This window comes from Roseibium aggregatum IAM 12614 (genome assembly GCF_000168975.1).
In the GTDB taxonomy this organism is placed as follows: domain Bacteria; phylum Pseudomonadota; class Alphaproteobacteria; order Rhizobiales; family Stappiaceae; genus Roseibium; species Roseibium aggregatum.
In genome coordinates this window covers 1-113,265 of the sequence record NZ_AAUW01000011.1, presented here as the reverse complement: position 1 = coordinate 113,265, position 113,265 = coordinate 1, and the positions used below count along the sequence as shown (strand labels likewise).

The window sequence follows — 113,265 nt, the reverse complement described above, 5'->3', positions numbered from 1 at the left end:
AACGCCGGAACGACTGATGGAACGATATAAAACAGCAATTGAAGCCGCCCTAGATCTTCGTCCCGATCAACCCGTTTATTGTTTCCGCCCGGACGTGCTGAAGCATGACGCACAGCAATTTCAGTCACTCTTTCCCGGCAAGACTGCTTATGCTGTCAAGACGAACGGTGAACCATTTGTTCTTGAAGCACTCGCGAAGGCCGGAATCAGCTGTTTCGATGTGGCATCGCCGGCCGAATTTGCTTCAGTGAAGAAGGCGGCGCCAAAAGCCGAGATGCTTTACATGCATCCTATCAAAGCGCAGTCGGACATTCGATTGGCTCTTGAAACCTACGGTATTCGAACGCTTTCGCTCGACCATGAAGACGAGGTCGCGAAGATCCTGCGCATTGTTCGGGCTCTAGATATCGATCCTGGAACCATCACGCTTTTTGTTCGCATCGCGACCAAGGGACACGCTGCCTACGAACTGTCGAAAAAGTTTGGTGCAGCTCCCGGCCACGCGGTCGAGTTGCTTCAACGGATAAACCGCATAGGGTTCAAGTGTGGTTTGTGTTTTCATGTTGGTAGCCAGATTGAAGAGCCGGAAACTTACGAAAGGGCACTCGCTTCTGCCGATTGGATAAGATCACGTGCCGGAGTCCCTATTGTTGAACTGGATGTTGGAGGTGGATTTCCTGCCGTCTACGGTCACGATCCCCGCCGCAAGGTGCCGGAGATGCCCACACTTGAGGCGTTGATGGGGCAACTGAAGGCAGATATCGCCGATTGGCAGTTCGACGATCTTCCACTTGTCGCCGAGCCAGGTCGCGTGATCGTGGCGCGGTCTATCTCGCTTATTGTGCGTGTGCTGCTGAAAAAAGGCCGACGCCTTTACATCAACGATGGAATTTGGGCTTCTCTTTCGGACAGTTGGACTGGAAAGATCACTCTGCCGGCTCGTTTTATTCCTGACCCGGCACGCAAGACCCGCGCGGGACAGCCTGACAAGATTGTGCCGTTCAAGGTCTGCGGGGCCACTTGTGACAGTGTGGATATTCTTTCCAGACCCTTCTGGCTGCCGGAAACGGTCGATACAGGAGACTGGATCGAGATTGGCCACATTGGTGCCTACAGTTTGTCGCTGCGCACGCGGTTCAACGGATTTTATCCCGACAAGGTGATTGAGGTCGCTACCCCGTTTGACGCAGGTGAGGCACCGGAAGGCTTTGCTTCAATCGAAACCATGGCAGATTAAACGTGAAAACGGGCGCAGACACAACGACTTGGCTGAGGTTGGGATTGAATTGACTTCAACGCATCGATGGGTGCCGCTTCATCAGAAAACCGGCAACAAACGGGTGACCGGTACGGCCGATCTGTCGTTTGTTGCCCCAAGTTATTGTGCACCACCAAGGGGCGGCTTATTGGCAGAAGCGCTGTTCACCCTGGTAGGTGGTGTAGGTGCCGGTTGACGGGTTGAACGACCGGTATTTCGAAGAACAATATTGATACCAAGCGGGGCTCCAAGGCTGATAACCGATAGCCGTATGAACTTGGCCCGGATACGGCGCCGGGTAGGGAGCCGGAGGGTAGTGGTTCACTGGCGGCGGGCCTGCGTAGCTCGGCTGGCGGGTTGCGCCCAGTAAAATTGCACCTGCAGCCAGACCGATGACGCCAGCAGCGACAGCGGCGCCCAGATTGTCATTGTTTTTGTTCCGTTTATGATTTTGGTTATGGTGTCTGTAGCTTTGATGGTGGCCGCCACGTTGGTCACGCCAGCCGTGGCGCGACCCGGCTTCTGCGGACGCGAAGGTCGGCAAAAGAAGGGTGCCCGTCAGGGCGGCGGCAACGAGACGTTTGCTCATGGTCTTCATCGGTTTTCTCCAAAGGCAGGCGCTGTTTCCGATTGGCGCCGTATCTGATGGTGAGACATTCGCACAGGAGGGCTGAACCGGTTCTGAGATGTCTGTTCATCTGACGTTCAGGTTCCGTGGCAGGGAGAAACCATGGGATTGGTTGTTTATCTGGCCGAAAGGCTGCAAAATTTGGAGGGGCCGTGAGCCTGGAAAAAGAACCGAAATCAGTGATCCGTCCGACCGATGATCAAGCCAGGAGGTTGGCGAAGGAACTGATAAGAACGGCTAGATTTGGCGCGTTGGCGGTGCTCGAAGCCGGAACACGACACCCGCTGGCGAGCCGTGTGGCCGTTGCGACTGACCTGGACGGTACGCCTGTCATTCTGACAAGCTCGTTGTCCGGACACACCACGGCAATTATTGCGGATCCTTCTTGTTCTTTGTTGTTAGGTGAACCAGGAAAAGGTGATCCGCTTGCTCACCCGAGGGTTTCACTCTTTTGTACGGCAATGAAGATTTCAAGAGAAACCGCTGACCACGAGCGACTGCGAAATAGATACCTGTCTCGGCATCCGAAAGCGGAACTATACGTTGATTTCGGAGACTTTTCCTTTTTCAGACTGGAGCTTTCACGAGCAAGTCTGAACGGGGGATTCGGCAAGGCGTTCGAGCTGGAAAAACAGGATCTGCAAACGCCTCTGAGCACCCTTGACGACTGGGCGTCGATGGAGGCGGGGGCAGTTGCGCACATGAATTCGGATCATCGGGATGCCGTAAAACTTTACGCGCAAACCCTTCTGAAAGCCGGGGAGGCCAACTGGCGACTTGCCTGTCTGGATCCCGAAGGTCTCGATCTCGTTGCAGGAGACAAGGTTGAGCGGCTCTGGTTTGCGAATTCGTTGAAAGATCCTTCAGAACTTCGGCCTGCGTTAGTGGCTTTGGCTTTGCAAGCGCGCAACACCTGACAGCAATTCGACTCGCATACCTCAGAAGAGGCCAGGTTAGCGTTGCGTGTTGTTGCTGGCAGCGCTATCGAAAGTCGTCTTTTTCAATCTGGACGTTTGTTTTGCCAACACTCTGACCGGTCATCGATCCCGCCATGCATTCAGTTGAATGCGTCATGAACTTGTTCGTCCTGGCGGCGGATCGGGACCGGTGTGGCTTGGCCATGCGCATCTGATCCTGTTCAGGTTCATCGCACACATTTCCATTTTTCCAGCCAAACTGAGCGCCGTTAGCTGACGCTTTCGGCCGTCCCGACTGCCTGTGACGGACTTCCCGTGCGAGGAAGACCCGCGGAATGTCGTCTATATTGAACGTAGAATGGATTGTTTTCCGTTCTGAAACTCCAAACATTAATCGCCCATGCCAAAGATGCGGAGTTGTGAAGCCTTTTGGTTCGACCGGTAAATTTCGAGTGAATGCGAATGGTGGCCAACTTGATGCCTGGCTGATCTATCGCTGCGAAGATTGCAGCAGCAGATGGAACAGGACCATGTTTGAACGTCGACCTGTCGGAAGCCTGCAGCCAGGTCTGCTGGAGGCGTTGCAGCGGAACGATCAAGGGCTGGCAAATGCCTTTGCCTGCAAACTTGCCGGGGTTTCCGGAACTTGTCCCGATACGGGTTTCGGCCTGGAGCGCCGGCTGGTGTCCGGTGTGAGTTCGCATGCAGACAAAGCGGTGCTCACACTGCTCAATCCGAACCGCGTAGAGGCGCGAGTTGATAGGGTCCTTGCAATGGGGCTCGGTCTGTCGCGTAGCAGCCTTGTGAATATGGTGAAGCAAGGCGCTCTGAAGATGCCACCGATTACCGCAAAGGCTCTGAAGAGGCGTGTTCCCGACCAGTTTGTCGTTGAGTTCAACCGTCCTGCCGCACCGGACAAGACAGTCATGTTTGAACGGCTGTTCGACTTCAGCCTTCCATAAATGTGGAGCCGGTCACAGGCTGAGATTGAGGACGGATGGGAATGCATGCGGCGAGGGGGAAATTGCCCCGCATGGAAAGGCTTGGCTCTTTTGCCAGTCTTTACCCCATATTCGATTTTCTGGTTTCCGTGTCCGCGTTGCGGACACGGCGGTTCAACACGTGGTGATTCAAAGTCAAGAAAGGCAGAAAAGGAGCGTCGGCAATACTTAGGCTGCGCGTAGATGCCCCAGAAAATCGCTCAACCCGTCTCGTATTGTCGTGATCTGGGACGAAATGTTCTGGATGCTGCTGACAACCTCTTCCACCCGGTCACCTGAAATCTGGGCCGCTTGGTTCACCTGCGAAATGTTGGCTGTGATGTCAGCGCTGCCTTGCGCGACCTGATGGGCGTTTTGGGCTATTTCTGAAGTGACGGCGTTCTGTTCTTCGATCGCCGATGCAATTCCGGATATCTGTTCCCGAATTTCCATCATGGCCTTTACCACGGTGGTAATCGCATCGGAGCAGGTTGCGGCACCTGTCTGGACACCGCTTAGCTGAGAGCCGATCTGATCGGTGGCCTGGCCGGTTTGAGTCGCAAGGGCTTTCACTTCAGATGCGACAACTGCAAAGCCCTTGCCTGCTTCACCGGCTCTTGCCGCTTCAATTGTTGCGTTCAAGGCAAGCAAGTTCGTTTGGGCGGCAATGTCGCTGATCAGCTTGAGAACATCCGTGATCTCTTCAGCAGATGCTGACAGCTTGCCAACGGTCTCACCGGAGACTTCCGCCTGCTCGGATGTGCGAGATGTGGAGGAATTGGCAAGCGTAATCTGTCGGCTGATTTCGTGGATGGAACTTGCCAACTCCTCAGATGCGGACGCAACGGATTGAACCGAAGCTGTCGCCTGTTCAGCCGCGGCAGCAACAGTGTTGGATCTCTCAATGGTCTCATGACTGTTCCGGGCCAATTCATCGGCACCGGTTGCAAGTTCGCTCAAGGCGGAAACGGCCGTATCGCAGCTGGTCATCAGAAGTTTTTCAAGTTCATCGGCCAACCGTAGCCTGGTGTCCCGGCGGTCAGCTTCTGCCTGGATTTCCTCCTCGCGCGCCTGGTCCTGCAGGCGCTTCATTTCAATAGTATTTTCCCGAAACGTTTCGAATGCCCTTGCTACGCGGCCGATTTCGTCTCTTGTGTGAACGTTGACTTCCACATCCGTGTTGCCTCTCGAAAGCTCGAGAAGTCCTGTCGTGACCTGGTGCAACGGACGGGAAATCAGAAACTTCGCAAAAAGTACCGAACCGACAATGCAGAAGACCAAAGTCAAAGCCGCGGTAATCGCAATCTGCCGAAAAGCTTGTTTCTCGTGATTTTCTGCTGTGGTTGCGGCGACTTGTGTAAAGCGTTCTATCTCGGTCAGCAGCGAGACCAGTTCGTGGTCCAGACGGGTCTGTTCTTTTTCAAGTTCAACGAGCAACTCACTCGCGTCCGTCAGATTGTTCTGTTCGATCTTCTGCAAGATGGCTGCTATCTCAGCCGAGTAGGTTTGATATTCAATTTCTATGCGTTTCAATTGTTCAAGCGTTTTTGAAAACTCGTCTCGTTCAATTTCGCTGGATGATTTTTCGAGCGCCTGACTGGCGAGAGCTTCCGCTTTCAGGATTTCACCGGAAACCTGTTCATTCAAGGCTGCCAACGTTGATTTCAGGGCTTCGGTCGATGCAGCTTCGTCTTCAGATGTCAGGCCGGAGACGCGCATGATCCGTTCGATGACTGCTGCCTGTTGCAACTGATGGCTGGCAACCTGACTGATTGCATGGGTGAGCGGAATATCCTTCTCGGCGATATTCTGAAGTTCCTTGCCGATCATTCCCATCTGGACAATCGCAACGGCAGCCACGACAAGCAGGCCAAGACTGAGTAAGGCAACCAGCGCGAGAATTTTCGCCGCAACCGAGGTTGCAATGGGATTTGATGCCAACATTTCTCAAAAACCCGAATTCCTCGGCGCTGTGGGCAGCGCCTGAGTTGAAACTGGTTAAGTTTAGGCGGATTCAGGTTGAAAAAACGGTAAACGTTTTACCTGAGGGATAAGAATTTTCTCGCCTGGGTAGAAATGACGATGTTGTATTCCCGGGGGCAACTAGAGCGTTTCATGTTTTGACGGCAGCGTATCCAGCGTTTTCGAGATAGTTGGCGCATTCGTTGGGCTCGATAGAAGCGACAAGGGTGCCGATGTGGCGCCATGTTTCCTCGATGCTTCTCTTCTGAGCCTGTCGCATCCAGTGCTTGATCTTGGAGAAGGCCTGCTCGATCGGATTGAGGTCGGGCGAGTAGGGTGGCAGAAAGCGAAGCGTGGCACCGGCGGCCTTGATTGCGTCGCGCACCGCTGCGGACTTGTGGCTTCCGAGATTGTCCATGACGACGATGTCGCCGGCCTTGAGGGCTGGCACGAGCTGTTGCTCGACATAAGCGGCGAAGCATCGGCCGTTAATGGGCCCGTCGAAGACGCAAGGGGCGGTAAGGCGGTCGCAGCGCAAGGCACCGAGGAAAGTCAGCGTGCGCCAGTGGCCGTGCGGGGCGAAGCCTCTGAGCCGTTTGCCTTTCCGCCCCCAGCCGCGCAACGGCGCCATGTTGGTCTTGATCCAGGTCTCGTCGATGAAGACGAGGCGGGCAGGATCAAGGCGGGTTTGCCGGACCTTCCAGTGACGACGCCTGCGCGCGACGTCCGCGCGCGCCTGCTCAAGGGCGAACAGCGTTTTTTTGAAGCGCAGGCCCTCGCGGCGCAGGAACTCCCACACCGTATTGTGCGAGACCTTCACTCCGCGTACCGCCAGTTCGTCCTTCAACCGGTGCAAGGTGAGGTCTGGCGTCTGCTCGATCCGCTCCACGATGAAGGCGCGATGCGGCTCCAGAACGGGTTTGCGGTGGCCGCCGACCTTGCCCGGTGCGACCGAACCTGTCGCCCGATACCGCTGCGACCACTTCACGACGGAAGACACCGAAACACCGAAGCGGGCTGCCACAGAACGGCAGGTCTCACCGGCCGAAACCGCGGCAACCACACGCTCGCGAAGATCATTGGACAGAGGTCGGGTCATCAGATGCTGGCCTCCTCACCAGCCAGCATCTTGAATCACAATTCGCCGAAAAGAGGAATCCCCCGCGATTCAATCAAGAGAGGAAACGCTCTAAAAAAAACGGCCGCCTTGACAGGCGGCCGTGCTTACTCATCGGATCGTGCGATTTGGGCTCAGGCGTTGCCCCAGCCGCCGGCCGTCGGCGTGATTACAGTGACTGCTTCTCCTGCTTCAAGCACAGTCTGATCACATCCTTCGAGCTGTTGGACCGTGCCGTCCAGCCTTCGAACTTCTGTTCGGCCGAGCTCGCCGTCGCTGCCCCCGGCCAATCCTTTTGGGGGAACGGTGCGATGGGAGGCGAGGATTGCGCAGTCCATCTTTTCAAGAAAGCGCAGGGTCCGTTTGGTACCATCTCCTGCGGACCACTTGCCTTTGCCCCCGGTTCCCTTGCGGATGTGGAAGTCTTCCAGGAGAACCGGGAAACGGAACTCCAGAACTTCCGGGTCAGTGAGGCGCGAGTTGGTCATGTGGGTGTGGACACCGTCCGTACCATTGAAGCCAGGTCCTGCCGGCGAGCCGGAGCAGATGGTCTCATAGTACTGATACGTGTCGTTGCCGAATGTCAGGTTGTTCATCGTTCCCTGAGCATTGGCCATGGCACCAAGCGCTGCGAAGACGGCGTTGGTAACATGCTGTGATGTTTCCACGTTACCTGCCACGACCGCTGCCGGATAGGACGGCCGCAACATGCAGTCGTCGGGAATGATGATGTTGATCGGCTTCAGGCAACCGGCGTTCATTGGAATGTCGCCGTCCACCATGACCCGGAAGCAATACAGGATTGCGGCGCGGGTTACAGGTTCCGGTGCATTGAAGTTGTTCGGCTTCACACCGGAGGTGCCGGTAAAGTCGACCGTTGCCTCGCGTTTCGATTTGTCGACGGTGATCTTGACCTTGATCACGGAGCCCTGGTCTGTCGGATACTCGTATTCTGAGTCCTTCAGAGCCTCGATCACGCGGCGAACGCTCTCTTCCGCATTATCCTGAACGTGGCCCATGTAAGCCTGGACGACATCCAGTCCGAAATGGGCGACCATCTTCCGCAGTTCCTGGATGCCTTTTTCGTTCGCGGCGATCTGTGCAGACAAGTCGGCAACGTTCTGATGCGGATTGCGGGCGGGGTAAGGATGGTTGGTCAGGAGCTCAACCAGTTCCTGCTCGCGGAAGCGGCCTTCATCGACGATCTTGAAGTTGTCGAAGAGAACACCTTCTTCGTCCACGTTGGTTGCACGTGGGGTCATGGAGCCGGGGGCTGATCCACCGACGTCGGCATGGTGGCCACGGGACGCGGACCAGAAGAGGATCTCTTTGCCGTCGTCGTCAAAGACGGGCGAAACCACAGTGATGTCCGGCAGGTGAGTTCCACCGTTGTACGGGGCATTGAGCGCGAACACATCACCCGGCTTGATCCTGCCCTTGTTGAGCTTGATCACCGTTTCAACGGAGCGGTCCATGGAGCCCAGGTGTACCGGCATGTGCGGCGCATTGGCAACGAGCGCACCATCCGCATCGAAGACCGCGCAGGAGAAATCCAGCCGCTCCTTGATGTTGACCGAATAGGCCGTGTTCTGAAGCGTGACACCCATCTGTTCGGCGATCGACATGAACAGGTTGTTGAACACTTCAAGCATGACGGGGTCAGCATGCGTGCCGATGGCTTCGGCGCGTTTCAAAGGCACGATACGTTTCAGGATCACGTGGTCCTTTGAATTGACTTCTGCCTGCCAGCCATCTTCAACGGCGATTGTCGCATGCGGCTCGATGATCACTGCGGGACCGGTCACCTTCATGCCCGGTTTCAGAGTCTCGCGTTTGAAGATACCCGCCTTGTGCCAGCTCCCTTCGGAGTAAATGCTGGTGGATGTGTTCGGAGAGGGAGACTCGGAGGTCAATGTCAGGTCCGGCTCTGTGAGACCTGCGCCGCCACCGGCTGTCTCGACTTCGAGAGCTTCCACAACGACCGGCTTCTTTTCATAGGCAAAGCCGAACTGTTTCTTATGCGCATCCTCGAACGCCGCGCGCATTTCAAAGACGGAACTGAGCGGGACTGGCAGCGGAGTATCCGTGCCGTCGTAGCGCAGATGTGCGGTCGCGGTCGTGCGGCGTGCGTTGGCGGAGATCGACTGCCGGTCGAGTTCCGCTTCCGTCTGGCTGGCGAGCTGATCGCGTAGAGACTGAAGCTCAGGGATGAGCTCGTCTGTCAGCGTCTTGACGACGGCCTGTTGCCGGTCTGCCCGGATATCGGCCAATCCCATGCCGTATGCGGACAGGATGCCTGAGAACGGATGCAGGATGACGGTCTTCATGCCGAGACTGTCTGCAACGCGGCAGCCGGTCTGACCGCCGGCGCCACCAAAACACGTCAAAGCATATTCGGTTACGTCATATCCGCGCTGGACCGAGATCTTCTTGATGGCATTGGCCATGTTCTCGACTGCGATTTTCAAAAAGCCGTCGGCGACTTCTTCCGGCGATCGGCCATCGCCGATGCGCATGGCCAGATCTGTGAAGCGTTTGCGGACTACGTCGCCGTCGAGCGGCTGATCCTGATCCGGGCCGAAGATTTTCGGAAAGAACTCCGGTGCGAGTTTGCCGGTCATCAAGTTGGCGTCGGTGACGGTAAGAGGGCCACCGCGGCGATAACAGGCCGGCCCAGGATTGGCACCAGCGGAATCCGGGCCAACCTGAAAGCGGCCATCGGCATAATGAAGGATCGATCCGCCACCGGCAGCAACCGTGTGGATCATCATCATGGGCGCACGCATGCGCACACCGGCAACTTCCGTTTCAAATGCGCGTTCGTAGTCGCCGTCGTAGTGGCAGACGTCGGTTGATGTCCCGCCCATGTCGAAGCCGATGATCTTTTCGTAGCCTGCCATGCGGGAAGTTTCGACAGCGCCGACGACACCTCCAGCCGGACCGGAGAGGATCGCGTCCTTGCCCTGGAAGAGATCTGCTGCGGTGAGACCACCGGAAGACTGCATGAACATCAACCGTGGACCTTCGCCCAGTTCTTCTTGGACCTGGTTCACGTAGCGGCGCAAGATCGGGGACAAATAGGCATCTACCACGGTGGTGTCGCCCCGTCCCACCAGCTTCATCAGCGGTGACACTTCGTGAGAGACCGAAATCTGCGGGAAGCCGATATCTTCCGCGATCTTCTTCAGAAGCTGTTCGTGCGCGGGATAGGCATAGGCATGCATCAGCACAATTGCGATGGAGCGAATTCCGTCATCCCAAGCAGCCTGCATTTCATTGCGGGCCTGCCCTTCATCCAGCGCGAGTTCCAGTTCCCCGTCGGCGCGGACGCGCTCGACAATCTCGTGGACACTCTCATAGAGCAGCTCGGGCTTTATGATTTCCTTGGCAAAAATGTGCGGGCGAGCCTGATAGCCGATCTCCAGGGCGTCCCGAAAGCCCTTCGTGATGAACAGTGCCGTCCGCTCGCCCTTGCGCTCCAGAAGCGCATTGGTGGCGACGGTTGTGCCCATCTTGACGGTCGAGATCTTGTCCGAGGGGATGCCTGCACCCTTTTCCACACCAAGCAATTCCCGAATGCCCTGAATGGCGGCGTCGCGGTAAGCTTCCGGATTTTCGGAGAGCACCTTATGCGGATGCAACGTGCCGTCAGGCGACCGGCCAACAATGTCGGTAAACGTGCCGCCACGGTCGATCCAGAAATCCCACTTGGCTGTCATGATCTTCCCTCTGATGCTGCCGGCTTCGGGAACACGCGATTCCGTGCCGGTAATTAGCGTTTTGATAGCAGATGATATTATGCTGACATTTTATCGATAAAATGTCGATGAAAAAATCTGAATAGGTTTTTATTTGATCTTTTTATCGCTTCCATCTTTCCCATATGTCCCTGTGACACAAAGAAAAACCGAGAAAGCGCGGATGTCGGCTAACGAAAGATCAGGGGAACGGGACCCAATCTTGTTGCGTCTAGTGGATGCAGTCGATTTTACGATCAGCGTTCTGACTGCGGACATCTGGTTTGTTGCTGTCGGCCTGCTGGTTGCGTTGTTATTGGGCGCTTCCCTGTTGGGGCTGCTCTTGGAATTTGCAATTGGCGCACTCGTGCTTTGCGTCGTGGCGCTCTGCTTCTGGCTGTATTCGGAATGGGGTCCATTCGAGTGAGATTATTCAGCCTGTCCGCGTTCCAGAAGGGTGAGGCCACTGGCTCCCCATCCAAATCGTCTTGCTGCCGGAGAGTTTCCCCCCGGACCAAAGGCTTTTTCCGCTGCGCGCATTTCCTCGCTGCTTGTATGGACGATTAATAGCCATCGCGCATTCTCGGCGCGTTGTCCCAGTTCATCGACTGTCTCGACTGCCGTGAAGGCGTTCGGGTCGCGGAGGTAATAAGACACGGCAGGGGCGGCAAAGCCCTTGTACAGCAGCAGGTGATCTCCTTCGCCTTTCAGCGCGCGATAATCTTGCGCGATCTGGCGCCACTCCGGGCGAATTTTTTCCAGCAGCGTGAATTTAAGTTCGGGATAGCTCAGCCATATGGCTAAAGCGAGCAAAGCAGCCGGTGCGACACGTGGTGCCAGGCGCTGGGCAGTTGCTGACGCCAACAGGATAACCCCAGGCCAGGCGGCAATCAGATATCGGTCGAAGAGGATTGGCTGCACGAAGATGGAATAAAGATAGGCCAGAAGCGGCGGGCCAGCGGTATAGGCGAAGCAAACGAGGATTGCATCCGCGCTTTGTGGTTTGCCGAAGTACCTACCAGGCAGGTGTAAGATGGTCAGGAGACTGGCGACGGCCAGGCCTGCCAGCACCCAGAACACCGTCAGCGACCCGGCCATGTTGAAGGCGATGTTGATGAGAAACGCCGGATCAGGATAGGCAATCCAGAAGCCTTCTTCGGCCACCGACCTTGCTCGCAACGCCAGAATGATCAGCCACGGTAAAAAGGCGAGCGCGCTTGCTGCCATTGCGAGGCAGGTAAGACCTGCATTGGAGAGGCCGAGGCGTTCGGATTTCAAGATGCCGGTCAAAGCCAGGATGGCGCAGATTACGCCAACGGACGCAAAGCCAAGGAGGGCGTAGATGTGACTGTAAAGGAACAAGGCTCCGGCAATGGCAAGTCCAGTCAGCCGCCAGGTCGATGGCCTTTCAAGGTTCTTAAGTACCAGAAGCAGGAAGGCGAGACCGCAAGCTGCCAGCAAGGCGTACATGCGGGCTTCTGTCGAATACCAGATGTGGAACGGGGAAACGGTCAGGAGAGCGGCAGCAAGCAGGCCAGTGGTGTTTCCTGCCATGGATTTGCCAGTCAGATAGATCAGCCAGACCGCAAGAACACCCAGGAACACGGAGGGGAGCCGCAACGCCGTTTCACTGTCTCCTGCCACCGGCATTGTCAGCCATAGCAAAATATTGTGCAGGGGTGGGTAATTGTCAGCCGCAACGGCGGTCAACAATTCCGTAAATGTTCCCTTGGACTGGCTCCAGCTAACGGCTTCATCGTACCAAAGGCTCGTTCTGTCCAGGTTCTGAAAACGAAGCAAGGCTGCTACCGCCAGAATAAGTGCCAAAACCATTTGGCCAACTCTTTGTCCAGTCAGGAGGCGATTGTTGTGTGGCGGCGCCAATTCAGGTTTCCTCATTGTCTGGCCCGAACGCTAGCCAATCCTTTTGATGGAGGGAAGCTCGCTATGCATTTAGATAATGACAATCACAATTTATCGATAAATTGTTGATGTCGTCTCTTTTTCCGTCTAGTGTTCTGGCAGATGCGCTTTCCAAGGTGTTCAAAGAATGCACCCAGAGCAGCATCCCGACGGGCAATTCCCGCTTCCAAGAGGAGAAAATCATGCTGCAATCTCGTTTCCTGACCCGTGCCGGAGTCCATCTGGCAGCCGCCGCTGCATTTAGCCTGGCGGGTTTGACCGCTGTTTCCGCTGAAACAAAGTGGGACATGCCGACGCCTTATGGCGACAGCAACTTTCACACACAGAACATTGCCGCCTTCGCAGAAGAAGTGAAGGAAAAGACGGATGGCTCTCTCGTCATTCAGATCCATTCGGCCGGGTCGCTGTTCAAGCATCCCGAAATCAAGAATGCCGTCCGCAAGGGACTTGCTCCGATTGGCGAAGTTCTGGTCTCCCGCCTTTCCAACGAAGATGCTGTCTTCGGGGTGGATTCCGTACCGTTCCTCGCACCGTCCTATGATCAGGCCTGGAAGCTTTACCAGGCGTCGAAGCCTGCGCTTGAAGAAAAGCTCGGCGAACAGGGGCTGCAACTGCTTTATGCCGTGCCGTGGCCACCCCAGGGCATCTACGCCAAGAAGGAAATCACCAAGGGTGACGACCTCAAGGGCTTGAAGTTCCGTGCCTACAACACCGCAACCGAGCGTCTTGCCCAGTTGGCTGGCGCCGTGCCGACACAGGTTGAAGTTCCGGATATTCCGACAGCCTTCTCCACCGGCCGTGTCGAAGCCATGATCACGTCGCCGTCCACCGGTGCAAATTCCAAGGCGTGGGACTTCCTGAGCCACTATCATGACACCCAGGCCTGGTTGCCGAAGAACATGGTAATCGTCAACAAGGGCGCTTTCGATGCCCTGAGCGACGAAGAAAAGGCAGCCGTTCTGGAAGCAGCGGGCGTTGCTGAAAAACGCGGCTGGGAAGCCTCCAAGGTGGAGACCAAGACGCAGACCCAGGTTCTTGTCGACAACGGCATCACTGTTGTTCAGCCGAGCAGCCAGCTGATCCAGGATCTTGCTGCAATTGGCGAGACGATGGCCGCCGAATGGCAAGAGGAAGCCGGTGAAACCGGCCAAGCTGTTCTCGAAGCCTATAAAAACTAAACAGCTAGAGAAGCGCCGGACCCAAGAAGTCCGGCGTTTTTTTAATATCAGCTGCACATCCGGTAGGGGAAGCCGATGCGAAAGGCTTTGAATGCGCTTTATCAAGCGTCAACGGCCATGGCTGCGTGTTGTCTCGTTGTCATTGCCAGTCTCGTGGTTCTTCAGGTGTTCGGGCGTATATTCGACTGGGCCAGAACGGTCGTCGGTCTGGAGCCACTTGGACTGCAAGTTCCATCGCTTGCAGAAATTGCAGGTTTTCTGCTGGTAGGCGCATCTTTTCTGGCGCTATCCGGTACGCTGCGGAACGGTGATCACATCCGGGTGGCAATCCTGCTTCAGTCCGTGCCCAAGGTCGGAGCACGCATCCTGAATGTCTGGGCGGTCGCGGTCGCTCTTGCTCTGGCGGTGTTCTTTACCTGGAACGCCGGCCTGCTCGCTTTCGACAGCTACAAGTTCAACGAAACGTCCTACGGCGTTATTCCAATCCCGCTGGTCTTTCCGCAGTCGGTGATGACCTTCGGCCTGCTGATGTTCTCCATCGCTCTGCTGGACGATCTCATCATGGCGCTCACGGGCAAGGCGCCCAGTTTTGAATCGGTCGTAAAGGCCGATCCGATCGAGGGGAAAGAATAATGGATCTCTCCCTCATCGCCCTGCTACTCGGCCTTGGAATGCTGGCGGCGCTTGCGACCGGTATCTGGGTGGCCGTAGCTTTGTTTTCGGTCGCGCTGGCCGCAATGATGGCACTTGTCTCGGCGCCGGCCGGTCCTGTGCTGGCAACGACGGTCTGGGGCGCTTCGAATTCCTGGGACCTAACGGCGCTGCCCATGTTCATCTGGATGGGCGAGATCCTGTTCCGCTCGCGACTGTCGGAGGACATGTTCGCCGGTCTTTCTCCCTGGATGCGCAATCTGCCGGGTCGGCTGCTGCATGTGAACATTCTCGGATGCGGTATCTTTGCCGCCGTTTCGGGTTCTTCTGCTGCCACAACCGCCACGATCGGGCGCATGTCGTTGCCCGAATTGAAGCAGCGCGGCTATGACGAGCACATGGCCATCGGCACGCTGGCGGGTTCCGGCACACTGGGCCTGCTCATTCCGCCATCGATTATCCTGATCGTCTATGGCGCGGCGACCGAGCAGTCGATTGCCCGGCTGTTCATGGCCGGCGTTCTGCCGGGGGCAATGCTTTGCCTTCTTTTCATGGGCTATGTCGTGATCTGGGCACTGCTGAACCGGGACAAGATGCCTGCGAAAGAGGAGGTCATTCCTTTCATCGAGCGCCTTCTCGCAACGCGCAGGCTATTTCCGGTCATCGGTCTGATCGTCGGAGTGATCGGATCGATCTATGCGGGTCTTGCATCGCCGACAGAGGCAGCCGCCATCGGCGTGATGCTGGCCTTGCTTCTGTCCTGGGTAAGCGGAACCTTGAACCGCAAGAGCTTCGCGGAAGCCTTGATGGGGGCAACGCGGACATCTTGCATGATCGCGTTCATCCTGGCAGGTGCTGCGTTCCTGACCGTTGCCATGGGCTACACGGGCATCCCGCGCGAGCTGGCGGCCTGGATCGGCTCGCTGAACCTGTCTCCCTATGCACTCCTGATTGCCCTGACCCTGTTCTTCGTGGTGCTCGGCTGTTTTCTGGACGGCATTTCGGTGGTGGTTCTGACGACTTCCGTGATCCTGCCGATGGTGGAGCAGGCCGGTCTGGATCTCATCTGGTTCGGCATCTATCTGGTGCTGGTCGTCGAAATGAGCCAGATCACGCCACCTGTCGGGTTCAACCTGTTCGTGCTGCAAGGCATGACCGGGTACAACATCTTCAAGGTTGCCCGTATGGCCTTGCCGTTCTTCCTGTTGATGATCCTGGCAATCGTCTTGATTGTGGCTTTTCCGGGCTTGGCTCTTTGGTTGCCGCAGACGATGTTGAGCAACTAGTGCATTTCGCCGTCTCTATAAAAGCTGGCGGATGCACGCACACTTTTGAAACGATCAGCAATCGGGCTTCCGACCGGTTTCGGTTGGAGGCCCGCTGAAACACCAAACTGTGCCGGAGATCAGATGTGACGGATAATCCCGACTCCAGAAGCGATGCCCCTATCGGGCCTGTTGTCTCTGCTGCGCATCTTGCCTCCGGTGCGATGCCTGCCCTGTCGGAGATCGAATTCGCGGTGACCATGATGGTCAATGCCTATCACCGCTGGATGGTGCGCTGCATGGCGGCCAGCGGCTCACAAGGGCTTGGGCCTCTGGATGTGCTTGTGCTCCATTCGGTCAACCATCGTGGCCGAGCCAAGACACTCTCCGACATTTGCCTTGTGCTGAACATCGAGGATACGCACACCGTCACCTATGCGCTCAAGAAGCTTGAAAAGGCCGGTCTGATCGCGTCCGGACGCCGGGGCAAGGAAAAAACCGCCGAAATCACCAAGTCCGGCGAAACAGCCTGCCTTGAGTATCGGCGTCTGCGTGAAGCTCTGCTGGTCAAGCCCATGAAGGCGCTGGGCTTGGACGAAAACGAACTTTCCAAACTTGCTGCCACATTGCGTCTGGTTTCTGGCAATTACGATCAGGCCGCTCGCGCTGCCGCCGCCATGTGATGTTTCGTGAAAAAGGTGATGTGCGCGTTCATTTGTTGAATATTCCAAAATTTCTTGTAATATCGAATTATGGAAGATCAGGAAGCAGTCTCCGCGTTGGGCGCCTTGGCACAGGAAGACAGGCTGGCGGCGTTCCGGTTGCTGATGACGGTTGGGCCGGGTGGGTTGCCATCCGGCTTGGTTGCCGAGCGGCTGGACGTACAGCCGACCAGGATGTCGTTTCATCTGACGACGTTGGAACGGGCCGGGCTGCTGACGACGCGCCGGGAGGGCAGGCATATTCTTTATGCGGTTGATTACGACCGCATGCGGGACCTCCTGGGCTTCCTGATGGAAGACTGCTGCGGCAACGATCCAGCCGTCTGTTGTTTTCCGGCTGCCGATTTCAAAAAAACTACGGGACCTTGACAGGACGACACCTCACATGAGCATGACGATTTATCACAACCCGAACTGCGGCACGTCCCGCAATACCCTGGAAATGATCCGCAAATCCGGCGTCGAACCTCAGGTTATCGAATATCTGAAAACGCCGCCGAGCCGGGAAGAACTCGTTGACCTGATCGCGCGGACGGGTCTTCCGGTTCGCGACATTCTTCGCCAGAAGGGAACGCCGTACGATGAACTGGGCCTCGGCGAGGACAAGTGGACGGACGATCAACTGATCGATTTCATGATGGAGCATCCGATCCTCATCAACAGGCCCATCGTGGTGTCGGAAAAAGGTGTCCGCCTGTGCCGACCGTCCGAGAAGGTGTTGGACCTGTTGCCGCAGGACATCGGTTCCTTCACCAAGGAAGACGGCGAAGTGGTCTCCTCCGGAGCATCCGATGCCTGACGGAATGTCAGGTGGCGACCTGAAGAACGTGAGCGCGGCAGACTTCCGGCAAATCGACAGGAACCGGTTGCTGGAGCAGGACGGGCCGTCCCATCCGCCCCGGATATTGTTGCTCTACGGTTCACTTCGCGAGCGGTCCTATAGCCGCTTTCTCGTTCTTGAAGCGCAAAGGCTGCTGCAGGCCTACGGGGCCGAGACCCGGATCTTCGATCCATCGGGTCTGCCGCTGCCTGACGACAGCGGCGCCGATCATCCCAAGGTTGCCGAACTGAGAGAGCTTTGCGCCTGGTCCGAGGGACAGGTCTGGTGTTCGCCTGAGCGGCATGGGGCTATGACCGGTGTTCTCAAATCCCAGATAGACTGGATCCCGCTGAGTTTCGGGGCCATTCGGCCAACGCAGGGGAAGACACTGGCCCTTATGCAGGTGTCGGGCGGGTCTCAGTCTTTCAATGCGGTCAATCAGATGCGTGTTCTCGGCCGCTGGATGCGGATGGTCACCATTCCCAATCAGTCGTCTGTGCCCAAGGCTTACCAGGAATTTGACGATGACGGACGCATGAAGCCGTCTGCTCTTTACGACCGCGTGGTCGATGTCATGGAAGAGCTTGTCAAGTTCACGCTCCTCGTCAGGGGGCGGTCGGACTATCTTGTCGACCGCTATTCCGAACGCAAGGCGGACCGGGAAAAGCAGTCGGCTGCTCAGGAGGCGGCTGTCGGAGCGTTGGGTGGTGGTGCATAGGCCATCCGGGCTGAGCGGAAGTAAAGGAAAGGCATCTTCGCGCTTTGCGATAGAGGCCGGTAATGGACGTGACGACGGTGTTTCTTAAGGTACGTTCTTGTGGAACATCGACGAAGTTAGATCGGGGCTACGCGTTCATCGTTGCTGCGTGGCCTGTTCGGCCGACGTGCTTTTGGGGACAGAAGGCCGTTGATCTGGTCAAACCCCCCCTGTGCCGATAAGAGTCTGCAACGCATCGATTCATGCGGTTCGCGGCAAGCTGTTCTGCCTGCCTTTTCCCACCGGCCCAGCGGGAGCTGAAAAGTGAGTGTCTGGAGCAGCCTCGGAGCAATTGTAAATGCGATCGGAACGGGGGGCGCGCAGTTCGTCGACCGTCTGGTCCAGCTTGTGCTTGCGCGTCCGGAGGGCACCAGCAGCGTCGGCTTTACGGTCGCGATGATTGCTCTGTCAGCCAAGATGGCCAAGGCGGACGGGGTGGTAACCACTGATGAAATCCTGGCTTTCCGCGAGCTGTTCGATGTACCGCCCAACGAAGAGCGCAATGTTGCGCGCCTGTTCAATCTGGCGCAGGAAGATATCGCGGGCTTTGAGGTCTACGCCAAGAAGCTGGCCGATCTGTTCCCATACGACCGCAAGACGCTGCTCGATATTCTCGACGGGCTTTTTCACATTGCCAAGGCAGACGGCGTCGTCCACGAAAGCGAAATAGGGTACCTTTCCCGCGTCGCGGAGGTGTTCGGGTTCGATGATCGGGAATTTTCCAGGATACTTGCCAGGCACGTGCGCAGTGACGGTAACCCTTATGAGGTCCTCGGTTTGGGGCCGGAAGCAAGCGATGGCGAGCTCAAGGCACACTATCGCCGCGAGGTTCAGGAAACGCATCCGGACCGGCTGATCGCCAGGGGCGTTCCGGAGGAGTTCGTCAGGATCGCGAACGACCGTCTGGCCGCCCTGAACGAAGCCTGGGCGAAAATCTGTGCGGAAAGAGGTATATGAGCGTTGCGACTGATACCGGCGTGAAGGCCAGGGTCCATCCGTCTCCCAATCACGGGCAGAGGGCTGAAGGGACGGCGGTGGATATGGTCGTGCTTCATTATACCGGCATGCCGAGCGCCGAAGCGGCCTTGCAGCGCCTGTGCGATCCTCGATCGGAAGTTTCCGCCCACTATATCGTGAACGAAGACGGCAGCATCCTGCAATGCGTACCGGAAGCGCGCAGGGCCTGGCACGCAGGCAAAAGTTTCTGGAAGGGCGCGACCGACATCAACTCCCGCTCTATCGGCGTCGAGATCGTCAATCCCGGGCACGAACACGGCTATCAGTCGTTTCCCGAACCGCAGATCGAAGCCGTCATCGCACTCGTTGGCGATATCTGCGCCCGCCACGGTATCCAGCCCTGGATGGTGCTGGGGCATTCGGACATTGCCCCGGCGAGGAAGGAAGACCCTGGTGAGTTGTTTCCCTGGGACCGCCTCGCGGCAGCCGGGATCGGTCTTTACGTAACGCCGTTTCCTCTCCGTACGGGCCTCCTGATGCAGGAAGGAGACAGCGGCCAGCCGGTTGAAGCGCTGCAAACAATGCTCGCGCTCTATGGCTATGAACTGGACATCACCGGAACCTTCGATTTGAAGACACGTCAGGTGGTCGCTGCTTTTCAGCGTCATTTCCGCCCGGAGAAGGTTGATGGTGTCGCCGATCAGTCCACGATCGAAACGCTAAACGCCCTGCTGCGGAAGCTGCCTTCGTTGGCGAGCTGATTGGAGGGGGGGGGGGCGTGCCGCATCTTGAGTGATCGGTACGTCCAGCCAACCGACAAAACGCACAGTCGACAGATTTGGTTCCCGCTACGCTGCATTTCTGGGGCAGCCGAAACAAGAAGCGGTCACAGAATATCTTCTGATGGCCAAGCGATCGTCGAATTGCTTGCAAGTTTTTGCCATAAACTACACAAAACAACTAAAAATCGCACTAAATCGCAATCATATCCTGAAATAAATTGAAATAATTCGTGATCATTTGGCGCCCAATTTCGTCTCATAGCTCCGGCATTCCTCCGCCCTGATTTCAACGCAACGAAAACCAAAAGGGCTGGACTGAATGTTACGGTCATTCCAAAAACTCACTGGGGCGCTGTGCCTTTTCGCCTATGCAACCACTCTTGCAGCACCGGCTGCAATGGCAAGCAGTACGGGTTCCGGGTCGGAACCCATCCTTCACATCATCGATCCGAACAAGAAGAGCGAGGCTGCAGAATCCAGGCCGTCGGTTGGCTCAGGTTCCAAGCCGATCCTGCACATCATCGAAACGGTTGGTCAGGAAGCGCAGGAAAAACCTGCAAAGAAGACCCAAACTGCCAGCCTGACGCGCAACGTATCGCCGAAGCGGACAGCAACCGTCAGCAACGATAAATACGCAAAGCTTATCCGCAAGGCTGCCGCCAAACATGGCGTGCCGGTCCAGATCGCCAAGGCGGTGGTTCAGGTGGAAAGCAATTTCAATCCGCGTGCACGCGGCAGCGCTGGTGAAGTCGGGCTGATGCAAATCAAGCCGGCAACCGCGCGGGGTATCGGTTACCGCGGGTCGACCAAGGCACTCTATGACCCCGAAACCAATCTGGAATGGGGCATGAAATATCTTGCCGGCGCGCACAAGAAGGCTGGTGGCGACGTTTGCGGCACCATTCTGCGCTACAATGCCGGTCATTTCGCAAAGCGGATGAACCCGGTCAGCAAGCGCTACTGCTCCAAGGTCAAGCGGATCATGGCATCCAGCTAACCCTTGCGGGGCGGTCAGCCGTTGGCAAATCGAAAACCCCGTCGGGACATCCGGCGGGGTTTTCTTTTTTCTTTTGTCTTTCGGGCCTATTGGCTCATGCGAATTTCTTGCGGGCGGCGGGTACTGACGCCGGAACCGGTGTTTCGGCAGATACATCCGGTGCTGACAGGGGCTGACCAAGTGCGGTCACGACAGGCACCACACCTGCCCAGATATCCGTTCCAAGGTCTTCCTTGTCGTCCACCGGTCCGCCTGTGCGGACCTTTGTGCTTACGTGTTCGATTTCCAGGACGAGTACGCCTGTTGCCTTGTGCTCCTTCGACATCATTTCCCGGCATTCGTCCCACCGGCCCGGCAAAAGGTGGTCGGTGATGGCGGCCAGAGCGTCGATCTGTTCCTGTTCGCTTTCGACATGTTTCGCAGTGCCATGCACGATCGCGCAACGATAGTTCATCGAGTGATGGAAGGCGGAGCGCGCGACCACCAGGCCGTCCACCAGCGTGACCGTAAGGCTCATCGGTACACCTTCCGCGTTCGATTTGATGATACGGGTGGTGCTGGCTCCATGAATATAGATCCGGTCCCCAATACGGGCATAAGCCATGGGGATCACCATCGGCCGGTCTTCATGAATGAAGCCGCAATGGGCGACAAGACCTTTGTCCAGAATGTCGTAGGCAACGGTCTTGTCATAGCCGCCACGGTTCATCTGGCGGATCCTGGCATAACCGGGCAGGTCCTTGGCCTGGCGTTTTTCCAGAGTGGACATGGTCTCGTCTCCAATTGACTGTCTGTCTTGTAGTGTGCTGTTTCTCCGATAAATTGGCTCCAAAGAAGGTCCGGTTTTTGGAAAATGACAGAACCAGTTTTTCCTGAAGGCATCTTGTCTCTCAAGCGGTCGGGAGAGATCCCGCTGGCGGAGCAGATTTATCGCGGGTTTCGGGAGGCGGTGCGCACAGGCCTGCTGCAGTCCGGAACCAAGCTGCCGTCTACGCGGCGGCTGGCGGTGTTGCTCGACGTCGGGCGAAACACCGTCAACACGGCGTATGACCTGTTGCAAGCGGAAGGTGTGATCACCGTGCGCACCGGTGCCGCGCCCCGCGTTACCGAAGGGCTCTTGCCTGAGGGCATTAACGCACGGCCCATGGCTGATGCAGGCGGGCCTAGATTGTCCCGGCGCGGGCAGACGTTGAGTGCCAATCTGCGCGGTGAGGGGTGGGCTTATCGACAAGGCGGCTTGCAGCCTGGCGCGCCGGCGCTCGACCTCTTTCCATACGAAGAATGGGCCAGATGCTTGCGTAGGGCTGCGCGGCTCGAACGCAGTGCGGATCTCCACTATCAGAATTTCGCTGGCCTTCAGGCCCTCAAGCAGCAGATCGCCCGTCACCTTGCGGCAGAACGCGGGGTCCGGGCTGAACCGGAACGAATTCTCATCACCAGTTCGACGCAGGCCAGCCTGACGATGCTTACGCAGGTGCTCACCGATCCGGGGGATGAAGTCTGGCTTGAGGAGCCTGGGTATCTCGGAGCCCGCACTGCCTTTTCCGGTGCGGCGTTGACGATCCGGCCTCTGCCGACTGACGGCGACGGCGCGGATGCTTCGAAGATGGGTCGTCTCGACACTCCGCCGAAGCTGATCTACGTCACCCCCTCGCATCATTATCCGCTGGGCGCGCGCATGCCGTTGTCGCGGCGCCTTGCGCTTCTTGATGTGGCACGAACCTGCGGTGCGGTCATCCTGGAAGACGACTACGACAGTGAGTTCCTGTTCGAGGGACGGCCGGTCGCCGCATTGCATGGATTGGCGGACGAAGGACAGGTCGTCTATCTGGGCACCTTCGCCAAGAGCCTGCTGCCGGGGCTCCGGATTGCCTATTGTGTCGTGCCGGACATTCTTGTCGCTCCGCTCACCCAGACAATGCGCAACATCGGCTGCTCCGCCAACGTGCAGGCGCAGGCAGCACTCGCCCGTTTCATGGACAGCGGCGCCTATCAGAAACACCTGAAACAGATTCGCCCGGTCTATCTGGAACGAGGGACACTGCTTGCGGAAACGCTGAAGCACCGGCTGGGAAACCAGGTTGAAGTTGCGCCGCTTACCGGCAATGTGCAGTTGACCGTGATGTTCCGTGAACCGGTCAACGATATTGCCGTTGCACTGGCCATGCAGGACCGGGGTTTTGCTGTTTCACCTCTCAGCAACTGTTATCTGTCGGAGGCTGGCCGGCCGGGGTTGATTGTCGGTTTTGCAGGAGCGAACCCGCGGCAGATCGAGGAGGGTGTCGACGCTCTTGCCGGTCTGCTGGGTGCGGATGTGGCCTGCTGACCAGGCATGCTCAAAGCCGCATCGCGGGAACGTCGCCGTGCACGATCAGGGACGCTTCTGTTGCCGTCAGGATGTCGTCGACACTGACGCCGGGCCCGGTTTCTCGCAGCACCAGGCCGTCCTCCGTCGGTTCGATCACGGCCATTTCCGTCACGATCAGGCTGACCCGCCTGCGGGCCGTCAGGGGCAGCGTGCATTCCTTCAGGATTTTGGGGCGTCCCTTGGCCGTGTGGACCATGGCGACGATCACCTGCTTGGCGCCGGCCACGAGATCCATTGCACCGCCCATGCCTGGAACCATCTTGCCGGGGATCATCCAGTTGGCGAGGTACCCACGCTCGTCCACCTGCAGGCCACCCAGAACCGTCATATCCAGGTGTCCGCCACGGATCAGGCCAAAACTCATGGCGCTGTCGATGGATGCGGCTCCAGGAACGGCGGTGACGAAGGCTCCGCCAGCGTCGGTCAGGTCCGGGTCCTCCATGCCTTCCGGTGGGCGGGCGCCCAGGCCGATCACGCCGTTTTCGGCCTGAAAGAAGACGTGCACTTCCTTAGGAAGGTGGTTGGCAACCAGCGACGGCAGGCCGATGCCGAGGTTGACGAGCGTATCGGGTCTGATTTCCTGTGCCACGCGCCGGGCGATGATTTCCTTGTCGTCCATCAGGCTGCCCTTTCCAGAAGATGATCGACCAGTATGCCCGGGGTTTTCACACTATCAGGTGAAATCATGCCCACCGGCACGATGCTGTGAGGTTCAGCAATGACGGTTTTGCCCGCAAGCGCCATGATCGGATTGAAATTGTGAGCAGTGAGGGAATACTCCAGATTGCCGACATAATCCGCCCGGTAGGCAGCCAGCAGGGCGAAATCACCATGGATCGGCGTTTCAAGAAGGTATTCTTTTCCATCAACCGTGATCTTCTGCTTGCCGTCCTCGACAAGCGTGCCGATGCCCGTTGGTGTCAGGATACCGCCTAGCCCGACGCCGGCGGCCCGGATGCGTTCCACAAGGGTTCCCTGAGGTACCAGCTCGACGTCAATTTCGCCGGAAATCATTTTCTGCTGGGTTTCCGGGTTCAAGCCGATGTGCGAGGCGATGATCTTCGAAACGCATCCCGCGCTGACAAGCTTGCCGATGCCGCGGCCGGGCATCGCTGTGTCGTTGGCGACAATTGTCAGGTTTCTGGCGCCCTTGGCGACGATGGCGTCGATCAACCTGTGAGGTGAACCGACCCCCATGAAACCTCCCACCAGAAGGGTGGCGCCGTCCGGAATGAGATCCGCGGCGTCTTGAGTCTTGAGCGCGTGTTTCACGAAAAACGTCCCCCGGATTGAGATCCTGAGGGGACGTTAGCCGCTGGCGTTGCACAAGCAAAATGAAGTTTGTGCGATGCAGTGTTTTTACGGAGCCCGAGCCCTGTAGGAGCGTCGGCTCATGGCCTCTTATGCGGCGCGAACCTTGCCCAGGAAATCCTGCATGGCGTGGCGCAGAGTGTTGGACTGTTCGTGCAACTCTCCCACAGCCTCGTCCATGGCGGAACTCAGGTTTGCAGTTTCGCTGGCGGCGCTGCTGACTTCGGAAATGGATCTCGAAACACTCTCGGTGCCCTGGGCTGCCTCGGAAACGCTGCTGGCGATTTCGGTCGTCGCCAGGTTTTGCTCTTCCGCTGCACCCGACATGGCGTGTGTGTTTTCCGAAATCTTCTGAACGAGGCCGGCAACAGACTCCGTCGCTTCTGTCGAAGCATCCGCAGCCTGGCGCATTTCGGTGATCTGCCGGTCGATTTCCTCGGTTGCCTTTGAGGTCTGTTCGGCAAGCGCCTTGACCTCGGATGCAACCACGGCGAAACCCTTGCCGGCCTCACCGGCACGGGCTGCCTCGATGGTCGCATTGAGAGCGAGCAGGTTGGTCTGTTCGGCAATATCGGTGATCAGTTTCGTGACATCGCCGATGCGCGAAACCACCTGCTGCACCGTTTGCACGGCTTCGTTGGAGCGTCCGACTTCGCTTTCTGCTTCCTGAGCGATCTGCGAGGAAGAACGGACCTGATCCGTGATTGCGCGGATGGAGGCGGAGAGTTCCTCCGTGGCGCTGGCAACGGTGTTCACGTTGGTGGTTGCCTGCTCTGCGGCTGCCGAAACAGCCAAAGCCTGTTCGGTGGTGGTGTTGGCAATTGTCGACAGTGATCCGGCAGAACTGGTCAGGGCGTCGAGCCTTGTAATCATGCCGTCGCAGATGGCGAGAACCGTTGCTTCGAAGTCGCTGGCAACTTTCTCCATTTCCTCGCGCTTCATCTTCTCGGCATTGATTCGTTCCTCTTCGGCCTGTTCCTCCAGTTCCCGCGTGCGGATCAGGTTTTCCCGGAAGACGCCGAGGGCCCGGCCAAGCAGACCGATTTCGTCACGCCGGTCGCCGACGTCTGCCGTCAGCGAGGTGTCACCGGCCGACAGCTTGTCGGTGACGGCAGCGAGCCGCGAAAGCGGTGCGGAAATCGCGATGTGATTGAGGAAGCCAAGGATCATCGCAAGCACGGTCAGGACCAGGGTGCTGGCAATCGAGACGATCTGGACCATCTGCATAGCCTGGTTCTGTGCGACAACGGATTTCTCCCGTTCCAGCCCGACATCTTGAGCAAGCTGACGGCTTTGCTGTTGCACTGCCCGCAAGAGGTCTGAGCTTTCCGGTGTCAGGTCAATGGCGCGGGCCATGTCGACCGTTTCAGGCGTACGCATCAGTTCGATCTGGCGGGCGGCAATCTGGCTGTACCAGGTCTCCCAGCTCGCTTTCAGCTCGGCCAGGTGATCTTGAAATTCCGGCATCGTGGCGTCAACACGAGTGCCCACGTCGGAAAAAACGGTCTGAATTTCGGTATTCAGGTCCTGCGACCGGGTAAGGAGATCCCGGTTGCCGGTGAGCAGAAAGGATTTGACCGACAAAGCCTGGGCGGCAATTTTTTCGGTGAGTTCGGCCGTTTCCGCATTGAGATCCGAAAGATTGTTGGCCGTCTTGACTTCATTCAGTGCGGAATGGGTCTTGTAGGCACTTACGCCACCAGCCACCGCACCGATCAGTGCGAGCGTCAGGAAGCCTGCAGCGATCTTTTTGCTGACGGAGAGGTTTTTGAACATGGTTTTTCCCGCTTAAGATCCTGTGCCCTGACGGCGCATCAGTTCGGTCAGATTGAATTCCACCGTTGCTGCCCCGATGGCTTTTTTCGTTTCGGGGTCGGTGATCGTCACATTGAGCTGGGCGCGCCAGATCTTGCTGTCGTCGTCCCATTCCGCTGCGTCGATGAACACTGCCTCGGGGCCGTTCGGAAAGGTTTTCTGGAACTTGTCTTCGTCGCCTTGCCAGTAATCGCTCGTAATTCCGCTTTGGCCGACATTCAGACCGTTGGCATCCATGACGAAGATTTCAGGATAGAGGCCGAGCGATCCTGCCTGCACGCGCAGAAGATAGATCGACAAGGGGGCAGACAAGGTCGCTGAGATCAACGGTTTGTCCGCAGCCTCACGTTCCTGGCGCCACTGTGTGTCCAGCGCGTCAATTTCGGCCTGGGAAAGCGCACCGCGCAAATTGTTCTGCGCGTTGATGGATAGCGCAACGATCGGGTTCGAGAGCCATTCGGCAACGGTTTCCACCACCTCCGGCTGGATCAGCGCTTTTGCGTCCGGCGGTGTCTCGGCAGCATGAACTGAAGTTGCCAGCATAAGGGCTGGCAAGAAAGTGCACAGTCGACGCATCTTTGTCTCCTTGTTTATTCCCGTTACCCTCCGTCACGCCGGTTTCTTATTGCTTAATATTTGCGCAACGGCGGCGAAAAGTTTTTATTTTTCGCGGTTCATGCGAGATGTATGTAAAAAGTCACACTGTTAGATTTAGCAGTTGTATTGAATGTTCTTTCCCGTTTAACGAAACCTCCAACGAGATCGGCGAAATCTTCGTCGAGAAAACGGTCTCTTCGGTTTGCCTGCCGGTAGTTTTGCAGGACGCGACTTGCGCCAGGATTGCGTAGGGGTGGAGGCGAAGCGAGAGTAGTCTCACGAGGGCCTTAAGGGCCGGAAAAGGACAATCGTCTTGACCGCTTGCGACGGGGGCACTGGTCGGTAAAGCCCGTCGCTGGATGGTTTTCCGGTAATTCGCACGTCAGCGCATCGTCTGTCGCTTGACCTTATCCTCAAAGCCTCCTAAGTCCCATGCGTCAGTCGGCCGGACAGCCGCTGCCGCAAGTGCCGAAAGGCCGCGGGGGAGGAAAGTCCGGGCTCCATGGAAACACGGTGCCGGGTAACGCCCGGCGAGGGCGACCTTAGGGAAAGTGCCACAGAAAGCAAACCGCCCCGGCCAGATCGAGAGATTTTCCCGGGGTAAGGGTGAAAGGGTGGGGTAAGAGCCCACCGCGCAACTGGCAACAGCGGCGGCATGGTAAACCCCACCGGGAGCAAAACCGAATAGGGACAGCGCGGACCGGAGCAATCCGGTCCAGGCCGGTTTCCAGGCCAGTTGTCCGGGTTGGTTGCGATAGGCGTCTGGCAACAGGCGTCACAGATGAATGGCTGTCACGTCCGCGTCAGGTCTCGTATCTGGCCGGGCCATACAGAACCCGGCTTACAGGCCGGCTGGCTCTTATCTTTCCAGTTCAGCCCGCTGCATATTGCGGCGTGCTGCCGAGAAACGTCCCGTAAGCATCCGCGTTCGGATAGGAGAACTGCTCCGCCAGCGGGTTTGTACGTTTTCGCCTGGTCGCCCCCATATCCGCCAGCAACTCGTCGAAATGCCGGAAGTGGAAGGGGGCAGAACAAAGACCGCCATAGACCTGGGCTGCCGGGCGTTCCTTGCGCCGCCAATGAAGCATCTGGTCGATATTGGCGCGCATTTCTGCGTCGGTCGGTTGGTGTGCCAACTGGCCGTCGGCATAGCGTACCAGCCAGTTGGCGATCATTTCCGCCGACAGAACGGTACAGAAGCTGGAGTTGAAGCCGACAAAGCCCATGTCGGGCAAGTCCGGGTTCACAGATAGACGGTAGACCCGGTATTGCCCGTCCGGCTCTATCAGTCTGTCCCGGTATTCCTTCGCCAGATAGGGAATGCCGAGCTTCCAGCCAACGGCCAGCACAGCCAGATCGCAGGGGATCGCCTCACCGGTCGACAGAACGACTTTGCCTGTCTCATAGTGGTCGAAAGTTCCGCGGACCGGCCGAATGCTGCCCGCTTCAAATCCTTCAAACAGTCCGGGTGTCACGATCGGCAGCGAACAGGATGCATCCTTTTCGATCGGGATATCCGGCACCATGTCCCACTTCTTCAGTTTGAGCTGGAGCTTCAGAAGGGTTTCAAGGCCCCGGAAATTCGCCCAGATCAGTGGTTTGAAGGCGGCGGAAACCGCCTTTGCAACGCCGGATCTGCCCCAGCCGTTGAACTGCTGTTCCTGCGCGCGCATGTAGAGCAGTCGTTTGAAGTTGATGCCGCCCACAAAATAGGGCACGCGCCAGACCGGTTCGCGGTAAACCAGCGTGACCGATTTTGCGCCGTTCCTGGAGGCGTTGACGACAAGATCCGTGGCGGATTTCGAGCCGCCCAGGACGACCACATGCTTGCCCTGCGCAAGACTGCTGTCGGTATAGTCCGAACTGTGCAGCACCTGGCCGCCGGCGGCTTCAAAGGCTTCCTGTCCGGGATGGGAAATGATGTTCTTGTCGGAGAACTGGCCGGTGCAGACGGCGACAAAATCGAAGTCTTCGCTCCAGGTTCTGCCGGCGGCCTCAAGGGTCAATGTCCAGCCTGGCTTGTCGTCGGTGCGCCGGTCCATCGACAGGACATTGGTGTTCAGCCGGAACAGCCGGCCCAGCTTGTGCTTCCTGGCATAGGCATGAAGATAGGCGTGGACCTGCGGGCCTTTCGGCCATTCGGGATAGTCTTCAGGCATCGGCAGGTCGGTGAAGCGGTACAGATCCTTCGGCGACTGTGTCTGCACGTCCGGATAGGATCTGGACAGTTCCCAAACTCCGCCGAAATCGTGGCTTCGTTCGAAGCCCAGCACCCGATGCCCGCGCTCGTCGAAGGCTTTCGCGGCCGCAAGCCCGCTCACGCCGCCGCCGATAACGGCGACAGTCTTGCGTTTCGTCATTCTCGATGTCCTCTCGCATCAGGGGCGGCCAGCGCTCCCGCGAACGCTGGCAGACCACCTGGTCACTTCAATAGATGTGCTTGCCGTGTGCGTTCAGGCCTGATCGGGAGGTGGCAGGAAATCGACCTCGTGCAGGGCGGAAATCCGTACCAGTTCAGCCGGATCCTTGACGCCATCGAGCGCTCCGAACAGATCGAAGAGTTTGCGTGACGGGGCGACGCCGAAGACGCAGGTCGCCGTCTTTCCGGACCGGTTGAAGATGCCGTGGGCCTCTCCCATGGGCATGCGGACCGTGTCGCCAGCCTTGGCCTTGTGGGTCTGGCCTCCCATCTCGACTTCCAGTTCCCCGTCCAGCATGACAATCCATTCGTCCTGGGTCGGATGGATATGGGGCGGGACAAAGGTTTCCGCCGGAACGACGGCATGCCAGATAAAGGCGTTGCCGCTCAGGAGTTTCGGCGTGTAGGTCTGTCCGACCACGTTCCAGCTAAGATTGTCCAGTCCCGCATTGGCGGCGGTAATGCCTGCGCCATCTTTCATGATTGTTCCCCTCATCGCTCATTTGGTGCGCTTTGGTCTTTCGACGGGAAAAGGCTACGCCCGGCAGGGTGGATTTCTTTATCCAGAAAGCGAAATTACTTGGCTGGATGCAGTAAAATGACGCATTGCGCAGAAGCTGACACTTGAACGGGTTCGGCAGCGGGGGCATGCTGGCGGGATGTTGTCTCAGGCAGAAAGCAAAACACCGCTGGATCGCTTCAGATGCTTCGAAACCTCGGATGTTGACGAAGCTCGGGAGATCGTTGCCCGGCACTTCTGCAACCACCGTCTGGGTCGGTTTTCAGCCTCCGACCGGTTTGATGCCTGCCAGAACCGTGTCTGCGGACAGCACCTTTCCCTCAATTACTTACGCTACGGCGCCGACGTGGCGATCGAGCCCGGAGAACTTTCGGACTTCTACCTCATCCAGGTTCCGATCAGCGGGGCGGCGGAAGTGCGCAACGGCTGCCGGTCAATGCTCTCTACACCAGCGGCGGCTTCCATTCTCAATCCCGACCGGCATACGGCCATGCGCTGGCATGCGGGCTGCGAGCAGATCCTTCTTCAGATAGAGACGGGCTTTCTGCAGGAAGTCGCCACGAGAATGGCTGGCGTTACGGTCGGGCAGGTTCGCTTCGAGCCCGAGTTCAACCTTCTGTCGCGGGACGGGGCAGCGTGGGCGCGCCGCCTGCGCGGCGTTCTGGGGGCTGTGGAAGAGGGGCGTGTCTTTCACGGAACCGGTAGCCCGGAGCAACGCCACCTGGAAGAGGCGCTTGTCGGCACGCTTCTGGAGTTTCAGCCGAATACCGTCTCGCCGCTGCTTGAGCGGCAGGAGACGGGCAAGTCACCAGCAATCCTCAAACGGGCGGTCAAGCTGATCGGCGAGCGGTTTGCTGATGACATCAGTCTCCTGGATATCAGCACCCACGCACAAACCTCGCCCAGAAACCTTCAATTGCAGTTCCGGCAGGAATTCGGGTGCAGCCCGCTGCAATATCTCCAGAATGTGCGTTTGAGCTACGCACGGCACCTGTTGCTCTCGGAGGGGCGAAGCCTGCCTGTGGCGGAGGTCGCCTATCGCTCGGGCCACCGGCATCTGGGACGGTTCTCGGTCGCCTACCGGGAACGGTTCGGTGAAACGCCGGGTGCCACGGGACGCGCGCACAGGTTCGGTTGAGGCGCTCTGCGCGACAGCGTTTTCATTCTCCACAAGTCTTTCGTAATGGGCAGAAATTGCCGGGTTTCCGGGCTTTGCCGCGGAAAACCTCCGTATTCCTGCGAATCCGATTCTTCGATTGTGTCAAGGCTTCATTAAGCATGTTTGGCTTAAGGTCATTCGACGGGGTCGTGTGCGATCAAATCGAGCCGGAATCCATGAGATTCCATTGACCGCCCATCAAATCCCATGGTATCCCATAATAACCCAGAACGGGGAGCGCGGGCCCATGTCAGTAGGGTCCTGGACATCGCTTTAACGGCTCGGAAAGCGTCGTTTTGCAAATTGCATGTCCGGGCAGGTTGCCGGCCTTCCTCTTAATTCACGGGTGAATTCGGGATTTGAACGGGTGGGGACCCGTTTCGAGGGGATGAATGGCCGGCTTTGTTTCTCACTTTACCAACCGGCTGGATGCCAAGGGTCGCGTGTCGATCCCGGCGCCCTTCCGCTCGGTATTGGTGAGAGATGGTTTTGAAGGTCTTTATTGCATTGCTTCTCCACACTGCGCGGCTGTTGACGCTGGCGGAAACGATCTGCTCGCTGAAATCAACAAGCGCTCGGAAGCCTTTGCAAAGCTCTCCCCCGATCATGATGCGCTGGCTATTGCCCTGTTCGGCGCCAGTGAAAACCTGCGGATCGACGGGGATGGCCGTATGACCATTTCCGACACGATCCGCGACCACACCGGAATTACCGATCAGGTCACCTTTGTCGGCATGAACTACAAGTTCCAGATCTGGGAGCCTGAAAAGTTTCGCGAGTTCCGCGCAGAGGCCCAACGGCGTGCGCTCGCGATGCTGTCGGAGCAACGCTCCGCATCCTCTCAGGGAGAGCCGGTATGATGGCGCTTGGCGACAGAGACGTTGCTCCTGACGCTGGCGGACCCGAGCGCCATGTGCCGGTTCTCCTGAAAGAGGTTCTGGAGTGGCTTGCGCCGCAGCCCGGCGATGTGATTGTCGATGGCACCTTTGGTGCCGGCGGCTACTCGCGCGCCATTCTGGAGCTTGGTGCCCGTGTGGTCGGTATCGACCGGGATCCGGATGCGATTGCCGGCGGTCAGGAGCTTGTAAAGGCTTCCGAAGGCCGGCTGATGCTCGTGCCGGGTCAATTCGCCGACCTGGAAACGCATGCGCGCTCCTGCGGGTTCGAGGGGGTCGACGGTGTGGTTCTGGACCTCGGCGTCTCCTCCATGCAGCTCGACGAGGCCGAGCGCGGATTTTCCTTCCTGCGCGACGGGCCGTTGGACATGCGCATGGAGCAGGCCGGGCCGTCGGCGGCCGATGTTGTCAATGAGCTGCCGGTGAAGGATCTGATCCGCGTCATCGGCCTTCTGGGCGAGGAAAAGCGGGCGACGACTGTTGCCCATGCCATCGACAAGGCCCGCAAGGAGAAGCCTTTCACGCGGACACTGGAGCTGGCGAACCTGATCGAAAAGGTGCTCGGCCGGTCGCCCAAGAAAGCACAGATCCATCCGGCGACGCGGACCTTCCAGGCGCTGCGGATCTACGTGAACGGCGAGCTGCATCAGGCTGCCGAAGCGCTGGGGGCGGCTGAGCGGATCCTGAAGCCGGGCGGACGCCTGGTGCTGGTGAGTTTCCATTCTCTGGAAGACCGCATCGTCAAGCGGTTCTTTCAGGACCGGACCCGGACCCGTGGTGGCGGGTCACGGCATATGCCGGAAGAGGACGTCCCTCCGGCGACTTTCGAATTGTTGACGCGCAAGGCGGTGGAAGCTGCCAGCGCGGAAACGGACATCAATCCGCGGGCAAGGTCCGCGAAGCTTCGAGCCGGGCGGCGGACCGAAGCTGAGGCGCGAGAGCTGGACATCCATCAGGCGGGTGTTCCACGTCTTGCAGCCTTTCATGGTCTAGGGGGCTGAAAATGGTTCGAACGCTGAACATCGTGTTCATACTGGCGGTCGTGATCGGCGCGGCGACCGTGTACGACATGAAGCTCGCGGCAACGAAGTCTGCGGAGAAGGTTGCCGAACTCAAACGGCAGATCGACGAAGAGCGCGACTCCATTCGCCATCTGAAAGCGGAATGGAGCCTGCTGAACAAGCCGGATCGTCTGCAGTCCCTGGTCGAGCGCTACAACGACTATCTTCTTCTGGAACCGCTCGATGTGAAGCAGATCGTGACAACGGAAGATCTTCCGGCGCGTCCCGTCATGCTGGAGCCAATCGGTGGCAGTCAGATGGGCGGCTATGCCGGCTCTTCTGCTGTGATCCAGTGAGGGGGCGGTCATGACGATGGTTAGCGAACCGGCGAGCTTCCTTCAGGTGCGGCGGACCCATCCGCGGGCGGCGAGGGACTCTGTTTCCGCCAGCGCGGTCAAATCCCGTGTCTATGTGGCGATGCTTGCCTTTGCCTGCGTCTATGTTGCGATCGCGGGCCGGCTGGTGATGCTGGCGCAAATGGAAGAAGCGCCGTCTCATGCCTGGATTTCGGCGCAGGATTCCGTTGCAGCTTCCCGTCCGGATCTTGTCGACAGAAACGGCGAAATCCTGGCAACGGACATCAAGACCGCCTCGCTTTACGCCGAGCCGCGCCGCATCATGGATGTGGATGAAGCGGTTGAAGGGCTGATCCGTATCCTGCCCGATCTGAACGAAGGCCTCGTGCGCCGGCGTCTGGAAAGTGGTGCCGGCTTTGTGTGGCTGAAGCGGGAAATGACGCCGCAGCAGGCGGAAAGGGTGCATAATCTCGGCTTGCCGGGGATCGGCTTCCTGTCGGAGAACCAGCGGTTCTACCCGGGCGGGCCGACCGCAGGGCATATTGTCGGGTCCGTCAACGTCGACAATCAGGGCCTCGCCGGGATCGAAAAATACATCGACGACTCCTGGCTGCGGGACCTTCAGTCTCTGGGGTTCACGTCGGACCGTACGATGGAGCCGGTCAAACTGTCCGTCGACCTGCGTGTTCAGCACGTCGTGCGCGACGAACTCGTGAAGGCGATGGAGCGCTACAAGGCCATTGCCGCCGCCGGTATCGTGCTGGATGCAAAGACCGGCGAAGTGGTCGCCATGTCGTCCTTGCCCGACTATGACCCGAACGACCGTTCCCAGGCGCTGGAAAAAGATCGCCTCAACCGGGCGACCGGTGGTGTCTTCGAAATGGGGTCGGTGTTCAAGACCTTCACCACCGCAATGGCGCTGGATTCGGGCGCCGTGTCCATCAATGACAGCTTCGATGCAACCCGTCCGATCAGGGCCGGCGGCCGGACGATTTCGGATTTCCACGGGAAACACCGCATCCTGTCGGTGCCGGAAATCTTCATCTATTCGTCCAACATCGGCACTGCGAAAATGATGCTGGCAACCGGCATCGCCCGGCAGCAGGATTTCCTGAAGCGCCTGCATCTGACCGACCGTCTGCAGACGGAACTGCCGGAAAATGCTGCGCCTCTGCTGCCGCCGAAATGGAATGAGCTTGCGGCTATGACCATCTCGTTCGGTCACGGTATTTCGGTGACGCCGATGCAGACCGCCGTTGCCGCGGCTGCGCTGGTCAATGGCGGCACACTGTTGCCGCCAACCTTCCTGCCGCGCAGCCCGGAAGACGTGCAGAAGCTTGGAAAGCAAGTCGTTTCTCCGGAAACAAGCCGGATAATGCGGTATCTCTTCAGACTGAACGTGCTCTCCGGTTCCGGCCGCCGGGCCGATGTGCCGGGGTATACGGTCGGGGGCAAAACGGGCACCGCAGAGAAGATCGAGAACGGCCGCTATGTCAGCAATAAGCGCCGCAACTCGTTCCTGTCGGCCTTCCCGATGGACGACCCGCGCTATGTGGTTCTGGTCGTGATCGACGAACCGAAACCGGAACGCGAAGGCATCGGCGCCACCGCAGGTCTCAATGCTGCGCCGATGGTCGGGGCCATCGTTCGCCGTGCTGCTCCAATGCTTGGCGTCATGCCGCGGTTCAGCAAAGGAGATGAACCAATCGAGATTTCCTATTAAGGAGACGAGTCGAGCTTGGAAAACCGGCGGGGTCGCATCCGAAATCCGGTTTTCTGAACAAGCTCTTTGAAGACGACGCACAAACCGGATGATCGGGTGAAATGGATCTTGAGTATTTAGCTGCCGGGCTGACCTTGCCCGAAGCGGCAGGGGCTCGCAAAATTACGGGGCTGACGGCTGATAGCCGCAAAGTTCAGCCGGGCTTTTTGTTCGCCGCCTTCAAAGGGGTTTCCGTCGACGGGACAAAATTCGCCCCGGACGCAGCAGCGGCCGGGGCAATTGCCATTCTGTGCGCTGAAGATGCTGCGGCGGAGGTGCGTGCACTGGTGCCGGAGACGGTTGCCGTTGTCAGCGCTGTTGAACCCCGGCAGGTCTTTGCAAAAATGGCGGCCCGCTTCTACGGCGCGCAGCCTGACACCATCGTTGCGGTCACAGGCACCGCAGGCAAGACATCCGTTGCCCATTTCGCCCGTCAGATCTTCCAGGCCGCGGGTCATCCGGCTGCAAGTCTCGGTACCCTGGGCCTGATCAAGCCGGACGGGGAAAGCTACGGCGGGCTGACGACGCCGGACCCGGTGGCCTTGCACAAACAACTGGCCGAACTGGAAGACGAAGGCGTCAATCATGCCGCACTGGAAGCCTCGTCTCACGGTCTCGATCAATACCGTCTGGACGGGGTGCGTCTGACGGCGGCTGCCTTCACCAATCTCGGCCGCGATCACATGGATTATCATCCGACGATCGAGCACTACCTCAATGCCAAGCTCCGGCTGTTTGCCGAGTTGCTGCCAGCGGGCGGGACCGTTGTCCTCGATCCGGGTGAGAAATATGCGGATCGTGTCATGGCTGTGGCACAGGAACGCGGCCTGCCGGTCTTCACCGTTGGCGAAACCGGCCGGAACCTGACCCTGACCGGGTTGAGGCCGGTGGGGGCCGGACAGGAGCTGACGATCCAGAGCGTCCGCGGTGAATACAAGGTGACGCTGCCCCTGATCGGCCGGTTCCAGGTTTCCAACGCTCTCATCGCGGCTGGTCTCGCAATTTCCGCTGGCATCGACACGGGAACGGCCTTGCGGGCCCTTGAAAACCTGAAGGGTGCACCGGGCCGTCTGGAGCTTGCCGGACGGACTCCCGCAGGCGGACTGATTTTCGTCGACTATGCTCATAAGCCGGACGCGCTCGACAACGCCCTCGTGGCCTTGAAGCCGTTTGCACGCGGCAAGCTGTCCGTGGTCATCGGCGCCGGCGGCGACAGGGACCCTGGCAAACGCGAGCTGATGGGCGAGGTAGCCGCCCGGCGGGCCGATCTGGTCATCGTCACCGACGACAACCCGCGCTCTGAAGATCCGGCCGCCATCCGCAAGGCGGTCATGAGTGGGGCTCCGGGTGCCATCGAGATCGGTGACCGGTACGAAGCGATCGCGGAGGGAGTTCGCCGCCTAAAGGATGGCGATATCCTGTGTGTGGCCGGAAAAGGTCACGAAACGGGCCAGATTGTTGGCGACACAGTGATTCCCTTTTCCGATCACGAAGCCGTTAAGCGCGCTATCAGTCTTGAAGGAAACACATGAGCGACCCGCTTTGGACCCTCGATGCCTTTGTTGAAGCTGCCGGTGGCCGCCTTCAGGGTGACGCTGGCGCTGAAATCACCGGAATTTCCATCGATAGCCGGACCCTGGAGCCGGGCGATGCCTTTGTCGCGATCACCGGCGACCGTCTGGACGGGCACGATTATGTGGTCTCTGCCATGGAAGCCGGTGCATCGGTGGCCCTTGTTGGCGAAGATCGTCTGCCGGACTTGCCGGCAGACGGCCGCTATGTGGTCGTGGACGATCCGCTGGAAGCCCTGCGCAAAATTGGTGTTGCCGCGCGGGATCGCAGCAATGCCCGTATCGTTGCGGTGACCGGTTCGGTCGGCAAGACCGGCACGAAGGAAGCGCTGCGCCTGACGCTCGCCGAGTCCGGCAAGGTGCATGCGTCGGTTGCCTCCTTCAACAATCACTGGGGCGTGCCGCTGACATTGGCACGCATGCCCGCCGACGCGGATTTCGGTGTCTTCGAGATCGGTATGAACCACGCTGGCGAAATCTCGCCACTGGTGAAGATGGTGCGCCCGCACGTGGTGATCATCACAACCGTTCAGCCTGTGCATCTTCAATTCTTCGACAGCGTCGAACAGATCGCCAAGGCCAAGGCGGAAATTTTCGACGGTTTGGAACCGGGCGGTATTGCCATCCTGAACAAGGACAATCTGCAATTCGACCTTTTGAAATTCCTGGCGGCCGCTGCCGGCGTTTCCAAAATCCACACGTTCGGCGAAGACCTCTCGGCAGACAGCCATCTTCAGAAGGCCGTCTCCTATCCCGCCGGGTCGAGTGTCGACGCCTGCATTCTGGGGCAGGAAATCACCTACAAGATCGGCGCCTCGGGCAAGCATCACGTCAAGAACAGCCTGGCGGTTCTGACCGCGGTCGTGGATCTGGGGGCCGATCTTGCGAAGGCCGGTCTTGCACTCGATGCTATGCGCGCGCCCAAGGGACGAGGCGAAGTGACCCGGCTGCCGATGCAGAAGGGCGAATTCAATCTCATCGACGAGAGCTACAACGCCAATCCCGCGTCCATGAAGGCTGCGCTTGCGGTTCTGGGCGAAGCGCCGGTGACGCGGCCGGGCCGCCGCATCGCCGTGATCGGGGACATGCGTGAACTGGGAAGCGACGCCGACCGTTTGCACGCCGAGCTGCTGCAGCCGATTACGGATGCCAACATCGACGCTGTCTACTGCGCCGGCCCGCACATGCATGCGCTTTGGAAGCTGTTGCCGCATGATCTGCGCGGACATTACTGCGAAGAGGCAAAAGACCTGGAAGACGTGCTTTTGAGCGACGTCCGCTCTGGCGATGTTGTTATGATCAAGGGATCTCTTGGAACCCGGATGGGCCCGCTTGTCGAGGCCTTGAAAAAAGAATATCCGCCTGCGGACGATACCGCAGCAGCGTAAGGGGCATTGGATGTTTTATTTCTTGGGGCTATTCGCTGATCAGATTTCAGCGCTGAACGTGTTCCGTTACATCACCTTCCGGACCGGCGGCGCGATCATGACAGCGCTGTTTTTCGTGTTCCTGTTCGGCCCGAAAATCATTTCTAGTCTCAGGATCCGTCAAGGGCATGGTCAGCCCATCCGTGCCGACGGCCCCGAAAGCCATCTCCTGTCCAAGAAAGGCACGCCCACGATGGGGGGGCTGATGATCCTGTCAGGCGCGCTGGTCGCGGCGCTCCTGTGGTCGGATCTGTCCAACCCCTATGTCTGGGTGGTCATCGGCGTGACCCTTGGTTTCGGCAGTATCGGCTTTTACGACGATTATCTGAAGGTCACCAAATCCTCTCACAAGGGGTTCGGCGGCAAGGCCCGTCTGGGGCTGGAATTTCTGATTGCGGGAAGCGCGGCCTTTGCAGTGACACTTCTGGATTCTTCCGAATATTCAGAAGCGATCACCTTTCCCTTCATCAAGGATCTGACGCTCAATCTCGGGCTCTTCTTCATTCCCTTCGCGGCCTTCGTGATGGTTGGCGCAGGCAATGCGGTCAACCTGACCGATGGTCTCGACGGCCTTGCCATCGTTCCGGTGATGATTGCCTGTGCGTCTTTCGGCCTGGTCGCCTATCTTTCCGGTAACGCCGTTTTCGCCAGCTACCTGCAGATCCATCATGTTGCCGGTACCGGTGAACTTGCGGTCATCTGTGGCGCCGTGATCGGGGCCGGTCTCGGCTTCCTGTGGTTCAACGCTCCTCCGGCTGCGATCTTCATGGGTGATACCGGTTCGCTGGCGCTCGGCGGCATGATTGGCGCCATCGCCGTTGCCACCAAACACGAGATCGTTCTTGCCATCATCGGCGGTCTGTTCGTGCTCGAAGCCGTGTCCGTTATCGTGCAGGTGTTCTCTTACAAGCTGACCGGCAAGCGGGTATTCCGCATGGCGCCGATCCATCACCATTTCGAGCTTCAGGGATGGACGGAAAGCCAGGTGGTGATCCGTTTCTGGATAATTTCCGTCGTGCTCGCCCTCATCGGCCTCGCAACCTTGAAGCTGAGGTGAGCGCATGATTTCCGTCACCACGTTCGAAGGCAGAAAAGTTGCCCTTTTCGGGCTCGGCGGGTCCGGGCTTGCAACGGCGCGCGCGCTGAAGGCGGGCGGTGCGGATGTGGTCTGTTTCGACGATAACGAAGCCCGGGTCACACAGGCTGCCGGCGAGGGACTTTCAACGCAGAACCTTCGGGATCTCGACTGGTCGAACGTTGCTGCGCTGGTTCTTGCCCCCGGCGTACCGTTGACTCATCCGGTGCCGCATTGGTCGGTGGATCTGGCGCGCGATGCGGGTGTCGAGATTGTCGGCGATGTCGAACTCTTCTGCCGTGAACGACGCAAGCAATGCCCGGCGGCACCGCTGATCGCGATTACGGGCACCAACGGCAAGTCGACGACCACGGCGCTGATTGCGCATTTGCTGAAGGCCCTGGGCCGCGACGTGCAGCTTGGCGGCAATATCGGCACGCCGGTTCTGGAGCTGGATCCCCCGCAGCCTGGCCGCCACTATGTGGTCGAGTGCTCGTCCTACCAGATCGACCTGGCACCTACCCTGGATGCCACGGTCGGCATTCACATGAACCTGTCTCCGGATCATCTCGACCGGCATGGGTCCATGGAAAACTATGCCGCCATCAAGGAACGGCTGGTGGCCGGTGCCAAGGTGGCCGTGGTGGGCGTCGATGATCGCCTGTCCTCTGCAATTGCCGACCGCATGGAACTTGCGCGCAAACCGGTGTGCCGGATCGCGGGAGAAAAAGAACTCACCAACGGCATATATGCCCGGCACGGACGCCTGATCGAAGCGCATGACGGCAGCCAGGTCGAAGTAGCGCTGCTCGGCGGGATCGACAGTCTCCGGGGTGACCACAACGGTCAGAATGCGGCGGCTGCGTTCGCGGCGCTGCGGGCGCTGGAAATTCCGGCGGCCCAGATCGCTGAGGCCCTGAAGACATTTCCTGGACTTCATCACCGGATGGAAGTGGTGGAGAAGAAAGGCCGGATTCTTTACATAAACGATTCCAAGGCCACCAACGCGGACGCGGCGGCAAGGGCATTGGCAAGTTTCGAGCGGATCTACTGGATCGCCGGTGGCCGGGCCAAGGCAGGTGGCATCTCTTCGCTGGACGAATATTTCCCGAAGATCGCCAAGACCTTTCTGATCGGTGAGGCCGCCCAGGACTTTGCCAAGACGCTGGATGGGCGCGTTCCCTTCAAGATCAGCGGAACGCTGAACCAGGCTGTGCAGGATGCCGCTGCCGAGGCTGCGGAAGATGGCGCAGAGGAAATCGCCATACTTTTGTCGCCAGCATGTGCGAGTTTTGATCAATTCCCGAATTTTGAACTGCGGGGCGCTGCTTTTGTAGATGCGGTGCGTGCCTTGCCAAATTCCGGCAACACCCAGGAGGTCGCCTGATATGGTTTCGCGCGCCGATCGCAGCCGCTTTGCGGAATGGCTCTGGACAGTGGATCACTACCTGCTTGCCGCCTTCAGCCTGCTGATGGTTGGCGGTGTGGTGCTGTCGTTTGCTGCCAGCCCTCCGGTTGCCGAGCGCATCGGCGTTGAAACCTTCTATTTCGTCAAGCGTCAGGCCATGTTCCTGATCCCGGCCTTCACGATCATGCTGGCCTGCTCGCTGATGACGCCGCGCATGGTGCGGCGCGCGGCGCTGATCCTCTTCATCGTTTCCCTGACGATGATGGTCGCCACCCTGTTCCTGGGGTTCGAGGCCAAGGGCGCCCGGCGCTGGATCTATATTGCCGGGCTTTCGATTCAGCCGTCCGAATTCCTGAAGCCTGCCTTCGTCATTCTGATTGCCTTCCTGTTGTCGGAAAGCGGCCGCCGGCGCGAGGTGCCGGGGGTGCTGTTCGCCTTCGTCCTGTTCGCGGTTTGCGCGGCGCTCCTGATTGCCCAGCCGGACTTCGGCCAGACCTTGCTGCTTGGCCTTGTCTGGGCAGGACTGTTCTTTCTGAACGGGATTTCCTGGCTCATCATCATGGCGCTCGGCGTCATCGGGATTGTCGGCCTTTTCGCCGCCTATGCCTTCCTGCCGCACGTGACCAACCGTGTCGACCGGTTCCTGGACCCAAGCTCCGGTGACACCTTCCAGGTGGATACGGCCAAGGATTCTTTCCTCGCCGGTGGATGGCTCGGCCGTGGACCGGGCGAGGGGACAGTGAAGCGGATCCTGCCCGACAGCCATACCGACTTCATCTTCGCGGTGGTGGGCGAGGAATTCGGTGTGATCGCCTGCCTGCTGCTTGTTTCCGTCTTTGCCTTCATCGTCCTGCGGGGCCTGCGCCATGCCAGCCGGGACCAGGATGCTTTCAGTCGTCTCGCAACGGCGGGCCTCACGGTGCTGTTCGGCTTGCAGGCCACGATCAATCTGGCCGTGAACCTCCACCTTATTCCGTCAAAGGGGATGACCCTGCCTTTCGTGTCCTACGGCGGCTCGTCGCTCCTGTCGTCCGCCATGACCGCCGGTGCCATTCTGGCGCTCACGCGCAGACGGCCGCAGCCGTCGCGCGGTGAAGTCGTCACCGTGAGCCGGCTTTCACCCTCATCCTTGATGTAAGGCCAAAAGCCGAACTTATGAGCAAAACTGTTTTACTGACGGCCGGCGGAACGGGCGGCCACCTCTTCCCCGCACAGGCGCTTGCCAGCGAGCTGATCCGGCGCGGTTGGACCGTGGAACTTGCAACGGACGAACGGGCCGACAAGTATGGCTCCGTCTTTCCAGCTCGCAAGGTGCACCTCATCGCCTCGGAGACCATCCGCGGGCGAAATCCCTTTCTGCTGGCCAAAACGGCAGTGAAACTGTTTCTGGGCACGCTGCAGGCGCGCAAGGTGATCAAGGCCTTGAAGCCGGATGTCGTGGCCGGTTTCGGCGGTTACCCGACGTTCCCGCCGATGTTCGCCGCCCGCCTCACCGGTACGCCCTCCGTGCTGCATGAGGCAAATGGCGTCATGGGGCGTGCCAACCGTCTGTTGGCGAAGGGCGTGACCGCGATTGCCACCAGCGTGCCGATTGAAGACCTTCCGGCAGACTTCAAGGCCAAGCTGACTGAAACGGGCAACCCGGTTCGGGACGCTGTGCTGGCGGCTGCGGAGCTGCCGTATTCGGCGCCGGTTGCGGACGGGGCATTCAATCTGCTGGTCTTCGGTGGGTCCCAGGGCGCACGCTTCTTTTCCGATCTCTTGCCGCCTGCGGTGGAACAACTGCCTGCCGACATGCGTGCCCGTTTGCGCATCGTGCAGCAATGCCGTCCGGAAGATATGGAGCGGGTGCAGGCCGTTTATGACAGCCTCAATGTTCAGGCTGAATGTGCACCGTTCTTCCGGGATATGCCCCAGCGGATTGCGCAGTCGCATCTGGTGATCTGCCGATCTGGCGCATCCTCTGTCAGTGAGCTCAGCGTGCTTGGCCGCCCGTCCATTCTGGTGCCGCTTCCCGGTGCCATCGACCAGGATCAGGCAGCCAATGCCAAGGTGCTTGAAAAAGCAGGTGGTGCCTGGCCGATCCGTCAGGCCGACCTCGTCCCGGAGCGGCTGGCTCAGGAACTCACCCGTTTCATGAATGCACCCGAACTGCTGGGCGAGGCGGCGCAAAAGGCGCGCAGCGTTGCCATGCCCGACGCGGTGAAAAGACTTGCCGACCTCGTTGAGAAGGTCGCAGAAAACCAAGGAGAACGGCCATGAAGATGCCGCAGGACATTGGACCGGTTCATTTTGTCGGCATCGGCGGTATCGGCATGAGCGGCATTGCCGAAGTGCTGAAGACCCTCGGCTACACGGTGCAAGGTTCGGACATGGCGGAAAACGCCAATGTTCAGCGTCTGCGCGACAACGGCATCAAGGTAACCGTCGGCCATGCCGCGGAAAATCTGGGCGATGCCGAGGTGCTGGTCGTGTCGTCTGCGATCAAGAAGGACAACCCGGAACTGGTCGCGGCCCGCGAAAAGCTGATCCCGGTGGTGCGGCGGGCGGAAATGCTGGCCGAGCTGATGCGTTTCAAGCAGGCAATCGCCGTCGGTGGCACACACGGCAAGACCACGACCACGTCGATGGTCGCAGCTCTTCTGGATGCCGGAGGTCTGGATCCGACCGTGATCAACGGCGGCATCATCAATGCCTACGGCACCAATGCCCGGATGGGCGAGGGCGACTGGATGGTGGTCGAGGCGGACGAAAGCGACGGCACCTTCGTCAAGCTGCCGGCGGACGTTGCCATCGTCACCAACATCGACCCGGAGCATCTGGACCATTACGGCGACTTCGCCGGCGTGCGCGCCGCCTTCCGGCAGTTCGTGGAAAACGTGCCTTTTTACGGCTTTGCCGTCATGTGCCTCGACCATCCCGAAGTCCAGACGATGATCGGGACCATCGAAGACCGGCGTGTCGTCACTTATGGCGCCAATCCGCAGGCCGATGTCCGTTACACGGATGTGTCGATGGATGGCGGCAAGTCGATGTTCTCCGTCACGCTTCGCGACCGACGCAGCGGACAGGTGATCGAGCTGAACAACCTGACGCTGCCGATGCCTGGCCTTCACAACGTTTCGAATGCCACTGCGGCGATCGCGGTCGCCTCGCAGCTTGGCGTTGGCGCTGACGAGCTCAGAAAGGGCATTGCCGCTTTCGGCGGTGTCAAGCGGCGCTTCACGCACACCGGCACGGTGGGTGGCGTTCAGGTATTCGATGACTACGGCCACCATCCGGTTGAAATCAAGGCGGTGCTCCATGCTGCACGGGAGTCGACCAAGGGCAAGGTGATCGCGGTGATGCAGCCGCATCGCTACACGCGCCTGCACAGCCTGTTTGATGATTTCTCCAACTGCTTCAACGATGCCGATGCGGTGATCATTGCACCGGTCTATGCGGCGGGAGAGCAGCCGATCGAGGGAGCGGCACATACCGACCTCGTCTCGGGCATGAAAACCCGCGGCCACAGAAACGTTCAGGCGATTGAAGGGCCGGAGGACCTACCGGCCTTGATCAAGGACCTGGCCGAGCCCGGCGACTTCGTTGTCTGCCTCGGGGCCGGCAACATCACCCAGTGGGCCTACGCACTGCCGAAGCAGTTGGAAGAGCTTTAAGGAGGGCGTCTCATGGCGTTTGCCGATCTGCTGGAGCAGTATCCGGAGCTTGCCGAAGGTATCCGGGGCAAGCTGACAGCCAACCAGGCATTGTCCGCGGTCACGTGGTTCCGCACCGGCGGTCCGGCCCAGTTGATGTTCCAGCCGGCGGACGAAGACGACCTTGCCGCTTTTTTGAAGAAGCTGCCCAGGGATGTTCCGGTGCTGCCGGTCGGCCTTGGCTCCAACCTTCTGATCCGCGATGGCGGGCTCAAAGGTGTTGTCGTCCGCTTGAGCGCCAAGGGCTTCGGGGCCATCGAGGACATCGGCGGCAACAGGCTGAAGGCGGGAACAGCTGTTCCCGACAAGCGTCTGGCAGAAGCTGCGGCCAAGGCCGGTCTCGGCGGCTTTGCCTTCTACACCGGCATTCCGGGGGGGCTTGGCGGTGCGCTGCGCATGAATGCGGGCGCTCACGGCACGGAAACCCGCGAGCGCATGGTGGAGCTGACCGCCATCGACCGGGACGGCAATCGTCACGTTCTGGCAAATGCGGACATGGGCTATGCCTATCGCCACTCGGATGCCTCAAAAGACCTGATTTTCACCTCCGCCGTGTTCGAGGGCGTGCCACAGGACGAGGCTTCGATCCGGCAGGAAATGGCCGATGTTGTCGCTCACCGTGAACGGGCTCAGCCCATCCGCGAAAAGACCGGTGGGTCGACCTTCAAGAACCCGCCGGGAACCTCGGCGTGGAAGGAAGTCGATGCGGCCGGTTGCCGTGGCCTGACCATCGGCGGCGCGCAAATGTCCGAACTGCATTGCAACTTCATGATCAACACGGGCACGGCCAGCGGACACGATCTCGAGCTGCTGGGCGAAACCGTCCGCTCGCGCGTTCTGGCGCACAGCGGCATCCGGCTGGAGTGGGAGATCAAACGCCTGGGAGAGTTCGGCGCCGAAGGGGCTGTCGAACCGTTCCTGGGCCAGGAAGGGGAGGCCGCCTGATGGCCAGCAAACACGTCGCCGTTCTGATGGGGGGCTGGGTTAACGAACGGCCTGTCAGCCTTGCAAGCGGCAAGGGCTGCGCGGATGCGCTGGAGGAAGCGGGGTATCGGGTGACCCGGGTCGATGTCGACCGAAATATTTCCGCTGTTCTGAAGGATCTGAAGCCCGATGTGGTCTTCAACGCTCTTCATGGTCCCTTCGGCGAGGACGGTTGCGTTCAGGGAATATTAGAAGTTCTTAACATCCCGTACACACATTCCGGTGTGCTCGCCTCCAGCCTTGCAATGAACAAGGTGAAGGCAAAAGCGGTGATGAATGCAGCCGGAATTCCGGTGACCGAACACCTTGTCGTGAACCGCCGGGAGATCACCCGAGAGCACCCGATGAAGCCACCCTACGTGCTTAAACCCATCAACGAGGGGTCGAGCTTCGGGGTGCTGATTGTCAAGGAAGATCAAGAGTTTCCGCCCCAGGAGCTGGGCCGGGAAGACTGGCCTTACCCCGATGAACTCATGTGCGAGAAGTTCATTGGTGGACGGGAGCTGACCTGTGCGGTCATGGACGACACGGCCCTGGGTGTCATCGACATAGTGCCGTTAGGGCATGGCTTCTACGATTACGACGCAAAATATGCACAAGGTGGTTCAAAACACATTCTTCCTGCAAAAATTTCACCGATTGTTTACCAAACCATAGAGACACTAGCAGTTAAGGCGCATCAGGCTTTGGGTTGCCGCGGTGTTTCCCGTGCCGACTTCCGATTCGATGAAAGGGAAGACGGGTCCGGAGAGCTGATTTGCCTAGAAGTGAACACGCAGCCAGGCATGACGCCGACTTCCCTTGTGCCCGAAATGGCGGCCCACAAGGGGATGAGTTTCAAGGACCTGGTCAGTTGGATGGTTGAGGACGCGAGTTGCTGTCGATAAGGCGCAAACATTACCGGGACACGATGACCCCGCTGGAGGCCGAACTGGCTCCGCGCGGGCGCGGTGTGCCGCGTTTGCACCGCCAGCCGGTGTGGCGCTCGGCCGGACGCCTGGCAGATCTGCCGCGCTGGTCCGGGTCTGCTGCTGCGCTGATTTTCTTAACCTTAACAATTGGTTATGGAATAGTCATAGGGGGGCATGGCCGGCTTGTCGCCGACAGCCTCCTGTCCGCCGCGGGCTTCGGGATCGAAGCCGTCAAGCTGTCCGGTCAGCGTGAGATCAACGAGTTCCAGATCCTGGAAGCTCTGGAGATACACGAAGGCTCTTCGCTTGCCCTGTTCGACGCCAACAGCGCCCGCGAACGTCTTAACGAGATGCCCTGGGTGAAAAGCGCTTCGGTGATGAAGCTCTATCCGAGCACGCTGCAGATCAACATTGAGGAGCGGGTGCCCTATGCGCTGTGGCAGCGCGGCGACCTGGTCTCCATCGTAAACGAATCAGGTGACGTGATCACCGATGAGGTGGATGGCCGCTACGCCAATCTGCTGCTTGTCGTGAACCACGGGGCTCAGCGCCGGGCGTCCGAGATCAACACCGCGCTGGAAAAGGTTCCGGCCCTGCGCCCGCGCGTGCGCGCGGCGTTCCTGATCAGCGATCGCCGCTGGGACCTGCAGCTTGAGAATGGGATTTCGATCCGCTTGCCCCAAGACAACATCGACGCCGCTTTGGCAGATCTGGTGAAAATGGATGAAGAAAGCGGGCTTCTGTCCCGGGATATCGTTGCCATCGACATGCGTCTGGGCGACCGCGTGACCGTGCGCCTCTCCGACGAGGCTGCCGAGCAGCGCAAGGTCATGACGGGCGGCAAGGGCCGCTCCGGCAAGAAGGAGCGTGACACATGAGCCGCTCCTCCAACAACCTCTACCTGCCGAAGATGCGCCCGCTGCCGAGCCGCCGCGCCGTCATCATGTCGGTTCTCGACGTCGGTTCCACGAAGGTTTGCTGCCTGATCGCCAAACTGGTGCCGCAGGAAGAAAAAGCGATCCTGTCCAGCCGTTCCCACAAGGTGGAAGTGCTGGGGTATGGCTATCAGCGCTCGCGCGGCATCAAGTCCGGTGTCGTTGTCGATATGGATGCGGCCGAACAGGCCATCCGCCTGGCCGTCGACAGCGCCGAGCGCATGGCCGGTGTTACGGTGGAGTCGCTGATCGCCAACATAAGCTGCGGCCGCCTGCAGAGCGAGATCTACAGCGCCAACGTTCCGCTGGCCGGCGACAGCGTTTGTGAAGCCGACATCCAGCGGGTGCTTTCCGCCGGATCGAGCCATTCCGTGACCGACGGCCGGGCCGTGACCCACGCGCTCCCGATTTCCTATTCGCTGGACGGCAGCCGGGGCATCCGCGATCCGCGCGGCATGATGGGCCACAAGCTGGGTGTCGACATGCAGGTCGTGACGGCGGAGATCCCGCCGGTGCGCAATCTGGAACTGTGCATCAACCGCGGCCACCTTCATGTGGAAACCATGGTTGCGACGCCGTTTGCCAGTGGCCTGTCCACCATCGTCGACGACGAAGCCGAGCTTGGTGTCGCCTGCATCGACATGGGCGGCGGCACGACCACGCTGTCGGTCTTCGTCGACGGTCACATGGTGCACCTGGACGCGATTGCCGTTGGCGGCAATCACGTCACCACCGATATCGCCCGCGCTTTCGCCACCCGTCTGCAGGATGCGGAGCGCCTGAAAACCCTTTACGGCTCGCCGCTGGCGTCCAGTTCCGACGACCGTGACATGCTCACGGTGCCGCCGCTGGAAAGCGACAGCGACCTGCCGAACCAGATCCCACGCTCGGCGTTGACCCGGGTTATCCGGCCGCGCGTGGAAGAAATCCTTGAACTCGTGAGAGATCGGCTTACGGCGTCCGGCTTTGCCGGGCGTGTCGGTAAGCAGATCGTTCTGACCGGGGGCGCAAGTCAGCTCACGGGTCTTGGAGAAGTTGCGCGTCACATCCTGGGGCGCAACGTCCGTCTTGGCCGGCCTCTAGGCGTCGCCGGTCTTCCCGAGGCTGCCAAAGGTCCGGCTTTCGCCGCCGCTGTTGGCCTCTTGATTTATCCGCAGGTCGCTCAGATCGAACAGTTCGAACACAAGAACAGAAGATCTGGGTGGGGCGGGCAATCTGGTTACCTGGCCCGCGTGGGCCAATGGATCAGGGAAAGCTTCTGACGACATGAGCCAAGAAGACGACATCCAGGAAGTTGAGCTGCCAGGAATGGCAGAGGAGATTAGGGAAGAAGAGGCTACTCCCGTACCGGGGGCGCCAGTGGGTCGCGAGGATAATATGACCATCAACCTGAAGATGCCCGACATTCAGGAGCTGAAGCCACGTATTACGGTCTTCGGCGTAGGCGGCGCGGGCGGAAACGCCGTCAATAACATGATCACAGCAGGTCTCCAGGGCTGCGACTTCGTCGTTGCCAACACGGATGCCCAGGCGCTGGCCATGAACCATTCAGACAGACTCGTCCAGATGGGCGTGGCCGTGACCGAAGGTCTTGGTGCAGGCTCCCAGCCGGAAGTCGGCTGCGCGGCTGCCGAGGAAGTGATCGACGAAATCAACGATCACCTGTCCGGATCGCACATGGTGTTCATCACCGCCGGTATGGGCGGTGGAACCGGCACCGGCGCTGCCCCCGTCATCGCACGGGCGGCCCGCGAGCAGGGTATACTGACGGTAGGTGTGGTGACCAAACCGTTCCAGTTCGAAGGCGCACGCCGTATGCGGATCGCCGATTCCGGTATTGAGGAACTGCAGCGGAGCGTCGATACACTGATCGTCATTCCGAACCAGAACCTGTTCCGGATTGCCAATGCCCAGACCACCTTCGCCGACGCTTTCGCGATGGCCGACCAGGTGCTGTATTCTGGCGTTGCCTGCATCACCGACCTGATGGTGAAGGAAGGTCTCATCAACCTCGACTTCGCCGACGTTCGCTCCGTGATGCGCGGCATGGGCAAGGCGATGATGGGTACCGGCGAAGCCAGCGGCGAGAAGCGCGCGCAGCAGGCGGCTGAAGCTGCCATTGCCAACCCGCTGCTTGACGAATCCTCAATGAAGGGCGCAAGAGGCCTGCTCATCTCCATCACCGGCGGCAACGATCTGACGCTGTTCGAAGTGGATGAAGCAGCTACCCGTATCCGCGAAGAAGTCGACGCCGACGCCAACATCATTCTGGGTGCGACCTTTGACGAAACACTGGATGGCCTCATCCGTGTGTCCGTCGTTGCAACCGGCATTGACAGGGAGGAAGGCCTTGCGGCTAACACGTTTCCCGGGACAGCAGCTCAGCCTGTAAAGGCAGAAGCTCCGGCAATGAGCCGGACACCGGAAATCAACACCGCACGCCAGGCCGCAGCCGCTGAAAAGGCGCATGCGGAAGATGCTGCTGCCAAGGCCGTTGCAAACCTGGAACGCGAGCTGGCCATTCCGGACCCGCAGCCGGTTGCCGTTGCAAGCGACCCGGCAGTGGAAATCAAGAAAGTGCAGCCTTCTGCTGGATCGCTTGCGGCCAAACCGCAGATGCTCGACATCGAAGACGAAGCCCGGGCCCCTGTTGCAGAAGATACGCCGGTCAGCCAGCCTTACATTCCCCCGGTTGCCGCCGAGCACAATCCTGCTCCGCGCATGCCGCGGGTCGAGGATTTCCCGCCGATCGCTCAGCGTGAGATCCAGGCCAAGCAGCAGACCGCACCTCTAGCCCAGCCTCAGCAGCCGGTCGCTCAGCAGCGTCCGCAGCAGCCTGCTCCGGCACCGAGCTACGAAGAACACGGTGAAGACGACCGCCGCCCGATGGGGCTGCTGCGCCGTCTCGCAAGCGGCCTTGGCCGTCATCACGAAGAAGATGAGGAGCATCATGACATGGCTGCCGCACCGGTTGCCCGTCCCGCTCCGCAGATGCAGCCGGCCCAGCAGGCCGCTCCGCGTGCGCCGCAGCAACGCCCCGCAGCCCATGGTGCTGCCGGCCAGCTCGACAACACCGGACGGGCAACGCCGAAGCCGGTCAGCGCGACCGAAGACGAACAGTTGGAAATTCCGGCGTTTCTCCGCCGTCAGGCCAACTGATTCGAGACCCGATCATCTTCCCTGATCGTTACAGCCCGGAGTTCACACTCCGGGCTGTTTCCGTTACGGAACAAATTCCCGTTTTAATTCAGTGTGTTGCTCGCCTGTGAATCGTTACAAACCGTAATAAAGCTTTATTTCGCCCAAATGGGGTTCGGGACTATGTTCCCAGCCAACGCGGGATCGTTAAAAGTCCGTAAGCCTTCGTGGGCAAATAGAGGGCTTGTTTCCGCCGCAAACCGGAAGGGCAGGGTTTATGACCGCATATGTTGACCGACAGACGACGCTAGCCGATCAGGTAACCCTGACCGGTATAGGCGTTCATTCGGGCAAACCCGCGTCGATCACTCTGGTACCCGCCGAAGCTGGTGTGGGGATTGTGTTCACCCGCACCGACCAGGAAAATTCAGTCGAAGTCCCGGCTCTCTGGAATAAGGTGTCCGCGACCGCGCTTTGCACTGTTCTTGGCGATCCTTCCACGGAAGGTGTCGCGACCGTCGAGCATCTGATGGCAGCGCTGTTCGGCATGGGTGTCGATAACCTGATCGTGGAAATCGACGGTCCGGAAATGCCGGTCATGGACGGCAGCAGCTTTGAATTTGTCGAGGCGATCGAACAGATCGGCCTCAAGCGCCTGGATCGCGGACGCCGGTACCTGAAGGTGAAGAAGACCGTTCGTGTCGACAATGGCACGGCCTGGTGCGAGCTTCATCCTTACAACGGCACCAAATTCGATATCACCATCGACTTCGACACGCCGCTGATCGGCCGTCAGCAGTTCTCTTCCGACATCACGCCGGATGTGTTCCGTGATGAACTGTCCCGGGCGCGCACCTTCGGTTACGTAAAGGATGTTGAACAGCTCTGGAAGATGGGCTTCGCCCTCGGCTCGTCGCTGGAGAATTCCGTCGCGATTTCCGAGGACAAGGTCCTCAATCCGGAAGGCACTCGCTGGCCGGACGAGTTCGCACGTCACAAGGCACTTGACGCTGTTGGTGATCTGGCCTTGGCCGGTCTGCCGATCCTGGGTCTCTACCGCTCCTACAAGGGCGGTCACAAGATGAACCACGCGATCCTGGTCAAGCTTTTCGAGGACCCGAGCTCATTCGAAATCGTTGAGTCCCCTGCGTTCCGCAAGGTTGGTCAGGTGGACAAGGGCGGCATCGCAGCCGCTGCGGCTTTCGGCCCGGACGTTTCCTGATACAATTGTGATCGGCCGCTTCAAGGGAGCGGCCATTTTTGTTTCGGCGGAATTCGGAAGCTATTTGCACCGGTTGCCATAAAATTGCTCAAAAAAACCGTCAGATGGCCGATGAGGACGTGACGGGGACCGGTGATTTCCGCTAAACACTCCTGTCGATAAATTTGCAAGGCCGCATGACATGGGCCTTAGGGACCGGAAAGGTCCGGGAGTAAAGGCGTGAACGGAATGGATACTGGTTCTGAAGTGAGCAGAGCCAAATACATGAAGACCTTCCTGAGACTGGCCGTTCTGGCTCTGCCGCTTGCGCTGGCCGCATGCGGTGGCAAGGACGATCTCGATGAGCTGGCACTCAACGATACGCCGCCGGAGGTTCTGTTCAACGAAGGCCTGTCCCTGCGTGCGCAAGGCAAACTGCGCGATTCGGCCCAGAAGTTCGAAGAACTCGACAAGCTTTATCCCTATTCGGAATATTCCAAGAAATCGCTGGTGAACCTGGCGTTCCTGAACTATTCGCGCGGCAAGTACACGGAAACCGTGACCGCGGCGAAGCGGTTCGTGACGCTCTACCCGGGCGATGAGGATTCCGCCTACATGCTGTATCTGGCCGGTCAGGCCTATTTCCGCCAGATGCCGGACATTACCCGCGACCAGGCCGTGACCCGCAAAGCCGCCGGTGCCTTCAACGAGTTGATCCAGCGCTTCCCGGAGTCGGAATATGTGCCGGACGCCGAAAGCAAGCTGCGGATCGTTCACGACCAGCTTGGCGGCAAGGAAATGCAGGTTGGCCGCTTCTATCTGCAGAAGCGCAACTACATCGCTGGCATCAACCGCTTCAAGACGGTGGTGGTCGATTATCAGACCACGCGCCACGTGGAAGAAGCTCTGTTCCGTCTGACCGAGGCCTATTACGCGCTCGGTGTCGTCAACGAAGCGCAGACCGCTGCGGCCGTGCTCGGACATAACTATCCGGACAGCCAGTGGTACAAGGATGCCTATTCGCTGCTGAACAAGGGCGGATACGAGCCTTCTGAAGACAGCGGAAGCTGGATCAGCCGCGCCTTCAAGAGCGTCTGACGCCCAGATCACTCCCGAATTGGCTTCAGCCTCGCAAATGAGGTTGAAAAGGCCCAAACAGGCTCTTTCAAGACGCTTCGGTCCTCCTATATGGTGGGCCGAACTTTAAGGAGCATCCCTTCATGCTGGTCGCGCTGTCTATCCGTGACATCGTTCTGATCGACCGTCTTGACCTCGAATTTGCCTCCGGAATGTCGGTTCTGACCGGCGAGACCGGTGCCGGCAAATCCATTCTCCTCGATTCCCTGTCGCTGGCACTCGGCGCTCGCGGCGACGCCGATCTTGTGCGCCACGGTGAGGCGCAAGGGCAGGTGACGGCCGTCTTCGATGTGGCGGCGGGCCATCCCGTGCGGACTTTCCTGCGGGAGAATGACGTCGATGACGACGGTGACATTATCCTGCGCCGTATCCAGACCTCCGACGGGCGCACCCGGGCGTTCGTCAATGATCAGCCGGTCAGTGCCGGGCTGTTGCGTCAGGCGGGCGCACTGCTGGTGGAAATTCACGGGCAGCATGACGACCGTGCCCTGGTCGACCCGGAAAGCCATCGTGCCCTGATTGATGTCTTCGGTGGCCTGACGGCCGAGGCCGAATCCGTTGCGCAGGCCTTCGCCACGTATCGCACTGCCGACAAGGCTGTGACCGATCACGAGAAGCGGATTGAAGCTGCGCGCAATGAAGCCGATTTTCTGCGCGCTGCCGTCGACGAACTGTCAGCCCTGAAGCCGGAGACCGGCGAAGAGGAACAGCTGGCTGCCCGGCGCACCGACATGATGGCAGTCGAGAAGATCGCGGGCGATCTCAACGAAGCCTTCGAAACCTTGAATGGCACGGCGTCGCCGATCCCGGAGCTTGCCAGCCTGCTGCGGCGTCTGGAGCGCAAGGCCGACCAGGTGCCCAACCTGCTTGGGTCGCCTGTGCGCACGCTGGCCGAAGCACTGGACCTTCTGGAAGAAACGCGCGGCGGGCTGGAAACAGCGCTGCGCGAGACGGAATACGACCCCCGGGAACTGGAAGCCGTTGAGGAACGTCTGTTTGCGCTTCGCGCCGCCTCGCGCAAATACTCCGTACCGGTTGATGAGCTGTCGGCGCTTTGTGCGCGTATGAGCGGCGATCTGGCGGATCTCGATGCAGGTGAGGACAAGCTGGCAGCGCTGGTGAGTGCTGCGGGCAAGGCCCGGGCGGAATACGACAAGAAAGCAGCCAGCCTTTCGGAAAAGCGGCGCAGGTCTGCCAAGGCCTTGGAAAAGGCGGTCGAAACCGAGCTGCCCGACCTCAAGCTGGAACGGGCAAAATTCATTGTCGAACTGGAAAGCAATACGGAAAGCCGCAGCCGGTCGGGTATCGATCAACTGGAATTCCATGTCCAGACCAACCCCGGCACCAAACCGGGGCCGATGATGAAGGTGGCGTCCGGCGGGGAGCTTTCCCGGTTCCTGCTGGCGCTCAAGGTCTCGCTGGCCGACAAGGGGTCGGCACCGACGCTGGTGTTCGATGAAATCGATACAGGGGTTGGCGGTGCGGTTGCCGAGGCCATCGGCCTGCGTCTTGCGCGCCTTGCCGGCAGTGTTCAGGTTCTCACCGTCACGCATGCGCCGCAGGTGGCGGCCCGTGCCGCAGGGCATTTCCTGATTGCCAAGGAAGCCACCAAAAAGGATCGGGTCGCAACCCGTGTCCAGCGTATCGACGAAGACCATCGCAGCGAGGAAATCGCCCGCATGCTGGCCGGCAGCGTCATTACCGAGGAAGCGCGCGCGGCCGCACGCCGATTGCTGACCGCCGCTGAGTAGGGCCGCTCGTCCGGACGCATGTGTTGACCACAAAAAAGAGGGCGGAAGCTTTTGCTCCCGCCCAGTGGTGCGTTTCTGCTGATAGCTGCCGGTCTTACGGCTCTTTCACCAGCGGTGCTTCCTTCATGTCAGGCAGTTTGAGTTCGCCCTCGCCAACATTCGGCACATTCAGCTCGATGCTCAGCTCATCGTCATTCGTAAAAAAGCCATTGGCGTAGAGCAGGCCGCCAGCGATCAGTGCAACGACAAGCGCTCCGGCCATGAACCAGCCAGCGCTGTTGCCCGTCGACTTCTCGACATAATGCGTTTCACGGTCCTGATAAGCCATTTGTGTCTCCTAATTCCAACATTCACCAGCATCGAGATTTGCCGGTTCGATGTGCTATGAACGCTTGAGCCGGTCATTCGGTTCCGGTATCCGGATTAATCTGGCGATCAACCCGTCCTCTCCCGCTGACACATTTCGTGAAGACAACATGACCGATACCTCCTTCGCCCAAACCGACATTGACGCCCTGACGCAGGAGGAAGCGCAGGTTGAGCTGAAACGGCTGGCGGCGGAAATCGCCGAACACGACCGGCGCTATCACCAGGAGGACGCTCCGGTCATTTCGGATGCGGATTATGATGCCCTGCGCCGGCGCAATGCGTCCATCGAAGCCCGGTTTCCCAATCTCATTCTTGATGATGGTCCGTCTGCGCAGGTGGGGGCGGCACCGGCGTCCGGTTTCGGCAAGATAACCCACCGGGTGCCGATGCTGTCGCTGGACAATGCGTTCAACGACGACGATGTCCGGGATTTTGTCGGCCGCGTGCGCCGGTTCCTGAAATACGATCCGCTGATGGGCGCATTGGCGGTCACCGCGGAGCCGAAGATCGACGGCCTGTCGCTGTCTCTTCGCTATGAAAACGGCACGCTGGTCTATGCGGCGACACGCGGCGACGGCACTACGGGTGAAAACGTCACCGAGAACGCGAAGACCATCAAGGACATTCCGGAAAAGCTGTCCGGCACGGTGCCGGATGTCGTTGAAGTGCGCGGCGAAGTCTATATGGCGCACAAGGATTTCCAGGCACTGAACGAGCGCATGGCGGCCAATGGCGGCAAGGTGTTCGCGAACCCGCGCAACGCAGCGGCCGGCTCGCTGCGCCAGCTCAAGTCCGAAATCACGGCTTCCCGCCCACTGCGGTTCTTCGCTTATGCCTGGGGCGAGATGAGCGCGCTGCCGGAAGACACCCAGTTCGGCATGGTCAAGCAACTGGAGGCCTGGGGCTTTCAGATCAATCCGCTGATGAGGCGCTGTGAAACCGTCGAGGAGCTTCTCGGCGTCTATCACGGCATCGAGGAAAGCCGCGCGCAGCTCGATTACGATATCGATGGTGTGGTCTACAAGGTCGATAGGCTGGACCTGCAGGAGCGTCTGGGGTTTGTCTCGCGGTCTCCCCGCTGGGCGATTGCCCACAAGTTCCCTGCCGAACAGGCCTATACCGTTCTCAACGACATCGAGATTCAGGTCGGCCGCACCGGCGCCCTGACGCCGGTCGCCAAGCTGGAGCCGATCACGGTGGGCGGTGTCGTCGTTTCAAACGCGACCCTTCACAACGAAGACTATATCAAGGGCATCGGCCAGGACGGTGAGCCGATCCGCGGCGGCAAGGACCTTCGCATTGGCGATACGGTGAAGATCCAGCGTGCGGGCGATGTCATTCCGCAGATTGTCGATATCGATCTGGACAAGCGCCCCGAGGGAGCGGAAGCCTTCGAGTTTCCTACGATCTGCCCCGCCTGCGGCAGCCACGCGGTGCGCGAGGAAAAGGAAAAGACCGGCCGCCGCGATGCCGTGCGCCGCTGTACCGGGGGTCTGATCTGCCCGGCGCAGGCAACGGAAAAGCTGAAGCATTTCGTCTCGCGCAACGCCTTCGACATCGAAGGCTTCGGCGACAAGCAGGTCGATGCCTTCTACAAGGAAGGCCTTGTGATGGCCCCGGCGGATATCTTCACGCTGGAAGAACGGGACAAGCGCTCGCTCACCAAGCTGCGCAACCGGGAAGGCTGGGGGGCCGTTTCAGCAAAGAACCTTTTCGAGGCGATCAACGCCCGGCGTGAGATCGATCTCCACCGCTTCATCTTCGCCCTTGGTATCCGCCATGTGGGCGAGGGCAATGCCAAGCTGCTGGCACGTGCCTATGGCTCGTGGGCGGCATTCTACGCAGCCATGAAGGCGGCACACGATACGGAAAGCGAGGCCTGGGCCGAGCTCAATGATATCGATGGCATCGGCCATATCGTTGCCGAGGCGCTGGCGGAATTCTTCGCCGAGCAGCACAACCTCGACCAGCTCGATGCGCTTCTGGTCGAGGTGTCGCCAAAGGACGCGGAAAAGATCAACGCCTCCGGCTCACCGGTCGCCGGCAAGACGGTGGTCTTCACCGGCTCGCTTGAGCGGATGACTCGCGACGAAGCAAAAGCCATGGCCGAACGCTTCGGTGCGAAGACGGCAGGCTCAGTGTCGAAAAAGACCGACCTTGTGGTAGCCGGTCCCGGTGCCGGCTCCAAGCTGAAAAAGGCCCAGGAGCTGGAGATCGAGGTCATCTCCGAGGATGACTGGTTCGATCTGGTGGGGGCCTGAGTGGGTATTACCTTCGTGTCTTTCTCTATCAAGGATTTGCGAGGATAAGGCAGGGGCGGCTTGATGCACGGGCGTCTGCGTTTACTGGATCCCCGCCTGCGCGGGGATGACAAGAGAGAGGCTTCATGACGTGCCTTTGCTTCTTGTCATCCTGGTTTGACGCGCAGCGGCAAGACCGGGATCCAGTACCCCTGTGCTCGCTGGAGCCACTAACCCCCGGGGTTCCTGAAACCGGTATTGGCTGTGCCAAATCAGCAGCACTAACAGCTGTCCGGGAAGAATTTCAGAAAAGGCTCCGCGTTGCACCTCGATCAGCAATACTTCGTCTACATTCTTGCAAGTGGACTGGGCGGTACGCTCTATGTCGGGGTGACGAATGACCTGTTGGGCAGGGTTTCGCTTCACCGTGAAGGCGTCGGCAGCCAATTTACCGCAAAGTATGGCGTGCATCGTTTGGTGTATTATGAAGTGCACGAAGAAATCGAGCAGGCGATCAAGCGGGAAAAACAACTCAAACGCTGGAATCGTGCCTGGAAGATCCGTTTGATCGAAGACCAGAACCCAAACTGGGATGACCTGTTTCCGAAACTGGCCTGACACTTTTGCGTTGCTTCGTTTGTTTTCTGGGCTCGGCCAGTTCTCCCGCCGCCTGGTCAACAAACTGGCTCTGGCGGCTACTGGATCCCCGCCTGCGCGGGGATGACAAGAGAGAGGCTTCAGGGCATGGCTTTGCTTCTTGTCATTCCGGTTTGACGCGCAGCGGCAAGACCGGGATCCAGTAACCCCTGTGCAGGTTGGGGGTACGAGCCTCTGTGCTTCCTGAAATCTGTCACCGCTGTGTCAAACGGTGATTGACTCACGCAGTTGCCGGGCCAAATAAGAACCCCCGGCCCTTGTCCCCACCAAATCGGTCATTCGCGCCTCGCCAGCACCGGTTTGTTGCTATATTGTTCTCAAAACAAGCGCTTGAAACCGGACCAGTAAACCATGACCGACCCGGACGGGTACGACGATTCCTTTGACGATCCATTCCAGCATGTCGGCACGCGGTCCGAGCCCGCGCCAGCACCCGTGCGGCAGCAGGGCGGGATCGCGGCGAGGGCGATGGCGGCACGGCGGGCGCCGGATTATCTGACCGGGCTGAACCCGGAGCAGCGGCTGGCGGTGGAAACCACCGAGGGGCCGGTTCTGGTGCTGGCAGGGGCGGGAACCGGTAAGACCCGTGTGCTGACGACCCGCATCGCCCATATCCTGGCAACCGGCTTGGCACGTCCTTCCGAAATTCTGGCCGTCACCTTCACCAACAAGGCCGCGCGCGAGATGAAGGAGCGCATCGCCGGCTTTGTCGGCGGCAATGTGGAAGGCATGGCCTGGCTCGGTACGTTCCACTCCATCTGCGTGAAGATCCTCCGCAAGCATGCCGAACTTGTCGGTTTGAAATCGTCCTTCTCGATTCTCGATACCGACGACCAGATCCGTCTGATCAAGCAGATCATCCAGGCCGAGGGGCTGGACGACAAGCGCTGGACGGCCAAGGCCTTCGCCGGGATACTGGATGGCTGGAAAAACCGGGCTCTGGGGCCAAAGGATATTCCGGAAGGCGAGGCGAGGGCGTTCGCCAACGGCAAGGGCCGCAAGCTTTACCAGGAATATCAGGAGCGCCTGTCGATCCTGAACGCGGCCGATTTCGGCGACCTGCTGCTTCACGTCATCACGCTGTTCAAGACGCAGCCGGATGTTCTGAAGGAATATCAGCGCCGCTTCCGCTACATGCTGGTGGACGAGTATCAGGACACCAACATCGCACAGTACCTGTGGCTCCGGCTGCTTGCCCAGGGCAACCCGAATGTCTGCTGCGTCGGTGACGATGATCAGTCGATCTACGGCTGGCGCGGAGCGGAAGTGGATAATATTCTACGCTTCGAGCACGACTTCAAAGGCGCTGTCGTCATTCGCCTGGAACGCAATTACCGCTCGACCAGCCACATTCTGGCAGCAGCTTCTCACCTGATTGCCTTCAACGAAGGCCGGCTCGGCAAAACGCTGTTCACGGATTTCGAGGAGCCCGACCACGATCTTGTGTCCGTGACATCCGTCTGGGACAGCGAGGAAGAAGCCCGCACCATCGGCGATGAAATCGAATCCCTTCAGTCCAGAGGTCATTCGCTCAATCAGATGGCGGTTCTTGTGCGCGCGTCGTTCCAGATGCGCGAGTTCGAAGACCGGTTCGTCACGCTGGGGCTGAATTACAGGGTCATTGGCGGTCCGCGCTTTTATGAGCGCATGGAAATCCGCGATGCCATGGCCTATTTTCGCTGTGTCGCGCAGCCTGCGGACGATCTGGCGTTTGAGCGTATCGTCAACACGCCCAAGCGCGGTCTTGGCGATGCGACGCTCAAGCTGGTGCATGGTGTCGCCCGGGCGGAGCGGATCCCGCTGATGCAGGCGGCGAGCCAGTTGATCGATACCGAAGAACTGAAGCCGAAGCCGCGCAATGCGCTGAAGACCGCGCTCGATAATTTCGAGCGCTGGCGGCGTCAGCTCGACCAGATGAAACACACCGAACTGGCGGAAATCATCCTAGACGAAAGCGGCTATACGGAAATGTGGCGACAGGACCGCTCGGCGGAAGCGCCGGGGCGGCTCGACAACCTGAAGGAACTGATCCGGTCGATGGATGAATTTGAGTCCCTGGCCGGGTTCCTGGAGCATATCTCTCTCGTCATGGACCGGGACAGCGCGGATGCGACTGACGCCGTGTCCATCATGACGCTGCACTCAGCCAAGGGGCTGGAGTTCGACACGGTATTCCTGCCCGGCTGGGAAGAGGGCCTGTTCCCGCATCAGCGCGCGCTGGACGAATCCGGCCGCGCCGGTCTGGAGGAAGAACGCCGGCTGGCCTATGTCGGCATCACCCGGGCGAAGAAACGCGCGAAGCTCTACTTTGCGTCCAACCGGCGCATTCACGGCCTTTGGCAGTCTACCGTTCCTTCAAGGTTTCTGGATGAACTGCCGCCGGACCATGTCGAGATCGCCGAAGCCTCTTCCAACTATGGTGGATATGGCGGCGGGGGGTATGGCCCATCACGTTTCGACAGCCACGATCCGTTCGACAAGGGCAGCTACTCCACGCCTGGCTGGCAACGGGCGCAGCGGGCCAGGCAGTCCTCCAGCGGGTTTTCCGATGGTGGCGGGCGCGGCTATCAGTCCGCGCGGCAGAAGCGACAGGGACCGCTGACCATCGAAGGAGAACTGGTCGCGAAATCCGTCAGCGATACGCCGTCGGACTTCTCTGTTGGCGAACGTGTGTTTCACATCAAGTTCGGCTATGGGGCGATCAAGTCGATCGAAGGCAACAAGCTGACCATCGATTTTGAAAAGGCCGGGGTGAAGAAGGTTATCGACAGTTTCGTCGAACGGCACTGACCGGCGAGCTGTCAGAAGGTTGTTCGACGAGATTCTGCGGGCCGGTTTCCTCTGAAAGGGACGGCAAAGCGGTTTAGGACTTGGAGTTGCCCGCTGCGGCTGGTCGTGTTCAGATGCAGTCAGACCTTGCGGAATGGTCGCTAGCGCCCAGCCTCAACTGCGTTAAAGGTCAACGCCTTGTGGCTTGATCAGCATGTCGCGCTCCTTCAGGAACGGATGGATGCCCACCGCTTCCCGCAGGACTTCCTGTCCTGCTTCCACCCGGCCAAGCGTCATCAAGATGATTGCCTTGCCGGACAGGGCTGCGAAGTGGCGCGGTTCCAGGGCGAGGGCACGTTCGATGTCCTCCAGGCTGGCTTCATAGTTGCCTTGCAGGAACAGGATGAAAGCGCGCTGGTTCCAGCCCTCCGAATAGTCCGCGGCCTCTTCCACCACCTGGTCGAGCAGCTCCTTTGCACCCTGAAAGTCATAACCGTCGCGCCGACGCATCGCCTCATCCACCTTTCGTCGAATTTCCGGGCTTGGGGCGGCATCCAGCCAGCTATTCCAGATGTCGTCTTCAATCCGGCTAGCGTCTTCTTCGGTCGGGGCATTTTTCAAGGCCTTGAACAGGGCGTCCTGTTCAGGCGTTGCCCCGGCCGGCGGCACAAGCAGCGTGAGGCAGAGTGCTGCGGCTACCAGGAGCAGCCCTGCAGACTGCCAAAAGGCTTGCCCAAAAAGGCGTGTCATGGGTGTTTCCTCGCATTTCCTATTGAAATGGGGCAGAGATCCGGTTTGCCCAGTCCACCGGCCGTTTCAAGCTGGCATCGGCTGCCGCTTCCCGCTATACCGCACGCCTTGACCCCAACAACAACAGGCGCGAGCGGCAATGAAAACCATCCGGGTGCGGATCACGGCTGAAGAACTGGAAGCCAAGCGGATTTCCGAAATCCTTGAACGGGCGTTCGAGGACGACGGCAATCCGGTGACGATCTATGAAGCGACACCGGATGGGCGCCTCTGGGCGGCTGAAATCCTTCTGTTCGACATGGAACCGGAAGAGGCGGCCGCGACCGTGCGCGACCGTGTCGGCGCGGATGCCTTTGCCGCGCCGCTGGAAGCGGAAGAACTGCCGGACATCAACTGGGTCGAAAAGAGCCTGGAAGGGCTGAAGCCGGTAAAGGCCGGACGGTTTGTCGTTCATGGCAGCCACGACCGGGACAAGGTACCGGGCGGGGCCATCGGTATCGAGATCGAAGCAGCGCTTGCTTTCGGAACCGGTCACCACGGCACGACGGCGGGCTGTCTGGAGGAAATCGACAGGCTGCTGGCCATGCGCGAGTACCACAGCATTCTCGACCTGGGGACAGGAACCGGTGTGCTGGCAATCGCCGCCGCGCTTCAATCCCGCCAATCGGTGCTGGCAACCGATATCGACCCTGTCGCGACGAAGACCGCTTTGGAAAATGCGCGGCTCAACGGCGCGGGACATCTGGTGAAGGGCTTCACAGCCAACGGTATCGATGACCGCCGTTTCCGCCATTATGGTCCGTTCGATCTGGTGATCGCCAACATCCTTGCGCGGCCCTTGATGAAAATGGCCAAATCCATCGGCGAACGCATGACGCCGACGGCGACCCTTGTGCTCTCGGGTCTCAGGGTCGAAGACGGCCCACGAATCCTGTTCGCTTACGGATGCCAGGGGTTCATTCTGGACCGGCGCGGTGAAAAAGACGGCTGGCTGACACTTACCCTCGTGCGGGGCAGAAAGCACGCCTGATCGCTGTTGCGGATTGTAGGGTGCCAGTAATGTCCTCACACTGATCTTCAGGAGCGCGCTTGCGCGCGTTTCGCGGGTTGGCCCCCTAGGTGTGCCGCTCATCTTTTGAGACGCCTGTCTCCAAATACAAAAAAGGCCCGCCGGACATTCCGGCAGGCCTTTTCGTTTTGCACAGTGGTCTTTGACTAGAGCGTGTCGCGTTTGACCGAATGTATCTGATATCGCTTTTTGCGTTGAAATCTCTGATTTCAGTCAGTGAAAAGCGATTTCAATAAACGCGACAGTTCTAAACCGTCCTGAGCCCCTTAGAACGCGCTGGTTGACGTGCCTTCGCGCTCGAGCTGGGCGCGGTCGTAGCCGTGAGAGGCCAGGGTCGCGTCGTCCAGCGACAGCAGGTAGCCGTTGACATAGCGGCGTGCCTGGATGGAGCGAGCTTCAATCATGCGGTCGAATGCGCGGCGCATGAAGCTGCCGCCAGCGCGGGTCGAAGTGGTCGTTTTCACGGTCATTGTGATCAATCCCATTTGAAGGTTAAGAGCTTCCCTAGGGAGAACGTCTTTTTCTTGTGTGACCCCTATATGCGCTTTTGTCGGAGCCGTAGGTAGGCCTTGCAGTGCATGACAGCCTTGCGCTGTTCGCATATGCGAAAGATATTGCTGCAGTGCGAAATTTGAGGAAAATAATGCTGCTGAAACAATTCAAGCGGAAAAAATATCCAGCTTGATCCGATGCGGCCGCGAAATTATCTTGCGGCCATGTTCCAGACTTTTGATGATCTTAGTGATCCTTCCTGTGGCGCGCCGCATGTGGCGCTTCTCAGAGCCGAACTCTCCCGCCGTGGACTTGACGGCTTTCTCGTGCCGCGCGCCGACGCGCATCAGGGCGAATATGTGCCGCCGCACGATTGCCGGCTGCAATGGCTGACCGGATTTACCGGGTCCGCGGGTACGGCGGCAGTTCTTGGAGAGGATGCAGCCATTTTCGTTGATGGCCGTTACACCATCCAGGTCCGGGATCAGGTCGACATGGCGGTGTTTCCGGCGCGCCATCTGATCAATGAACCTGTGACCGACTGGCTTGCCGAGCGGCTGCAGGCGGGGCAAAAACTCGGCATTGATGCCATGCTGCATACGGTGCGCGAGGTTCGTCGGCTGGAGGAAATCTGCAAGGCGGCCGGCGCCACGCTGGTCAAGCTGACCCATAATCCCGTCGACAGCGTCTGGAAGGACCGGCCGGAACCGCCGCTCGGTCAGGTGTCGCTCTATCCGGTGGAACTTGCGGGACGCGAGTCGAAGGACAAGATAGCCGAAATCCAGTCGGCGCTTGGCGAGAAGAAGGCTGATGCCTGCGTGCTGACGCAGCCAGATTCGATCGCATGGCTGTTCAACATCCGCGGATCGGACGTCACGCATACGCCGCTGCCGCTGTCTTTTGCAACTGTTCCGGCAGAAGGCAAACCGTCTCTCTTTATCGATGGCCGCAAGCTGTCCAATTCCGTCCGCGACGCACTTGCCGATCTGACGGACCTCAACGAGCCAACCGAGTTCAAGCCGGGTCTGGAGGCTCTCGGAAAGGCGGGGGCCCGGGTGATGATCGATCCGAGCCTCGCTGGGATCGGCATTGCCGACGCCATCACAGGTGCGGGTGGGACGCTGCTGGAAGCCCAGGAGCCCGTCCTGTTGCCGAAGGCCATCAAGAACGAAACGGAACTGAAGGGTGCGCGCGCCGCGCATATCCGCGATGCCGTTGCTTTCGTGAATTTCCTTTGCTGGTTCGATGAAGTTGCCCCCAAGGGCGATCTCGACGAAATCAGCGCTGCTGAAAAGCTTGAAGAGTTCCGGCGGGACACCGGGGTTTTGAAGGATATTTCCTTCGACACGATTTCCGGTGCAGGCCCGAACGGGGCGATCTGCCACTACAGGGTCAGCCGGTCCAGCAATCTGAAGATCCCGGTTGGCAAACCGTTCCTGATCGATTCGGGTGCCCAATATGAAGACGGCACCACCGACATTACCCGTACGCTTGCGGTCGGTGAGGTGAGCGCGGAGATGAAGAAGCACTACACGCTGGTGCTGAAGGGGCATATCGCCATCTCCACGGCAAAATTTCCCGAAGGCACCACCGGAGCCCAGCTCGATACGCTTGCCCGGATCGACCTATGGAAGGCCGGTCTTGATTTCGACCACGGCACCGGTCACGGCGTCGGGGCGTACCTCGGCGTTCATGAGGGGCCTCAGCGCATTTCAAAAACCGGCACCGTGCCGCTGAAACCGGGTATGATCCTGTCGAATGAGCCGGGCTACTATCCGGCAGGCGAATACGGTATCCGGATCGAGAACCTGGAAATCATCACGCCGGCGCGGGATCTGCCGGGCGGGGAACGTCCGATGCTCGGTTTCGAGACCATCACCCTGGTGCCAATGGATTTGCGGCTGATTGAGCCCGGACTGCTGACCGCCGCCGAACGGGACTGGCTCAACCGCTACCATGAAAAGGTTCGCAATGAGATTGGCCCGCTGGTGGCGGCCAAGGAGCGGATCTGGCTGGAACAGGCGACAAAAGCGATCTAAAAGACCTTGGAGGCCGGTTCGGACCGGCCTCTCTGTTTTGAATTCTTCTTTATCGAGCTGAGGTTTTTCAATGCGCGCCGCGGACGTTCTCAAGATGCCGCTCTATGCTGCCGAGCTGGCAACCGGGGCCAAATCGTTTCGGGACAACCCGCTGATCGGCAGCCGCCGGCTGAATGAGGCCGGATTGCACGCCAAGCGCATCAAGCTCGCGGAACAGATGGCCGACGCGCGTCGTCGGAGGCTGGAGCATCTCCTGCCGGAAGCCGATCGCGAGGCTTATGCAAGGGACGGCTTCATCGCCACCCGGGACGTGTTGCCGGAAGCGGAACTGGCTGCCCTGCGCAAGGAAGTTGAAACGACGCGGTTCGACGCCTGGGACATGCGCCAGGGCAATGCAGTCACGCGTTTCATTCCCCTGCCGCCAAATGTTCTGGCGGATCTGCCTCACCTCAAAGCATTCGTCTGGAGCAAGCCGTTCCAGAACGGTCTGCGGTACGTCGGATCTACCAACGGCGATCCTCTGGTCTATCTGCACATCGTCATGACCAATCCGGACACCAAGCGGCGGGCAGACCCGCAAACGGCGTTCCACTCCGATACGTTCCATCAGACAGCAAAATCATGGTTCTTCCTCTATGACATCGACGATGCCGAGGGACCTTTCACCTATATTCCCGGATCGCACCGCCTGACGCCGGAACGGCTGGAGTGGGAACGCGAACAAAGCCTGTCGGCCTGCAGCGACAAGAACACGCTGCATGCCCGTGGCTCCTTCCGCCTGGCTCCCGAGGAGCTGGAACGGCTCAATTATCCTGAGCCGGTGCGTTTCGCGGTTCCCGGCAACACACTGGTCGTTGCCGATACGCACGGCTTCCATGCCCGTGCCACCAGCAAACGGCCGTCGGTCCGGGTCGGCATCTACGGCTCGTTGCGGCGGAACCCGTTTCTGCCGTGGGCCGGACTCGATCCGTTTGATCTGCCGGGGATCAGAGGTCGGCAGGCCCGGCTCTACATGGCGCAAAAGGATCTGCAATTCCGCCTGAAGGGCAAGGCCTCCCACAGATATGCCGGCAAGATCCTGGCTACCGATCCTTCGAAGTTCTGATCAGGCAGGCGGTTAGGCTGAGGCGCAGTCTGCCGCCCGTCTCTAATGGTGCTCTTCTTCGTTGGCCTTGATCAAGGCCTCGTTGAAGTGATTGAGCGCACGCACATGGCGCGCCAGCCCGATGATCCGGGTCGCATCCCTGCTGCTGACGACCGGTAGCAACGCTTCACCGCAGGAATCGAAACTTTTCAGCGCGCTTTCAAGCGAGTCGGTCTCATGCAGATAGTTGCCGTCCTCGCCCGGCCTGAAAACACGGTCTTCCTCGTTGGCGGGCGGAGGGTCCATGAAGTCTTTTACCTTCACCGTTTCGCCTAAAAAGCGGTGAATGCCATCGTTCACGAAATACCCGCGAAGTCCAAGCAGCCAATGGAAATAGGATTTTCCATGCACGGCCTGAGTCAGGCCGGTGGCGATCGAGACGGTCAGCAGCAGGGCGATGGAGAGCGTGTAGCCGCCGGTCAGTTCGAACACGATCATGGTCGTTGAAAACGGCGCTCCGAGAACAGCTGCAGCCACGGCTCCCATCCCCAGAATTGCATAAAGGCCTTCGCTTGAAGCGAGTTCTGGAAAGACGGAGGCGGCAATCAGCCCGAAGGCCCCTCCGGTCATCGCTCCGAGATAGAGTGAGGGAGAAAAGATGCCGCCGCCAAAGCGGGAGGCGAGCGTTATCGCGGTTGCCGCTGTTTTGGCAACGAGCAGTGCGAGCAGCATCACCAGCGGGAGCTGGTCTTTCAGCGCGGCATCCGTGGTCTCGTAGCCGACGCCGAGAACATCGGGAAAGACCAGCGCAATCAACCCGACCACGAAGCCCCCGGTGACGGGTCTCAGCCAGACAGGCATCGAGATGTTGCGTGCAAACCAGTCCGTTCCGATCAGGGCGAACTGGAACAGGATTGCCACAAGGGCAGAGACCATGCCGAGCAGGGCGAACGCCGGAAATTCCCAATAGGAGGTGATCTGGTGTCCGGGGATCACGAAGGCGGCGACGTCGCCAAACCAGAGCCGGGAAAACACGGTGCCCGTGACGGCGGCAATGGCGATGGGTGAAATCGCCGACATGGCGTAATGCCCGAGAATGACCTCGTGGGCGAACAGAACCCCTGCGATGGGCGCGTTGAAAGAGGCCGAGACCGCACTGGCGACGCCGCAGGCCAGCAGAATACGATGCGCGGAGTCGGGGAGCTGAAACAAGCGTCCGACCGACGCCCCGATGGTTGCGCCCAGATGCACGACAGGGCCTTCGCGCCCGGCACTGGCGCCGAACCCGAGCGATAGTGCGGTGATCAGGGCGGACGAAATGCCCGGCCAGAACGGCAGACCGCGCCCGCCCTTCACCCTGGCTTCGATCACATCCGCCACACTGAATGTTCTCTGCATCGGCTGCATGTACTGAAGCAGCAGGCCGACCAGCAGTCCACCGATGGTGGGGCCTGCGACGATCACATACCAGGGCAGGGTTGCAGCTGCACTGACGACACGTTCTGTCGCGGTGCCAAGCCAGGGCAACTGCACCAGGCTGATGATCTCGCGGAAGACGATGGCCGCCCAGGAGACGAAGCTGCCGATGAGAAGGGCCAGCAGCCAGACGATATGGCTTTTCTGACGCAAAAACTCTCTGACATTGAAGCCGATGCCGGAGAAAAGCCTAGCAATGCCGGAAAGAATGGCAGGAAAGAGACTTGAAAAAAAGTTCAATCGATCGGGCATTCGGTCTGCGGAACTCACCTGAGAACAAGAGCCAATCTGGCGCACGGGTCCATATTAAGGAGGAACCGCTTCACTTCACCGAGAAAATCAAAAAAAATGAGCTTGTCCCTTGATTTTCATGTGTTCAGGTTTAAGGAGAGGGCGTCGAAGCCTTGGCCCATGTTGCCGCTACGGTCGCCTAGACCGGTTGTTAAGGGCTCCGGCAATCGCCCTAACTCGCCCTCTCAGCCAAAAAGTGTTGGCCTGCCATGTCCGTTGTTGAACCGTCCGATACCTCACCACTGTCCGGTGAGGAGGCTCCCGACGCGAGAAAAGAACGTGTATTTTCTGTTCCGTTGCTGTGTCTTGTTGCATTCTTCATCGGGATCGTCGCAGCCATCGGGGCGGTTTTCTTCCGTTATCTGATCTCGATCGTTCACAACCTGTTCTATTACGGAAAATTTTCCACCGTTTACGACGCAAACCAGTTTGCAGATCCGAGCCCGCTTGGTGCCCTGGTCATTCTCGTGCCCGTCATCGGCGGCCTGATCGTGGTTTTTCTGGTCCGGACCTTCGCGCCTGAAGCCAAGGGCCATGGTGTGCCGGAGGTCATGTTCGCGATTTACCACAAGAAGGGTGACGTTCGCGGTGTGGTGGCGCTGGTCAAGTCCTTCGCATCGGCGATTTCCATCGGTACAGGAGCATCTGTCGGCCGCGAGGGGCCCATCATCCAGATCGGCGCTTCCTTCGGCTCGACGATCGCGCGTGCGCTGCATCTGCCGAGATGGCAGAAAATCACGCTGCTGTCGGCAGGCGCCGGGGCGGGGATTGCGGCAACCTTCAACACGCCGCTCGGCGGTGTGCTCTTTGCGGTCGAAATGCTCTTGCCTGAAGTCAGCAACCGGACATTCCTGCCGGTGGTTGTTGCCACGGCAACAGCGACCTATGCCGGTCGGATCGCCTTTGGTCTGGATCCCGCCTTTATCGTGCCGATCTCCGCGGAAGAGGCAATCGAGGCCATCGAACCGATCCAGCTTGGCGCGTATGCACTGCTTGGCGTGCTGGCGGGCGTCGCGTCCTGGGCGTTCATCCGCACGCTTGCCTGGTGCGAGGATCTGTTCCCCAAGCTTCCGGGCAATGATTACACCCAGAACATCATCGGCATGCTGATCATCGGCACGCTGAGCTATGTGCTGATGCTGACCACCGGTCACTACCACACGGCCGGTGTCGGCTATGCCACGATCCAGGATATCCTCAATTCGACGCCATATACGCTCATTCTGCTGGCGGTTCTTTTCGTCGCAAAGATCATTGCGACGTCGATCAGCCTTGGTGCTGGGGCATCCGGCGGTGTGTTTTCGCCCTCGCTGTTCATCGGTGCGACGCTTGGTGGCATGGTCGGTGTACTGTGTTCTCACCTCTTCCCGGACAGCGGCTTCACGGCGGTCGAATTCGCGCTTGTGGGCATGGGCGCTCTCGTGGGCGGGGCAACCGGCGCGTCGATGACCGCCATCGTGATGATCTTCGAGATGACCCGCGACTATAACGTCATCGTGCCGCTGGTTCTGGCGGTCGCGATTGCGGTCGGTATCCGGCGCTGGCTCATCAAGGACAACATCTACACCGTCAAGCTGCGCCATCGTGGCAAACCGATCCCGCTGAACCGGCACACCAACATGTACCTGGTGCAGCCGATCAAGGAAGTGATGGCAAAGAACTTCGTGATCCTGCCGCTCGACACGCCGATCCAGGAAGCCATTTCCGCCGTGAGTGCCGACGGGGCTTCCCACATCATCGCGTCCGATGGGGCCCGCATCGCCGGTTTCGTGCGCCTTGGCACAATCCCGTATCAGGCTGACCGTTTTGCGGGGCAGACCCTGCGCGCGGTCCTTTCGAGTGACTTCGTGGTTGCTCCGGCAACGAACATCATGAACTCGGTGATTACCCGCATGAACAACCGTAATCGCAGTTGCGCGATCATCGTCTCCGGCGATGGCCGCATTCCGCGTCCGGACGATGTGGTCGGTGTCGTCGATTCCAAGGAAATTGCCGGCGTCGTCGTCTCCAACCACTACGGCTGAGGCATTCGTCCAGCATGTCAGCCGGTGGAGCGGTTTCCGGCTCCACCGGCTTTTGTTTTTGCGTCTAACAATGGCTCAGGGTTTCTTGCGGATTTCGATATGGCGTCCGGCGCGTTCCGGGCGCGGCAAGGTACGATGGGCTTCCGACAAGGCCGTGAGATTGGCTGTGATATCTTCCGGCCAGGGAGCGACCTTGCGGGCGTTCATGTCGACATGAAGGCTGAGCTGCTCGGATGTCGCCGACAGCCAGCCGTCTTCCGCATGACGCAGTTCCTGGTAGAAGTGGGCGCGCTTGGCGTCGAAATCGATAAGCTGAAGCGTCGCGATCACCGGCATGCCGGCGCTGAGTTCGCGCACGTAGCAGACGTGCACTTCCGCGGTGAAATACGACGCGCCACGGGTCTTGACATAGTCGGGTCCGAGGCCGAGACGCAGGAAGACCTCATCGACGGCGGTATCGAACAGAACATTGTAGTAGGCCATGTTCAGGTGACCGTTGTAATCGATCCAGTCTTCCTTGACCGTCATGATTTCGCTTTCCACCGGCTTTGCGTCCCATGTCACCTTTCCAATCCTCCTTGCGCCATTGTGTCCAACCTTGCGGGAAATACCCATTAGGCTTTGACCTTTCGGGCCGGGACTAACATATTCGGTTTTTTACCGCGCAGACAAAGGCGCGGCCCTAGGAGGAAAGAAAATGCCGGAATTGGCAAGCACGCCCAATGCAGCGCAAGTTCTTGAAAAGAATAGCGGGATTGGCGCTGCCATCGAGAAGCTGACGGATCTGTTCAAGGACCGTTGCTCCACGTCGAAGGCCTTGCGGGAACAGCACGGCCACACCACAACCTGGTTGAAGAATCAGCCGCCCGACGCTGTCGTTTTTGCCGAGACGACCGAGGAAGTCGCCGAAGCAGTAAAGATCTGCGCGGCCCACAAGGTGCCGGTGATCGCGTTCGGAACAGGTTCCTCCCTCGAAGGCCATGTGAATGCACCGTACGGCGGCGTTTCCATCGACCTGTCACGCATGAACAAAATTCTGGAAGTCAACGCGCAGGATCTGGACTGCCGCGTCGAGGCCGGGGTGACGCGCAAGCAGCTCAACAGCTTCATTCGCGACACCGGCCTGTTCTTTCCGATTGATCCGGGTGCGGATGCAAGCATTGGCGGCATGGCGGCCACCCGTGCATCAGGCACCAATGCCGTGCGTTATGGCACAATGAAGGACGCTGTCCTGGGCCTCACCGTGGTGACGGCGGACGGGCGGATTATCAAGACGGGTGGACGGGCGAAAAAATCCTCGGCCGGCTATGATCTGACCCGGCTTTTTGTCGGCTCGGAGGGCACCCTTGGCATCGTCACGGAGGTGACCCTGCGCCTCAATGGTCAGCCGGAAGCCATTTCCGGTGGTGTCTGCCCGTTCCCGGATGTCGCGTCCGCCTGCAACGCGGTGATCATGACCATCCAGATGGGGGTGCCAGTCGCCCGTATCGAGTTGCTGGACGAAGTTCAGGTGCGCGGCTGCAACATCTACTCAAAGTTGGATCTGCCTGAAACCCCGACGCTTTTCCTGGAGTTCCACGGGTCTGAGGCCGGTGTTCAGGAGCAGTCCGAAACCTTCTCCGCAATTGCCGAGGAATTTGGCGGTGGGCCGTTCAAATGGGCAACGGGGGCGGAAGAGCGGACAAAGCTCTGGGCTGCGCGACATGACGCCTATTGGGCCGGCAAGTCGCTGAAGCCTGAAGCCAGCATCATGGTGACCGATGTCTGCGTGCCGATCTCGCGCCTTGCCGACTGCGTCGCGGCCACGGCCGAGGATATCCGCAACGAAGGCTTCCTGGCGCCAATCGTCGGCCATGTGGGCGACGGCAACTTCCACGTCCAGATCCTGGTCAATCTGGACGATCCGGAAGAAAAGCAGCGGACGGAAGACTTTGTCGGACGGCTTGCGCTGAGGGCGATCGACATGGGCGGCACCTGCACCGGGGAACATGGCGTCGGCCAGGGCAAGCAGAAATACATGGCCAAGGAACATGGCGAAGCGCTTGACGTGATGCGCGCTGTCAAACAGGCGCTTGATCCTGACAATTTGATGAATCCCGGCAAGATCCTGCCGCAGTCATGATATTGTATCGAATCAGTTCAATAAGCTCGTTTTGCTCCGCCGGACGCCGCAATGCGGCGATCCGGCCAGCGCCGGCAATCCTGTGTTTGCACTGCAGCAGAGATCGGCTACATCTATCCGGTACGATATCCGGTGACTTTGGAGAACAAGGAGACAAGGCCTGAACTCCGTCTACATCACGTTGGGTGTAACAGTCATTCTGGTGCTGGTGGCAGCGCTGGTCGGGCCGTTCTTTATCGACTGGACCGTTTATCGGTCGACCTTCGAAAGCTATGCAGAGCGCGCGCTGGGGCACAAGGTGACTGTGCTGGGCGAGGCGGATCTGCGACTTCTGCCCGCACCGTCCATCAGTTTTTCCGACGTACGCGTTGGCGGTGCGGAAGACCCGCTTCTGGTCGTGTCGCGCTTCGATATGCGGATCGAGCTTCCGTCCCTTCTGAAGGGTGAAATTCGTGTTCTGGATATGGAACTCGACCGCCCGCATCTGGCGCTTTCGCTGGATGAGGCGGGGCGTCTGGACTGGCTCACCGCCATGACCTCAAACGGTGCCATCGCCAAACTGGCACCGGACGATCTGACCTTCGAAAACGTCACGATCCGCGACGGGGCATTGACGATTGTCGATGCGCGGTCCGGGGATATCAACAGGATCGACAACGGCAATCTTGTCGTGTCCGCGCGGTCGCTCGCAGGGCCGTTCCGGGCTGCGGGCAGCCTCACGCTGAACGGAGCGCCCTATACGGTCAGTCTGGCAACAGGCCGCGCCCAGGAAGATGCCGGATTGCGCGTGAAGGGGGACGTGACGCCGACCAACCGGCCGGTCAGTTTCGCCTTTGATGGCCAGCTTCAGGTGGCCGACGCTGCCCCCGAATTCGACGGCCGTTTCACCATTGCCTCGGTTGCGCTGGAAGAAAACGATCCGAACATGTGGCAGGCGGAAGGGCAGTTCACTGCCGATATCGCCGAGGTTGCCGTTCCCGAATTCGAGTTCCGCTACGGGCCTGAAGACCGGCGCCTCAGCATGACCGGCAATGCGGATCTGGTTTACGCCGGTGACAAACGGTTCGAGATCCGGGCGCGGTCGAAGCAGGTTGATCTGGACAGGCTGCTAGGCGGCGGACCGCAGTCGCCGGTGGATATCAACGAGGCGGCAAAACGGCTGATCGCCGCCCTTCGTGTCGTACCGCTGCCGTCCATCGACGGCGCTGTCTCGATGGACGTTCCGGCCCTGGTCGCCGGTGGCGGCATCATCCAGAATGTCCGCCTGGATCTTGAAACCATGCTGGGTGGCTGGCGCGTGGCGCGCCTTGCCGGGCGCCTGCCGGGCCGCACGACTGTGGCGACCCAGGGGGATCTCGGTCTTGAGCCGTCTCTGACCTATCGCGGTGCGGTCTCGATCAGCTCCGATCAGCCTGCTTCACTGCTGAGCTGGTGGCGGAAGAAGGAAACCGGTGTCGGCACCATCGACCCGGTGAGCCTGGAAGGCCGTCTGAACCTGGTGCCCGAAGGGGCGGCGCTGGACAATCTGCGGCTGACCATTGCCGGGTCCGAAGCCCGTGGCGGCCTGTCTTACCGTATTCCCCGCAGCGGCAATTCGGAGTTCTCGCTTTCTCTGGAAGCGGATCGGCTCGATCTCGACCAGATCGAAAACATGGCCGCGCTGCTTCACCCGCAAGCGGGCGGGGCAGGGGAACCGGAAGATCCCAAAGGGCTCGACGTGTCCATCCGCCTGCGTGCCAAGCAGGTGGTGGCGCGCGGTGTCGAAGGTGAAGGTCTGGCGCTGGAAGCGGAATATTCCGACGGCGGCGTTCGCATCGACAGGCTGTTTGCGGACGACCTTGCAGGTGCCCGGCTCGACGTCTCAGGCGATATCCGCAATCTCTTTTCCGCGCCTGAAGGGGCTGTGTCCGGAACGCTCGATGCGCGGGACCTGAGCGGTCTTGTGGCGCTGGCGGGCGGATTGTTTCCCGAAACGATGTTTGCAGAGCGGCTGGAACGAGCAGCCGCAAGCCTGGTGCCTGCCAAGTTTGATGCCGAGTTGAAGGCTGCGGCGGCAGGCGAGGCAACAGACATGACGCTGCGCCTCGATGGCAGCGCGGGCGGGGCGGACACTGCAATCAATGCGGAACTCAAGGGCCGTGTCGATCAGTGGCACGATGCGGAAATTGCCGTTGGCGTGGAACTGAAGGGGCCGGATGGCGGCAGACTTCTGCAACAGCTCGGCTTTGACGTCATTCCGGTGGAAGCTGCCGGCAATGGCCATCTGACGCTGAACGTTGCCGGCATTCCGGCCAAGGGCCTGACGACACGCCTTGCCACCGAAATCGGCGGTTCGAAGGTGGAAGCCGACGGCACCTTGACCCTGAAGAAGGATGAAGCGCCGGAATACCTGATTTCCGTGAATGCGGAGACTTCGGACCTTGGGCCGCTGGCCTTGATGGCCGGGCGGGTTCTGCCGATCATGAGCGGCAGACTCCCGGCAGCGCTTTCGGTCGATCTGGAAGGCGTCGGCAGTTCGTTGGCGGTCAGCAGGGCCGAAGGTTCGCTCGGCGCGACGTCATTCGAGGGCCGTCTGGAAGGTGATCTGGAACCGGCACCGGGTGAACGCAACAGACGCTTTTCCGGTGAGATGACGGTCTCCGAAGCTGATCTGCGCACCATGACGGAACTCGTGCTGGGCCCGGACCAGTGGTTCTCGGCAGGGGACGGTTCCAGTATGTGGCCGACAACTCCGTTCGGCTCGCCGCTTCTGGATGGTCTCGACCTGACCTTGCAGCTCAAGGCAGACAGGATGCTGCTGGACGAGGGAACGGCTATCGCCAATCCCAGTGCCGAGCTTCGGGTGTCGCCAAGCCTGTTCCGCCTGGACGGGCTGCAGGGAGCCTTTGCCGGTGGCCAACTTGACGGCAGTCTTTCGATCCGCAGAACGGAAGCTGAGGCAGCGGCCTCTGGCCGGGTCAAACTCGACAATGCCGACCTGAGGCAGGTTTCCTGGCGGCCGGACAACAGAGCGGTCGCCTCCGGCACGCTCGATCTTTACCTGGAGTTCGAAGGGGCAGGGCGGTCGATCTCGGCCATCGTGACCGGCCTCAACGGCGGTGGCACATTCTCGATGGAAAATGGCGACTTCCGGGGTCTCAATCCGCAAGCCTTCCCGCTGGTGACCCGTGCGGTGGACGCAGGACTGGACCTTCAGGACGACAAGATCCGCGACGTTTTCGTCAGCCACATGGCTGCGGGCAGCCTGCCATTCAAACGCGTTGACGGCACGTTGACGATGGTTGGAGGCCGGCTGAGCGCACGCAACGTTGTGGTCGATGCCGAAAAGGCAGAGATCTTCGGCAGCGCCGAAGTGGACCTTGCCAACTACGATCTCGATGCGGATTTCTCTTTGAAGGTCGATCCGGGCGAGGATGCGGTGACCGGGGCAGAACCGCAGGTCGGGCTTCTGTTCGAAGGGCCTGTGGAAGCACCGGAGCGCCGCATCGATATCGCGCCTTTCACCGCCTATCTGACCCTGCGCGCCTTTGAGCGGGAAGTCGAACGCGTCGAGAAACTTCAGGCGGAAATCCTGGAGCGGGACCGTCTTGTACGGGAGTTGAAAAACCAGCGGGAAGGCGAGGCTCGGCGCAAGCGTGAAGCCGCACGTGCCGCTGAGGAAGAGCTGCTCCAACTGGAACAGGGGCCGTCTGAAGACGGCAGCCAGCCTCAGGCAGATCCCGACAAACAGGAAAACTCTGCCCTGCCGCCAAAGACCAACGATGCGCCGCGCAGGGAAACCCGCGCCGCGCCGCCACCTGTGCCGACGCCAGCCCCAGCACCGGCCCCCTTTGCCGAGCGCATTCGAGCTGTACTGGACTCTCCGGACCTGGAAGACCTGACGGCAGCGCCAGACACCGCTCCGGCCACCAATCCTTCGAACGGCCTGCCACCTCTGGATCCGCCCGTCTCCATTGAAGACCTGCTGACACGCGATGTCGGTGCACCTCTGGTCCTGCCCGGGGCACAGTAATAGGCCGGTATCACGGGCCTTCGCTCGTCGGTGTTGGGCAGGTGTTGCCTGAAGCCCATTGAACGGTGGTCGGAAAAGAAGCTGCCCTACCCACTTCAGCTTTCCATCAGTCTCCCCTCATCCTGAGGAAGCGCGAAGCGCTGTCTCGAAGGATGGGCTGCTTGCTCAGAGTGTGTCGCCATCCTTCGAGACGCGCGCAAGCGCGCTCCTCAGGATGAGGGAGATGTGTGTTGTTGAGGCGGCAAGAGGGCTGAAGCTCAGTGGCGGTCCGGGCACTTCCAACAGCGCTCTGGGGCACGCCAGAAACAGGGGACCAGCAATCTGATTGTCAGCCGTTCATCCCTCCGAAATCAGACCAGCTTCCATTTGCACCCGCTTCAAGGCCCAGACCCTGACTGCCGAAGACAGCGGGTCTTCCGGGTCGCGGTTGTCGTCGATTTCGGCGATCAGGCCGGCGAGGGATTTTTGCGTGGCATCGGCATGGGCATCGACCACGTCCCAGAACTCCGGCTCCAGCGCCAGGCTGGTGCGGTGGCCGTGAAGGGAGAGGGAGCGTTTGAGCAGAGCCATTGGCGATCAGTCGCCGTTGTCAGAAGGCTTCGGGCCAGAAGGGTTCTGGCCGGAAGGCTCTAGAGCGAATTTATCTGCGTCGGTTGTTTCAGGATCGGAGTGTTCAGCATTCGGTCCGTCACGCTTTCCCAGGAGATGGCCGTCGACATGAGTTTCGAGCGTTTCCCGGCGCTGGCGGGCGGCATCGCGTTCGGCTTTGGACCGGCCATACTTGCGCCGGTTGTCCTCGGCGGTCTTGTCCTTGTCCTCACGCTTCTTCTGTTTGCGCGCCATGCGCAGATTGATGATCTCCGCGCTCATGGGAAAGGCTCCCGATCTCAGGTCTTCTTGCGGAATGCGTCCAGGGAAACGACTTCGCCGCCACCGTCACTGTTTTCAGTGGCCTGAGCGGCAGGCTTGGCCTTCGGTTCGGCGGAGGCTGCTTCCCGGTCACCGTTGCCTTCGTCCTGCTTGGCTTCGTTGTCGCCATGCTCCTGCTCGGCCCTGGCAAGTTCTTCCACGGCTTCCAGCAATTCTTCCGGCAGTTCTTCTGCCGTCTTGCCTGGATCGAACTCCAGCGCGAACTGTACGGACGGATCGAAGAAGCCCTTGATGGCGGAGAAAGGCACAAGCAGTTTTTCCGGCACGCCGCCGAAGGACAGGCCAACTTCAAACGCATGTTCGCCGATGGCAAGGTCCCAGAACTGGTGCTGCAGAACGATGGTCATTTCCTGCGGATAGCGTTCCTTGAGCCGCTGAGAAATACGCACGCCCGGGGCATTGGTGTCGAACGCGATGTAGAAGTGGTGGTCTCCGGGCAGCCCGGTACGACCGACTTCGGCAAGTATTTTCTTCACCGCTCCACGCAGCGCGTCCTGGATCAGAATATCGTATCGCAGAAGGTCTTCAGACATCGGGTTTCGTCGAATCTCGCTGGAAAAGTCCACTATCAGGAGCACATTGACGGGCCGAGATCAAAAAGAAAAGGCTCTTTTCCAAGTGAACCCAGATTAATGTGTGCAACCGGGCAATGATCGCTCGCTGGTCCTGCACGCTATTTAGGACGGTTCAAATATATGGGAAGATCAAGTGGAGGCTTCTGTTGCCAGGTGCCTCCGAACCCCGCCCGTGAGTGCTACCTCAAAGGACTTAGTGGACTACCGGCGCAGCGTTACGCTGCGACAGCGTTGTCCATAGCATAGTTGTCATTTGCAACTATTAAGAAAGCCCGATAACGGTGGTACAATGCCGAGCAAAAGCACAGTCTTTACGCCCTCGTCGATCCTATTTCGCCCCCGCCGAAACCCATGGAGTTTCTGAAGCTTAGCCCCATGGGCTTGGGTGGAGGCGCCGGGTACCGCCCCCGGGTCCGATAGGTTTATTTCACTGACCATTTATTGCCATAGCTGGCGAACCAGCAGCCCTGATATAAGGTCTTCGGTCTTGAATTGAAAGAGGCTTCTGGCAATCCGAGTCGTTTGCCGGCTTGGCTCCTGGCCATTCTTCCACAGTTCGCCCAAGTTGGGGAAAGTGCAGGGAAGGGGCTGTCTTTTCGGGAAAATCTGCCAAGTTAACCTCAAACTCCAGATCTCACGACCGCGAAGGCTTCCGCCGTGCAGCAATATCTCGATCTCTTGTCAAAAATCCTGGACGAAGGCGTTGACCGGGGCGACAGGACCGGAACGGGCACACGCTCGATCTTCGGCCACCAGATGCGCTTCGATCTTTCGCAAGGGTTTCCCTGCACAACGACCAAGAAGCTGCACCTGAAGTCGATCATTCACGAGCTGCTGTGGTTCCTGGCGGGCGATACCAACATCCGGTATCTGAAGGAAAACGGCGTGAAGATCTGGGACGACTGGGCGGACGAGAACGGCGATCTCGGCCCGGTCTACGGCTACCAGTGGCGGTCCTGGCCTGCGCCGGACGGCCGGTCCATCGACCAGATCGCCAATCTCCTGAAGATGATCCGGACCAATCCGGAAAGCCGGCGGCTGATCGTGTCGGCCTGGAACCCGGCTCTGGTCGACGAGATGGCGCTGCCTCCGTGCCACTCGTTGTTCCAGTTCTATGTTGCTGACGGCAAGCTCTCCTGCCAGCTCTACCAGCGTTCGGCGGACGTTTTCCTGGGCGTGCCCTTCAACATCGCCTCCTATGCGCTTTTGACCATGATGGTGGCGCAGGTGACCGGCCTGAAGCCCGGCGACTTCGTGCACACCTTCGGTGATGCGCATCTTTATGCCAATCACTTCGACCAGGCACGCGAACAGCTCACGCGCTCGCCGCGGCCCTTGCCGGAAATGAAGATCAATCCGGAGGTCACCGATCTCTCTGCGTTCAAGTTCGAGGATTTCGAACTGACCGGTTACGATCCGCTTCCGCATATCGCGGCACCGATCGCCGTCTGATCAAGAGAACCGGTTAGGCAACTTCGAACCAGGTCATCATGCCGGAAGCGGCATGGCCCAGCATGTGGCAATGGATCAGCCACGTACCGGGATTGTCCGCAACAAAGGCGATCTTGACGGTCTCGCGCGGCTGGTTTGTGAAGGTGTCGCGCCAGTCCGGGTGTTCCAGTTTCGTGCCATCGCGCTCGATCACCCGGAAATGGTGACCATGCAGGTGGATCGCATGGGGGAAGGCCGTGTCGTTTCGGCTTTCCAGCAGGATCGTGTCGCCTCGCTTTGCGGAGAACATCGGATCCCCTTCCATTCCGGCGACACCATTGAAGGCCCAGAAGAGGCCTTCCGACATCATCTGGCGCATGTCCATTTCGACGCCGTTTCTCATCATCGACTGCATGCCGCCCATGGCACCGCCCGCCATCACCAGCGGCAGTTCCCAGGAAGAACCCAGATCGGGTTCCGGCAGCCGGTTCGGCGGCGGCAGCACCAGCGGAAGATCTTCGCTTTCGGTTTCCGAGACGACGAAGTTGGCGAAAGTGAACGGCTTGCCGGTCATCATCTCGAACGGCAGCTTGCCGGTTTCCTGAGGACGGAGCACCAGATCCATGCGCTGCGCCGGGGCCAATTGCACGGTTCCCTCGATCTCTCGTGCGCTATCAAAGGCCTGACCGTCGAGGCCGATCAGCTTGGCACCGAACCGGGCCGGGGCAAGATCGAGAATGCGTGCGGTCGAGGCATTGATCAGGCGCAGCCGGTGCCAGCGGTCCTTCTTCAATGCAATGTCCGGCATCGAGGCGCCGTTGATGGTCAGCCAGTTGCCCAGCCTTCCGGCATGGGCGAAATCGTGCATGGCGCCGAAGCTGGCAGTTTCCAGAATGCCGTTTTCGTCCAGACGCCAATCGTTGAGGACCAGCGTGATGTCGCAGTCCGGATCGAAGGATGGCTCGTCATCCTCGACGATCAAGGCGCCCGCAAGGCCGCGGGGCACCTGGTTCCAGCTCATGTTGTGGGCGTGATACCAGAAGGTGCCTGCGTCCGGTGCGACAAAGTCGTAGTCGAAGCTTTCTCCGGGGGCGACGGCGGGTTGGGTCAGGCCGGCAACACCGTCCATGGCATTGTCGATGCGGATGCCGTGCCAGTGGACCGAGGTCGGTTCGTCAAGGTTGTTGGTGAAGCGCACTCTGACGCGTTCCCCTCGCTTGACGCGGATCTGCGGGCCGGGCAGCCGATCATTATAAAGCCAGAGGTCGGAGAGGCCGCCGTCCTTGCCGTAAAGACGAGCCTGTCCCTTGACCGCCGCAAGATCGAAAAAACCGTCTTCGGTTTTTGCCAGCGCAAAGACGGGTGACATGGCAGCCACGCATCCGGCTGCAGATGCTTTCAAGAACGAACGGCGATCCATCCGGCCACCTTCCTCACGCTGATTTTCTTTCCAAGAATATGGTGGTTCCAGTTGGTGGAAGGTCAAGCGCCGACCTTTGGATAATACGCGCAAATAGTGCTCGCATTTGGCGATAAAACTGCCGACACTTCCTTCCGGTTTTGATGAAGAGGTCCGCTCATGAAATCTGGCGCAGGTCTGTCGCTTTCACCTCACGCAGCAGCGGCCGAGCGCCGCGGGTTTGGTACCTCCCTGGGGCGCAAGCTTTGCGCCGGTGTCGAGGCGGGATTGCTGCCGCATCTTCATGCCGTGCTTGCGGAGCGGGGCGGTGAAACGGTTCTGGAAAGCTATGGCCAGGGACAGGACGAAAACTGGGGCCGCCCGATCGGTGAAGTGACTTTCGGTGCGGAAACCCTTCACGACCTGCGCTCTGTCACCAAATCCATCGTCAGCCTGCTTTACGGCATCGCGCTGGAGCGGGGAGAGGTGCCGAGGCTGGATACGCCTCTTCTGGAGCTCTTTCCCGAATATGCCGATCTTGCCGGCGACCCGAAACGCATGGAACGGACCGTGGAGCACGCCTTGACCATGTCGCTCGGCATGGAGTGGGACGAGACCCGGCCATACACAGATCCGGAAAACAGCGAGATCGCCATGGAAATGGCTCCGGACAGATACCGCTACGTTCTGGAGCGGCCGTTAGTGGAAGACCCAGGCCGGCGCTGGATCTACAGCGGAGGGGCGACCGCCCTTGTGGGAGAGATCCTGCAACGGGGCACGCGGCAGAAGCTTGCCGACTATGCAAGGGAACGTCTGTTCGCGCCGCTTGGAATAACGCAGTTCGATTGGTCGGTCGGCCGTGACGGAACACATTCCCCGGCGTCCGGGCTGAGGCTGACCGCACCGGACCTGATGAAGATCGGACGCCTGGTCCTGAACAACGGCATCTGGCAAGGCAAGGAGATCGTTCCCGAAGCCTGGCTTCGGGCGTCGCTGCAGCCGATCATCGAAACGAGCGAAGGCCCGGGATATGGCTATTTCTGGTTCTGCGGACAGGCGCCGGTACCGGCATTCGGCGGGCCGGTGCCCTGGTTCGCCGGCTTCGGCAACGGCGGCCAGCGGCTCTGGCTGTGCCCCAAGGCAGACGTCGCGGCCGTCATCTACTCCGGCAATTACAATGACTGGACCGCCTGGATCCCGCCGACCCGTGTCTGGAGCGAGATCATTCTGGCGAATTTGCGGGAGGCTTAGGGGGCATTCCCTCGTCTTGCTTGCTAATCTTGCAACGAGAACATCCTCATCCTGAGGAGCGAGCCTGCTCGCGTCTCGAAGGACGGGCCCCACGCGCAGAATATGCCGCCCATCCTACGAGACAGCGCTGCGCGCTTCCTCAGGATGAGGGGGGAGGAGGCGAGACAAAGCTCAGCTTGGCTGCACTGATCCGCAATTTAGGGCGAAAGCTCGAAGGGCTTTCACCCCTGCCGATGCGCCTCAATGACGTCCCGGTACCACAGGGCACTGTTCTTCAGCGCACGGACCTGGGTGTCGTAATCCACGTGAACGATGCCGAAGCGCATTCTGTAGCCTTCGGCCCACTCGAAATTGTCCATCAGGCTCCAAAGGAAATAGCCCTTCACCGGAACACCTGCCTCGCGTGCATCGGCGATGGCGCCGAAATGTTTTTCCAGATAGTCGATCCGGAGCTGGTCGTTGACGACGCCGTCCTGAGGCTCGTCGTTATAGCAGGCACCGTTTTCGGTGATGTAGCAGTCCGGCAGCGGGTAACGGGTGTCGAGATCCTTGAGGAGATCCGACAGGCCCTTTTCATAGACTTCCCAGCCGATATCGGTCAGCTCCGGGCCCGGAGTTGGTGGAACCGTCTCGGCCATCGGATAGACCGCGTCGACATTGGTGTCTGCTTTCACGCGTAGCGGCGTGTAGTAGTTCAGACCCCACCAGTCGAGAGGCTGATGAATGGTCTTCAGGTCTCCGTCGCGAATGTCCATTTGATCGCCGAAGGCGTCGAGCACGTCCGCCGGATAACGTCCTTCGAACATCGGTTCAAAGAAAAGACCGTTGTTGAACTGGAAGGCGCGCTCTGCTGCTTGCCTGTCCTGCGGCGCGTCGCTGGCGGGATAGACGGAATGCGCGTTGATGACGATGCCCATCGGCAGGTCCGACTGCACGGATCTGGCAGCCTGAACACCCAGGCCATGTGCCAGGTTCAGCGTGTGCACACTGGCCGCGAAGGCCTCCACGCTTTTTTCGCCCGGTGCATGAATGCCGTAAAGGTGGCTGAGATGGCAGATGCACCAGGGCTCGTTGATGGTCGCCAGTGCGTCCATACGGTCGCCGAGCCGTCTGACAACAAGCTCGGTGTAGTCCGCAAAGGCTTCCGCCGTGCTGCGGGCGGTCCAGCCGCCGTCGCCGGCCAGGGTCAGCGGCAGGTCCCAGTGGTAAAGCGTCGGATAGACCTTCAGGCCGCGCGCGACCATGCCGTCGATCAGCCGATCGTAGAAATCGAGGCCCTTTTCGTTCACCGGGCCACGGCCATCCGGAAGAATGCGCGGCCAGGCGATGGAGAAGCGGTAGGCGTCGACGCCGAGCGACTTGATCAGATCGAGATCGCTTTCCCAAAGATGGTAGTGGTCGCAGGCAATATCGCCCGAATGCCCTTTATAAACGCGCCCAGGCATCTTGGAAAATGCATCCCAGATGCTGGGCTTGCGGCCGTCTTCACGGGTTGCGCCTTCGATCTGATAGGCGGCGGTTGCAACACCGAACAGGAAATCACCGGGAAAACGGGTTGCAAGATCTTTGGGAAATGCCATGGAAACTCATCTTGAGCAAGAACGCGATTGGGACGGTCATAGGTCTCAAAGCGCTTTGGATCAAGTGATTTCGTCATATGATCGCCGATCTTGCTCTCCGTCCTGCCCGTCAGCTTTGTGCTGCGTGAAGGCTCATCAGCCAGCGCCATAAGGGCAGAGCCGGTTCCATCGCTTCTGCTATCGCCTTATGGCCGCCCGGCCCCTGCACGGCGCCGATGTCTTGCAGGTCGCACCAGACGGCGAGGCCTTTGTGGCGGGCGAGGTCCTTGCACGGGTGATTGGCCGGGAAACCGCGTGGAGGTTTGGCAAGATCAGGCTCGGACAGATCAAAGCCGGCATCAGTCAACTGGCCGATCAGGCGTTCAATGTCCTCGCCTGCCTGTGTCTCCAGCCTTTGCAGATAGGTCCCGAGAACCGGTCTTGAAAACTGCATGCAGCCTGTGCCGGTTCGCACGTGATCGCTTTCCACGGACAGGAAGAAGCTCGGCGGCTGTGCGTCCTTGCCCTGGAATGCAGCTCCGTTCGGCCAGAAGGCCATGCGGATATGGGTGTTATAGGGTGTCTTGTCTTTGGAAAAACGCAGATCCCGGTTCATGCGGAACTGCTTTGAGGTGAGGACGTGCCTGCTGAGCCGGGAGAGACTATCGGCCAGCCTTTCGCACACCGCGTCGGCAGGCTCCTTGATGAAGCGCTGGTAGTCGGTCTTGTGCGCTTCGAACCAGTCCCTGGTGTTGTTGACTGCAAGCTCTTCCAGAAAGCGGAAGGTTTCGGGTCGGAAGCCGTAGGCGCTCATTTCGCGGTCCTTCCGGGTTTCGATGTTTTGGGCTTTGCAGGCTTGGGCGGCAGAGCGCTGACATAGGATCTTGCCATCTCGATCCAGCTTTTCAGATCGTCGTCACTTTCGATCCCTTCCGGCTCAACCCGGATGAAGCCGGGCATGGGCCGGTCCCCCATCCTGCAAACCGAGGCAAAGGGCCTTGCGAGCGCTTCGGCCTGCTGATCCGTTCCGACACGTGCCATCAGTCCGCGTCTGGAGGCGCAGACCAGCATGTTGCCGTCGATCATGAAGCAGGTGGAACCGAACATGCGTTTCTGCTCAACATTGTCGTCCGGGATCAGTGCACGCGTTCGTTCGATCAGGACGGTTTCCATCAGGTCGGACATTGCCAAGGTCTCCTGGTTGCGTGGGGCCAGTCTCCAGGACGTTTCGACGGACGGTCATCCGACAGCCTGGACAGAAAAAATGCCTCGGGTTTTTCATGGCTCCCGTTTCCATGCTAGGAGGCAACGGATGAATTGAAAATCGGATTCGGAGATGGCCTTGCCGGAACTTGTCTTGATTGCCGCGGTGGCGCGAAACGGGATCATCGGGGCCGACAATGACATGCCCTGGCGGCTGCCGTCGGATCTGAAGTCCTTCAAGCGGCTGACACTCGGAAAGCCGGTGATCATGGGGCGCAAGACGTTTCTGTCCTTTGGCGGCAAACCCTTGCCGGGACGTCCGCATGTGATCGTTTCCAGAGACCCTGATTATGCTCCGGAAGGTGCTGAGGCAGCGAGATCCTTCGAAGGCGCTTTGAAGCGTGCGGAAGAGCTGGCGGAAGACCTGGGTGTCGACCAGGTGATGTGCATCGGCGGTGGACAGCTGTACGCACAGGCAATCGGCAGTGCCGACTGCCTTGAGATCACCGAAGTGGATGCCGAGCCGGCAGGAGATACCCGGTTTCCGGAGATCGACCCGGCCGTCTGGCAGGAAGTCCGGCGGGAGCCGGGCCTGCGCACCGAACGCGACAGCACCGATTTCACCTTCGTTACCTACCGCCGCAAGGCATAAGACACCGGACCCGATACCATGGGCTTACCCGCCAATCTGACGGCCAGATGGGCCGCTTTTAATGTGCTCAGCCTCGATGATCTCTATGATCTGCTCAGACTGCGCCAGAATGTGTTCATTCTGGAACAGGCCTCGTTTTATGCGGATATCGACGGCAAGGACCAGGCGGCGCTGCATTACCTGATGCGCGAAGGGGAGGCCGGGCCGCTTCTGGGAGCGATTCGTCTTTTTGCTGAGCCGCAAAACGCAAGTGCCCGTATCGGCAGGGTGGTGATCGCGAAAGAAGGCAGAGGTTCTGGTCTCGGACGTGTTATGATGCAGGCCGGTATCGACAAGGCAGAGGCCCTCGCGCCCGGCTGCGCGATCCACGTATCCGCCCAGTCCTATCTGAGAGATTTCTATGGGTCTCTGGGCTTTGAAGCCGTGTCCGGGGAATATATCGAGGACGGTATTCCTCATGTCGATATGATCCGTTCTGCCAGCCTGAACTAGCTCCGCCGTAAGGGGGAAAGTCACGTTGGGTGCGGCCAAATGTTACGCCAAACTTGACAGACCACCATGCTGTTACCACCTGCGGCACGGGAACACGCAGGTTTTGGGAGGTTTTAGGCCGGGCTTTCCGTTGAAAGCGCATGGTAACCTCCCTATAACCAACGGTGAGTCAGAACGGGTGAAAATCCCTGTCCGGCATAGCCTGTCGGACGTCAAAGAAGGAAGTTTTGATGCCTTGGAGCAATCAGTCAGGCGGCGGTGGCCCCTGGAAAGGTGGCGGAAACAATGGCGGCCCTTGGGGTAGCGGCGGTGGCGGCAACAACAATGGCCCCTGGGGTGGAGGCCCCAGCCGCGGAGGCAACAACCCGCCGGATCTTGAAGAGCTTCTGAAACGCACCCAGGACCGCATGCGCAACGTCCTTCCGGGCGGTGGCGGCGGCGGTCTGGGCTTTATCGGCGGCGGGATCGTGGTCGGTGTTGCCCTCATCGTATGGCTGGCCTTCGGCTTTTATGTTGTTGATGAAGGTGAGGTCGGTGTCGAGCTGGTGCTCGGCAAGGTTGAGGATCAGACCCCTCCGGGCCTGAACTACAACTGGCCCTATCCGATAGGTGAGGTTTACACGCCGAAGGTCGAACTGCAGCGCGAAACGACGGTCGGCACTGAAGAAAACGTCAGCAGCTCCGGCGTTGTGCGTGCGCGCGACGTTCAGGAAGAAAGCCTGATGCTGACCGGTGACGAAAACATCGTCGATGTCGGCTTCAAGGTGCTGTGGCGTATCCGGAACACCAACCAGGGTATTTCCGACTACCTGTTCAACATCCAGGACCCGGAAGCGACCGTGAAGGCCGTGGCCGAAAGCGCGATGCGTGAAGTTGTCGGTGGTTCGAAGATCGACTCCATCCTCACGGAAAACCGCGTCTCCATCCAGAATGACGTTGCCAGCCTGATGCAGAAGACGCTCGACAGCTATCAGTCGGGCATCGAGATCGGCGAAGTCCAGATGCAGCGGGTCGACCCGCCTGCGCAGGTCATCGACGCCTTCCGCGACGTGCAGGCTGCACGCGCCGACGAAGAGCGTATCAGCAACGAGGCCAAGGCCTACGCCAACCGCGTGGTTCCGGAAGCCCGTGGTGAAGCAGCACGTGTTCTGGAAGCTGCAAATGCCTACAAGGACCAGACGATTGCCGAGGCAACCGGTCAGTCCCAGCGTTTCACCAAGATCTATGAAGAGTATCGGAAGGCTCCGGACGTGACCCGCGAGCGCCTGTACCTCGAAACCCTGGAAAAAGTTTTGGGCTCGAACAACAAGATCATCATCGACAGCGACTCGACAGGCTCCGGCGTGTTGCCGTATCTGCCGCTGAATGACCTGAACGGGCGTCAGACCGCCCCTGCACAGCGCGCGGGAGGCAACTGATCATGCGTAGTGGTATTCTTGCAATCGTCCTGCTGATCGCGGCGGTCGTCGCGTATCTCTCGGTGTTCATCGTCAATCCGACCCAGCAGGCACTTGTTCTGCAGTTCGGTAAGATCGTCGAACAGCCGAAGAAGGACCCGGGCCTCTACTTCAAGATCCCGTTCGTTCAGAACGTCGTCTATTTCGACAAGCGCATCCTGAACCTGAACATGCCGCCGCTTGAGCCGATCACCTCGGACAAGAAGCGACTGATTGTTGACGCGTTCGCGCGGTACCAGATTTCCAATCCGGTGCTGTTCTACCAGCGTGTCCAGAACATCCAGACCGCCAACCGGCGCCTGTCGACGTTCCTGCAATCGTCGCTGCGGTCCGAAGTTGGCCGGACCAGCTTCGTGGCGCTTGTTCGCGACGATCGTACCGGCGTCATGGAAAACATCCGCCGCGATATCGACGCCAATGCCGAACAGCTCGGCATCGAGGTGATCGACGTGAAGATCCGCCGTGCCGATCTGCCGGATGCCAACTCGCAGGCGATCTATGCCCGCATGCAGACCGAGCGTCAGCAGGAAGCAACGGAAATCCGGGCACAGGGTGAAGAAGCGGCCCGCAGGATCCGGTCCCGTGCGGATCGTGACGCGACCGTTCTTGTCGCTGAAGCGCGACGGGATTCGGAAATCATGCGCGGTACGGGCGATGCGGAAAGAAACCGTATCTTTGCCGAGGCGTTCGGTGCCGATCCGGAATTCTTCGCCTTCTACCGGTCCATGCAGGCCTATGAGGCAGGATTGCGGTCCGGTGACACCAGCCTTGTGCTGTCGCCGGATTCCAGCTTCTTCCGTTTCTTCAAGGACCCGTCCGGCATCTTGCCGGCTCCGGGCACCGACGGGAACGGTAGCCAGGGCGTATCTGACCGGAACCCGTCGCTCGCCGCACAATGAGCGATCTGGTAACGGCGCTTGCCCTCGTGCTGGTGCTTGAAGGAATTCTCTACGCGCTTTTACCTGGCGGCATGAAGTCCATCATGCGAAGCGCGCTGGAGACACCGGACCAGACCTTGCGGGTCACAGGCCTGATCGTAGCGGTTATCGGCGTATTTCTTGTGTGGATCATTCGCGGATAACGAAAAGTTTTCGGGCGGGAGGCGCAAAATCTTCCCGCCCGTTCTATATTCTGAACCAAGGACCGGAACAAACCTGTCGACTGTCAGCGCACTGACTGCAGTCCAACCGGCCGGGATGAGGAGAAAGCCCTATGGCTCCACAAAGTATTCGCCGTCGGATGACCAGGATCGCCGCAGCTGCGGCTGGCATCTTTATCGGTGGAATGGCAGCTTTTCAGCCTATCGAGGCAGCATACGCACAAGGACCTGTGTCCGTTGCGGATCTGGCCGAAGGCCTTGCGGATGCAGTGGTGAATATTTCCACCGCTCAAACCGTTCAGGGCCGCCGCTCCGTACCGATGCCGCAGGTTCCGGAAGGCTCGCCCTTCCAGGAGTTTTTCGAAGAATTCTTCAACCGTCAGAACCGGGATGACGACCAGCCACGGCGCGTTCAGTCGCTCGGCTCGGGCTTCGTCATCGACGGTGAAGCCGGCATCATCATCACGAACAACCACGTGATCGAGGGGGCGGACGAAATCACCGCCAACTTCAACGACGGCACCAAGCTGAAGGCGACGCTTCTCGGCACCGACGAGAAAACCGACCTCGCCGTGCTGCAGGTGGAGCCGACCACGCCGCTGAAGGCCGTCCAATTCGGCGATAGCGATGCCATTCGTGTTGGCGACTGGGTGATGGCCATCGGCAACCCGTTCGGTCTCGGCGGCACGGTGACCGTCGGTATCGTCTCGGCGCGTAACCGCGACATCAACTCCGGTCCCTATGACAACTTCATCCAGACCGACGCCTCCATCAACCGGGGCAACTCGGGCGGACCGCTGTTCGATATGGAAGGCAATGTGATCGGCATCAACACAGCCATCATCTCGCCCTCTGGCGGCTCCATCGGTATCGGTTTTGCGATCCCGGCCAACACCGCCATGAACGTGATCGATCAGCTGCGCAAATTCGGCGAAACCCGTCGCGGCTGGCTGGGTGTACGCATTCAGGAAGTCACGGACGAGATTGCCGACAGCCTGGCGATGGACAAGGCCATGGGCGCGCTGGTTGCCGGCGTGACCGACGATGGTCCGGCAGCCAAGGCGAAGATCGAACCGGGTGACGTGATCATCAGGTTCGACGGCGAGGATGTCGACACGATGCGCGAACTTCCACGCATGGTGGCAGAAACGGAAATCGGCAAGGAAGTTGAAGTGACCGTGCTGCGCAAGGGTGAGGAAGTCACCATCAGCGTGATCCTCGAGCAACTTGTCGAGAGCGAGGTGGCAGAAGCCAGCGCAACAGAGGAAGAACAGCCCGCCGATAAACCGGTCGAAAGAAGCGAAGTGCTCGGCATGTCGCTTGCTGTGCTGGACGAGGCCCTGCGCAAGCAGTTCTCCATCGACGAAGACGTCAGCGGCGTTGTGGTCACGGAAGTCAAGCCGGGCTCGTCTGCCGAAGAAAAGCGGGTGATGGCCGGCGACGTCATCAAGGAAGTCGCTCAGGAAACGGTCGAGACGCCGGAAGACGTCATGGCCGAGATCGACAAGCTGAAAAAAGACAACCGCCGCTCGGCCCTGCTTCTGCTGGCCAATCCGACAGGCGATGTCCGCTTCGTTCCGGTGCGGATCGAAGAAGAGTGATCCTTCCGGACTTCGGAAGCTGAATGCAGAAGGGCGCCGAATGGCGCCCTTTTTTCTATCACCTCCGCGCTCTTCCTGAAGACGGCGGAAGGGGAAGCGAGGATGCCTCAGAGCAAGGGGCCCATCCTTCGAGACAGCGCTCCGCGCTTCCTCAGGATGAGGTTGGTGAGGGAGGGACCTGAACCAGGTGTCTCCCGTTACCCTAGTGGTTCCAACGAGGCCCGCCAATGACGCTCGTTGATTCACTTTTCTTCACTCCACCAGCGCCTCCCGCCCACACCCTCATCCTGAGGAGGGCCATAGGCCCGTCTCGAAGGATGGGTTGCATACTCCGGCGAAAGGTTCATTCCTTGAAAGACAAGAAGGACCGCACACGCGAGGCGGACACTCGAATCCGTTCAGATCAGGATTGCCGCAGTGCCGCGCCTTAACTCAGAACGAAGTCGCTTTCGGCATAGCCCTGCAGATAGAGCAGGGCTGTCAGGTCACCGTGTTCGATGCGGAAGTCGGCGGCGGCGGCGACGGCGGGTTTCGCCCGGTAGGCAACACCGGCTCCGGCGCGTTCGATCATGGCGAGATCGTTGGCGCCATCGCCGACTGCAAGCGTATCGGCGAAATCAAGACCGCGTTCGGCGACCAGAAATTCCAGGCGTGCGCGTTTGGCTTCCCGGCCGAGGATCGGCTCTCCGACCTTGCCTGACAGTTTGCCGTCTTCTTCCAGCAGGGTGTTGGCCTGGTTTTCGTCAAAGCCGAGCAGTGTGGCGACCGCGGAGGTGAAATGGGTGAAACCACCCGAGACGAGCGCGCAGTAAGCGCCATTTGCCTTCATGGTCTGGACCAGCGTGCGGCCGCCCGGCATCAGCTGGATGCGCTTGCTGAGCACCGTTTCGATGGCTGAGACCGGCAGCCCGGCCAGAAGGCCAACGCGCTCGCGCAGGGCTGGTTCAAACTCGATTTCGCCGCGCATCGCCCGTTCGGTAATTTCCGAGATGCGGTCCTTGAGGCCAAGTTCCGCCGCCAGTTCATCGATGCATTCCTGGCGGATCATGGTTGAATCCATATCCGCGATCAGCAGGTGCTTGCGGCGGCCGGCTTCCTTCTGCACAAAGACATCGACAGGGGCCCGGCCGATGACTTCGCGCAAGATACCGTCCGCGGCACTTGCATCGAGGCCCTCAAAGCGGATATCCGCTGCGACACCTGCAGAAAGACGTGTCGAGGTTCCGGTAACGCCGAGCGCGTCGGATGCCTGCCGGACCAGATCCTCGTCGACTGCCGGAGCAGTAGGAGTGGACACCAAAGTGGCAACTAAAGACATGGACGGTTCCCTGGAAGACGAAGACAGCACGCCCGCATCTGCCAGGCGCGCCATTCTGATAGCCGGGCCGACAGCCAGCGGCAAGTCCGCTTTGGCGTTGTCGCTGGCCAAAAGGCTGAATGGTGTCATCGTCAACGCAGATTCCATGCAGCTCTATGAAGACCTGCGGCTGGTGAGTGCACGCCCCAGCGCCGCCGAGGAGGCTGAAGCGCCCCACCGGCTTTACGGTGTGTTGCCCGCATCCACCGCCTTTTCGACGGGCGCCTGGTTGCGCGTTGCAGAGCGGGAACTGCAAGCTGCCTGGGCGAACGGGCGGATGCCAATTCTTGTCGGCGGGACGGGGCTCTATTTCAAGGGCCTGACAGAAGGCTTTGCGGAGATGCCGGATATTCCTCAGGAGATCCGGAACCAGGCGCGCGCCATTGCCGACACCGACGGCGTGGAGGGGCTTAGGCAGCGGCTGATGTCCGGGGGCGATCCGGCATCTGCCGAGACACTGGCCGACCCGCAGCGACTTGCCCGTGCCCTGGAAGTGTTGCTGGCGACCGGCCGCCCGTTGAAGGTGTGGCAGCAGGAGGCCCACTCATCGCCGCTTCTGGCGCCGCAGGCATGCCACAGGTTCGTTCTGGCACCGCCGCGGCCCTGGCTGCACGAGCGCATCGAGCAGCGGGCAGGGCTGATGGTCAGTGAGGAGGGCCTGAGAGAAGTCCGGGATCTGCTCGCGAAGGGCCTATCGGATAAGTTGCCGGCCATGCGGGCAATCGGCGTGCCGGAACTCGGCGCCTATCTTGCCGGAGAGGCCGATTATGCAGAAACGATCCACAGGCTGACTGTTGCAACGCGTCAATACGCAAAGCGTCAGGAAACCTGGTTTCGCAACCAGATGGCCGATTGGCAACGGGTTGATCCTTCAAACCTAATCGAGATGGAAGCTTTTCTTCGAACGGTTTGACGGCTCACAGTCAACTTCTGATGTGTGCGGTGCAGCAGCGGCGTGAGCGTAACTCGTTGGTATTACGAATATATTTTTTCCAAAATTGATCTTATACTTTTGTTTGCCATCGCATTGGCACAATTCAGGGTTACAAGGCTCTCATGTTTTCAGTGGCGGGATTCGCCGCTGCGCACACGGCCTGACGAAATCCTAGACCGGGAGGACACGGTGCAGACGATCATACTCGAATGCGGTTCAGTGCGGCTCGTTCCTTTCACGCCAACCGATATTCACCTCGTCAAGGACCTCCATTCCGACCCTTACGGCAATCGGTGCACGGAATATTCCACCAACTGCACCGTTGTTGATGCGGAAGAACTGGTGAGGTCTGCCCAGCAGACTCAGGATGATCTCGGGTTTGCCAAATGGAAGGCGGTCTCTTCGGATGGCGCATTTCTCGGCTGGGCCGGTTTCACGCCTGTCAGCGAAACTTCCGAAATCAGCCTGAACTATTGCCTGCGTCTCGATTTGGTTGAAGAGGATCCGGATCTTCCCAAGCGCCTTTGCGCGGCGCTGGCGAACTGGTTTTTCGAAAACACCTATTTTTCCCACCTGGTCGCGGTGGTGCGCACCGATAACCGGACAATGCGCGAAGTGGTCAAGAGCAACGGGTTCTATCATCGCGAGAGCAAGGTGATCGAAGGCATGCAGGCGGATGTGTTTCAGCTCCTGAGCCCGTCCATGCAATCCTATCTCATGAGTGCTTAGGCATTTTCGGGGCTTACGGGACCTCGGGAAATGCGTCGGGGCCGTGTCTGCCACGGTCCTTTTTTTGAGAGTAACCCATTTGAACACACCCATTCTGACAACAGGCAGGCTGCGCCTGTTGCCTTTTTCCGAAGATGATTTCGCTCTGCTGCAGGATCTGCATTCGGACCCGGAAGTGAACCGGTATCTGTCGCCGGGACGGGCCGTCATGGACCCTGAAGAAGTGCAGCGCCGGCTTGCCAACTATGTCGGCGATCACTGCCTGACCGGCATATCCAAATGGAAGCTGGAGACGATTGACGGGACCTTCATCGGGCGGGCAGGGTTCTCCTTCCTGCGCGACCCGGAAGGCTACGAACTGGCCTACAGCCTGAAACGATCAACCTGGGGGCAAGGGTATGCGAGCGAAATTGCGCGTGCCCTCGTCGGATGGTTCTTCGATACATTGCCGTACGACCATCTGTTTGCCTTTGCGGTTGCCGAACATGAGGCGTCGCAGCAGGTGATGCGAAAGGCGGGACTGCGTTTCTGGCAGGAACGCGATCAGGATGGGCTGCCCTGCCGGTTCTACCGGATCACGCGCCAGCAATATCTTCAGTCTGTGGGGCTGTCAGCGGCCGGCTGATCGCTGGCAGTTCGGCCTGTTTCAGGCACCTGCAACTTGCAAGGCCGCGGGCAGGGCGGCGGCCGTCACCGTTTCGGCCAGCGTCTCATCCGACATGGCCCGTGCGGTGGTCAGTCCGCCGATCAGAATGCTGAGGAAGGCCCAGGCGCGGCTCTCCCGTTCAGAGCGACTGCCGCCCTTCAAACCGTCGGCGATCAGGGCCGCGATGGTTCTCATCTTGCTGTCGTAGAGGTCTCTTGTCTCGGGTTTGGCACGTGCGACGTCGGGAGACAGCGCGGTCATCGCGCACCCGCAGGCGCGGTCCTTCCGGTGCGGGCTGCCAAGATAATATTTCGCAAATGCCTCGACCCATTTGTCGCCGTAGCGATCTCTGTAGTCCGGAATGGTGGTGATGACTTCATCCAGCCCCACCTCCAGCGCCGCGTGAAAAGCGCCGTCCTTGGAACCGAGGTGTGCGTAAAACGCGCCGGAGGTTGCGCCGGCCGCCTTGGCGATTGCGTCGACACCGACCCCCGAAAAACCTTCGCTCCGGAAGGCTCGGCTCGAGGCGGACACCAGAGCCTTCTGTGTTTCAGCCTTGCGAAGCTGTTGTTTTGCCATGCGGTTCTCTCAAATATAGAACGATCGTTATATAAATGTTGACTTCATAACGATCGTTACATAAATAGGGTGCGCTGCAAAATATAACGAACGTTATATTTATATGAAAGGAACGGACATGCCACTCGCACTGAATTACACCCAAGGCGTGATGACGGAGGAAGCCGGCCTGAAGGCCGGCAAGAAGATCACCGAAGCTTTCCTGAAATGGCACGGGCTGGGCGGCAACAAGGTCATGACGCCCAATGTCACCATGCAGATCCAGGCGTTGCCGAAAAACGGTGCCCTGTCCGGTGGTGAACCGGTGGAAGGGGCCTGGCTGGAATGCAAGACGCCAAGCTTCGCTCTGGCCGCGCGGGACATTCAGGTCGGCTTCTTCAAGGAAGCGACCGACATCATCGCCGCAGCCGCGGAAGGCCGTTTGCCGCTGGATCGTATTTATTCAAATGTGGTGCACACGGTTGACGGAACCTGGAACCTGGACGGCGAAGCCATGACCAACAGCCAGATTTCCGAGAGGATTGCACAGGGGTGACGTTGCATCACGGACTGAAGAAAGGGCCGCTCGTGCGGCCCTTTGCTGTATCTGCGGGTGGTTCCGATACAAGGCACCGGGAAAGCGTGGTTACCTGGACTATCCGCCTGCCAGCCTTCAAAGCAAAACAAAACCTCCTGAACCTGACCGGATAACCGGAGGCTCAGGAGGTTTGACTGCGTTAGACGGCTGGTGTCCCCGTAGTCGCGTCACAGCGGCAACGGGAGGACTTTGGGGCGCGTTAGACGGCGGCGAGCGCGCCCGGATTGCCGGTCTGTTGGCGCACGGCCAGCTTGTTCATCGCAGACACATAGGCGCGGGCAGACGCAACGAGCGTGTCGGTGTCGGCGCCCTTGCCGGTGGCAATGCGGCCGCCGGCTTCCAGACGAACGGACACTTCGGCCTGTGCGTCTGTGCCTTCGGTCACCGCATGCACCTGATACAGCGACAACTTCGCTTCATGCGGCACGATTGCCTTGATGGCGTTGAACGTGGCGTCGACCGGGCCGTCGCCGGTGGCTTCCTTGGTGACGTGCTGACCGTTGACGTCCATGGTCAGGATCGCTTTCTGCGGGCCGCCCGTTCCAGCGATGACGGTCAGCGCGATCACCTTGGTGCTTTCGCCCAGGACGCTGATCTCGTCCTCGACCAGGGCTTCGATGTCCTCGTCGTAAACGTGTTTCTTGCGGTCGGCGAGGTCCTTGAAGCGGCGGAAGGCGTCCTGCAGGGCGTTGTCGCCCAGTTCGAAGCCCAGCTCCTTCAGCTTGTCGCGGAAGGCGTGGCGGCCGGAATGCTTGCCCATGACCAGCGACGTCGCTTTCACCCCGACGTCTTCCGGACGCATGATTTCATACGTCTCGGCGTTCTTCAGCATGCCATCCTGGTGGATGCCGCTTTCATGCGCGAAGGCGTTCTTGCCGACGATGGCCTTGTTGTACTGGACTGCGAAACCGGAAGCACCGGCCACCATCTTGGATGCGCGGACCATGAACTTCGGGTCGATCTGGGTCATGTAGGGCAAAACGTCGGCGCGGGTGCGGATCGCCATGACGATCTCTTCCAGGGCGGCGTTGCCTGCGCGTTCGCCCAGACCATTGATGGTGCATTCGATCTGACGCGCCCCGCCGGCAACACCGGCAAGCGAGTTAGCAACCGCCAGTCCCAGGTCATCGTGGCAGTGAACCGAGAAGATCGCCTGGTCGGAATTGGGCACGCGCTCGCGGATCTGCTCGAACATGGACTTGTATTCGTCCGGGGTGGCGTAGCCGACCGTGTCCGGCAGGTTGATCGTTGTTGCCCCGCATCTGATGGCGGCTTCCACGCAACGGCACAGATAGTCGATCGGCGTGCGCGTTGCGTCCATCGCGGACCATTCGACATCGTCGATCAGGTTGCGCGAGCGGGTGACCGTGTCGGTGATGATTTCCAGCACCTGCTCTTCGGTCTTGTTCATCTGGAACTTCAGATGGATCGGAGAGGTGGAGACGAAGGTATGGATGCGGCCCTTGCCGGCGTGTTTCACGGCTTCGCCGCAGCGGTCGATATCGGCATGGATGGCGCGGGCGAGACCGGCGATGACGGAGTTCTTGGACCGTTTTGCGATTTCGCTGACGGCTTCAAAGTCGCCGTTGGAGGCAATCGGAAAGCCTGCTTCAATGATGTCGACACCCATGTCGTCGAGAATTTCCGCGATCTGCAGCTTTTCTTCCAGCGTCATGGAGGCGCCGGGCGATTGTTCGCCGTCGCGCAATGTGGTGTCGAAGATCCGAACCTGGTCCTTCTCGGAAGTGGCAGTCATGTCGTTTCGTCCCTGGCTTGGATCGGGCCTTAGGTCGCTCGGGTAAGGATAGGCGTAGCGCGATCCGATGGTCGTGATGCGGTTTTTTGAAAACTCTCCCCTAAGTGCCCGTTCCGCCTAAAGACAAGCGAAGCAGCCGACGCTCAGGGGCATCTAAGAAGGAGGAGATCGCCAAGTAGAATGAGGCCGCCGCGCTGCGCCAGCGCGTTGCGAGAAGATCCAGAAATGTCGCGAACCGCGATCATGGGTCTGTCTTGGCCTTTGGTCGTCTTTTCAACTGGTCCGCCAAGCGTGGCGCAAAAGCGTGACCTGACGTTTAATTGGAATTGTTCATAAGTCAGGATGAACCATGATGCAACCAGCTTTTCCCAAGCTTGCACATTTGGCAAAGCCTGCACTTCGGATTTTTACGCTGGATGCCAGGCTTCAGCCGTTTCTGGCAACCGGCATCGGGGCGTCGGCAAACTTGGCCTGGATCTTCTCCACTTCCTTCCTTTTGCCCAGGAAGGCGGCAACGCACTCCGGATCGAAATCGCTGCCGGCCTTGTCTTCCAGAAAACGGAAAGCCTGTTCGTTGGTCCAGGCGGACTTGTAGGGGCGTTCCGTTGTCAGGGCGTCGAAAACGTCGGCAACGGCCGCAATCCTGCCAACCAGCGGAATCTCGTCACCGCGCAGGCCGTGGGGATAGCCGCTGCCGTCCCAGCGCTCGTGGTGTGTCGCGGCAATCTGGGTCGCCACCTGCAGCAACCGGCAGCTTGAGCCCTGGAGAATACCGGCACCGATCTCCGTGTGCCGGTTGATCTCCTCGCGTTCCTCCGGGGTAAGGGGGCCGCGTTTGCGCATGATCCGGTCCGGGATGCCGACCTTTCCGATGTCGTGCATAGGTGCTGCCATCTTGAGGTCGTGTCGGAAATCCATGCTCATGCCGAGTTCTTCCGCGATGAGTTCGCAGAAGTTCGCCATGCGCAGGGTATGCATGGCCGTGTCGAGGTCCTTGTACTCGGATGCAAGGATCAGCCGGTGAACGATTTCCTCGCCCCGTTTGCGGAGTTCCGTCGTTGCCCTGTCGACTTCCTCCTTCAGCCATTCCGCCCGCATGGACAGCTTGCGCTGCGCCTCGGCCAGTTTGGTGAGGTTCCGCACGCGGGCCTTGAACTCGACGATCTCCAGCGGCTTGTTCAGAAAATCGACGGCACCGGACGTCAGCGCCTCGATCCGGATATCCCGGTCCTTGTCGGCCGTCACGATCACCATGGGTTTGTCGGTATGCGCGGGGTGCTGATGGACTTCCTTGATGAGTTCTATGCCGTTGAGGTGCGGCAACAGATAATCGACAATCCCGACGTCGAACTCGATCGTGTCGAGCGCGGCAATCAGGTCGAGAGGGTTGTTGAAGCTGATGGCGTGGCAGCCGTGGATACGTTCCACGAGCCGCTCCATGATCATGCGGTTGGTCGGATCGTCTTCGACCAACAAAATGCGGAAATCGGTGTCGGCAAGCGGTGTATCGGTCATATCGCTATCTTCCGGTATCGGTTCTTTGCTTTTTCCAGTTCCACGGTCAGACGTGTCTCCTGATTGGAAGTATCGATGCTGGTTCGAAGCGCCTCGGCCGTTCGTGTGAGGGCCGTAAAGCCGAGGTTGTCCGACGCGCCTTTCAGCGCGTGCAGCAGCCGGTCGTATGTCTCTGCATCACCTTCTGCCGCTGCCATGGTGATCTGCGGGACGAGTGTGTCCGCATGCTCGAAAAACTCGTTCAGAAGGGATTGGAAGACCTCTTCGCCCAGTTCTTCCAGCAGTTCTGCACGCCTGGCTTCGCCGGTTTCGTCTCCTGCAAGGTGAACCACGTTGGCGCGCGGCAAAAAGGCATCGGGTTCTGCCGAGGTTTCCGGGTCACAAGCAGCCGAAGCTCCTGATGCCGTGATGGCCGGCCCGGTGACGTCATCTGCTGAAAGATGGGAAGGTCCGTGTGCGCGCAAAATGGCAGCGAACCGCTGGAAGGTGACTGGCTTGGACTCGAAGCCGTTCATGCCTGCGTCCAGACAGTCCTGTCGGTCCTGGTCCGACGCATTGGCCGTCATTGCGACAATTGCCAGCCTCTCGAAGGGCGCGCCGAGCTTGCGAATGAGGCGCGTTGCCGCGATGCCGTCGAGATCCGGCATCTGAACGTCCATCAACACGAGGTCGAAGGCCGCGTTGCGCACCTGTTTGATCGCCTGCCTGCCATCGCAGGCGATTGTGACGTCCTGGCCCAGCTTTTCCAGCAATTTTGCCGCGACCCGCTGATTGATGGCATTGTCTTCCACGAGCAGGACCCGCAGGCGCGGTATCGGGCCGGACAGCGCCGCGTCCTCCTCTGGTGCGCCGGGTATGCAGGCAGGCGCTTTTGCCCGTTGAACCGGTACGGTGAAGCTGAAGGTCGCGCCTTCACCAGGCGTGCTGGAAACGCCAATCGTACCCTGCATCGCCTCAACGATCTGCTTGCAGATGGCAAGGCCGAGGCCTGTGCCACCAAAGCGCCGGCTGATCGAGGAATCGACCTGGTGGAAAGCCGTGAAGAGTTGTTTTTGTGCGTCTGAAGCGATGCCGATACCGGAGTCCCTGACGCTGACATTCAGCTCGAGCGTTTCGTCAGTGACATTGCCGGCTGTCACCTCAAGCCAGACCGAACCGTTCTCGGTGAACTTGACGGCGTTCGACAGCAGATTGAGCAGGATACGCTTCAGTCGGGTGGGATCACTCTTGATGAAGGCGCCGTCAAGGGCAGGGTCGATGTGCAGCTTCAGGTCGTTGTTCTGCTCAAGGACCTGCCCTTCAACGACGGCTGCCGTATCGCGCACCAGATCATCGAGCCTGAAGATGATCTCCTCCGATTGTTGCGATCCATATTCAATCTTCGCGTAATCGAGGATTTCATTGATCATTTCCAGCAAGGCCCTGCCGGACCTCGTAATGGTGCGCACGTAACCGCTTTCTTCCGCCGGAAGAGGCTTTTGCGCCAGGAGTTCGGCCATGCCCAGAATGCCGTTCAGGGGCGTTCGAATTTCGTGTCCGATGGTTGCCAGAAAGGCTGACTTGGCCTTGTTGCCCGCTTCGGCTGCTTCATAGGCTTTTTCGAATTCCGCTGCGGCCCTGGTCATGCCTTCACGGGTCTGCTTCACGATCCGGACCTGAAGCAGCATGTGGAACGCCAGGAAAAGTGCCGCGACGACGATTGCGAACATGAAGAGAAAGGCCAGCATCTGCCCTTGAAAGACATCGTTGCGCGCGTCGGCGCGTGCTTCGGAAATCGTTGCGTTCGTGCGGACCAGAAATTCGTTGGTGGCGATGCGAATTTCCTCCAGCGTTGCCGCGACTGGCGAAAATTCGACGCCGGCATAGTTCTTTTGTGCGGCGATATCGTTGAAAACTGGCTCAATGGCCAGGATCTTGTCCTCGATGCCCGCGAGCCTCGATCTGAAGTTCGGGCTCTGCTCGAAGAAGACGTTGTATTTGGAGTTGGCAAGAACCGTGAGGCGTGAGTAGAGGATGTCGTATCGTGTCACCAGATCACGCGGTGCGACGGCTACTTCTGCCGCTTCCACGCCTGCATCGGCGATACGATGCGAGATACGCTGCACCATTTCGAAGACCGCCCGCGTCTCGCGATCAAGCTGATAGACCGCCCAGATCGCATCTTCGCGGATGGCATCGTGCAATTCGCCTTCCCGTTTCACCAGCATGGAAAAGATGGCAAGAACCGTACAGACAAGAAAAATCTGGACCGCGAGTACGAACTTCGTCGCCCGGGCTGCCTGTTCAACGGCCTTACCGCCTATTTCGAGCTGGTTCTTCACTCGACAACTTCAACCTCACGGATCTGCCAGACCGACCGGGAAAAGTATTTCTCGTTGAAGAGTTCCGGGTTGGTGTCGAAGGGATAGATCAGGAAGACGGGGCCCTTGTTGCGAACGGACATATGCTCGCCGTTCATTTTCGTTGCCAGCATGGTGTCGTAAATCTCGGCGTCTTCCATCGGGACTTCGGCGCTGTAGTCGTTGAGTGCCTTGACGATCAGTTTGGAGCCACGCGCGCCGACTTTCTCAAGAACCGCACGCAGTTTCGGGCCGGAAAAGGCGGTGGTCTCGTCGGTCCATGGCGTTTCGAGCGTCTTGGAGAGGCCATCGAGGCTTTCCAGCATCTCCATGTCAAATTCGGCGCTGTCACCGTTGTTGGTGTTGTCGATATTTCCGGTAACAACGAGGACGACATCGCCGGATGGAGCAGGAAGATCAGCTGCCTGTGCGGCCGCGCACAGCAGGAGTGCCCCTGCTAGGAAGCTTAGTAAAGTCCTCATGGCGTTTCCCGTTTTCTTATGTATTACTGTTATTTTTGACAGTAATTTTTATTTTTTCTCCTATAGGAACTTTGATACATGATGAGACTTTAATCAAATGCAAATTGATTGGGAAAATATCTCGTTAAGTTCATCGAGTAAAATAATCGTATTTTGAAATTGTGTTATATTATTCAATGTCTAAGGTGAGGTCGAACGAATGTCGGTTCGATCAGTTGTTGCTCGTGAATACTGTCATCCAAAAACCTGTCATCTGATAGAAATGCACAGGCTTGCGGCCGGAGTTGTCTCCGGCCTTTTGCACAGCAGGCTGCCCGGCCGCCGCCACGGTCGGGCTGTCAGAGGCCATCTCTTTCCTTCAAGCGCCCTCGCGACTGACCAGTTCAGCCAGCTGGCCGAAGCAGCCGTTCCAACCGCCACCGACGCCGCGGCGGGCATCCTCGGTCTTGATCGCCTCGTGACGCAGCTTGACCTCGGTCGCCTTGCCCACCTGGGTAAAGGTCACGGAAACCCTGGACGTATCGGTCGCTTCCCGTGTACCGTCCGCAAATTCCAGAACGTGGCGCCAGGAAAACTCAAGGCGGTGTGGCGCATCGATGGCCAGATATTCACCTTCGAAGTGGATCTGTTTTTCCTGGGTCTTCTCGATGACGAAACACCAGCGCCCGCCAACCTGTAGGTCGATTTCGGCTGACACCAATCCGCCGGACTTCGGCACGAACCAGCAACGAACCTCATCGGGCTCGGTGAAAGCCCGGAACACGCGGTCCGGATTGGCCCGGAAAAGACCCTCCACAAGCACTGGTTCCTGACCCGGCGAGGATTGCAGATAGGTGGCAGCTTGCTGATCAGCCGTCATTTTTCACTCTCCTTGGCAAGGTGCCGGGCTAGGGCGTCGAAACGGTCGATCCAGAAGGCTTCGTATTTGCTGAGCCAGTCGACGGCTTCCTTGATGGGGGCGCCGCGCAGGCGGCAATGACGTGTACGGCCGCGTTTTTCGATGTCGACCAGCCCGGCATTCGAGAGAACCCGCAGGTGTTTGGACACCGCCGTCAACGACATGTCGAACGGTTCGGCAAGTTCCGAAAGGGATGTCTCGCCGTCGGCAAGCCGGGCAACGATGGCGCGGCGGGTTCCGTCGCTGAGCGCTGCAAAGGTGGCGTCGAGCTGTGGCATGTCGGTTGCAATCATAAAGTAAACCTTTTGGTTGACTGTTTCCCGAGCTCTATTATAGTCAACTAATTGGTTGAGTAAATGCGTGACGCGTGAAACCCACTCAATTTCATGCCGGTCAAACGCGGGGCGTTTGCATACCGAATGTGCCGGTGACAACCGGTCTGACAGCAAGTGGAGTGATGGACATGAAATTATATACAGCAGATATTTCGCCCAATTGCCGCCGTGTCGAAGCTGTGCTTCACCATCTCGGACTTTATGATGAGGTCGAGGTGTGCCGGTTGAACCTGCTGGCGGGCGAACACCTGAGCAGCGACCTGAGCACCAGCAATCCCAATGGGAAGGTTCCAACGCTTGTCGCGGGTGACATGAACCTTTGGGAAGCCAATCCGACAATGATCTATCTGTGTGACAGGGCAGGGGCCGAAGGATTTTGTCCGACAGACGCGAAATCGCGCTTTGAAATTCTGCGCTGGATGTCCTGGGAAGCGCAGCATTACAACCGGGCGATCGCTGAAATCACCTGGGAGACGATGGTCAAGCCGCTGTTCGGCCTGGGAGACCCGGACGAGACCAGGATTGAAACAGCCAGCCAGAACTTCCACCGCTTCGCTGGTGTTCTGAACTCCCATTTGGAGGAACGAGCCTACATGCTTGGCGGCAGCATTACCGTGACGGACTTTGCCGTTGGGGCTTTTTCCGCGTTGGTGTCTAGCCCGCAATCCCGGGTGCCGCTGGACGATTATACCAACGTGACGGCCTGGTATCAGCGGCTTGAAGCCATGCCGGCCTGGGCGGCAACCGCGCCGACGCGCTTGATGGAAGCTGCGGAATAAACGATTGCGCGGCGGCCGGTTCCGGCCGCCGCGGCTTTCCTCAATCTGAAGCGGTCACAGGTTCTGACCACCCGAGACTTCAATGCGCTGGCCGGTCATCCAGCCGGTATTGCCGCTCAAAAGGGCCGTGATAGCCCCGCCGATATCGTCCGGAAGACCGGCACGGCCCATGGCCGTCATGGCGGCGACGACCTTGTTGACTTCCGGATTGTCGCGCACGGCACCGCCACCGAAATCCGTCTCAATGGCACCGGGCGCAAGCGTGTTGACGGCGACGTGCCGGGGCCCCAGCTCCTTGGCGAGATAGCGGGTCAACACCTCCACCGCGCCTTTCATCGTTGCGTAGGCGGAATATCCGGGCAGGGAGAAGCGGGCGAGGCCGGAGGAAACGTTGAGAATGCGTCCGCCATCGGCAATCAGGGGCAGCAAGTGCTGCGTCAGAAAGAAGACGCCCTTCACATGAACATTCATCAACTGGTCGAAGTCGGCTTCCGTGGTCTCAGCGAAAGGCCTGTGGATGCCGGTGCCGGCGTTGTTGACCAGAAAATCGAAATTCTCGCGTTGCCAGGTTTGTTGAAGAACCGTTTTCAACGCAGCCGTAAATGCCGGGAATCCGGCCGTGTCGGCGGTATCGAGCTGCAGGGCGACAGCCCTGGCACCCAGCGCTTCAACTTCGGCAACCACCTGTTCGGCCTCGTCCTTGCTGGATCTGTAAGTCAGAACTGTGTCGATGCCACTCTTGGCAAGATGCAGCACCGTGTTGCGGCCAAGGCCGCGGCTGCCGCCTGTGATGAGCGCGATTTTGGGGGATGTGGTCATGGCATTTGCTCCAGAGGTACGGGGTTTGATGTCATCGACCCTGAAGTAGTCCGTCCCGAGCAGCGATGTCTGCCGGTTTCTCCAGAAGACCTGCCTGTTTCTCCAAACCAGAGAAGTTGAATGGTTGCCATCTCCAACCGGCGAGCGTATCGCTGGGGTTTCAGGGGAGCAAACCATGCCGCCAGATGAACTGATCCGGAAACTAGTCGCATTTGCTGACGATCACGGCGCGGGCGGAGATCCGTTTCCCGTAGGGGCGGGCAGCATGACATTGGTGCGTCAACGCCAGCCAACCTTGATTTACCCCGTCGTCTACCGGCCGATTTTCTGCCTGGTTCTCCAGGGCGAGAAACAGACTTATCTCGGGTCGCAAACCGTCCGGTTCGGCGCCATGCAGTCGCTGATTGTCGGGCTGGACCTGCCGGCGCAAGCGCGGGTGGTAAGCGCGAGCCGGACCGAGCCTTATGTCGCGCTGGCCCTTCCACTGGATATGGCCCTTATTCGTGAATTGGCTCTGGAGATCGACCGGCCAGGCAAATCGTCTCCGGCTTCTGGGGCGGTGGCAAGCGGAAGGGCGGATGCGGCTATCGTCGATGCCATGCGGCGCCTGTTCGAGCTTTCGCAGATGCCTGAGGCCGGCAAGGTCTTGCTACCGCTGCTTCTGCGGGAGATCCATTACTGGCTTCTGACGGCGAAACACGGCGCCATCCTGCGCCAGGTTGCTGAACAGGACAGCCATGCCGCGCGCATCGCCAGGGTCATCGCCGGTATCCGTCGGGACATCGCCGCGTCCCTGCGGGTCGATGATCTGGCTGGCGACGCGGGCATGAGCGTGTCGGCCTTCCACGCGCATTTCAAGGAATTGACCGGCACCAGCCCTCTGCAGTTTCAAAAACAGTTGCGGCTCATGGAGGCGCGCAGGCTTCTGCAGGCGGAAAAACTGTCCGTCTCCCGGGCGGCGTTTCAGGTGGGTTATGAAAGCCCGACCCAGTTCAGCCGGGAATACTCCCGGCATTTCGGGCTGCCGCCGCGCGCGGACAAGGCGCAGGGCCCCTCGCAGGCGGCGCTTTGACCGTCTGCGAGCGAACCGGCTTTTCTAGATGAACAACTCGCCTCTAGCGACCATCGTCGCCTGACCGCCGATCCTGACCGCATGCATCTTGCCGCCCTCGATGTCGATCTCCAGATCGATCAGAGAGGGACGTCCCATCTCGAAGCCCTGTTCGATGCGGATATGGTGCGTGCCGTTGGGCAGGTCGTCATAATAATCGACGACACCGGCGAAAGCCGCCGCGGCCGAACCTGTCGCGGGGTCTTCGGGAATGCCCATGTCGGGTGCGAACAGGCGGGCGTGGAAGGCGCTGTCGTGGGAGCGGGTCTCCCGGCAATAGACGTAGGCGTCGGTGTGGCCGTTCTTGCCGAAGCCGGCGTTCCACATGGCCGGCATCGGCTTGGCGCGCGACAGCGCATCGAGATCGCGTACTGGCACAAAGGTGAAAGCCGGGCCGACGCGGAAGCGGGAAGGGCCGTGGTTCTCGAACCCGATGTCGCTCGGCTCCAGATTGAGCGCGGCGGCGATCAGCTCGATGTTGTGGGTCGGTCCGGCGGGCTCCGGCAGGCTCGGAACGTCGAACTCGGCAAAGGCGGCGGCATGCTCGCGCAGGATCACGGCGCAGCGCACCGTGCCGATCTGCTGTTTCAGAACGACAACAGCATCCTGTTCGCCCGAAATCTCGCCAAAGCGTTCGGTTGCCAGAAGAATGGCCGTGCCGACTGTCGGGTGACCGGCAAAGGGCAGTTCCATCTTTGGGGTAAAGATCCGCATGGTGGCCGAATGGCCGGGCTTTTCCGGTGGGAAGACGAAGACAGTCTCCGAAAGATTGAACTCACCGGCGATCTTCTGCATCTGCTCGTCGCTCAGACCCTCGGAGTCCAGAACCACCGCCAGGGGGTTCCCGGCAAGGGTCGTGTTTGTGAAGACATCCAGGATCGCATAGCGGCGGCTCATACTTCTCTTCTCCCTGAAGCCGCCATGCCTGCCTTCAGAGGAAGCCGGGCAAGGGGCTCGAATGCTGTAAAACAACCAACCTGTCCTCAACGGACAGCCCCTGTCAAACCCAAGGTGCCGGGTTCAAAGGTGAGCGGACTTTTGCATGTTCAGGCAAGTCCTGCCAGTGCTTAGTGCGTATTCTTGGTGAACAAAATATTGCCGTTCCCGGCCGCATTGTCCTGCGCCGGTCATGGCAGCAGATATTGGCCGAGCGAGCGGGCGTAGGGCACGATGGCACTGTCCTCAAGATCCGCGCGTGTGCGGATGATGCGTATGTCCGCCAGTTCCTGTTCTTCGGATGCCTCGGAGAAACGCAGGATCTCCGTGCGCAGTTGTTCAGCGGGACGAGGTACGTCCATCACCTGCCCGATGGAAATCCGCCAGCCGTCGAAAGTCACCAGCAGTTCCGCAGGCCGGACATCCTCTGGCTTCAGGCCGGTTTCCTCTGAAAGTTCCCGGTAGATCGCCCCAACGACGTCGACCTTGCCATCTTCGGTGAGATCGGTCGGGTCGAGATTGCCGCCGGGAGGATAGATCATCCCCGCCGTCGCCGTTTTCCGGGACATGACACCATAAAGCAACGCGCCCTCGGCGGACCGCAGGATGGCGGAGCCGAAAAGATTGTACGAGGTTGGATCGGGAGCGCCCCAATCGCGCCAGGCCAGAAAAGCGGCAAAGGAACATTCCGCGCAGTTGCCGTTGAAGGTGCCGTCCTTGAACTCAAATCCGGTCAGCTTCATCGTGCGGCCATTCCACAGAAGCGGAATGCGCTTCTTGGCTTCCTCGAAATACGCCTCGATGGCCTCCGCATGCGCGGTTTCGAAGGCCCATGGTTTGTTTGAAACCTCGATGTTCAGCGACTGCACCCGGTAGACCGCCGGTGCCAAGGGTTTTTCCATCAAGGGAATGTCCTTGCCGGGTGACATTGCGCTAGGCCTTGTCGCCAGGGTCTTGAACCCGCGCTTCTCATAGAACGGGCCCGCGTGGGCATCGCTTTCCAGGTAAAGCCGCCTCAGTCCCTGGCGGTGGGCATGGTCTTCGGCACGCTTCAGCAGAAGATCGCCAATGCCCTGGCGCTGGGCTTCCGGGGCAACAAACAGGAAGTCGATAAGGAGGGTGTCTTCGCTCTGGGGAGAGAGCCCTGAAAAGGCGACCGGAAGGCCGTTCCGCTCGGCAACAGTCATCGTCAGCGAACGGACGGTTGCCTCGGAAATCTGCCAGTATTCGCGAAACTCCGCCATCTTCTCCTCCGGATAGCCCCAGGAGGCCTTGGCACGGTGGAGAATATCGGTGAGGGCAGGGACATCGGCCTCGGTGGCCGGGCGCAGTTTCAATGGCATGGGCAGTCCAGTCGGTTACGTTCCGGACAGCCCTAGCCAGACATTGTGAAAGTTACAAGGCGGCAGGCCTCGTTTAGTCCTACTTGATGAACGTGCCGTTCTGCAGTTCGGTGACTGCCTGGATCAGCTCCTGGCGCGTGTTCATTACGATCGGTCCGTGCCAGGCAACGGGTTCCTTGATCGGGGCGCCGGAAACGAGCAGGAAGCGGATGCCTTCCTCTCCCGCCTGAACCACGATCTCATCACCGGACCCGAAGATCACCAGAGAGCGGTTGCCGGTCTCGTCGCGGATCTTCAGTTCCTCGCCGCCAAATTCCTTCTCCGTCAGCACACCGAACGGGTCTGATGCGCCCTCGAAGGTTCCGGAGCCCTCGAAGATATAGGCGAAGGTCTGCTTGTAGGTGTCGACCTTGAAGCGTTTCTTCTGACCGGCCGGTACGTGGATGTCGAGATACTGCGGATCGGCGGCAATGCCGTCCACCGGGCCGCGCTTGCCCCAGAATTCGCCACAGATGATCCGGGCCGAGGTGCCGTCGTCGTCGGTCACTACCGGGATCTCTTTCGAGGCGACATCCTGGTATCGCGGTGCTGTCATCTTCAGCGAGGAGGGCAGGTTTGCCCAGAGCTGGAAACCGTGCATGCGGCCGTTGGCATCGCCCTTCGGCATTTCCTGATGCATGATCCCGCGACCGGCAGTCATCCACTGAACGTCGCCCGCCCCCAGGTTGCCGCTGTTGCCCAGGCTGTCGCCGTGTTCAACGGTGCCGGCCAGAACGTAGGTGATGGTCTCGATGCCGCGATGCGGATGCCAGGGAAAGCCCTTCAGGTAGTCTTCGGAGCGTTCGTTGCGGAAATCGTCAAGCAGGAGGAACGGGTCCAGCATTTCCGGGTCCTGAAAACCGAAGACCCGCTCCAGCCGGACGCCGGCGCCTTCCAGGGTCGGTTGCGTGCTGCCGATGTGCGTTACGGGACGGATGGACATGATTGTTTCCTGCTGCGAATAGAGTTCGATTTGACTGGAAGATAGTGGCCTGGCGGGCAAAACCTAGTCTTTGGTCCGCAGACGCAGTGTTTCGTCAGGCGAAACAGTGACACTGCTACTTTGATCGCTTTTTAGCGACCGGTGCCTGGCCCAAAAGGGTTGCATCTTGCGGCCTGTCCGCCCACATGCGAGTGTGCCCGCCTGTTTGGCCGTCTGGTCAAATCCCCAATTCCGAACCGGTTGAAACGATGGCTCCGATACTTTCCGTCCGCGACCTGGAAAAAACCTATGATGGTGGCTTCCAGGCCCTCAAATCCGTGTCTCTGGATATCCAGCAGGGAGAGGTGTTTGCGTTGCTCGGGCCGAACGGCGCCGGCAAGACCACCCTTATCAGCACGATTTGCGGTCTTGTGCGGCCGACCTCCGGCAGCATTCACGTGTGCGGTCATGACGCCTTGAGCGAGTACCGCGCCGCCCGCCAGATGATCGGTCTGGTGCCGCAGGAAATGCCAACGGCTCCCTTTGAAATGGTGGGCGATACGGTCGCCTTCAGCCGCGGTCTGTTCGGCATGAAACCGGATCCGGCGCGGATCGAGAGCATTCTCAAGGACCTGACGCTCTGGGACAAGCGCAACAACCCGATCATGGCCCTGTCCGGTGGCATGAAGCGGCGTCTTCTGGTCGCCAAGGCGCTGGCGCACGAGCCGAAGATCCTGTTTCTGGACGAGCCGACGGCCGGTGTGGACGTGGAACTGAGACACGACATGTGGCGCATCGTGGGGGAGTTGAAGAACAAGGGCGTCACCATCATCCTGACGACGCACTACATCGAGGAGGCCGAGGAAATGGCTGACCGTGTCGGGGTGATCAACAAGGGCGAAATCATTCTGGTTGAGGAAAAGGCGGAGCTGATGCGCAAGCTCGGGCGCAAGTTGTTGTCGCTCAGCCTCACCGAGCCCCTCAGCGATATCCCCGGCAGCCTTGCCCACTACGACCTGAAGCTTGAGGACGAGGGACGCAGTCTGGTCTACACCTATGATACACAGGCGGACCGTACCGGCATCACATCGCTTCTGACCGACCTCTCTCAGGCCGGTGTCCGCTTTCACGACCTGCAGACCGACCAGTCGTCGCTGGAGGATATCTTCGTTGGCCTGGTCAGTCAGGGGTGAGGCGGAGATGGAGAAAGGCTTCACCATTCGCGAAGCGGCACTTGAGGACAGCACGGCCCTGACGGATCTGTGCATGCGCTCCAAGCAGTCGAACGGTTACGACGACACCTTCATGGCGATGTGCGCCGAAGAACTGAAGGTCCGCGACAGTTGGATCGAGGATGACGATTTCTGGCTGGCGCAGGATGCCGATGGGCGGCCGGTCGGCTGTATCCGGCTGTCCACGGTTGAGGATGGCGAAACGGGCGAACTTGAAACCTGTTTTGTCGACCCTGCCTGGCAGGGTCGGCGTGTTGGCCGGGCCTTGTTCGACGTGCTTTACGAAAGGGCACAAGACCTTGGCCTGGTGAGGATCGGTCTCGATGCGGATCCTTTTGCAGAACCTTTCTACGCCCGCATGGGCTTCAAGACCATTGGCCGGGCACCGTCCGGTTCGATCCCGGGGCGTACATTGCCCCGGATGGAACTCCAACTGACTTCGGGGCAGCAGCGCACATGAATTTCGAAGCGATCAAAGTCATCTATCTGACGGAAATGGCGCGCACCCGGCGCACGATCATGCAGAGCATTATATCGCCGGTGATCTCCACGGTGCTTTACTTCGTCGTCTTCGGAGCGGCCATCGGCTCGCGGATTTCCGAAGTCGACGGCGTCAGCTACGGCGCTTTCATCGTTCCCGGGCTGATCATGCTGTCTCTGATGACACAGAGCCTGTCCAACGCATCGTTCGGCATCTATTTCCCTCGGTTCACGGGTACGATCTTCGAGGTGCTGTCAGCTCCGGTGTCGTTTCTGGAAATCACCGTTGCCTATGTCGGCGCGGCGGCGACGAAGTCCATCCTGGTCGGCCTGATCATCCTGATCACGGCGAGTTTCTTCGTTCCCCTGGAGATCCAGCATCCGGTGTGGATGGCAGCGTTCTTTCTGCTGACGGCCATCACCTTCGCGCTGCTCGGGTTCATCATCGGCATCTGGGCCGACAACTTCGAAAAACTGCAGTTCGTCCCGCTGTTGATCGTCACGCCTCTGGCTTTTCTGGGCGGCAGCTTCTATTCCATCAACATGTTGCCGGAAATCTGGCAGAAGATCACGCTGATCAACCCGGTGGTTTACCTGATATCGGGCTTCCGCTGGAGCTTCTATGGTCAGGCGGATGTCAGCCTGTGGCTGTCTTTGCTGGCAACCACGATCTTTCTTGGCGGGTCTCTGGCCGTCGTGCACTGGATTTTCAAGACCGGTTACCGCCTGAAGGCATAAGGGCCGGCTGAAACGCAAGTTTGAGAGAGCGGGAATGCGTGCGTCTTTCCTTTTGAAGAAGGCTTCGATCTTCGTACTGGCCGGGTTCCTGGCTGCCTGTCAGACAGCTCAAGGTCCAGCCCCGGCACCTGCTACAAGCACTGCGCCTGCGGTTGAGGCAGCCCCGCTTCCAGCCGTTGCCTATGCTCCGGAAACGGCTGTTGAGCGCGGGTTTTCCGCGCTGGTGCTGAATGCATCCACCGGTGAAGAGCTTTACGCGGTCGATGCGGATGCGCCGCGTTATCCCGCGTCGCTCAGCAAGATGATGACGCTCTACCTGCTTTTTGAAGCCGTCTCCGAAGGGCGATATTCGCTTTCCACTCCCTTGAGCGTTTCCGCCAAGGCGGCATCGGAGCCTCCGGCGAAAATCGGCCTCAAGGCGGGATCGACCATCACTGTAGAGGAGGCGGCCAGGGCGCTTGCGGTCAAATCGGCCAATGATGTTGCCATTGTCGTTGCCGAAAACCTTGCGGGCAGCGAAGCGGCCTTCGCCCGGCAAATGACCTCCCAGGCACGGGCGCTTGGTCTGTCGCGTACCCGCTTCGTCAATGCCACCGGCCTGCCCGACCCGGCGCAAGTGTCCTCGGCCCGCGACATGGCGGTGCTGGGCCTCACCCTCAAGCGCCGCTTTCCGCAATATGCCAGCTATTACCGGGCCAAGTCCTTTTCCTACAACGGCCGCACATTCAGGGCGACCAACAACCTGGTCGGCAAGGTGGCTGGCGTCGACGGCCTGAAGACGGGCTATATCCGCATGTCGGGTTACAATCTTGTCGCGACCGCCAATCGCGGTGGCAAGCGTCTGATCGTTGTCGTCATGGGCGGAGCCAGCGAAGCGGCGCGGGACAAGGAAGTCACACGGCTCATCGAAGCCTATTCCTGAGCGAGCCCGGAAAGCTCAGGAAGGCGCTGCGTCGGACACAGTGTCGACAATGGAAACGCGATTGCGACCGGTTCGTTTGGACTGGTAGAGGCTCTGGTCGACCGTCTTGAGCAATTCGTTAGACGGCAGCTTGCTGCCGTTGCCGTGATAGACGCCTGCCGAAGCCGTCAGGTTGAACTCCCGCGGCGCGAACTCGAACCGCAGCCCGGCGATGCGTTCGCGCAGGCGTTCGGCGACACGGTAGGCGTTCTCCCGTGAGATGGACGGCAGAAGCACCGCGAATTCCTCGCCTCCAAGGCGGGCGAAACAATCGTTCTGGCGCAGATGCGCCTTCACTTCCGAACAGACCCTCACAAGCGCCTCGTCGCCGGCGACATGCCCGAACCGGTCGTTGACCTGTTTGAAATGGTCGAGGTCGAAATGGACCAGCCCGAAATCGTCCTTGGGCGTCTCTTTCAGAAGGTTTTCCAGACGCGCCTGGAATTCCCGGCGATTGAAAGCGCCGGTCAATGGGTCTCGCCGGGCATCCTCCCGGTTCCGGTTGGCCGCGAGTTCGAACGACAGCGCCAGGGAGAAAGCACCTGTCAGGCTGATGAAGACCAGGGCGCACATCAGGTGAATGTCCACGATCACGTCATCGATCATGCCGGGGCCCTGGGGGGCGCCGGAGACAAGCCCGTGCACGGTGCGCAACGTCCCCTCGGCGGCCAGAAAGACGAACGCCAGGATGAGGCCGATGCTGGAGATCAGGCCCCGGAACGGCTTTGAGGCATAAATCGTGATGGTTGCAACGGACAGCACCATAAACACGACATTGGCGGCCAGATAGGCCAGGGCATAGTTGGAAATCAGATAGGCGCAGCTTGCGGCGAGGGCATAGACGAAGGCGGGAGCGGCAACATTGCTGATTTTGCTTGGCATGTGCGCCAACAGGCGCGCGGCGTGCCAATGAAAGCCGAAGCCAAGCAACAGCAGTGTGTTGGGAAGCAGATAGGCGGCCAGCGGCGGCAGCCAGTTGCTGACAGCAAAGCCGATCAGCGCCAATGCCAGCAGGGCATTGGCGGCGGCCCAGCTCAGCCAGTGGGTTCTCGGACGTGTCTGCAGGGATATGGCGAGGAAGCAGATGGCAAAGATCGACAGCAGAAGCACATTTGCTGAAAAGAGTGTCGACAGATCCATCAAGGGGGCTCCGGGGCCGGATGCTCATTCTTGGAAAGAGTATTGATTAAGTTACGGGAAAGGCTCTTGCAATCCAGTTAGCCGTGATGAAAAAACTTTTATCAATTCGGGAGTTTGCCGGTTCGATCCCGTTTACGATCCTCGTGAAATCTGCGGAGGTTTCAAGCCTTCGTCTCAGGCGAACGATTGTCGTCGTGCCGTCTTTCGGGGAGCGGCTGACGTCCTGCGGACATTCACTCGAGAGCTGACCGGTGCGCCCGAAAAAAAAGAAACCCCGCTGTTGCCAGCGGGGTTTCGTTTCGGGCCGATGGGGCAAAGCTTTTTAGTTCTTGGTCTTGTCGACGAGAGCGTTGGACTTGATCCACGGCATCATGCCGCGCAGCTTTTCGCCAACTTCCTCGATCTGGTGTGCATCGTTCAGGCGGCGGGTCGCCTTGAACTTCGCAGCGCCTGCACGGTACTCCTGCATCCAATCGGAGGTGAACTTGCCGGTCTGGATGTCGGTCAGGACGCGCTTCATTTCTGCCTTGGTTTCCGGTGTCACGATGCGCGGACCGGTCACGTACTCACCCCACTCAGCGGTGTTGGAGATGGAGTAGTTCATGTTGGCGATGCCGCCTTCGTAGATCAGGTCGACGATCAGCTTCACTTCGTGCAGGCACTCGAAATAGGCCATTTCCGGAGCGTAACCAGCTTCGACCAGGGTTTCGAAACCGGCGCGGATCAGTTCGACGAGACCGCCGCACAGAACGGCCTGTTCGCCGAAGAGGTCGGTTTCGCACTCTTCCTTGAAGGTGGTTTCGATGATGCCCGAACGGCCGCCGCCGACGCCGCAGGCGTAGGACAGGCCGAGGTCATGGGCATTGCCGGACGCGTCCTGGTGAACAGCGATCAGGCACGGCACGCCGCCACCCTTCATGTATTCGCCGCGCACGGTGTGGCCCGGGCCCTTCGGAGCGACCATGAGAACGTCGACGGTGGATTTCGCTTCGATCAGGCCGAAGTGAACGTTGAGGCCGTGTGCGAAGGCGATTGCAGCGCCGTCACGGATGTTGGCTGCAATATGGTCCTTGTAGATGTCGGCCTGCAGTTCGTCCGGGGTGGCCATCATCATCAGGTCGGCCCAGGCGGCAGCATCTGCCACGTTCATGACCTTGAAGCCGTCGGCTTCCGCCTTGAGGGCGGTCGTGGAGCCTTCGCGCAGGGCAACTGCGATTTCGGTGCAGCCGCTGTCTTTCAGGTTCATCGCGTGGGCGCGGCCCTGAGAGCCGTAGCCGATGATGGCGACTTTTTTGGATTTGATCAGGTTAAGATCAGCATCACGATCGTAATAAACGCGCATGGGTTCCTTTCTCCCGTCTGCATTCTGTCAGTTGAAGGCCGGTTTTCCGGTCTTGATTGGTTCTGGTGGTTCCCAGTTTGTCCGAAGGTTCGAAGCGCTCAGGCCCCGAACAGACGGTAAAAGCGGTCGACGGCCACTTCGG

Annotated in this window: 101 protein-coding genes and 2 other RNA genes; 63 read left to right on the top strand and 40 right to left on the bottom strand. The window is 59.6% G+C overall.

Annotated elements, in window-relative coordinates; all coding sequences use genetic code 11:
• Nucleotides 1-16 precede the first annotated feature (16 nt).
• Complete coding sequence (locus SIAM614_RS15985) at nt 17-1,237, top strand: alanine racemase (protein ID WP_006936022.1); 1,221 nt, start codon at nt 17-19, stop codon at nt 1,235-1,237.
• Nucleotides 1,238-1,403: 166 nt separating this feature from the next.
• On the opposite strand, the gene SIAM614_RS15980 is transcribed toward SIAM614_RS15985, so the two are convergent.
• The gene (locus SIAM614_RS15980; RefSeq protein WP_006936021.1) at nt 1,404-1,856 is read right to left on the bottom strand and encodes a BA14K family protein; all 453 of its coding nucleotides are present in this window, start codon (nt 1,854-1,856) and stop codon (nt 1,404-1,406) included.
• 182 nt (nt 1,857-2,038) lie between these two features.
• Here SIAM614_RS15980 and SIAM614_RS15975 point away from each other — a divergent pair, with 182 nt between their 5' ends.
• Complete coding sequence (locus tag SIAM614_RS15975; RefSeq protein ID WP_040440420.1) at nt 2,039-2,803, top strand: HugZ family pyridoxamine 5'-phosphate oxidase; 765 nt, start codon at nt 2,039-2,041, stop codon at nt 2,801-2,803.
• A gap of 335 nt (nt 2,804-3,138) precedes the next feature.
• Nucleotides 3,139-3,765: a DUF1062 domain-containing protein gene (locus SIAM614_RS15970; RefSeq protein WP_081455272.1), complete on the top strand. Its 627-nt coding sequence runs from the start codon at nt 3,139-3,141 to the stop codon at nt 3,763-3,765.
• Between the two features lie 207 nt (nt 3,766-3,972).
• Here the strand turns inward: SIAM614_RS15970 and SIAM614_RS15965 are convergent, their stop codons facing one another.
• From SIAM614_RS15965 to SIAM614_RS15955, 3 genes are all read right to left on the bottom strand, one after another.
• The gene (locus SIAM614_RS15965; RefSeq protein WP_006936017.1) at nt 3,973-5,727 is read right to left on the bottom strand and encodes a methyl-accepting chemotaxis protein; all 1,755 of its coding nucleotides are present in this window, start codon (nt 5,725-5,727) and stop codon (nt 3,973-3,975) included.
• Nucleotides 5,728-5,896: 169 nt separating this feature from the next.
• Nucleotides 5,897-6,847 (bottom strand): IS630 family transposase, encoded by a 951-nt coding sequence (locus SIAM614_RS15960; protein WP_407636308.1) that lies wholly within the window; start codon nt 6,845-6,847, stop codon nt 5,897-5,899.
• A gap of 149 nt (nt 6,848-6,996) precedes the next feature.
• Nucleotides 6,997-10,581 carry a hydantoinase B/oxoprolinase family protein gene (locus SIAM614_RS15955; protein WP_006936014.1) on the bottom strand — a complete coding sequence of 1,195 codons (3,585 nt, stop codon included), beginning with the start codon at nt 10,579-10,581 and terminating at the stop codon, nt 6,997-6,999.
• 241 nt (nt 10,582-10,822) lie between these two features.
• Here SIAM614_RS15955 and SIAM614_RS15950 point away from each other — a divergent pair, with 241 nt between their 5' ends.
• Nucleotides 10,823-11,026: a hypothetical protein gene (locus tag SIAM614_RS15950; protein WP_157139895.1), complete on the top strand. Its 204-nt coding sequence runs from the start codon at nt 10,823-10,825 to the stop codon at nt 11,024-11,026.
• A gap of 2 nt (nt 11,027-11,028) precedes the next feature.
• Here SIAM614_RS15950 and SIAM614_RS15945 read toward each other — a convergent pair whose 3' ends face one another.
• Nucleotides 11,029-12,432: a glycosyltransferase family 39 protein gene (locus SIAM614_RS15945; RefSeq protein WP_157139894.1), complete on the bottom strand. Its 1,404-nt coding sequence runs from the start codon at nt 12,430-12,432 to the stop codon at nt 11,029-11,031.
• 272 nt (nt 12,433-12,704) lie between these two features.
• On the opposite strand from SIAM614_RS15945, the gene SIAM614_RS15940 reads away from it, so the two are divergent.
• From SIAM614_RS15940 to SIAM614_RS15895, 10 genes are all read left to right on the top strand, one after another.
• Complete coding sequence (locus SIAM614_RS15940) at nt 12,705-13,700, top strand: TRAP transporter substrate-binding protein (protein ID WP_081455278.1); 996 nt, start codon at nt 12,705-12,707, stop codon at nt 13,698-13,700.
• Between the two features lie 75 nt (nt 13,701-13,775).
• Nucleotides 13,776-14,333 (top strand): TRAP transporter small permease, encoded by a 558-nt coding sequence (locus SIAM614_RS15935; protein ID WP_006936002.1) that lies wholly within the window; start codon nt 13,776-13,778, stop codon nt 14,331-14,333.
• Nucleotides 14,333-15,637 carry a TRAP transporter large permease gene (locus tag SIAM614_RS15930; protein WP_006936000.1) on the top strand — a complete coding sequence of 435 codons (1,305 nt, stop codon included), beginning with the start codon at nt 14,333-14,335 and terminating at the stop codon, nt 15,635-15,637. Before SIAM614_RS15935 ends, SIAM614_RS15930 begins: the two co-directional genes overlap by 1 nt.
• Before the next feature lie 203 nt (nt 15,638-15,840).
• Complete coding sequence (locus SIAM614_RS15925) at nt 15,841-16,299, top strand: winged helix DNA-binding protein (protein ID WP_006935998.1); 459 nt, start codon at nt 15,841-15,843, stop codon at nt 16,297-16,299.
• Nucleotides 16,300-16,368: 69 nt separating this feature from the next.
• Nucleotides 16,369-16,707, top strand: a complete 339-nt coding sequence (locus SIAM614_RS15920; protein WP_006935997.1) for an ArsR/SmtB family transcription factor — start codon at nt 16,369-16,371, stop codon at nt 16,705-16,707.
• 16 nt (nt 16,708-16,723) lie between these two features.
• Nucleotides 16,724-17,137: an arsenate reductase (glutaredoxin) gene (gene arsC, locus SIAM614_RS15915; RefSeq protein ID WP_006935995.1), complete on the top strand. Its 414-nt coding sequence runs from the start codon at nt 16,724-16,726 to the stop codon at nt 17,135-17,137.
• On the top strand, nt 17,130-17,876 hold the full coding sequence (gene arsH / locus SIAM614_RS15910) for an arsenical resistance protein ArsH (protein WP_006935993.1): 747 nt from the start codon (nt 17,130-17,132) through the stop codon (nt 17,874-17,876). The genes arsC and arsH overlap by 8 nt, the downstream gene beginning before the upstream one ends.
• A gap of 303 nt (nt 17,877-18,179) precedes the next feature.
• Complete coding sequence (locus SIAM614_RS15905) at nt 18,180-18,872, top strand: J domain-containing protein (RefSeq protein WP_006935991.1); 693 nt, start codon at nt 18,180-18,182, stop codon at nt 18,870-18,872.
• The gene (locus tag SIAM614_RS15900; protein ID WP_006935990.1) at nt 18,869-19,633 is read left to right on the top strand and encodes an N-acetylmuramoyl-L-alanine amidase; all 765 of its coding nucleotides are present in this window, start codon (nt 18,869-18,871) and stop codon (nt 19,631-19,633) included. The genes SIAM614_RS15905 and SIAM614_RS15900 overlap by 4 nt, the downstream gene beginning before the upstream one ends.
• A 418-nt stretch (nt 19,634-20,051) precedes the next feature.
• Complete coding sequence (locus SIAM614_RS15895) at nt 20,052-20,651, top strand: lytic transglycosylase domain-containing protein (protein WP_006935989.1); 600 nt, start codon at nt 20,052-20,054, stop codon at nt 20,649-20,651.
• A 94-nt stretch (nt 20,652-20,745) separates the two neighbouring features.
• Here SIAM614_RS15895 and SIAM614_RS15890 read toward each other — a convergent pair whose 3' ends face one another.
• Nucleotides 20,746-21,420 (bottom strand): pyridoxamine 5'-phosphate oxidase family protein, encoded by a 675-nt coding sequence (locus tag SIAM614_RS15890; RefSeq protein WP_006935987.1) that lies wholly within the window; start codon nt 21,418-21,420, stop codon nt 20,746-20,748.
• Between the two features lie 84 nt (nt 21,421-21,504).
• Between SIAM614_RS15890 and pdxR the strand changes: the two genes are divergently transcribed.
• On the top strand, nt 21,505-22,977 hold the full coding sequence (gene pdxR / locus SIAM614_RS15885) for a MocR-like pyridoxine biosynthesis transcription factor PdxR (RefSeq protein ID WP_006935985.1): 1,473 nt from the start codon (nt 21,505-21,507) through the stop codon (nt 22,975-22,977).
• A 10-nt stretch (nt 22,978-22,987) separates the two neighbouring features.
• Here the strand turns inward: pdxR and SIAM614_RS15880 are convergent, their stop codons facing one another.
• The 4 genes from SIAM614_RS15880 to SIAM614_RS15865 all read right to left on the bottom strand — a co-directional run bounded on the left by SIAM614_RS15880 (nt 22,988) and on the right by SIAM614_RS15865 (nt 26,721).
• Complete coding sequence (locus SIAM614_RS15880) at nt 22,988-23,638, bottom strand: 3-oxoacid CoA-transferase subunit B (protein ID WP_006935983.1); 651 nt, start codon at nt 23,636-23,638, stop codon at nt 22,988-22,990.
• Nucleotides 23,638-24,291, bottom strand: a complete 654-nt coding sequence (locus tag SIAM614_RS15875) for a CoA transferase subunit A (protein ID WP_006935981.1) — start codon at nt 24,289-24,291, stop codon at nt 23,638-23,640. Before SIAM614_RS15875 ends, SIAM614_RS15880 begins: the two co-directional genes overlap by 1 nt.
• 129 nt (nt 24,292-24,420) lie before the next feature.
• Complete coding sequence (locus SIAM614_RS15870) at nt 24,421-26,106, bottom strand: methyl-accepting chemotaxis protein (RefSeq protein ID WP_006935979.1); 1,686 nt, start codon at nt 26,104-26,106, stop codon at nt 24,421-24,423.
• 12 nt (nt 26,107-26,118) lie between these two features.
• Entirely contained in the window at nt 26,119-26,721 is a 603-nt protein-coding gene (locus SIAM614_RS15865; protein ID WP_040440414.1) for a hypothetical protein, read from the bottom strand.
• A gap of 458 nt (nt 26,722-27,179) precedes the next feature.
• Here SIAM614_RS15865 and rnpB point away from each other — a divergent pair.
• Nucleotides 27,180-27,602: RNase P RNA component class A (gene rnpB / locus SIAM614_RS30645), an RNA gene on the top strand.
• Nucleotides 27,603-27,614: 12 nt separating this feature from the next.
• Here the strand turns inward: rnpB and SIAM614_RS15860 are convergent.
• Both SIAM614_RS15860 and SIAM614_RS15855 read right to left on the bottom strand, forming a co-directional pair.
• Entirely contained in the window at nt 27,615-29,102 is a 1,488-nt protein-coding gene (locus SIAM614_RS15860; protein WP_006935975.1) for a flavin-containing monooxygenase, read from the bottom strand.
• 93 nt (nt 29,103-29,195) lie between these two features.
• A complete protein-coding gene (locus SIAM614_RS15855) occupies nt 29,196-29,642 on the bottom strand; it encodes a cupin domain-containing protein (RefSeq protein ID WP_040440412.1) in 447 nt (148 codons plus the stop codon).
• A gap of 178 nt (nt 29,643-29,820) precedes the next feature.
• Here SIAM614_RS15855 and SIAM614_RS15850 point away from each other — a divergent pair, with 178 nt between their 5' ends.
• The 20 genes from SIAM614_RS15850 to recN all read left to right on the top strand — a co-directional run bounded on the left by SIAM614_RS15850 (nt 29,821) and on the right by recN (nt 54,091).
• Nucleotides 29,821-30,819, top strand: coding sequence for an AraC-like ligand-binding domain-containing protein (locus SIAM614_RS15850; protein WP_006935971.1), 999 nt, complete (start codon nt 29,821-29,823; stop codon nt 30,817-30,819).
• A 413-nt stretch (nt 30,820-31,232) separates the two neighbouring features.
• Nucleotides 31,233-31,700: a division/cell wall cluster transcriptional repressor MraZ gene (locus SIAM614_RS15845; RefSeq protein ID WP_006935969.1), complete on the top strand. Its 468-nt coding sequence runs from the start codon at nt 31,233-31,235 to the stop codon at nt 31,698-31,700.
• Nucleotides 31,697-32,737, top strand: coding sequence for a 16S rRNA (cytosine(1402)-N(4))-methyltransferase RsmH (gene rsmH, locus SIAM614_RS15840; RefSeq protein WP_006935967.1), 1,041 nt, complete (start codon nt 31,697-31,699; stop codon nt 32,735-32,737). The genes SIAM614_RS15845 and rsmH overlap by 4 nt, the downstream gene beginning before the upstream one ends.
• 2 nt (nt 32,738-32,739) lie before the next feature.
• Entirely contained in the window at nt 32,740-33,093 is a 354-nt protein-coding gene (gene ftsL, locus SIAM614_RS15835) for a cell division protein FtsL (protein WP_006935966.1), read from the top strand.
• A 10-nt stretch (nt 33,094-33,103) separates the two neighbouring features.
• Complete coding sequence (locus SIAM614_RS15830; RefSeq protein ID WP_006935965.1) at nt 33,104-34,816, top strand: peptidoglycan D,D-transpeptidase FtsI family protein; 1,713 nt, start codon at nt 33,104-33,106, stop codon at nt 34,814-34,816.
• A 101-nt stretch (nt 34,817-34,917) separates the two neighbouring features.
• Nucleotides 34,918-36,387, top strand: coding sequence for a UDP-N-acetylmuramoyl-L-alanyl-D-glutamate--2,6-diaminopimelate ligase (locus SIAM614_RS15825; protein WP_006935963.1), 1,470 nt, complete (start codon nt 34,918-34,920; stop codon nt 36,385-36,387).
• The gene (locus SIAM614_RS15820; protein WP_006935960.1) at nt 36,384-37,814 is read left to right on the top strand and encodes a UDP-N-acetylmuramoylalanyl-D-glutamyl-2,6-diaminopimelate--D-alanyl-D-alanine ligase; all 1,431 of its coding nucleotides are present in this window, start codon (nt 36,384-36,386) and stop codon (nt 37,812-37,814) included. The genes SIAM614_RS15825 and SIAM614_RS15820 overlap by 4 nt, the downstream gene beginning before the upstream one ends.
• A 10-nt stretch (nt 37,815-37,824) precedes the next feature.
• Entirely contained in the window at nt 37,825-38,910 is a 1,086-nt protein-coding gene (mraY, locus tag SIAM614_RS15815) for a phospho-N-acetylmuramoyl-pentapeptide-transferase (protein WP_006935958.1), read from the top strand.
• A 4-nt stretch (nt 38,911-38,914) separates the two neighbouring features.
• Nucleotides 38,915-40,315: a UDP-N-acetylmuramoyl-L-alanine--D-glutamate ligase gene (murD, locus tag SIAM614_RS15810; RefSeq protein ID WP_006935957.1), complete on the top strand. Its 1,401-nt coding sequence runs from the start codon at nt 38,915-38,917 to the stop codon at nt 40,313-40,315.
• 1 nt (nt 40,316) lies between these two features.
• On the top strand, nt 40,317-41,474 hold the full coding sequence (gene ftsW / locus SIAM614_RS15805; RefSeq protein ID WP_006935955.1) for a putative lipid II flippase FtsW: 1,158 nt from the start codon (nt 40,317-40,319) through the stop codon (nt 41,472-41,474).
• A 17-nt stretch (nt 41,475-41,491) separates the two neighbouring features.
• Nucleotides 41,492-42,598, top strand: a complete 1,107-nt coding sequence (gene murG / locus SIAM614_RS15800) for an undecaprenyldiphospho-muramoylpentapeptide beta-N-acetylglucosaminyltransferase (protein WP_006935954.1) — start codon at nt 41,492-41,494, stop codon at nt 42,596-42,598.
• Nucleotides 42,595-43,995: a UDP-N-acetylmuramate--L-alanine ligase gene (gene murC / locus SIAM614_RS15795; RefSeq protein WP_006935952.1), complete on the top strand. Its 1,401-nt coding sequence runs from the start codon at nt 42,595-42,597 to the stop codon at nt 43,993-43,995. Before murG ends, murC begins: the two co-directional genes overlap by 4 nt.
• A gap of 12 nt (nt 43,996-44,007) precedes the next feature.
• Nucleotides 44,008-44,979 carry a UDP-N-acetylmuramate dehydrogenase gene (gene murB, locus SIAM614_RS15790; protein ID WP_006935951.1) on the top strand — a complete coding sequence of 324 codons (972 nt, stop codon included), beginning with the start codon at nt 44,008-44,010 and terminating at the stop codon, nt 44,977-44,979.
• The gene (locus SIAM614_RS15785) at nt 44,979-45,905 is read left to right on the top strand and encodes a D-alanine--D-alanine ligase (protein ID WP_006935949.1); all 927 of its coding nucleotides are present in this window, start codon (nt 44,979-44,981) and stop codon (nt 45,903-45,905) included. The genes murB and SIAM614_RS15785 overlap by 1 nt, the downstream gene beginning before the upstream one ends.
• Nucleotides 45,893-46,807 (top strand): cell division protein FtsQ/DivIB, encoded by a 915-nt coding sequence (locus tag SIAM614_RS15780; RefSeq protein WP_006935945.1) that lies wholly within the window; start codon nt 45,893-45,895, stop codon nt 46,805-46,807. The genes SIAM614_RS15785 and SIAM614_RS15780 overlap by 13 nt, the downstream gene beginning before the upstream one ends.
• Nucleotides 46,804-48,126 (top strand): cell division protein FtsA, encoded by a 1,323-nt coding sequence (gene ftsA, locus SIAM614_RS15775; RefSeq protein WP_006935944.1) that lies wholly within the window; start codon nt 46,804-46,806, stop codon nt 48,124-48,126. The genes SIAM614_RS15780 and ftsA overlap by 4 nt, the downstream gene beginning before the upstream one ends.
• Nucleotides 48,127-48,241: 115 nt before the next feature.
• Nucleotides 48,242-50,023 (top strand): cell division protein FtsZ, encoded by a 1,782-nt coding sequence (ftsZ, locus tag SIAM614_RS15770; RefSeq protein WP_006935943.1) that lies wholly within the window; start codon nt 48,242-48,244, stop codon nt 50,021-50,023.
• Nucleotides 50,024-50,279: 256 nt separating this feature from the next.
• Complete coding sequence (gene lpxC / locus SIAM614_RS15765; protein ID WP_006935942.1) at nt 50,280-51,224, top strand: UDP-3-O-acyl-N-acetylglucosamine deacetylase; 945 nt, start codon at nt 50,280-50,282, stop codon at nt 51,222-51,224.
• Between the two features lie 264 nt (nt 51,225-51,488).
• A complete protein-coding gene (locus tag SIAM614_RS15760; RefSeq protein WP_006935941.1) occupies nt 51,489-52,301 on the top strand; it encodes an outer membrane protein assembly factor BamD in 813 nt (270 codons plus the stop codon).
• Nucleotides 52,302-52,423: 122 nt separating this feature from the next.
• Nucleotides 52,424-54,091 (top strand): DNA repair protein RecN, encoded by a 1,668-nt coding sequence (gene recN / locus SIAM614_RS15755; RefSeq protein ID WP_006935940.1) that lies wholly within the window; start codon nt 52,424-52,426, stop codon nt 54,089-54,091.
• Nucleotides 54,092-54,185: 94 nt separating this feature from the next.
• Here recN and SIAM614_RS15750 read toward each other — a convergent pair whose 3' ends face one another.
• Entirely contained in the window at nt 54,186-54,419 is a 234-nt protein-coding gene (locus tag SIAM614_RS15750; protein WP_006935938.1) for a hypothetical protein, read from the bottom strand.
• 148 nt (nt 54,420-54,567) lie between these two features.
• On the opposite strand from SIAM614_RS15750, the gene ligA reads away from it, so the two are divergent.
• The 3 genes from ligA (at nt 54,568) to SIAM614_RS15735 (ending at nt 60,147) form a co-directional block, all read left to right on the top strand.
• Nucleotides 54,568-56,721 carry an NAD-dependent DNA ligase LigA gene (ligA, locus tag SIAM614_RS15745; protein ID WP_040440409.1) on the top strand — a complete coding sequence of 718 codons (2,154 nt, stop codon included), beginning with the start codon at nt 54,568-54,570 and terminating at the stop codon, nt 56,719-56,721.
• A gap of 300 nt (nt 56,722-57,021) precedes the next feature.
• A complete protein-coding gene (locus SIAM614_RS15740; protein WP_006935929.1) occupies nt 57,022-57,318 on the top strand; it encodes a GIY-YIG nuclease family protein in 297 nt (98 codons plus the stop codon).
• Between the two features lie 390 nt (nt 57,319-57,708).
• Nucleotides 57,709-60,147 (top strand): ATP-dependent helicase, encoded by a 2,439-nt coding sequence (locus SIAM614_RS15735; protein WP_006935928.1) that lies wholly within the window; start codon nt 57,709-57,711, stop codon nt 60,145-60,147.
• A gap of 162 nt (nt 60,148-60,309) precedes the next feature.
• Here the strand turns inward: SIAM614_RS15735 and SIAM614_RS15730 are convergent, their stop codons facing one another.
• Nucleotides 60,310-60,876, bottom strand: coding sequence for a tetratricopeptide repeat protein (locus tag SIAM614_RS15730; RefSeq protein WP_006935927.1), 567 nt, complete (start codon nt 60,874-60,876; stop codon nt 60,310-60,312).
• A 139-nt stretch (nt 60,877-61,015) separates the two neighbouring features.
• Between SIAM614_RS15730 and SIAM614_RS15725 the strand changes: the two genes are divergently transcribed.
• Nucleotides 61,016-61,906 (top strand): 50S ribosomal protein L11 methyltransferase, encoded by an 891-nt coding sequence (locus SIAM614_RS15725; protein WP_006935926.1) that lies wholly within the window; start codon nt 61,016-61,018, stop codon nt 61,904-61,906.
• Nucleotides 61,907-62,211: 305 nt separating this feature from the next.
• On the opposite strand, the gene SIAM614_RS15720 is transcribed toward SIAM614_RS15725, so the two are convergent.
• Nucleotides 62,212-62,430 (bottom strand): hypothetical protein, encoded by a 219-nt coding sequence (locus SIAM614_RS15720; protein WP_006935925.1) that lies wholly within the window; start codon nt 62,428-62,430, stop codon nt 62,212-62,214.
• A gap of 231 nt (nt 62,431-62,661) precedes the next feature.
• Between SIAM614_RS15720 and SIAM614_RS15715 the strand changes: the two genes are divergently transcribed.
• Together SIAM614_RS15715 and SIAM614_RS15710 are read left to right on the top strand one after the other, a co-directional pair.
• Nucleotides 62,662-64,476, top strand: a complete 1,815-nt coding sequence (locus SIAM614_RS15715) for an aminopeptidase P family protein (protein ID WP_040440452.1) — start codon at nt 62,662-62,664, stop codon at nt 64,474-64,476.
• Nucleotides 64,477-64,546: 70 nt separating this feature from the next.
• On the top strand, nt 64,547-65,581 hold the full coding sequence (locus SIAM614_RS15710; protein WP_006935920.1) for a phytanoyl-CoA dioxygenase family protein: 1,035 nt from the start codon (nt 64,547-64,549) through the stop codon (nt 65,579-65,581).
• Between the two features lie 42 nt (nt 65,582-65,623).
• Here SIAM614_RS15710 and SIAM614_RS15705 read toward each other — a convergent pair whose 3' ends face one another.
• Nucleotides 65,624-67,288, bottom strand: a complete 1,665-nt coding sequence (locus SIAM614_RS15705; protein ID WP_081455270.1) for a chloride channel protein — start codon at nt 67,286-67,288, stop codon at nt 65,624-65,626.
• A 248-nt stretch (nt 67,289-67,536) separates the two neighbouring features.
• Here SIAM614_RS15705 and SIAM614_RS15700 point away from each other — a divergent pair, with 248 nt between their 5' ends.
• Nucleotides 67,537-69,351, top strand: a complete 1,815-nt coding sequence (locus SIAM614_RS15700) for a chloride channel protein (RefSeq protein WP_006935916.1) — start codon at nt 67,537-67,539, stop codon at nt 69,349-69,351.
• Nucleotides 69,352-69,426: 75 nt separating this feature from the next.
• Here the strand turns inward: SIAM614_RS15700 and SIAM614_RS15695 are convergent, their stop codons facing one another.
• Complete coding sequence (locus SIAM614_RS15695; RefSeq protein ID WP_006935915.1) at nt 69,427-69,966, bottom strand: thioesterase family protein; 540 nt, start codon at nt 69,964-69,966, stop codon at nt 69,427-69,429.
• Nucleotides 69,967-70,048: 82 nt separating this feature from the next.
• On the opposite strand from SIAM614_RS15695, the gene SIAM614_RS15690 reads away from it, so the two are divergent.
• Entirely contained in the window at nt 70,049-71,473 is a 1,425-nt protein-coding gene (locus SIAM614_RS15690) for an FAD-binding oxidoreductase (RefSeq protein WP_006935914.1), read from the top strand.
• A gap of 181 nt (nt 71,474-71,654) precedes the next feature.
• Entirely contained in the window at nt 71,655-75,485 is a 3,831-nt protein-coding gene (locus SIAM614_RS15685) for an AsmA family protein (protein ID WP_006935913.1), read from the top strand.
• A gap of 336 nt (nt 75,486-75,821) precedes the next feature.
• Here the strand turns inward: SIAM614_RS15685 and SIAM614_RS15680 are convergent, their stop codons facing one another.
• The 4 genes from SIAM614_RS15680 to ssrA all read right to left on the bottom strand — a co-directional run bounded on the left by SIAM614_RS15680 (nt 75,822) and on the right by ssrA (nt 77,492).
• The gene (locus SIAM614_RS15680) at nt 75,822-76,055 is read right to left on the bottom strand and encodes a ribbon-helix-helix domain-containing protein (protein WP_006935912.1); all 234 of its coding nucleotides are present in this window, start codon (nt 76,053-76,055) and stop codon (nt 75,822-75,824) included.
• Nucleotides 76,056-76,061: 6 nt separating this feature from the next.
• Nucleotides 76,062-76,355 carry a DUF4169 family protein gene (locus SIAM614_RS30625; protein ID WP_006935910.1) on the bottom strand — a complete coding sequence of 98 codons (294 nt, stop codon included), beginning with the start codon at nt 76,353-76,355 and terminating at the stop codon, nt 76,062-76,064.
• 17 nt (nt 76,356-76,372) lie between these two features.
• The gene (locus SIAM614_RS15670) at nt 76,373-76,948 is read right to left on the bottom strand and encodes an SspB family protein (protein WP_006935909.1); all 576 of its coding nucleotides are present in this window, start codon (nt 76,946-76,948) and stop codon (nt 76,373-76,375) included.
• Between the two features lie 174 nt (nt 76,949-77,122).
• Nucleotides 77,123-77,492: a transfer-messenger RNA gene (ssrA, locus tag SIAM614_RS31220) on the bottom strand.
• A 155-nt stretch (nt 77,493-77,647) separates the two neighbouring features.
• Between ssrA and SIAM614_RS15665 the strand changes: the two genes are divergently transcribed.
• Complete coding sequence (locus SIAM614_RS15665; protein WP_006935904.1) at nt 77,648-78,442, top strand: thymidylate synthase; 795 nt, start codon at nt 77,648-77,650, stop codon at nt 78,440-78,442.
• A 13-nt stretch (nt 78,443-78,455) separates the two neighbouring features.
• Here SIAM614_RS15665 and SIAM614_RS15660 read toward each other — a convergent pair whose 3' ends face one another.
• Nucleotides 78,456-79,790, bottom strand: coding sequence for a multicopper oxidase family protein (locus SIAM614_RS15660; RefSeq protein WP_208984006.1), 1,335 nt, complete (start codon nt 79,788-79,790; stop codon nt 78,456-78,458).
• Between the two features lie 210 nt (nt 79,791-80,000).
• On the opposite strand from SIAM614_RS15660, the gene SIAM614_RS15655 reads away from it, so the two are divergent.
• Nucleotides 80,001-81,071, top strand: coding sequence for a serine hydrolase domain-containing protein (locus tag SIAM614_RS15655; RefSeq protein ID WP_006935902.1), 1,071 nt, complete (start codon nt 80,001-80,003; stop codon nt 81,069-81,071).
• Nucleotides 81,072-81,292: 221 nt separating this feature from the next.
• Here SIAM614_RS15655 and SIAM614_RS15650 read toward each other — a convergent pair whose 3' ends face one another.
• From SIAM614_RS15650 to SIAM614_RS15640, 3 genes are all read right to left on the bottom strand, one after another.
• Nucleotides 81,293-82,651, bottom strand: coding sequence for a GH1 family beta-glucosidase (locus tag SIAM614_RS15650; RefSeq protein ID WP_006935901.1), 1,359 nt, complete (start codon nt 82,649-82,651; stop codon nt 81,293-81,295).
• Between the two features lie 109 nt (nt 82,652-82,760).
• Nucleotides 82,761-83,444 (bottom strand): DUF2461 domain-containing protein, encoded by a 684-nt coding sequence (locus SIAM614_RS30620; RefSeq protein ID WP_006935900.1) that lies wholly within the window; start codon nt 83,442-83,444, stop codon nt 82,761-82,763.
• Entirely contained in the window at nt 83,441-83,815 is a 375-nt protein-coding gene (locus SIAM614_RS15640; RefSeq protein ID WP_006935898.1) for a TfoX/Sxy family protein, read from the bottom strand. The genes SIAM614_RS30620 and SIAM614_RS15640 overlap by 4 nt, the downstream gene beginning before the upstream one ends.
• Before the next feature lie 151 nt (nt 83,816-83,966).
• Here SIAM614_RS15640 and SIAM614_RS15635 point away from each other — a divergent pair, with 151 nt between their 5' ends.
• The 6 genes from SIAM614_RS15635 (at nt 83,967) to SIAM614_RS15610 (ending at nt 89,134) form a co-directional block, all read left to right on the top strand.
• Nucleotides 83,967-84,485: a dihydrofolate reductase gene (locus tag SIAM614_RS15635; protein WP_006935896.1), complete on the top strand. Its 519-nt coding sequence runs from the start codon at nt 83,967-83,969 to the stop codon at nt 84,483-84,485.
• Between the two features lie 18 nt (nt 84,486-84,503).
• Nucleotides 84,504-84,977, top strand: a complete 474-nt coding sequence (locus SIAM614_RS15630; protein WP_040440405.1) for a GNAT family N-acetyltransferase — start codon at nt 84,504-84,506, stop codon at nt 84,975-84,977.
• Nucleotides 84,978-85,207: 230 nt separating this feature from the next.
• Nucleotides 85,208-86,395: an FtsH protease activity modulator HflK gene (hflK, locus tag SIAM614_RS15625; protein WP_006935892.1), complete on the top strand. Its 1,188-nt coding sequence runs from the start codon at nt 85,208-85,210 to the stop codon at nt 86,393-86,395.
• Between the two features lie 2 nt (nt 86,396-86,397).
• Nucleotides 86,398-87,333 carry a protease modulator HflC gene (hflC, locus tag SIAM614_RS15620; protein ID WP_006935890.1) on the top strand — a complete coding sequence of 312 codons (936 nt, stop codon included), beginning with the start codon at nt 86,398-86,400 and terminating at the stop codon, nt 87,331-87,333.
• Complete coding sequence (locus SIAM614_RS15615; protein ID WP_006935889.1) at nt 87,330-87,515, top strand: DUF2065 domain-containing protein; 186 nt, start codon at nt 87,330-87,332, stop codon at nt 87,513-87,515. The genes hflC and SIAM614_RS15615 overlap by 4 nt, the downstream gene beginning before the upstream one ends.
• Nucleotides 87,516-87,646: 131 nt before the next feature.
• Entirely contained in the window at nt 87,647-89,134 is a 1,488-nt protein-coding gene (locus tag SIAM614_RS15610; RefSeq protein WP_040440404.1) for a DegQ family serine endoprotease, read from the top strand.
• 427 nt (nt 89,135-89,561) lie between these two features.
• On the opposite strand, the gene serB is transcribed toward SIAM614_RS15610, so the two are convergent.
• Nucleotides 89,562-90,452 carry a phosphoserine phosphatase SerB gene (gene serB, locus SIAM614_RS15605; RefSeq protein WP_040440403.1) on the bottom strand — a complete coding sequence of 297 codons (891 nt, stop codon included), beginning with the start codon at nt 90,450-90,452 and terminating at the stop codon, nt 89,562-89,564.
• Here serB and miaA point away from each other — a divergent pair.
• The 3 genes from miaA to SIAM614_RS15590 all read left to right on the top strand — a co-directional run bounded on the left by miaA (nt 90,451) and on the right by SIAM614_RS15590 (nt 92,779).
• On the top strand, nt 90,451-91,404 hold the full coding sequence (gene miaA, locus SIAM614_RS15600; RefSeq protein WP_006935880.1) for a tRNA (adenosine(37)-N6)-dimethylallyltransferase MiaA: 954 nt from the start codon (nt 90,451-90,453) through the stop codon (nt 91,402-91,404). The genes serB and miaA overlap by 2 nt on opposite strands.
• A 210-nt stretch (nt 91,405-91,614) precedes the next feature.
• The gene (locus tag SIAM614_RS15595; RefSeq protein WP_157139893.1) at nt 91,615-92,154 is read left to right on the top strand and encodes a GNAT family N-acetyltransferase; all 540 of its coding nucleotides are present in this window, start codon (nt 91,615-91,617) and stop codon (nt 92,152-92,154) included.
• Between the two features lie 79 nt (nt 92,155-92,233).
• Complete coding sequence (locus tag SIAM614_RS15590; RefSeq protein WP_006935875.1) at nt 92,234-92,779, top strand: GNAT family N-acetyltransferase; 546 nt, start codon at nt 92,234-92,236, stop codon at nt 92,777-92,779.
• 21 nt (nt 92,780-92,800) lie between these two features.
• Here the strand turns inward: SIAM614_RS15590 and SIAM614_RS15585 are convergent, their stop codons facing one another.
• Nucleotides 92,801-93,379: a TetR/AcrR family transcriptional regulator gene (locus tag SIAM614_RS15585; RefSeq protein WP_006935874.1), complete on the bottom strand. Its 579-nt coding sequence runs from the start codon at nt 93,377-93,379 to the stop codon at nt 92,801-92,803.
• Nucleotides 93,380-93,497: 118 nt separating this feature from the next.
• Here SIAM614_RS15585 and SIAM614_RS15580 point away from each other — a divergent pair, with 118 nt between their 5' ends.
• Nucleotides 93,498-93,914, top strand: coding sequence for a hypothetical protein (locus SIAM614_RS15580; RefSeq protein ID WP_040440442.1), 417 nt, complete (start codon nt 93,498-93,500; stop codon nt 93,912-93,914).
• A gap of 241 nt (nt 93,915-94,155) precedes the next feature.
• On the opposite strand, the gene SIAM614_RS15575 is transcribed toward SIAM614_RS15580, so the two are convergent.
• From SIAM614_RS15575 to SIAM614_RS15550, 7 genes are all read right to left on the bottom strand, one after another.
• A complete protein-coding gene (locus SIAM614_RS15575) occupies nt 94,156-95,712 on the bottom strand; it encodes a 2-isopropylmalate synthase (RefSeq protein ID WP_006935872.1) in 1,557 nt (518 codons plus the stop codon).
• Between the two features lie 426 nt (nt 95,713-96,138).
• Nucleotides 96,139-97,227: an HD domain-containing phosphohydrolase gene (locus SIAM614_RS15570; protein ID WP_006935870.1), complete on the bottom strand. Its 1,089-nt coding sequence runs from the start codon at nt 97,225-97,227 to the stop codon at nt 96,139-96,141.
• Nucleotides 97,224-99,548 carry an ATP-binding protein gene (locus SIAM614_RS15565; RefSeq protein ID WP_006935869.1) on the bottom strand — a complete coding sequence of 775 codons (2,325 nt, stop codon included), beginning with the start codon at nt 99,546-99,548 and terminating at the stop codon, nt 97,224-97,226. The genes SIAM614_RS15570 and SIAM614_RS15565 overlap by 4 nt, the downstream gene beginning before the upstream one ends.
• Nucleotides 99,545-100,048, bottom strand: a complete 504-nt coding sequence (locus SIAM614_RS15560; RefSeq protein WP_040440401.1) for a molybdopterin-dependent oxidoreductase — start codon at nt 100,046-100,048, stop codon at nt 99,545-99,547. The genes SIAM614_RS15565 and SIAM614_RS15560 overlap by 4 nt, the downstream gene beginning before the upstream one ends.
• A 211-nt stretch (nt 100,049-100,259) precedes the next feature.
• Nucleotides 100,260-100,397 (bottom strand): hypothetical protein, encoded by a 138-nt coding sequence (locus tag SIAM614_RS32750; RefSeq protein WP_006935867.1) that lies wholly within the window; start codon nt 100,395-100,397, stop codon nt 100,260-100,262.
• Between the two features lie 9 nt (nt 100,398-100,406).
• Nucleotides 100,407-100,907 carry an SRPBCC family protein gene (locus tag SIAM614_RS30615; RefSeq protein WP_006935866.1) on the bottom strand — a complete coding sequence of 167 codons (501 nt, stop codon included), beginning with the start codon at nt 100,905-100,907 and terminating at the stop codon, nt 100,407-100,409.
• Nucleotides 100,904-101,224 carry an ArsR/SmtB family transcription factor gene (locus tag SIAM614_RS15550; RefSeq protein WP_208984010.1) on the bottom strand — a complete coding sequence of 107 codons (321 nt, stop codon included), beginning with the start codon at nt 101,222-101,224 and terminating at the stop codon, nt 100,904-100,906. The genes SIAM614_RS30615 and SIAM614_RS15550 overlap by 4 nt, the downstream gene beginning before the upstream one ends.
• 185 nt (nt 101,225-101,409) lie before the next feature.
• Between SIAM614_RS15550 and SIAM614_RS15545 the strand changes: the two genes are divergently transcribed.
• Nucleotides 101,410-102,060, top strand: coding sequence for a glutathione S-transferase family protein (locus tag SIAM614_RS15545; RefSeq protein WP_040440439.1), 651 nt, complete (start codon nt 101,410-101,412; stop codon nt 102,058-102,060).
• Nucleotides 102,061-102,114: 54 nt separating this feature from the next.
• On the opposite strand, the gene SIAM614_RS15540 is transcribed toward SIAM614_RS15545, so the two are convergent.
• Nucleotides 102,115-102,879, bottom strand: coding sequence for an SDR family NAD(P)-dependent oxidoreductase (locus SIAM614_RS15540; RefSeq protein ID WP_006935863.1), 765 nt, complete (start codon nt 102,877-102,879; stop codon nt 102,115-102,117).
• Nucleotides 102,880-103,054: 175 nt separating this feature from the next.
• On the opposite strand from SIAM614_RS15540, the gene SIAM614_RS15535 reads away from it, so the two are divergent.
• Entirely contained in the window at nt 103,055-103,951 is an 897-nt protein-coding gene (locus SIAM614_RS15535; RefSeq protein ID WP_006935862.1) for an AraC family transcriptional regulator, read from the top strand.
• Nucleotides 103,952-103,975: 24 nt separating this feature from the next.
• On the opposite strand, the gene SIAM614_RS15530 is transcribed toward SIAM614_RS15535, so the two are convergent.
• The 3 genes from SIAM614_RS15530 to SIAM614_RS15520 form a co-directional block, all read right to left on the bottom strand.
• On the bottom strand, nt 103,976-104,887 hold the full coding sequence (locus SIAM614_RS15530; protein WP_006935861.1) for a PhzF family phenazine biosynthesis protein: 912 nt from the start codon (nt 104,885-104,887) through the stop codon (nt 103,976-103,978).
• A 230-nt stretch (nt 104,888-105,117) separates the two neighbouring features.
• Complete coding sequence (locus tag SIAM614_RS15525) at nt 105,118-106,269, bottom strand: GNAT family N-acetyltransferase (RefSeq protein WP_006935860.1); 1,152 nt, start codon at nt 106,267-106,269, stop codon at nt 105,118-105,120.
• Between the two features lie 79 nt (nt 106,270-106,348).
• A complete protein-coding gene (locus SIAM614_RS15520) occupies nt 106,349-107,251 on the bottom strand; it encodes a pirin family protein (RefSeq protein ID WP_006935859.1) in 903 nt (300 codons plus the stop codon).
• Between the two features lie 248 nt (nt 107,252-107,499).
• On the opposite strand from SIAM614_RS15520, the gene SIAM614_RS15515 reads away from it, so the two are divergent.
• The 4 genes from SIAM614_RS15515 to SIAM614_RS15500 are packed head-to-tail and all read left to right on the top strand — an operon-like array spanning nt 107,500 to nt 110,602.
• Complete coding sequence (locus SIAM614_RS15515) at nt 107,500-108,423, top strand: ABC transporter ATP-binding protein (RefSeq protein ID WP_006935858.1); 924 nt, start codon at nt 107,500-107,502, stop codon at nt 108,421-108,423.
• On the top strand, nt 108,401-108,922 hold the full coding sequence (locus SIAM614_RS15510; RefSeq protein ID WP_157139892.1) for a GNAT family N-acetyltransferase: 522 nt from the start codon (nt 108,401-108,403) through the stop codon (nt 108,920-108,922). Before SIAM614_RS15515 ends, SIAM614_RS15510 begins: the two co-directional genes overlap by 23 nt.
• On the top strand, nt 108,919-109,680 hold the full coding sequence (locus SIAM614_RS15505) for an ABC transporter permease (protein ID WP_006935856.1): 762 nt from the start codon (nt 108,919-108,921) through the stop codon (nt 109,678-109,680). The genes SIAM614_RS15510 and SIAM614_RS15505 overlap by 4 nt, the downstream gene beginning before the upstream one ends.
• 34 nt (nt 109,681-109,714) lie before the next feature.
• A complete protein-coding gene (locus SIAM614_RS15500; protein ID WP_006935855.1) occupies nt 109,715-110,602 on the top strand; it encodes a D-alanyl-D-alanine carboxypeptidase family protein in 888 nt (295 codons plus the stop codon).
• 15 nt (nt 110,603-110,617) lie between these two features.
• On the opposite strand, the gene SIAM614_RS15495 is transcribed toward SIAM614_RS15500, so the two are convergent.
• Entirely contained in the window at nt 110,618-111,781 is a 1,164-nt protein-coding gene (locus SIAM614_RS15495) for a GGDEF domain-containing protein (protein ID WP_006935854.1), read from the bottom strand.
• Nucleotides 111,782-112,103: 322 nt separating this feature from the next.
• Nucleotides 112,104-113,123 carry a ketol-acid reductoisomerase gene (ilvC, locus tag SIAM614_RS15490; protein ID WP_006935853.1) on the bottom strand — a complete coding sequence of 340 codons (1,020 nt, stop codon included), beginning with the start codon at nt 113,121-113,123 and terminating at the stop codon, nt 112,104-112,106.
• Nucleotides 113,124-113,265: the final 142 nt, after the last annotated feature.

What these genes read in the sequence shown, in the direction of transcription:
- SIAM614_RS15530 (WP_006935861.1), bottom strand. Translation starts at nt 104,887, where the DNA reads ATGAGCCGCCGCTATGCGATCCTGGATGTCTTCACAAACACGACCCTT.
- SIAM614_RS15865 (WP_040440414.1), bottom strand. Translation starts at nt 26,721, where the DNA reads ATGCGTCGACTGTGCACTTTCTTGCCAGCCCTTATGCTGGCAACTTCA.
- ftsL (WP_006935966.1), top strand. Translation starts at nt 32,740, where the DNA reads ATGGTTCGAACGCTGAACATCGTGTTCATACTGGCGGTCGTGATCGGC.
- SIAM614_RS15985 (WP_006936022.1), top strand. Translation starts at nt 17, where the DNA reads ATGGAACGATATAAAACAGCAATTGAAGCCGCCCTAGATCTTCGTCCC.
- arsH (WP_006935993.1), top strand. Translation starts at nt 17,130, where the DNA reads ATGCCTGACGGAATGTCAGGTGGCGACCTGAAGAACGTGAGCGCGGCA.
- murG (WP_006935954.1), top strand. Translation starts at nt 41,492, where the DNA reads ATGAGCAAAACTGTTTTACTGACGGCCGGCGGAACGGGCGGCCACCTC.
- SIAM614_RS15725 (WP_006935926.1), top strand. Translation starts at nt 61,016, where the DNA reads ATGAAAACCATCCGGGTGCGGATCACGGCTGAAGAACTGGAAGCCAAG.
- SIAM614_RS15630 (WP_040440405.1), top strand. Translation starts at nt 84,504, where the DNA reads ATGGGCTTACCCGCCAATCTGACGGCCAGATGGGCCGCTTTTAATGTG.
- murD (WP_006935957.1), top strand. Translation starts at nt 38,915, where the DNA reads ATGATTTCCGTCACCACGTTCGAAGGCAGAAAAGTTGCCCTTTTCGGG.
- SIAM614_RS15700 (WP_006935916.1), top strand. Translation starts at nt 67,537, where the DNA reads ATGTCCGTTGTTGAACCGTCCGATACCTCACCACTGTCCGGTGAGGAG.
- SIAM614_RS30625 (WP_006935910.1), bottom strand. Translation starts at nt 76,355, where the DNA reads ATGAGCGCGGAGATCATCAATCTGCGCATGGCGCGCAAACAGAAGAAG.
- SIAM614_RS15520 (WP_006935859.1), bottom strand. Translation starts at nt 107,251, where the DNA reads ATGTCCATCCGTCCCGTAACGCACATCGGCAGCACGCAACCGACCCTG.
- SIAM614_RS15640 (WP_006935898.1), bottom strand. Translation starts at nt 83,815, where the DNA reads ATGTCCGACCTGATGGAAACCGTCCTGATCGAACGAACGCGTGCACTG.
- SIAM614_RS15940 (WP_081455278.1), top strand. Translation starts at nt 12,705, where the DNA reads ATGCTGCAATCTCGTTTCCTGACCCGTGCCGGAGTCCATCTGGCAGCC.
- SIAM614_RS15930 (WP_006936000.1), top strand. Translation starts at nt 14,333, where the DNA reads ATGGATCTCTCCCTCATCGCCCTGCTACTCGGCCTTGGAATGCTGGCG.
- SIAM614_RS32750 (WP_006935867.1), bottom strand. Translation starts at nt 100,397, where the DNA reads ATGGCCTCTGACAGCCCGACCGTGGCGGCGGCCGGGCAGCCTGCTGTG.
- SIAM614_RS15540 (WP_006935863.1), bottom strand. Translation starts at nt 102,879, where the DNA reads ATGACCACATCCCCCAAAATCGCGCTCATCACAGGCGGCAGCCGCGGC.
- murB (WP_006935951.1), top strand. Translation starts at nt 44,008, where the DNA reads ATGGCGTTTGCCGATCTGCTGGAGCAGTATCCGGAGCTTGCCGAAGGT.
- SIAM614_RS15655 (WP_006935902.1), top strand. Translation starts at nt 80,001, where the DNA reads ATGAAATCTGGCGCAGGTCTGTCGCTTTCACCTCACGCAGCAGCGGCC.
- rsmH (WP_006935967.1), top strand. Translation starts at nt 31,697, where the DNA reads ATGATGGCGCTTGGCGACAGAGACGTTGCTCCTGACGCTGGCGGACCC.
- SIAM614_RS15965 (WP_006936017.1), bottom strand. Translation starts at nt 5,727, where the DNA reads ATGTTGGCATCAAATCCCATTGCAACCTCGGTTGCGGCGAAAATTCTC.
- SIAM614_RS15880 (WP_006935983.1), bottom strand. Translation starts at nt 23,638, where the DNA reads ATGGACGACAAGGAAATCATCGCCCGGCGCGTGGCACAGGAAATCAGA.
- recN (WP_006935940.1), top strand. Translation starts at nt 52,424, where the DNA reads ATGCTGGTCGCGCTGTCTATCCGTGACATCGTTCTGATCGACCGTCTT.
- SIAM614_RS15850 (WP_006935971.1), top strand. Translation starts at nt 29,821, where the DNA reads ATGTTGTCTCAGGCAGAAAGCAAAACACCGCTGGATCGCTTCAGATGC.
- SIAM614_RS15760 (WP_006935941.1), top strand. Translation starts at nt 51,489, where the DNA reads ATGAAGACCTTCCTGAGACTGGCCGTTCTGGCTCTGCCGCTTGCGCTG.
- SIAM614_RS15715 (WP_040440452.1), top strand. Translation starts at nt 62,662, where the DNA reads ATGTTCCAGACTTTTGATGATCTTAGTGATCCTTCCTGTGGCGCGCCG.
- SIAM614_RS15845 (WP_006935969.1), top strand. Translation starts at nt 31,233, where the DNA reads ATGGCCGGCTTTGTTTCTCACTTTACCAACCGGCTGGATGCCAAGGGT.
- ligA (WP_040440409.1), top strand. Translation starts at nt 54,568, where the DNA reads ATGACCGATACCTCCTTCGCCCAAACCGACATTGACGCCCTGACGCAG.
- SIAM614_RS15585 (WP_006935874.1), bottom strand. Translation starts at nt 93,379, where the DNA reads ATGGCAAAACAACAGCTTCGCAAGGCTGAAACACAGAAGGCTCTGGTG.
- SIAM614_RS15545 (WP_040440439.1), top strand. Translation starts at nt 101,410, where the DNA reads ATGAAATTATATACAGCAGATATTTCGCCCAATTGCCGCCGTGTCGAA.
- SIAM614_RS15855 (WP_040440412.1), bottom strand. Translation starts at nt 29,642, where the DNA reads ATGAAAGATGGCGCAGGCATTACCGCCGCCAATGCGGGACTGGACAAT.
- SIAM614_RS15580 (WP_040440442.1), top strand. Translation starts at nt 93,498, where the DNA reads ATGCCACTCGCACTGAATTACACCCAAGGCGTGATGACGGAGGAAGCC.
- SIAM614_RS15670 (WP_006935909.1), bottom strand. Translation starts at nt 76,948, where the DNA reads ATGTCTGAAGACCTTCTGCGATACGATATTCTGATCCAGGACGCGCTG.
- SIAM614_RS15720 (WP_006935925.1), bottom strand. Translation starts at nt 62,430, where the DNA reads ATGGGATTGATCACAATGACCGTGAAAACGACCACTTCGACCCGCGCT.
- SIAM614_RS15705 (WP_081455270.1), bottom strand. Translation starts at nt 67,288, where the DNA reads ATGCCCGATCGATTGAACTTTTTTTCAAGTCTCTTTCCTGCCATTCTT.
- pdxR (WP_006935985.1), top strand. Translation starts at nt 21,505, where the DNA reads ATGACAGAACCAGTTTTTCCTGAAGGCATCTTGTCTCTCAAGCGGTCG.
- ilvC (WP_006935853.1), bottom strand. Translation starts at nt 113,123, where the DNA reads ATGCGCGTTTATTACGATCGTGATGCTGATCTTAACCTGATCAAATCC.
- SIAM614_RS15980 (WP_006936021.1), bottom strand. Translation starts at nt 1,856, where the DNA reads ATGAAGACCATGAGCAAACGTCTCGTTGCCGCCGCCCTGACGGGCACC.
- SIAM614_RS15500 (WP_006935855.1), top strand. Translation starts at nt 109,715, where the DNA reads ATGCGTGCGTCTTTCCTTTTGAAGAAGGCTTCGATCTTCGTACTGGCC.
- SIAM614_RS15920 (WP_006935997.1), top strand. Translation starts at nt 16,369, where the DNA reads ATGGAAGATCAGGAAGCAGTCTCCGCGTTGGGCGCCTTGGCACAGGAA.
- SIAM614_RS15860 (WP_006935975.1), bottom strand. Translation starts at nt 29,102, where the DNA reads ATGACGAAACGCAAGACTGTCGCCGTTATCGGCGGCGGCGTGAGCGGG.
- SIAM614_RS15830 (WP_006935965.1), top strand. Translation starts at nt 33,104, where the DNA reads ATGACGATGGTTAGCGAACCGGCGAGCTTCCTTCAGGTGCGGCGGACC.
- SIAM614_RS15650 (WP_006935901.1), bottom strand. Translation starts at nt 82,651, where the DNA reads ATGGCATTTCCCAAAGATCTTGCAACCCGTTTTCCCGGTGATTTCCTG.
- hflC (WP_006935890.1), top strand. Translation starts at nt 86,398, where the DNA reads ATGCGTAGTGGTATTCTTGCAATCGTCCTGCTGATCGCGGCGGTCGTC.
- SIAM614_RS15525 (WP_006935860.1), bottom strand. Translation starts at nt 106,269, where the DNA reads ATGCCATTGAAACTGCGCCCGGCCACCGAGGCCGATGTCCCTGCCCTC.
- SIAM614_RS15955 (WP_006936014.1), bottom strand. Translation starts at nt 10,581, where the DNA reads ATGACAGCCAAGTGGGATTTCTGGATCGACCGTGGCGGCACGTTTACC.
- serB (WP_040440403.1), bottom strand. Translation starts at nt 90,452, where the DNA reads ATGTCTTTAGTTGCCACTTTGGTGTCCACTCCTACTGCTCCGGCAGTC.
- SIAM614_RS15750 (WP_006935938.1), bottom strand. Translation starts at nt 54,419, where the DNA reads ATGGCTTATCAGGACCGTGAAACGCATTATGTCGAGAAGTCGACGGGC.
- SIAM614_RS15710 (WP_006935920.1), top strand. Translation starts at nt 64,547, where the DNA reads ATGCGCGCCGCGGACGTTCTCAAGATGCCGCTCTATGCTGCCGAGCTG.
- SIAM614_RS30615 (WP_006935866.1), bottom strand. Translation starts at nt 100,907, where the DNA reads ATGACGGCTGATCAGCAAGCTGCCACCTATCTGCAATCCTCGCCGGGT.
- SIAM614_RS15495 (WP_006935854.1), bottom strand. Translation starts at nt 111,781, where the DNA reads ATGGATCTGTCGACACTCTTTTCAGCAAATGTGCTTCTGCTGTCGATC.
- arsC (WP_006935995.1), top strand. Translation starts at nt 16,724, where the DNA reads ATGAGCATGACGATTTATCACAACCCGAACTGCGGCACGTCCCGCAAT.
- SIAM614_RS30620 (WP_006935900.1), bottom strand. Translation starts at nt 83,444, where the DNA reads ATGAGCGCCTACGGCTTCCGACCCGAAACCTTCCGCTTTCTGGAAGAG.
- SIAM614_RS15900 (WP_006935990.1), top strand. Translation starts at nt 18,869, where the DNA reads ATGAGCGTTGCGACTGATACCGGCGTGAAGGCCAGGGTCCATCCGTCT.
- SIAM614_RS15820 (WP_006935960.1), top strand. Translation starts at nt 36,384, where the DNA reads ATGAGCGACCCGCTTTGGACCCTCGATGCCTTTGTTGAAGCTGCCGGT.
- SIAM614_RS15935 (WP_006936002.1), top strand. Translation starts at nt 13,776, where the DNA reads ATGCGAAAGGCTTTGAATGCGCTTTATCAAGCGTCAACGGCCATGGCT.
- SIAM614_RS15890 (WP_006935987.1), bottom strand. Translation starts at nt 21,420, where the DNA reads ATGTCCACTCTGGAAAAACGCCAGGCCAAGGACCTGCCCGGTTATGCC.
- SIAM614_RS15785 (WP_006935949.1), top strand. Translation starts at nt 44,979, where the DNA reads ATGGCCAGCAAACACGTCGCCGTTCTGATGGGGGGCTGGGTTAACGAA.
- SIAM614_RS15575 (WP_006935872.1), bottom strand. Translation starts at nt 95,712, where the DNA reads ATGACTGCCACTTCCGAGAAGGACCAGGTTCGGATCTTCGACACCACA.
- ftsZ (WP_006935943.1), top strand. Translation starts at nt 48,242, where the DNA reads ATGACCATCAACCTGAAGATGCCCGACATTCAGGAGCTGAAGCCACGT.
- lpxC (WP_006935942.1), top strand. Translation starts at nt 50,280, where the DNA reads ATGACCGCATATGTTGACCGACAGACGACGCTAGCCGATCAGGTAACC.
- SIAM614_RS15870 (WP_006935979.1), bottom strand. Translation starts at nt 26,106, where the DNA reads ATGTTCAAAAACCTCTCCGTCAGCAAAAAGATCGCTGCAGGCTTCCTG.
- SIAM614_RS15635 (WP_006935896.1), top strand. Translation starts at nt 83,967, where the DNA reads ATGGCCTTGCCGGAACTTGTCTTGATTGCCGCGGTGGCGCGAAACGGG.
- SIAM614_RS15680 (WP_006935912.1), bottom strand. Translation starts at nt 76,055, where the DNA reads ATGGCTCTGCTCAAACGCTCCCTCTCCCTTCACGGCCACCGCACCAGC.
- mraY (WP_006935958.1), top strand. Translation starts at nt 37,825, where the DNA reads ATGTTTTATTTCTTGGGGCTATTCGCTGATCAGATTTCAGCGCTGAAC.
- SIAM614_RS15610 (WP_040440404.1), top strand. Translation starts at nt 87,647, where the DNA reads ATGGCTCCACAAAGTATTCGCCGTCGGATGACCAGGATCGCCGCAGCT.
- SIAM614_RS15550 (WP_208984010.1), bottom strand. Translation starts at nt 101,224, where the DNA reads ATGCCACAGCTCGACGCCACCTTTGCAGCGCTCAGCGACGGAACCCGC.
- SIAM614_RS15695 (WP_006935915.1), bottom strand. Translation starts at nt 69,966, where the DNA reads ATGGGTATTTCCCGCAAGGTTGGACACAATGGCGCAAGGAGGATTGGA.
- SIAM614_RS15615 (WP_006935889.1), top strand. Translation starts at nt 87,330, where the DNA reads ATGAGCGATCTGGTAACGGCGCTTGCCCTCGTGCTGGTGCTTGAAGGA.
- SIAM614_RS15660 (WP_208984006.1), bottom strand. Translation starts at nt 79,790, where the DNA reads ATGTCACCCGTCTTTGCGCTGGCAAAAACCGAAGACGGTTTTTTCGAT.
- murC (WP_006935952.1), top strand. Translation starts at nt 42,595, where the DNA reads ATGAAGATGCCGCAGGACATTGGACCGGTTCATTTTGTCGGCATCGGC.
- SIAM614_RS15535 (WP_006935862.1), top strand. Translation starts at nt 103,055, where the DNA reads ATGCCGCCAGATGAACTGATCCGGAAACTAGTCGCATTTGCTGACGAT.
- SIAM614_RS15515 (WP_006935858.1), top strand. Translation starts at nt 107,500, where the DNA reads ATGGCTCCGATACTTTCCGTCCGCGACCTGGAAAAAACCTATGATGGT.
- SIAM614_RS15505 (WP_006935856.1), top strand. Translation starts at nt 108,919, where the DNA reads ATGAATTTCGAAGCGATCAAAGTCATCTATCTGACGGAAATGGCGCGC.
- ftsA (WP_006935944.1), top strand. Translation starts at nt 46,804, where the DNA reads ATGAGCCGCTCCTCCAACAACCTCTACCTGCCGAAGATGCGCCCGCTG.
- SIAM614_RS15560 (WP_040440401.1), bottom strand. Translation starts at nt 100,048, where the DNA reads ATGAGGACTTTACTAAGCTTCCTAGCAGGGGCACTCCTGCTGTGCGCG.
- SIAM614_RS15970 (WP_081455272.1), top strand. Translation starts at nt 3,139, where the DNA reads ATGTCGTCTATATTGAACGTAGAATGGATTGTTTTCCGTTCTGAAACT.
- miaA (WP_006935880.1), top strand. Translation starts at nt 90,451, where the DNA reads ATGGACGGTTCCCTGGAAGACGAAGACAGCACGCCCGCATCTGCCAGG.
- SIAM614_RS15825 (WP_006935963.1), top strand. Translation starts at nt 34,918, where the DNA reads ATGGATCTTGAGTATTTAGCTGCCGGGCTGACCTTGCCCGAAGCGGCA.
- hflK (WP_006935892.1), top strand. Translation starts at nt 85,208, where the DNA reads ATGCCTTGGAGCAATCAGTCAGGCGGCGGTGGCCCCTGGAAAGGTGGC.
- SIAM614_RS15735 (WP_006935928.1), top strand. Translation starts at nt 57,709, where the DNA reads ATGACCGACCCGGACGGGTACGACGATTCCTTTGACGATCCATTCCAG.
- SIAM614_RS15570 (WP_006935870.1), bottom strand. Translation starts at nt 97,227, where the DNA reads ATGACCGATACACCGCTTGCCGACACCGATTTCCGCATTTTGTTGGTC.
- SIAM614_RS15945 (WP_157139894.1), bottom strand. Translation starts at nt 12,432, where the DNA reads ATGGTTTTGGCACTTATTCTGGCGGTAGCAGCCTTGCTTCGTTTTCAG.
- SIAM614_RS15925 (WP_006935998.1), top strand. Translation starts at nt 15,841, where the DNA reads ATGCCTGCCCTGTCGGAGATCGAATTCGCGGTGACCATGATGGTCAAT.
- SIAM614_RS15895 (WP_006935989.1), top strand. Translation starts at nt 20,052, where the DNA reads ATGGCAAGCAGTACGGGTTCCGGGTCGGAACCCATCCTTCACATCATC.
- SIAM614_RS15730 (WP_006935927.1), bottom strand. Translation starts at nt 60,876, where the DNA reads ATGACACGCCTTTTTGGGCAAGCCTTTTGGCAGTCTGCAGGGCTGCTC.
- SIAM614_RS15690 (WP_006935914.1), top strand. Translation starts at nt 70,049, where the DNA reads ATGCCGGAATTGGCAAGCACGCCCAATGCAGCGCAAGTTCTTGAAAAG.
- ftsW (WP_006935955.1), top strand. Translation starts at nt 40,317, where the DNA reads ATGGTTTCGCGCGCCGATCGCAGCCGCTTTGCGGAATGGCTCTGGACA.